105 protein-coding genes, 1 pseudogene and 1 CRISPR repeat array (2 of these 107 cut by a window edge) are annotated in these 115,343 nt (G+C 39.2%); of the genes and pseudogenes, 16 read left to right on the plus strand and 90 right to left on the minus strand.

Annotated features, from left to right (window positions below; translation table 11 throughout):
• Window positions 1–37, plus strand: partial view of a large conductance mechanosensitive channel protein MscL gene (gene mscL, locus FBF73_RS01775; RefSeq protein ID WP_000910205.1) — the final stretch only. It extends 344 nt beyond the left edge of the window; the window shows 37 of its 381 coding nt (coding positions 345–381); its start codon lies off the left edge, out of view; its stop codon occupies window positions 35–37.
• A gap of 41 nt (window positions 38–78) precedes the next feature.
• Here mscL and hemH read toward each other — a convergent pair whose 3' ends face one another.
• A complete protein-coding gene (hemH, locus tag FBF73_RS01780; RefSeq protein ID WP_136936801.1) occupies window positions 79–1,173 on the minus strand; it encodes a ferrochelatase in 1,095 nt (364 codons plus the stop codon).
• A gap of 153 nt (window positions 1,174–1,326) precedes the next feature.
• On the opposite strand from hemH, the gene pepT reads away from it, so the two are divergent.
• Complete coding sequence (pepT, locus tag FBF73_RS01785; RefSeq protein WP_136936802.1) at window positions 1,327–2,550, plus strand: peptidase T; 1,224 nt, start codon at window positions 1,327–1,329, stop codon at window positions 2,548–2,550.
• A gap of 34 nt (window positions 2,551–2,584) precedes the next feature.
• Here the strand turns inward: pepT and FBF73_RS10200 are convergent, their stop codons facing one another.
• From FBF73_RS10200 to FBF73_RS01820, 7 genes are all read right to left on the minus strand, one after another.
• Window positions 2,585–5,959 (minus strand): pneumococcal-type histidine triad protein, encoded by a 3,375-nt coding sequence (locus FBF73_RS10200; protein WP_136936803.1) that lies wholly within the window; start codon window positions 5,957–5,959, stop codon window positions 2,585–2,587.
• A gap of 7 nt (window positions 5,960–5,966) precedes the next feature.
• Complete coding sequence (gene adcAII, locus FBF73_RS01795) at window positions 5,967–6,857, minus strand: zinc-binding lipoprotein AdcAII (protein WP_419991804.1); 891 nt, start codon at window positions 6,855–6,857, stop codon at window positions 5,967–5,969.
• 180 nt (window positions 6,858–7,037) lie between these two features.
• Window positions 7,038–9,608, minus strand: coding sequence for a pneumococcal-type histidine triad protein (locus tag FBF73_RS01800; protein ID WP_136936805.1), 2,571 nt, complete (start codon window positions 9,606–9,608; stop codon window positions 7,038–7,040).
• A gap of 157 nt (window positions 9,609–9,765) precedes the next feature.
• Window positions 9,766–12,297: a pneumococcal-type histidine triad protein gene (locus tag FBF73_RS01805; protein ID WP_136936806.1), complete on the minus strand. Its 2,532-nt coding sequence runs from the start codon at window positions 12,295–12,297 to the stop codon at window positions 9,766–9,768.
• Between the two features lie 7 nt (window positions 12,298–12,304).
• Entirely contained in the window at window positions 12,305–13,222 is a 918-nt protein-coding gene (gene adcAII / locus FBF73_RS01810) for a zinc-binding lipoprotein AdcAII (protein ID WP_136936807.1), read from the minus strand.
• A 142-nt stretch (window positions 13,223–13,364) separates the two neighbouring features.
• Entirely contained in the window at window positions 13,365–15,098 is a 1,734-nt protein-coding gene (gene ptsP / locus FBF73_RS01815) for a phosphoenolpyruvate--protein phosphotransferase (protein WP_004241506.1), read from the minus strand.
• A gap of 5 nt (window positions 15,099–15,103) precedes the next feature.
• Window positions 15,104–15,367 (minus strand): phosphocarrier protein HPr, encoded by a 264-nt coding sequence (locus FBF73_RS01820; protein ID WP_000146947.1) that lies wholly within the window; start codon window positions 15,365–15,367, stop codon window positions 15,104–15,106.
• Between the two features lie 349 nt (window positions 15,368–15,716).
• Between FBF73_RS01820 and nrdH the strand changes: the two genes are divergently transcribed.
• The 4 genes from nrdH to FBF73_RS01840 all read left to right on the plus strand — a co-directional run bounded on the left by nrdH (window position 15,717) and on the right by FBF73_RS01840 (window position 20,241).
• Window positions 15,717–15,935, plus strand: coding sequence for a glutaredoxin-like protein NrdH (gene nrdH, locus FBF73_RS01825; RefSeq protein ID WP_000259240.1), 219 nt, complete (start codon window positions 15,717–15,719; stop codon window positions 15,933–15,935).
• Window positions 15,936–16,015: 80 nt separating this feature from the next.
• A complete protein-coding gene (gene nrdE / locus FBF73_RS01830; protein WP_136936808.1) occupies window positions 16,016–18,175 on the plus strand; it encodes a class 1b ribonucleoside-diphosphate reductase subunit alpha in 2,160 nt (719 codons plus the stop codon).
• 193 nt (window positions 18,176–18,368) lie between these two features.
• Window positions 18,369–19,331, plus strand: a complete 963-nt coding sequence (nrdF, locus tag FBF73_RS01835) for a class 1b ribonucleoside-diphosphate reductase subunit beta (RefSeq protein ID WP_023948166.1) — start codon at window positions 18,369–18,371, stop codon at window positions 19,329–19,331.
• 142 nt (window positions 19,332–19,473) lie between these two features.
• Window positions 19,474–20,241 carry a DeoR/GlpR family DNA-binding transcription regulator gene (locus tag FBF73_RS01840; protein ID WP_000917575.1) on the plus strand — a complete coding sequence of 256 codons (768 nt, stop codon included), beginning with the start codon at window positions 19,474–19,476 and terminating at the stop codon, window positions 20,239–20,241.
• A gap of 65 nt (window positions 20,242–20,306) precedes the next feature.
• On the opposite strand, the gene lacD is transcribed toward FBF73_RS01840, so the two are convergent.
• The 26 genes and pseudogenes from lacD to cas6 form a co-directional block, all read right to left on the minus strand.
• A complete protein-coding gene (lacD, locus tag FBF73_RS01845) occupies window positions 20,307–21,287 on the minus strand; it encodes a tagatose-bisphosphate aldolase (RefSeq protein WP_001229114.1) in 981 nt (326 codons plus the stop codon).
• A 1-nt stretch (window position 21,288) separates the two neighbouring features.
• The gene (locus tag FBF73_RS01850; protein WP_136936809.1) at window positions 21,289–22,218 is read right to left on the minus strand and encodes a tagatose-6-phosphate kinase; all 930 of its coding nucleotides are present in this window, start codon (window positions 22,216–22,218) and stop codon (window positions 21,289–21,291) included.
• Between the two features lie 10 nt (window positions 22,219–22,228).
• Window positions 22,229–22,744, minus strand: coding sequence for a galactose-6-phosphate isomerase subunit LacB (gene lacB / locus FBF73_RS01855; RefSeq protein ID WP_033681832.1), 516 nt, complete (start codon window positions 22,742–22,744; stop codon window positions 22,229–22,231).
• Between the two features lie 30 nt (window positions 22,745–22,774).
• A complete protein-coding gene (gene lacA / locus FBF73_RS01860) occupies window positions 22,775–23,200 on the minus strand; it encodes a galactose-6-phosphate isomerase subunit LacA (RefSeq protein ID WP_136936810.1) in 426 nt (141 codons plus the stop codon).
• Window positions 23,201–23,489: 289 nt separating this feature from the next.
• A complete protein-coding gene (locus tag FBF73_RS01865; RefSeq protein ID WP_136936811.1) occupies window positions 23,490–24,386 on the minus strand; it encodes an aldose 1-epimerase family protein in 897 nt (298 codons plus the stop codon).
• Window positions 24,387–24,485: 99 nt separating this feature from the next.
• The gene (locus FBF73_RS01870; protein WP_136936812.1) at window positions 24,486–25,961 is read right to left on the minus strand and encodes a PTS galactitol transporter subunit IIC; all 1,476 of its coding nucleotides are present in this window, start codon (window positions 25,959–25,961) and stop codon (window positions 24,486–24,488) included.
• A gap of 48 nt (window positions 25,962–26,009) precedes the next feature.
• Window positions 26,010–26,315, minus strand: a complete 306-nt coding sequence (locus FBF73_RS01875) for a PTS sugar transporter subunit IIB (RefSeq protein ID WP_124787400.1) — start codon at window positions 26,313–26,315, stop codon at window positions 26,010–26,012.
• Between the two features lie 38 nt (window positions 26,316–26,353).
• Entirely contained in the window at window positions 26,354–26,830 is a 477-nt protein-coding gene (locus FBF73_RS01880; protein ID WP_169435153.1) for a PTS sugar transporter subunit IIA, read from the minus strand.
• Window positions 26,831–27,027: 197 nt separating this feature from the next.
• Entirely contained in the window at window positions 27,028–27,717 is a 690-nt protein-coding gene (locus FBF73_RS01885; protein WP_000643974.1) for a sugar phosphate nucleotidyltransferase, read from the minus strand.
• 11 nt (window positions 27,718–27,728) lie between these two features.
• The gene (locus FBF73_RS01890; RefSeq protein ID WP_136936813.1) at window positions 27,729–28,607 is read right to left on the minus strand and encodes a DMT family transporter; all 879 of its coding nucleotides are present in this window, start codon (window positions 28,605–28,607) and stop codon (window positions 27,729–27,731) included.
• The gene (locus FBF73_RS01895; protein ID WP_136936814.1) at window positions 28,597–29,466 is read right to left on the minus strand and encodes a phosphotransferase family protein; all 870 of its coding nucleotides are present in this window, start codon (window positions 29,464–29,466) and stop codon (window positions 28,597–28,599) included. The genes FBF73_RS01890 and FBF73_RS01895 overlap by 11 nt, the downstream gene beginning before the upstream one ends.
• A gap of 16 nt (window positions 29,467–29,482) precedes the next feature.
• Entirely contained in the window at window positions 29,483–30,505 is a 1,023-nt protein-coding gene (locus tag FBF73_RS01900) for a ribitol-5-phosphate dehydrogenase (RefSeq protein WP_136936815.1), read from the minus strand.
• A 4-nt stretch (window positions 30,506–30,509) separates the two neighbouring features.
• On the minus strand, window positions 30,510–31,217 hold the full coding sequence (locus FBF73_RS01905) for a 2-C-methyl-D-erythritol 4-phosphate cytidylyltransferase (RefSeq protein ID WP_000638495.1): 708 nt from the start codon (window positions 31,215–31,217) through the stop codon (window positions 30,510–30,512).
• 333 nt (window positions 31,218–31,550) lie between these two features.
• Window positions 31,551–31,721, minus strand: a complete 171-nt coding sequence (tatA, locus tag FBF73_RS01910) for a twin-arginine translocase TatA/TatE family subunit (RefSeq protein WP_000512113.1) — start codon at window positions 31,719–31,721, stop codon at window positions 31,551–31,553.
• Complete coding sequence (tatC, locus tag FBF73_RS01915) at window positions 31,705–32,436, minus strand: twin-arginine translocase subunit TatC (protein WP_136936816.1); 732 nt, start codon at window positions 32,434–32,436, stop codon at window positions 31,705–31,707. Before tatC ends, tatA begins: the two co-directional genes overlap by 17 nt.
• The gene (locus FBF73_RS01920; protein ID WP_136936817.1) at window positions 32,437–34,125 is read right to left on the minus strand and encodes an FTR1 family protein; all 1,689 of its coding nucleotides are present in this window, start codon (window positions 34,123–34,125) and stop codon (window positions 32,437–32,439) included. It lies immediately after the preceding gene.
• Window positions 34,100–35,314, minus strand: a complete 1,215-nt coding sequence (efeB, locus tag FBF73_RS01925) for an iron uptake transporter deferrochelatase/peroxidase subunit (protein WP_136936818.1) — start codon at window positions 35,312–35,314, stop codon at window positions 34,100–34,102. Before efeB ends, FBF73_RS01920 begins: the two co-directional genes overlap by 26 nt.
• Window positions 35,315–35,319: 5 nt before the next feature.
• Window positions 35,320–36,192: pseudogene (gene efeO / locus FBF73_RS01930) on the minus strand (iron uptake system protein EfeO).
• Between the two features lie 752 nt (window positions 36,193–36,944).
• The gene (locus FBF73_RS01935; protein ID WP_136936819.1) at window positions 36,945–38,420 is read right to left on the minus strand and encodes a hypothetical protein; all 1,476 of its coding nucleotides are present in this window, start codon (window positions 38,418–38,420) and stop codon (window positions 36,945–36,947) included.
• An 88-nt stretch (window positions 38,421–38,508) separates the two neighbouring features.
• A CRISPR array of direct repeats spans window positions 38,509–39,597; the repeat unit is 25 nt; unit sequence GTCTCAATTCCTTATAGGTAAGGTA.
• 292 nt (window positions 39,598–39,889) lie between these two features.
• Window positions 39,890–40,696, minus strand: coding sequence for a type III-B CRISPR module RAMP protein Cmr6 (gene cmr6 / locus FBF73_RS01940; RefSeq protein WP_136936820.1), 807 nt, complete (start codon window positions 40,694–40,696; stop codon window positions 39,890–39,892).
• 2 nt (window positions 40,697–40,698) lie between these two features.
• A complete protein-coding gene (locus tag FBF73_RS01945) occupies window positions 40,699–41,112 on the minus strand; it encodes a type III-B CRISPR module-associated protein Cmr5 (RefSeq protein ID WP_240798237.1) in 414 nt (137 codons plus the stop codon).
• Window positions 41,105–41,806 (minus strand): RAMP superfamily CRISPR-associated protein, encoded by a 702-nt coding sequence (locus tag FBF73_RS01950; protein ID WP_136936822.1) that lies wholly within the window; start codon window positions 41,804–41,806, stop codon window positions 41,105–41,107. Before FBF73_RS01950 ends, FBF73_RS01945 begins: the two co-directional genes overlap by 8 nt.
• 3 nt (window positions 41,807–41,809) lie before the next feature.
• Window positions 41,810–43,087, minus strand: coding sequence for a type III-B CRISPR module-associated Cmr3 family protein (locus FBF73_RS01955; protein WP_136936823.1), 1,278 nt, complete (start codon window positions 43,085–43,087; stop codon window positions 41,810–41,812).
• The gene (cas10, locus tag FBF73_RS01960) at window positions 43,087–44,724 is read right to left on the minus strand and encodes a type III-B CRISPR-associated protein Cas10/Cmr2 (protein ID WP_136936824.1); all 1,638 of its coding nucleotides are present in this window, start codon (window positions 44,722–44,724) and stop codon (window positions 43,087–43,089) included. Before cas10 ends, FBF73_RS01955 begins: the two co-directional genes overlap by 1 nt.
• Window positions 44,725–45,936, minus strand: coding sequence for a hypothetical protein (locus tag FBF73_RS01965; RefSeq protein WP_136936825.1), 1,212 nt, complete (start codon window positions 45,934–45,936; stop codon window positions 44,725–44,727).
• 9 nt (window positions 45,937–45,945) lie between these two features.
• The gene (gene cas6, locus FBF73_RS01970) at window positions 45,946–46,674 is read right to left on the minus strand and encodes a CRISPR-associated endoribonuclease Cas6 (RefSeq protein ID WP_136936826.1); all 729 of its coding nucleotides are present in this window, start codon (window positions 46,672–46,674) and stop codon (window positions 45,946–45,948) included.
• A 1,237-nt stretch (window positions 46,675–47,911) separates the two neighbouring features.
• On the opposite strand from cas6, the gene FBF73_RS01975 reads away from it, so the two are divergent.
• Entirely contained in the window at window positions 47,912–48,211 is a 300-nt protein-coding gene (locus tag FBF73_RS01975; protein WP_136936827.1) for a YbaB/EbfC family nucleoid-associated protein, read from the plus strand.
• Window positions 48,212–48,283: 72 nt separating this feature from the next.
• On the opposite strand, the gene FBF73_RS01980 is transcribed toward FBF73_RS01975, so the two are convergent.
• The 7 genes from FBF73_RS01980 to glmU all read right to left on the minus strand — a co-directional run bounded on the left by FBF73_RS01980 (window position 48,284) and on the right by glmU (window position 54,279).
• Complete coding sequence (locus tag FBF73_RS01980; RefSeq protein ID WP_124787390.1) at window positions 48,284–50,047, minus strand: glycerophosphoryl diester phosphodiesterase membrane domain-containing protein; 1,764 nt, start codon at window positions 50,045–50,047, stop codon at window positions 48,284–48,286.
• An 8-nt stretch (window positions 50,048–50,055) separates the two neighbouring features.
• The gene (locus tag FBF73_RS01985; RefSeq protein ID WP_124787389.1) at window positions 50,056–50,646 is read right to left on the minus strand and encodes a 3'-5' exonuclease; all 591 of its coding nucleotides are present in this window, start codon (window positions 50,644–50,646) and stop codon (window positions 50,056–50,058) included.
• A gap of 98 nt (window positions 50,647–50,744) precedes the next feature.
• Window positions 50,745–51,236 carry a chromosome segregation protein RocS gene (rocS, locus tag FBF73_RS01990; protein ID WP_000021242.1) on the minus strand — a complete coding sequence of 164 codons (492 nt, stop codon included), beginning with the start codon at window positions 51,234–51,236 and terminating at the stop codon, window positions 50,745–50,747.
• A 76-nt stretch (window positions 51,237–51,312) separates the two neighbouring features.
• Entirely contained in the window at window positions 51,313–52,005 is a 693-nt protein-coding gene (locus tag FBF73_RS01995) for a 5'-methylthioadenosine/adenosylhomocysteine nucleosidase (RefSeq protein WP_124787388.1), read from the minus strand.
• 16 nt (window positions 52,006–52,021) lie between these two features.
• Entirely contained in the window at window positions 52,022–52,333 is a 312-nt protein-coding gene (macP, locus tag FBF73_RS02000) for a cell wall synthase accessory phosphoprotein MacP (RefSeq protein ID WP_084927356.1), read from the minus strand.
• A gap of 11 nt (window positions 52,334–52,344) precedes the next feature.
• Window positions 52,345–52,890: an NUDIX hydrolase gene (locus FBF73_RS02005; RefSeq protein WP_124787387.1), complete on the minus strand. Its 546-nt coding sequence runs from the start codon at window positions 52,888–52,890 to the stop codon at window positions 52,345–52,347.
• Between the two features lie 9 nt (window positions 52,891–52,899).
• Complete coding sequence (glmU, locus tag FBF73_RS02010; protein ID WP_125411190.1) at window positions 52,900–54,279, minus strand: bifunctional UDP-N-acetylglucosamine diphosphorylase/glucosamine-1-phosphate N-acetyltransferase GlmU; 1,380 nt, start codon at window positions 54,277–54,279, stop codon at window positions 52,900–52,902.
• Window positions 54,280–54,433: 154 nt separating this feature from the next.
• Here glmU and FBF73_RS02015 point away from each other — a divergent pair, with 154 nt between their 5' ends.
• From FBF73_RS02015 to lysS, 5 genes are all read left to right on the plus strand, one after another.
• Entirely contained in the window at window positions 54,434–55,234 is an 801-nt protein-coding gene (locus tag FBF73_RS02015; protein ID WP_124787385.1) for a GH25 family lysozyme, read from the plus strand.
• Between the two features lie 94 nt (window positions 55,235–55,328).
• On the plus strand, window positions 55,329–56,171 hold the full coding sequence (locus FBF73_RS02020) for a DUF368 domain-containing protein (protein ID WP_125411189.1): 843 nt from the start codon (window positions 55,329–55,331) through the stop codon (window positions 56,169–56,171).
• Complete coding sequence (locus tag FBF73_RS02025) at window positions 56,171–56,656, plus strand: aminoacyl-tRNA deacylase (RefSeq protein ID WP_125411188.1); 486 nt, start codon at window positions 56,171–56,173, stop codon at window positions 56,654–56,656. Before FBF73_RS02020 ends, FBF73_RS02025 begins: the two co-directional genes overlap by 1 nt.
• The gene (locus FBF73_RS02030; protein ID WP_125411187.1) at window positions 56,653–57,270 is read left to right on the plus strand and encodes a histidine phosphatase family protein; all 618 of its coding nucleotides are present in this window, start codon (window positions 56,653–56,655) and stop codon (window positions 57,268–57,270) included. The genes FBF73_RS02025 and FBF73_RS02030 overlap by 4 nt, the downstream gene beginning before the upstream one ends.
• Before the next feature lie 137 nt (window positions 57,271–57,407).
• Complete coding sequence (lysS, locus tag FBF73_RS02035) at window positions 57,408–58,898, plus strand: lysine--tRNA ligase (protein ID WP_136936828.1); 1,491 nt, start codon at window positions 57,408–57,410, stop codon at window positions 58,896–58,898.
• A 61-nt stretch (window positions 58,899–58,959) separates the two neighbouring features.
• On the opposite strand, the gene FBF73_RS02040 is transcribed toward lysS, so the two are convergent.
• The 5 genes from FBF73_RS02040 to FBF73_RS02060 all read right to left on the minus strand — a co-directional run bounded on the left by FBF73_RS02040 (window position 58,960) and on the right by FBF73_RS02060 (window position 63,619).
• A complete protein-coding gene (locus FBF73_RS02040) occupies window positions 58,960–59,799 on the minus strand; it encodes an amino acid ABC transporter substrate-binding protein (RefSeq protein WP_136936829.1) in 840 nt (279 codons plus the stop codon).
• A 9-nt stretch (window positions 59,800–59,808) separates the two neighbouring features.
• Window positions 59,809–60,438 (minus strand): amino acid ABC transporter ATP-binding protein, encoded by a 630-nt coding sequence (locus FBF73_RS02045; RefSeq protein ID WP_136936830.1) that lies wholly within the window; start codon window positions 60,436–60,438, stop codon window positions 59,809–59,811.
• 9 nt (window positions 60,439–60,447) lie between these two features.
• A complete protein-coding gene (locus tag FBF73_RS02050; RefSeq protein ID WP_136936831.1) occupies window positions 60,448–61,089 on the minus strand; it encodes an amino acid ABC transporter permease in 642 nt (213 codons plus the stop codon).
• A gap of 138 nt (window positions 61,090–61,227) precedes the next feature.
• On the minus strand, window positions 61,228–62,463 hold the full coding sequence (locus FBF73_RS02055; protein WP_169435154.1) for a tetratricopeptide repeat protein: 1,236 nt from the start codon (window positions 62,461–62,463) through the stop codon (window positions 61,228–61,230).
• On the minus strand, window positions 62,453–63,619 hold the full coding sequence (locus FBF73_RS02060) for an AI-2E family transporter (RefSeq protein WP_136936832.1): 1,167 nt from the start codon (window positions 63,617–63,619) through the stop codon (window positions 62,453–62,455). The genes FBF73_RS02055 and FBF73_RS02060 overlap by 11 nt, the downstream gene beginning before the upstream one ends.
• Before the next feature lie 153 nt (window positions 63,620–63,772).
• Between FBF73_RS02060 and FBF73_RS02065 the strand changes: the two genes are divergently transcribed.
• Window positions 63,773–64,786, plus strand: a complete 1,014-nt coding sequence (locus FBF73_RS02065; protein WP_136936833.1) for a lactonase family protein — start codon at window positions 63,773–63,775, stop codon at window positions 64,784–64,786.
• 43 nt (window positions 64,787–64,829) lie between these two features.
• On the opposite strand, the gene FBF73_RS02070 is transcribed toward FBF73_RS02065, so the two are convergent.
• The 10 genes from FBF73_RS02070 to FBF73_RS02115 all read right to left on the minus strand — a co-directional run bounded on the left by FBF73_RS02070 (window position 64,830) and on the right by FBF73_RS02115 (window position 73,589).
• The gene (locus FBF73_RS02070) at window positions 64,830–65,249 is read right to left on the minus strand and encodes a F0F1 ATP synthase subunit epsilon (RefSeq protein ID WP_136936834.1); all 420 of its coding nucleotides are present in this window, start codon (window positions 65,247–65,249) and stop codon (window positions 64,830–64,832) included.
• A gap of 10 nt (window positions 65,250–65,259) precedes the next feature.
• Window positions 65,260–66,666: a F0F1 ATP synthase subunit beta gene (gene atpD / locus FBF73_RS02075; RefSeq protein WP_000094358.1), complete on the minus strand. Its 1,407-nt coding sequence runs from the start codon at window positions 66,664–66,666 to the stop codon at window positions 65,260–65,262.
• A gap of 85 nt (window positions 66,667–66,751) precedes the next feature.
• On the minus strand, window positions 66,752–67,630 hold the full coding sequence (locus tag FBF73_RS02080; protein ID WP_136936835.1) for a F0F1 ATP synthase subunit gamma: 879 nt from the start codon (window positions 67,628–67,630) through the stop codon (window positions 66,752–66,754).
• Window positions 67,631–67,645: 15 nt separating this feature from the next.
• Window positions 67,646–69,151 carry a F0F1 ATP synthase subunit alpha gene (atpA, locus tag FBF73_RS02085; protein ID WP_000996629.1) on the minus strand — a complete coding sequence of 502 codons (1,506 nt, stop codon included), beginning with the start codon at window positions 69,149–69,151 and terminating at the stop codon, window positions 67,646–67,648.
• Window positions 69,152–69,165: 14 nt separating this feature from the next.
• A complete protein-coding gene (locus FBF73_RS02090) occupies window positions 69,166–69,702 on the minus strand; it encodes a F0F1 ATP synthase subunit delta (RefSeq protein WP_136936836.1) in 537 nt (178 codons plus the stop codon).
• The gene (atpF, locus tag FBF73_RS02095) at window positions 69,702–70,196 is read right to left on the minus strand and encodes a F0F1 ATP synthase subunit B (protein ID WP_001103468.1); all 495 of its coding nucleotides are present in this window, start codon (window positions 70,194–70,196) and stop codon (window positions 69,702–69,704) included. Before atpF ends, FBF73_RS02090 begins: the two co-directional genes overlap by 1 nt.
• A 13-nt stretch (window positions 70,197–70,209) precedes the next feature.
• On the minus strand, window positions 70,210–70,920 hold the full coding sequence (gene atpB, locus FBF73_RS02100; protein ID WP_000392870.1) for a F0F1 ATP synthase subunit A: 711 nt from the start codon (window positions 70,918–70,920) through the stop codon (window positions 70,210–70,212).
• 33 nt (window positions 70,921–70,953) lie between these two features.
• Complete coding sequence (locus FBF73_RS02105; RefSeq protein ID WP_001054560.1) at window positions 70,954–71,154, minus strand: F0F1 ATP synthase subunit C; 201 nt, start codon at window positions 71,152–71,154, stop codon at window positions 70,954–70,956.
• A gap of 312 nt (window positions 71,155–71,466) precedes the next feature.
• Window positions 71,467–72,753, minus strand: a complete 1,287-nt coding sequence (locus FBF73_RS02110; protein ID WP_024057185.1) for a peptidase U32 family protein — start codon at window positions 72,751–72,753, stop codon at window positions 71,467–71,469.
• Between the two features lie 137 nt (window positions 72,754–72,890).
• On the minus strand, window positions 72,891–73,589 hold the full coding sequence (locus FBF73_RS02115; protein WP_136936837.1) for a GntR family transcriptional regulator: 699 nt from the start codon (window positions 73,587–73,589) through the stop codon (window positions 72,891–72,893).
• 141 nt (window positions 73,590–73,730) lie between these two features.
• Between FBF73_RS02115 and guaA the strand changes: the two genes are divergently transcribed.
• On the plus strand, window positions 73,731–75,293 hold the full coding sequence (guaA, locus tag FBF73_RS02120) for a glutamine-hydrolyzing GMP synthase (RefSeq protein WP_041171154.1): 1,563 nt from the start codon (window positions 73,731–73,733) through the stop codon (window positions 75,291–75,293).
• 703 nt (window positions 75,294–75,996) lie between these two features.
• On the opposite strand, the gene FBF73_RS02125 is transcribed toward guaA, so the two are convergent.
• The 29 genes from FBF73_RS02125 to gyrA all read right to left on the minus strand — a co-directional run bounded on the left by FBF73_RS02125 (window position 75,997) and on the right by gyrA (window position 108,334).
• Window positions 75,997–77,304, minus strand: a complete 1,308-nt coding sequence (locus tag FBF73_RS02125; RefSeq protein WP_169435157.1) for an McrC family protein — start codon at window positions 77,302–77,304, stop codon at window positions 75,997–75,999.
• Window positions 77,291–79,231, minus strand: a complete 1,941-nt coding sequence (locus FBF73_RS02130) for an McrB family protein (protein WP_169435155.1) — start codon at window positions 79,229–79,231, stop codon at window positions 77,291–77,293. Before FBF73_RS02130 ends, FBF73_RS02125 begins: the two co-directional genes overlap by 14 nt.
• 151 nt (window positions 79,232–79,382) lie before the next feature.
• Window positions 79,383–80,162 carry an L-threonylcarbamoyladenylate synthase gene (locus FBF73_RS02135; RefSeq protein WP_000160505.1) on the minus strand — a complete coding sequence of 260 codons (780 nt, stop codon included), beginning with the start codon at window positions 80,160–80,162 and terminating at the stop codon, window positions 79,383–79,385.
• A 27-nt stretch (window positions 80,163–80,189) separates the two neighbouring features.
• Window positions 80,190–80,783: a 3-isopropylmalate dehydratase small subunit gene (leuD, locus tag FBF73_RS02140; protein ID WP_136936840.1), complete on the minus strand. Its 594-nt coding sequence runs from the start codon at window positions 80,781–80,783 to the stop codon at window positions 80,190–80,192.
• Window positions 80,784–80,792: 9 nt separating this feature from the next.
• Window positions 80,793–82,175, minus strand: a complete 1,383-nt coding sequence (leuC, locus tag FBF73_RS02145; RefSeq protein WP_136936841.1) for a 3-isopropylmalate dehydratase large subunit — start codon at window positions 82,173–82,175, stop codon at window positions 80,793–80,795.
• 3 nt (window positions 82,176–82,178) lie between these two features.
• Window positions 82,179–82,448, minus strand: coding sequence for a DUF1294 domain-containing protein (locus FBF73_RS02150; protein ID WP_136936842.1), 270 nt, complete (start codon window positions 82,446–82,448; stop codon window positions 82,179–82,181).
• The gene (gene leuB, locus FBF73_RS02155; RefSeq protein ID WP_136936843.1) at window positions 82,445–83,482 is read right to left on the minus strand and encodes a 3-isopropylmalate dehydrogenase; all 1,038 of its coding nucleotides are present in this window, start codon (window positions 83,480–83,482) and stop codon (window positions 82,445–82,447) included. The genes FBF73_RS02150 and leuB overlap by 4 nt, the downstream gene beginning before the upstream one ends.
• An 11-nt stretch (window positions 83,483–83,493) precedes the next feature.
• Window positions 83,494–85,056, minus strand: coding sequence for a 2-isopropylmalate synthase (locus FBF73_RS02160; RefSeq protein WP_136936844.1), 1,563 nt, complete (start codon window positions 85,054–85,056; stop codon window positions 83,494–83,496).
• Between the two features lie 311 nt (window positions 85,057–85,367).
• Window positions 85,368–86,024 (minus strand): MmcQ/YjbR family DNA-binding protein, encoded by a 657-nt coding sequence (locus FBF73_RS02170; protein WP_136936845.1) that lies wholly within the window; start codon window positions 86,022–86,024, stop codon window positions 85,368–85,370.
• 43 nt (window positions 86,025–86,067) lie between these two features.
• Window positions 86,068–86,700, minus strand: coding sequence for a copper homeostasis protein CutC (locus FBF73_RS02175; protein ID WP_136936846.1), 633 nt, complete (start codon window positions 86,698–86,700; stop codon window positions 86,068–86,070).
• 90 nt (window positions 86,701–86,790) lie between these two features.
• Entirely contained in the window at window positions 86,791–87,150 is a 360-nt protein-coding gene (locus FBF73_RS02180; RefSeq protein WP_033683781.1) for a YbaN family protein, read from the minus strand.
• A 105-nt stretch (window positions 87,151–87,255) separates the two neighbouring features.
• A complete protein-coding gene (gene topA, locus FBF73_RS02185; protein WP_136936847.1) occupies window positions 87,256–89,343 on the minus strand; it encodes a type I DNA topoisomerase in 2,088 nt (695 codons plus the stop codon).
• Window positions 89,344–89,576: 233 nt separating this feature from the next.
• Window positions 89,577–90,425: a DNA-processing protein DprA gene (gene dprA, locus FBF73_RS02190; protein WP_136936848.1), complete on the minus strand. Its 849-nt coding sequence runs from the start codon at window positions 90,423–90,425 to the stop codon at window positions 89,577–89,579.
• A 138-nt stretch (window positions 90,426–90,563) separates the two neighbouring features.
• The gene (gene lepA, locus FBF73_RS02195; protein ID WP_136936849.1) at window positions 90,564–92,387 is read right to left on the minus strand and encodes a translation elongation factor 4; all 1,824 of its coding nucleotides are present in this window, start codon (window positions 92,385–92,387) and stop codon (window positions 90,564–90,566) included.
• 78 nt (window positions 92,388–92,465) lie between these two features.
• Window positions 92,466–93,194: a metallophosphoesterase family protein gene (locus FBF73_RS02200; RefSeq protein ID WP_136936850.1), complete on the minus strand. Its 729-nt coding sequence runs from the start codon at window positions 93,192–93,194 to the stop codon at window positions 92,466–92,468.
• A 1-nt stretch (window position 93,195) separates the two neighbouring features.
• Window positions 93,196–94,863, minus strand: coding sequence for a DNA repair protein RecN (gene recN / locus FBF73_RS02205; RefSeq protein WP_136936851.1), 1,668 nt, complete (start codon window positions 94,861–94,863; stop codon window positions 93,196–93,198).
• A gap of 6 nt (window positions 94,864–94,869) precedes the next feature.
• Window positions 94,870–95,301, minus strand: coding sequence for an arginine repressor (locus FBF73_RS02210; RefSeq protein ID WP_136936852.1), 432 nt, complete (start codon window positions 95,299–95,301; stop codon window positions 94,870–94,872).
• Window positions 95,294–96,109, minus strand: a complete 816-nt coding sequence (locus tag FBF73_RS02215; RefSeq protein ID WP_136936853.1) for a TlyA family RNA methyltransferase — start codon at window positions 96,107–96,109, stop codon at window positions 95,294–95,296. The genes FBF73_RS02210 and FBF73_RS02215 overlap by 8 nt, the downstream gene beginning before the upstream one ends.
• Entirely contained in the window at window positions 96,102–96,977 is an 876-nt protein-coding gene (locus FBF73_RS02220; protein WP_136936854.1) for a polyprenyl synthetase family protein, read from the minus strand. The genes FBF73_RS02215 and FBF73_RS02220 overlap by 8 nt, the downstream gene beginning before the upstream one ends.
• Window positions 96,974–97,186: an exodeoxyribonuclease VII small subunit gene (locus FBF73_RS02225; RefSeq protein WP_000043223.1), complete on the minus strand. Its 213-nt coding sequence runs from the start codon at window positions 97,184–97,186 to the stop codon at window positions 96,974–96,976. Before FBF73_RS02225 ends, FBF73_RS02220 begins: the two co-directional genes overlap by 4 nt.
• Window positions 97,164–98,504 carry an exodeoxyribonuclease VII large subunit gene (gene xseA / locus FBF73_RS02230; RefSeq protein WP_136936855.1) on the minus strand — a complete coding sequence of 447 codons (1,341 nt, stop codon included), beginning with the start codon at window positions 98,502–98,504 and terminating at the stop codon, window positions 97,164–97,166. Before xseA ends, FBF73_RS02225 begins: the two co-directional genes overlap by 23 nt.
• A gap of 127 nt (window positions 98,505–98,631) precedes the next feature.
• The gene (gene udk, locus FBF73_RS02235; RefSeq protein ID WP_136936856.1) at window positions 98,632–99,270 is read right to left on the minus strand and encodes a uridine kinase; all 639 of its coding nucleotides are present in this window, start codon (window positions 99,268–99,270) and stop codon (window positions 98,632–98,634) included.
• Between the two features lie 112 nt (window positions 99,271–99,382).
• A complete protein-coding gene (gene truB, locus FBF73_RS02240) occupies window positions 99,383–100,261 on the minus strand; it encodes a tRNA pseudouridine(55) synthase TruB (RefSeq protein ID WP_136936857.1) in 879 nt (292 codons plus the stop codon).
• Window positions 100,262–100,271: 10 nt separating this feature from the next.
• A complete protein-coding gene (locus FBF73_RS02245; RefSeq protein ID WP_136936858.1) occupies window positions 100,272–101,546 on the minus strand; it encodes a DUF2130 domain-containing protein in 1,275 nt (424 codons plus the stop codon).
• A gap of 95 nt (window positions 101,547–101,641) precedes the next feature.
• Window positions 101,642–102,922 carry an O-acetylhomoserine aminocarboxypropyltransferase/cysteine synthase family protein gene (locus FBF73_RS02250; RefSeq protein WP_136936859.1) on the minus strand — a complete coding sequence of 427 codons (1,281 nt, stop codon included), beginning with the start codon at window positions 102,920–102,922 and terminating at the stop codon, window positions 101,642–101,644.
• A 148-nt stretch (window positions 102,923–103,070) separates the two neighbouring features.
• Complete coding sequence (locus FBF73_RS02255; RefSeq protein WP_000254777.1) at window positions 103,071–103,868, minus strand: formate/nitrite transporter family protein; 798 nt, start codon at window positions 103,866–103,868, stop codon at window positions 103,071–103,073.
• A gap of 291 nt (window positions 103,869–104,159) precedes the next feature.
• Complete coding sequence (locus tag FBF73_RS02260; RefSeq protein WP_136936860.1) at window positions 104,160–104,957, minus strand: formate/nitrite transporter family protein; 798 nt, start codon at window positions 104,955–104,957, stop codon at window positions 104,160–104,162.
• A gap of 165 nt (window positions 104,958–105,122) precedes the next feature.
• Window positions 105,123–105,866, minus strand: a complete 744-nt coding sequence (locus FBF73_RS02265; protein WP_124787350.1) for a class A sortase — start codon at window positions 105,864–105,866, stop codon at window positions 105,123–105,125.
• Entirely contained in the window at window positions 105,866–108,334 is a 2,469-nt protein-coding gene (gene gyrA / locus FBF73_RS02270) for a DNA gyrase subunit A (protein ID WP_136936861.1), read from the minus strand. The genes FBF73_RS02265 and gyrA overlap by 1 nt, the downstream gene beginning before the upstream one ends.
• Before the next feature lie 190 nt (window positions 108,335–108,524).
• Here gyrA and FBF73_RS02275 point away from each other — a divergent pair, with 190 nt between their 5' ends.
• Window positions 108,525–109,511 carry an L-lactate dehydrogenase gene (locus FBF73_RS02275; RefSeq protein ID WP_124787348.1) on the plus strand — a complete coding sequence of 329 codons (987 nt, stop codon included), beginning with the start codon at window positions 108,525–108,527 and terminating at the stop codon, window positions 109,509–109,511.
• Between the two features lie 284 nt (window positions 109,512–109,795).
• Here FBF73_RS02275 and FBF73_RS02285 read toward each other — a convergent pair whose 3' ends face one another.
• Complete coding sequence (locus tag FBF73_RS02285; protein ID WP_124787347.1) at window positions 109,796–110,071, minus strand: HU family DNA-binding protein; 276 nt, start codon at window positions 110,069–110,071, stop codon at window positions 109,796–109,798.
• 107 nt (window positions 110,072–110,178) lie between these two features.
• Window positions 110,179–111,015 carry a DegV family protein gene (locus FBF73_RS02290; protein ID WP_136936862.1) on the minus strand — a complete coding sequence of 279 codons (837 nt, stop codon included), beginning with the start codon at window positions 111,013–111,015 and terminating at the stop codon, window positions 110,179–110,181.
• A gap of 143 nt (window positions 111,016–111,158) precedes the next feature.
• Between FBF73_RS02290 and FBF73_RS02295 the strand changes: the two genes are divergently transcribed.
• Complete coding sequence (locus FBF73_RS02295) at window positions 111,159–112,007, plus strand: YitT family protein (RefSeq protein WP_124787345.1); 849 nt, start codon at window positions 111,159–111,161, stop codon at window positions 112,005–112,007.
• Between the two features lie 30 nt (window positions 112,008–112,037).
• Here the strand turns inward: FBF73_RS02295 and FBF73_RS02300 are convergent, their stop codons facing one another.
• From FBF73_RS02300 to sufU, 3 genes are all read right to left on the minus strand, one after another.
• Window positions 112,038–113,429, minus strand: a complete 1,392-nt coding sequence (locus tag FBF73_RS02300) for an APC family permease (RefSeq protein ID WP_136936863.1) — start codon at window positions 113,427–113,429, stop codon at window positions 112,038–112,040.
• Window positions 113,430–113,553: 124 nt separating this feature from the next.
• The gene (sufB, locus tag FBF73_RS02305; RefSeq protein ID WP_000797053.1) at window positions 113,554–114,966 is read right to left on the minus strand and encodes a Fe-S cluster assembly protein SufB; all 1,413 of its coding nucleotides are present in this window, start codon (window positions 114,964–114,966) and stop codon (window positions 113,554–113,556) included.
• A gap of 57 nt (window positions 114,967–115,023) precedes the next feature.
• Window positions 115,024–115,343, minus strand: partial view of a Fe-S cluster assembly sulfur transfer protein SufU gene (sufU, locus tag FBF73_RS02310; RefSeq protein ID WP_125411163.1) — the 3' portion only. It continues 121 nt past the right edge of the window; only the last 320 of its 441 coding nucleotides appear in the window; the start codon falls outside the window, past its right edge; it ends in the stop codon at window positions 115,024–115,026.

Consider the following 115,343-nt stretch of genomic DNA (forward strand, 5'->3'; position numbering starts at 1 on the left):
ACTTCAAGAGATCAAAGCTCTTCTTGAGAAAAAATAATCAATTAAAAGGATCTAGCACAAAGCTAAATCCTTTTTTCTTTACTCTTTCGGTAACTTACCTGCTTTCTCAAGCATTTTCTTAATAAGATAAGGCATCTTAACATTTTCCCGACCTTTTTTCTCAATCAGTTTTTTCACAAACTCCGGCATTTGTAAATCTTGAGATTCGGCCAAGATATTTTTAGTCTCGTCTGAAGGAACTAACTCATCAAAGGTTTCTTCTTCTGGGAGAAATTCCTTAAACTCTTTGTTCTCATTAGCTCTGACTGTATTGACCAAGGCATCAATCAAGCGAGAATCCGTATTTGGCATTGGTGGACGATGGTAGTTGACACCCAATTCCTGACATAAATCATAACATTCCACATCATTGTCAAACAAGACTTCAATGTGCTCACTGATAAAACTAATAGGTACAAAAATATAATGGTCTGGATGTTCTTTCTGTTCTCTGAGATACTCTAAAACATCTGGTTTAATCCATGGAATACCAATATCACTCTCACTCTGCCAAGTGTTGGTATATTGTTCTGAACTCAAACCTAGTTTTTCAGCGACTAGCTTGCTATTTTCAAAAATTTGATCGATATATGGGTCACCAAAATCCAAGGCAAAAATAGGCACACTGTGAGCTGAAAAGATGACTTTAAAGCTATCCTGCTTTACTTCTTCTTTTAAAATTTTACCAATTTCATCTGCCCAATAGTTTAACAGCGCTTCTTCTTGATACCAGTCCTTAATAACAAAAAATTGGATCTGCTTGCTTTCTAAAAATTTTTCATAGCCCATGACAGAGTAGAAAGAATAATGAGGCTCCAAAATCAAGCAGATACACTGTTCAATGCCGTCTGCTTCCATCTGACCGATCACATCTGGAATAAAGGGACTGGAAAATTTATTGGCAAAATAGACACTATATTCATTACCCAGTCTAGCTTCTACCAAGGCAACCTCTTCACGGGTAATTCTTTGCAGAGGCGTACCTCCAATAAGTACATAATTATCATAGAGTGTTTGAATCTCGTGGTCTTGAGGTCTCACTCCACGACGAATATTTGTGAAAAAATCAGCCACACCTTCAAAGGTAATCTCTTCTGGTGAACCGAAAGTCATCATTAAAATTGCTTTTTTCATAATCGCTTCCTTGTGATATTTTTATCAAGTTTATTTTATCATTTATCCATTAATAAGTAAACGCCAACATAGCGAATTTCTCTAACTTCTGTCTTTTGTTTTTCTTTTCTTTCTATGATACAATGGAAAAAATGAATTCAAAAGGAGTTTTTTATGACTTACCCCAATCTCTTGGACCGCTTCTTGACCTACGTTAAGGTCAACACGCGCTCTGATGAACACTCTACTACTACTCCAAGTACACAGAGTCAGGTTGACTTCGCTACAAATGTCCTAATTCCTGAAATGAAACGTGTTGGATTACAAAATATTTATTATCTACCAAATGGTTTTGCTATTGGAACTTTGCCAGCCAATGATCCATCTTTAACACGTAAAATTGGTTTTATATCGCACATGGATACTGCTGATTTTAATGCCGAAGGAGTCAATCCACAGGTAATTGAAAACTACGATGGTGGTGTGATTGAACTAGGAAATTCTGGTTTCAAACTCGATCCAGCTGACTTTAAGAGTCTTGAGAAATATCCAGGACAAACGCTCATCACAACAGATGGAACAACCTTGCTAGGTGCCGATGACAAGTCAGGAATTGCTGAAATTATGACAGCCATTGAATATCTAAATGCTCATCCTGAAATCAAACATTGTGAGATTCGTGTTGGTTTTGGTCCAGATGAAGAAATCGGTGTTGGGGCTAATAAATTTGATGCAGAAGATTTTGATGTGGACTTTGCCTATACTGTTGATGGAGGACCACTAGGGGAACTTCAGTACGAGACTTTCTCAGCAGCGGGTGCTGAATTGCATTTCCAAGGACGCAATGTCCACCCTGGTACAGCAAAAGGGCAAATGGTCAACGCCCTTCAGCTAGCAATTGATTTTCATAATCAACTTCCAGAGAATGACCGACCTGAGTTAACAGAAGGTTACCAAGGCTTCTACCATCTAATGGATGTGACAGGTAGTGTCGAAGAGGCGCGTGCTAGCTACATCATTCGTGATTTTGAAAAAGATGCTTTTGAAGCTCGTAAAGCAGCCATGCAGTCTATCGCTGATAAGATGAATCAAGAACTTGGTAGCGACCGTGTCACTCTCAACTTGACAGACCAGTACTACAATATGAAAGAAGTCATTGAAAAAGATATGACTCCAATTACCATTGCTAAAGCCGTTATGGAAGATTTGGGGATCACTCCTATAATCGAACCAATCCGTGGAGGGACAGACGGCTCTAAGATTTCCTTTATGGGAATCCCAACTCCAAATATCTTTGCTGGTGGCGAAAATATGCATGGACGTTTTGAATATGTTAGCCTTCAGACTATGGAACGTGCAGTTGATACCATCATTGGTATCGTAGCTTATAAAGACTAAAAGACGAGGTAGCTCAGCTACTTCGCCTTTCTTTTTATACCACTGGTGTTTCTTGATTTCCAGTACTTGTTGTAGATTCTGTTGTTTCCTTTTCTGAAGATGATTCAGCTGGTTTAGAATCTGTTGTGTTGCTAGGTTTGTTTTCGTTCCTTGCAGTTTCACTGTTAGATTTCGCAGCTGCTGATGTTTCAGTTTCGGTACTGGTCTTCTCAGACTTTGCTGCTGGAGTTACTTCTTCAGTTACGCTTGATTTTGACTTGATTTCTTGATTCAAGATCAGAATAGCTTTTGTCAATTCAAGTAAAGCGGTTTTGTCCTTACTCTTGGCAGAAAGTTGATCTAGTAAAGCATCTACCTTATCAAAGTCCTCATCAGAACCCTTATTGTTTTCTAAGTAAGCGTGAAGCGACATGAGGATATCGTAGAGTTTTTGATAGAGTACAAGTGTCTGAGGATCTTGCTCAGTATTTTCCTTCTCTTGTTGAAGGGCGCTAGCGATACGAGTCAAGACATCTTTTACCTGACTGTTTACTTCATCCAAGTCTGCATTAGCCTTGTTTGTGGCAGCTTTAAGATTTTCTACTTCTTCTGCCAAAGATTGTCTGATTCCTTCTTCTTGGATTTGTTCCAAGAGTTGAGTTGCCTTGTTCAAAAGACTTTCTACTTCTTCCTTGCTGACATGATTGACATGCTCCTCAGGCATAAAGTCTCCGTACAATTCTTTCAAGAAGCCATAAATAGCTGTCTTAGCACTTTGGTTATCTACTTTTTCAGTATCTAGAACTGTCTGACTTGATTTCGCAGTAGTTGGCTGAGCTTTCAGAGCTTCTTCCACTTCTTGTTTTGCCTGATAGATACTTGGGAATAATTTGTTCAATTCTGCTGCCTTAAGGAAGGATTGAGATTGATACAAGGTCCAAGTCAACTGAGCTACTTTGTTTCGAAGTTCATCACTCAAACGACCGTCATTGACGTGTTCGTAGAAGTACTTGATGTATTCTACAGTTGTAACACCTGTTCGATCATTAAAGTCTTGAAGAGCTTGAAGTTGTGATTCAACCGCTGCTAAAGCAGCCTCATCTTTAGCCAATTTAGCTTCTTGGAGTCGAACGAGAAGGTCTTTCTTAGGAAGTCCATAAGAGTCTGTGTCCAGTGTATTGATTTTATCAATCAAGGCTTGATATTTCTTATCTAGAGCGCTTGTTTTAACAGGCTTGACACTTTCATCAATATGGATATATTGCTTATCAAAGAGATCCAGTGTTGCAAGATAACCTGCTGTAGAGTTAGTTGCCAGTTTCTTCATGTTTTCAGTAAACTGACCTAAAGCTAACTCAATCTGTCTTTGTTCGATAGGCTTGTCTTTGTAGATGTTTCTGCTTTCAGCTAGAAGTTGATCTACTTTTGCCAAAACTACCTTCTCATCAAAAGCTCCAGGTTGATAGTTGGATTGTAGAGCTGGAATTTTATTTTTCAAAGCCACTTCATAGCCCTTAGTTTGAACCTTGATGTAGTGATTGTGGTCACCATGAGGGATCACAAAACTACCATTTTCTACCTGCAAACTATAAGGAGACACACCATCACGTAAGGCAGTCGTATAAAGTTCATTTAGGAAATCAAGTTCTGGATTTCCAGTTTGAAGAGGAATCCGAACGTGTTCTTTACGAACAGCATAGGGATGGATATGAGTTGGATCGTAGGCTTGGTCTGGATTTCCAAAGACAAAGAATCCGTTTGAAATTCTAATAGCTTCAAGTGGGACGCCGTAGGTCTTAGAAATATAAGCAATTTTTTCTTCATCGCTAGCATCTCTTGAGAAAGACTCTACTGTTTTAGCAAGAGGTTTTACAGGCTCTGCATCATGATGTGTTTTCAAATGATCCTGAGCTGCCTTAATTTGCTCTGCTGTCAAATCTTTCTTGAAGAAGTAATGATTGTGGTCACCATGACTCATGACAAAGCCTTGTTCATCCTCACTGATAACACGATTAGCATCAAAACCGTGATCATGGTCTTCATCATGATGGTGTCCATGATGATCTTCATCGTGTTCATCATCATTTGCTGTGCTTGGCGTTACTGGCGTTTTACTTTTCAGATAATCTTGGGCGGCCTTAATTTGCTCCGCTGTCAAATCTTTCTTATAGAAGTAATGATTATGATCACCGTGACTCATGACAAAACCTCTCTCATCCTCACTGATGACACGATTGGCATCAAAACCATGATCATGGTCTTCATCATGATGGTGGTCATGTCCATCTCCATCATGTCCATGCTCTTCATGCTTAGGGTCCTGACTTCCATGGTTACCATCTTGCTCATGATGATGGTTTTGCTGAGTAGGTTTTTCTGCTGGTTTGCTTGGATTCTCCAATGGTGTTGGTTTCACACTATCACTAGCTAGAGGAATCATTCTCGCAATCTTTTCTTCTAATGCAGAAAGCTTTGTATAGGGAATGAAATGATAGTGATTTCCATGAGGAATCGCTACACCACTTGGTGTTCTGCTTGAAATCTTAGCAGGGTCAAAAGTCAAACCATCCGATTCAGCATATCGTTGAGTACTTGGAAGAGCATAAAGCTGCTGTAATAGACTTTGAAGACTCTCGGCTTTATTACTTGGTATTTCAGCCTGTTGAATAGGCTTGGTAGTTTGACCAGTCCCATTTGTACTTGGACGATAATCAGTCACACTCGCTTGTTTTTTAGTTCCAGAGAGATAAGCTTGAGCTGCAGCCAATTCACTAGCAGACAAGGAACTCTTTGGAATATAGTGGTAATGTCCACCGTGAGGGACGATATAAGCATCCCCAGTATCCTCTATAATATCAGATGGATTAAAGATGTAGCCATCATCAGTAGTATAGCGACCTTGAGATTGAGCAAGCGCCACTGCACTATTAGATGTTGGTGCATCGTGAGTATGACCTTGTTTTTGACGTTCAATTTCGTCCTTCGAACGAACGTTATCCGCATGTGCCACATCCTTAAGGTAAACATAATACTTACTATCCACCTTGATAATGTAACCACCTTTGACTTCGTTGACAATATCAGCGTCTTTAAGTTGATAATTGGCATCTTTCATCAAAAGTTCTTCACTGAAAATCGCATCAAAAGGAACTTTCCCATTATAATAATGGAAATGATCACCGTGTGAAGTCACATAACCTTGATCAGTGATTTTCACAACAATCTGTTCAGCCTGAATATCTTCTTTTTTGCTAACTTGATCTGGTGTTTGTGTCTCTGTTTTTGGAGTGTCTTGTTTCCCATCGACATAAGATACACGATTCGTATCTTTGTTCTCTCCTGTCTGATGTTGATTCAATGCATAAATACAAAGACTTAAAGAAAGGACGACAGCTGCACCAGCAGCAAGTTTCTTCTTATTTATTTTCATAATCTCCTCATTTCAATTCTTCTGCTAAAATACTCATATTTTCTTCAAGATTTTCTAAATAAGTCTTGTCATTTTGTGGGTCTGCCTCTAAAGGATTCAGAGTTTTTAGACCAACACCTGTTGATTTGACAAGAGTTTCAGCTACTTTCGAAGAAGCGTTACTTTCTGTAAAAATCGTTTTAACCTTATAGGTTTTAACAAATTCCTGAATTTCTGTTAGTTGTCTTGGACTTGGTTCTTGTTCAGGAGAGATACCAGCGATTCCAAGTTGATTGAGTCCAAATCTCTTAGCAAGATAAGAAAAGGCTGTATGCTGTGTTACAAAGGTTTTCTGACTCGCTTTTTCAAATTTAGGCTGGAATTTCTTAGTCAATTCTTGAGCTTTTTTGATAAAGTCTTGCGCATTTTTTTGATAAGTTTCTTTATGCTCACTATCCACCTCTGAAAGTTTATCAGCGATAATCTGAGCTTCTTCGCCAGCTTTTTCAGGATCTAGCCAAGTGTGAGGGTCATAGAGCGTTTTTTCATCAACTCCATCCCCTGCTTCCACATCTTCTAGCCCTGGGACTCGGTCTAAAGTCATTCCCTCAGAAGCCTCTAAAACCTTAACTTTGGATTTTTTTAGATTGGGATCCAGACTTCCTGCCCAAGATTCGAGCGTATGCGAATGGTAAACAAAGACATCTGCATCATAGATGGCTGCAATATCATTTGCTGAAGGTTCAAAGGAGTGAATTCCGCTACTTGACTGAATCATTCGGACATCATTCAAGTCACCAGATACTTCCTTGACCATGGCATAGATAGGATAAAAACTGGTCACAATTTTCATCCCTTTACCTGACTGGTTTTCCTTCTGCCCACAAGCAGCTAATACCAGAGCCAATACACTGGTCATTAATACTAAAATCGTCCTCTTTTTCACTATAACTCCTTAACTAGTGTTTAACCATTTAATTAACTAGTAAATAGTTTATCTTTATTTAGAAAATATGTCAAGAATTTTTACACAATTTCATAAAAAAGAGAACAGAATCCATATTCTGCTCCCTTTTTATCTTCTATAATAGTTGTATAGTTACTTACTCTCCTTTAACAAGACTAATAGCTTTTCAGCTTCTGCCATAATAGTATTGTTATCCTGAGAACCAAATAACAGGTTATTTTTTAATCCTGTGAGAGTTTCGTTGGCATTGGACTTAAGAATTGGATCCTTAATCTTTTTAAGTAACTCTTCCGCCTCTCTCAGTTTTTCTTCAACCTTTTCAGTTTCAACCTGATGTTCCTCTGGTTCCGATGGTGATTCTTCTTCTGATTCCTCTGGTTCTTTTGGTTTTGGAGATTCTGCTTTCTCATTTTTCGGTTTTTCTTCGCGAGGTTTTTCCTCCTCAATTTTTTCTGTCTGAGGTTTCTCCTCTGTTGGTTTCTCTGTTTGATTGTTAGCAGCTTGACTATTGTGGTTTCTTTGAACATGGTCGCTCGCATTGCCCCAACCACTATCTGAATGCGGACGTTCGTTTGGATGTTCGACATAATACTTCACAGTTTCAAATAGCTCTTCTAAAGTATACCCCTTAGGTGCCTCATAAAGTCCTTCGTCAAACCACTCAAATTTGATGTTATGGTAATGGTCATAATGAGGTATAATCAAACTTCCATTTTTAACTTCCACAGTATGTTGAAGATTGTAAGGCATACGATCAAGTGGTACCTTCTTAGCTGCTTTTACTCGATTGTAAATCGCTTCTGCTCCCTTAGCCTCAGTATTTCCTGAACTTTGATGATTTGTTGAAGGAGGCGTCAAACCTTTCTCTTTAGCATAAGCTTGACCTGCTGCTCTTTCAGCTTCAGACAAACTATCTTTCTTAATCCAATGACTGTGGCTCATATGCGGAGTTACATAGGCATCCCCCTCATCACTGGTTATATCACGGGGATCAAAGATATAGCCATCTTCTGTTGTATACTTGCCTGCCAACTTGGCTACTTGAATCTCATCATCTGTGTAAGCTATTTGTGCATTTGGTTTTCCTAAACGTTCTGGATGACGAATCGGCGCTAGAAAAGCAAGGATATCATCAACTAACTTGACCTTATCACTTGACTCATCGTTGAGACGTTCCAATAGTCTATCCAAAGCGTCAAAATCAGCTTGGCGCCCTTTATTGGAAATCAAATCTTGATGAACTCTTGCTAGTAAATCATAAACTTTGTTGTAAAATTTTTGATCAGCAAATGCAAGATTGGTTTTCTTAGCTCCTAACTCATGAGACAAACTTTCTTGTTTAGCAAGTTTATCATCAATGGCTGCAACAGTTTCTGCTGAAAGTTCCTTGGCAGAAATATAACGCGAAATTCCATTCTCTTCGAAGACATAACCATCAACCACCTTTCGAATCACCTGTTTTACCAATTTTCCATCAATTGGATTGCTTGGAGTTGGTTGAGGATTTGGTACAGGTTGTGGACTTGGTATTGGGGTAGGATCTGGAGCAGGGATTGGAGTCGGAGTTGGTTTTAATTCTTTACCACCTGCAGTTGTATGATTTCCTTGATAATTTTCAGAAATCATTCTTGCAATCTTCTGCTCTAAGTCAGACATTTGAGAATAAGGAATAAAGTGATAATGATCTCCATGTGGCACTGCAACACCATTCGCAGTTTTTCTTGTAATCTGCGCTGGATCAAAAACAAGTCCATCTGATTCCACATGTCGTTGGCTAAGCGGCAAGGCATAAAGCTGTTTCAAGAGACTGGATACGTCTTCACTCGGACTAGCTTGATAGCTATTATCCACTTGTGGGCTAACACTTGGAGTCCATCGTCTGGTATTTGCCTCAACATTTCTTTGATTCGTTTGTCCATATGAACTACTATTCGATGTCTCTGATGCGCTACTGTTAGAGGAATTTGTTGACGGACGATACCCAACTGAGCTTGGCTGATTAGTTTTTCCAGCTAGGAAGACTCGAGCTGCAGCTAATTCACTGGCAGACAAGTCACTCTTAGGAATATAGTGGAAATGATTGCCATGAGGAACGATATAGGCATCACCCGTATCCTCAATGATGTCAGATGCATTAAAGATATAACCATCATCCGTTGTATAACGGCCCTGAGCTCTAGCAGCAACTACCGCATTATCGCTAGAACCACCTCCGTGATTACTACTGTGTTCCTGCTTCTGACGAGTGATTTCTTCTTTTGAGCGAACATTATCAGCATGGGCCGCATCTTTAAGGTAAACATAGTATTTCCCGTCTACCTTAATCACATAACCACCCTTGATTTCATTGACAATGTCTGAATCCTTCAACTGATAGTTTGGATCTTTCATCAGAAGTTCTTCACTGATGATAGCATCATAAGGAACCTTGCCATTATAGTAATGATAATGGTCTCCATGAGAAGTCACATAACCTTGATCCGTAATCTTGATAACAATTTGCTCGGCATTAATACCTTCTTTTTTACTGACTTCATCAGGTGTCAAAGTTTCTGCCTTTTGGCTTGGTTGTTTACCATCTATATATGAAACACGGTTATTTTCTTTCACAGTTTGAGCTTGATGCAAACCTAGTTCATAAGCACAGACACTTAAAACAAGTGCAGCTGCTGATCCAGCTAGATATTTTTTATTGATTTTCATAATCTCCTCTTTTCTTAACTTTATTTGATTCACTATAAAATAATAAACCAGTTAATTAACTAGTTAATAGTTTACTCTTTTTAGCACTGCTTGTCAAGAATTTTTCGTATATACATAATAAAAATGAAAGCCTCTTTATCGAGACTCCCATTTTTCATTAGTTTGTTTTTTCCTTATTTATAGGTGAAGGATTACTACCTTTTAACAACGCAAGTAATTTTTCTGCTTCTGCCATGATACCATTATTATCCATGGTTTGGAGACTCAAATTATTTCGTAAACCAGCTAGGGTTTCTGTCGCATTAGCTTTCAGACTAGCATCTGTTACTTTAGCAAGTAAAACTTCTGCTTCTTTAAGCTTGGCTTCTACTTTTTCAGTCTCTACTTGAGGGACTTCTGGCTCAGCAGGTGTTTCCTCTACTGGTTCTTCATCCGCTTTGAAGTTCTTATTTGGATCTTCACTGTGGTCTTTCTTACCTAAGACATGCTCGCTGGCATTTCCCCATCCGTCATTAGAATGTGGACGTTCATCAGGATGTTCAACATAGTACTTAATCGTCGCAAATAAGTCTTCCAGAGTATAACCATTTGGAGCCTTATATGAATGATCATCAAACCAAGCAAATTTAATGTTATGGTAATGATCCTTATGAGGAATAATCAAATTACCATTTTTAACTTCAACTGTATGCTCGACCATGTATGGAAGTCGAACGAGTGGAATTCGTTTCTCACCTTTCACACGATTGTAAATAGCCGCTGCACTATCTCCAGTTGGATTTGCTTGAGCATCTGCGTCTGCTGACGGAGGTAAAATCCCTTTTTCTTTAGTATAAGATTGAGCCGCAGCTTTTTCCTTATCAGAAAGGCTATCCTTTCCAATCCAGTGACTATGGCCCATATGAGGTGTTACATAGGCATCCCCTTCATCACTGATAATATCATGTTCGTCAAAAATGTAACCATCTGACGTTGTATACTTATCAGTTAATTGAGCAATACGAACTTCGTTTTCGGTATATTCAATTTGAGAATTTGGTTTTCCAAGTCGCTCAGGATGGGTAATTGGTGCTAGGAATGCCAATAAATCATCTACCAATTTTCCTTTATTAGAAGATTCATCATTCAAGCGTTCCGCTAATTTGTCTAAGGCTTGGAAATCAGAAACGCGACCTTTATTTTCAGATAAGGCTTTATGAGCCTCGGCCAATAAATTATATGCTTTATCGTAAAATTCTTGGTCACGAGGAGCAACTTTTTCTTTTTTAGCAGTTAAAGTATGTGACACACTCTCTTGTTTTGATAACTTGCTTTCCAGATTTTTAACAGTTTCAGATGGTAAATCTTTCGCAAAGACATAGCGTGAGATTCCTTTTTCTTCGAATACATACCCTTCCCCAACTTTTCGTACCAGCTGACTAACCAAAGCAGAATTTGAGTCTATTTTAGGATTTGGAGTAGGAGCCGGTTTTACCATAGGTTTCAAAGGTTTTAAGGTAAGAGCTGGCAAAACAGGAGATGGAATTAAATTTGGAAGACTTGGAGTCGGAATTGGTTTTAATTCTTTACCACCTGCAGTAGTATGATTTCCTTGATAATTTTCAGAAATCATTCTCGCAATCTTCTGCTCTAAATCAGACATTTGAGAATAAGGGATAAAGTGATAATGATCTCCATGTGGCACTGCGACACCATTCGCAGTTTTTCTTGTAATCTGTGCTGGATCAAAGACAAGTCCATCTGATTCCACGTGTCGTTGACTGAGTGGCAAGGCATAAAGCTGTTTCAAGAGACTGGATACGTCTTCACTCGGACTAGCTTGATAGCTATTATCCACTTGTGGGCTAACACTTGGAGTCCATCGTCTGGTATTTGCCTCAACATTTCTTTGATTCGTTTGTCCATATGAACTACTATTCGATGTCTCTGATGCGCTACTGTTAGAGGAATTTGTTGACGGACGATACCCAACTGAGCTTGGCTGATTAGTTTTTCCAGCTAGGAAGACTCGAGCTGCAGCTAATTCACTGGCAGACAAGTCACTCTTAGGAATATAGTGGAAATGATTGCCATGAGGAACGATATAGGCATCACCCGTATCCTCAATGATGTCAGATGCATTAAAGATATAACCATCATCCGTTGTATAACGGCCCTGAGCTCTAGCAGCAACTACCGCATTATCGCTAGAACCACCTCCGTGATTACTACTGTGTTCCTGCTTCTGACGAGTGATTTCTTCTTTTGAGCGAACATTATCAGCATGGGCCGCATCTTTAAGGTAAACATAGTATTTCCCGTCTACCTTAATCACATAACCACCCTTGATTTCATTGACAATGTCTGAATCCTTCAACTGATAGTTTGGATCTTTCATCAGAAGTTCTTCACTGATGATAGCATCATAAGGAACCTTGCCATTATAGTAATGATAATGGTCTCCATGAGAAGTCACATAACCTTGATCCGTAATCTTGATAACAATTTGCTCGGCATTAATACCTTCTTTTTTACTGACTTCATCAGGTGTCAAAGTTTCTGCCTTTTGGCTTGGTTGTTTACCATCTATATATGAAACACGGTTATTTTCTTTTACAGTTTGAGCTTGATGCAAACCTAGTTCATAAGCACAGACACTTAAAACAAGTGCAGTTACTGACCCAGCTAGATATTTTTTATTAATTTTCATTCTTTCCTCACTTTAATTCTTCTGCTAAAATACTCATATTTTCTTCAAGGTTTTCTAGATAAGTCTTGTCATTTTGCGGGTCTGCCTCTAAAGGATTCAGAGTCTTTAGATCCACACCTGTTGATTTGACAAGAGTTTCAGCTACTTTCGAAGAAGCGTTACTTTCTGTAAAAATCGTTTTAACCTTATAGGTTTTAACAAATTCCTGAATTTCTGTTAGTTGTCTTGGACTTGGTTCTTGTTCAGGAGAGATACCTGCGATTCCAAGTTGATTGAGTCCAAATCGCTTAGCTAGATAAGAAAAGGCTGTATGTTGTGTTACAAATGTTTTCTGACTCGCTTTTTCAAATTTAGGTTGGAATTTCTTAGTCAATTCTTGAGCTTTTTTGATAAAGGCTTGCGCATTTTTCTGATAAGTTTCTTTGTGCTCACTATCAACCTCTGAAAGTTTATCAGCGATAATTTGCGCTTCTTCGCCAGCTTTTTCAGGATCTAGCCAAGTATGAGGGTCATAAAGCGTTTTTTCATCAACTCCATCACCTGCTTCCACATCTTCTAGACCAGGGACACGATCCAATGTCATTCCTTCAGAAGCCTCTAAAACCTTAACTTTGGATTTTTTTAGATTTGGATCCAGACTTCCTGCCCAAGATTCGAGCGTATGCGAATGGTAAACAAAGACATCTGCATCATAGATGGCTGCAATATCATTTGCCGAAGGTTCAAAGGAGTGAATTCCGCTACTTGACTGAATCATTCGAACATCATTCAAGTCACCAGATACTTCCTTGACCATGGCATAGATAGGATAAAAACTGGTCACAATTTTCATCCCTTTCCCTGTCTGACTTTCCTTCTGCCCACAAGAAGCTAAACACAAAAGAAAGACACTTAACAACACTAAAAATAAATTTTGTTTCTTCATAAAAACTCCTTAACTAGTTATTTAACTAGTTAATATTCTACTCCTATTTTTTTTATTGTCAAGCATTTTATGAACTAGTTAATAAAATTTCTGCTATTAAACTATAAAAAGTCCTTGCAACTAAGTTGCAAGGACTTTTCGATTAATCAAAGTTAACGTATTCTTTTTGAAGTTCAAGAACTTCTTCCATTGTTGAACACTCTGTAAGGGCACGGTTAGCGTACTCTTCCATCTTAGCAGTGTCCAATTTCTTCATCAAGCTACGTGTACGAAGGACTGATGTTGCTGACATAGAGAACTCATCCAAGCCCATTCCGACAAGAAGTGGAACAGCTTTTTGGTCACCAGCCATCTCACCACACATACCAGCCCATTTACCTTCAGCGTGAGCTGCCTTGATAACGTTGTTGATCAAGCGAAGGATTGATGGGTTATATGGTTGGTAAAGATATGAAACTTGCTCGTTCATACGGTCTGCTGCCATTGAGTATTGGATCAAGTCGTTTGTACCAATTGACATGAAGTCTACTTCTTTTGCAAATTGGTCTGCAAGCATTGCTGCTGCAGGGATTTCAATCATGATACCAACTTGGATGTCATCCGCAACTGCAACACCTTCAGCAAGAAGATTTGCTTTTTCTTCTTCATAAACTGCTTTAGCTGCACGGAATTCTTTCAAGAGCGCAACCATTGGGAACATGATACGCAATTGACCATGAACAGAAGCACGAAGAAGGGCACGGATTTGTGTACGGAACATTGCATCTCCAGTTTCAGAAATAGAGATACGAAGGGCACGGAATCCAAGGAATGGGTTCATTTCGTGTGGCATATCGAAGTAAGGAAGTTCCTTATCTCCACCAATATCCATTGTACGAACAACCACTGGTTTACCATTCATTCCCTCAAGAACAGCCTTGTATGCTTCATACTGCTCATCTTCAGTTGGGAAGTCTTGAGAATCCATGTACAAGAATTCTGTACGGTAAAGTCCAACAGCTTCTGCACCGTTGTTGTTCACACCTTCAACGTCTTTTGGAGTACCGATGTTAGCAGCCAACTCGAAGTGTTTACCGTCAGCAGTCACTGTTTGAGCATCTTTCAAAAGTGCCCATTCAGCTTTTTGTTTAGCATAAGCTTCACCAGCTGCTTTAAATTCTGCCGCTTGTTCATCTGTTGGGTTTATAATGACTTCACCAGTAATTCCGTTAACGGCAAGGATATCACCGTCTTTCACCACTTCAGTGATGTTATTTGTTCCCAATACAGCTGCAATTTCAAGTGTACGTGCCATGATAGCTGAGTGGCTTGTACGTCCACCGATGTTTGTTACAAAAGCTTTTACAAAGTTTTTGTCCAATTGAGCTGTATCAGATGGTGTCAAGTCATGCGCAATCACGATTACTTCTTCGTTAATAGAAGCTGGGTTTGGCAATTTCTTACCAAGAAGGTTTGCCAATACACGTTTTGTCACGTCGCGGATATCCGCTGCACGTTCTTGCATGTATGGGTTATCTTCCATGCCTTCAAAGATAGTGATGAACATGTCAGTCACTTCTTTAAGACCTGCTTCAGCATTGACTTTCTTAGCACGGATTGTTTCTTTAATCTGACCAATCAATTCTGGGTCAGCAAGAACCATCAAATGAGCGTCAAAAACTTGTGCCGCTTCTTCACCTAGCGTACCTACAGCTTTCTCACGGATAAGTGAAAGCTCGTTTTGAGAAGCTTCAAGAGCAACATCTAAACGAGCCTCTTCTGCGTTTGTATCTTCGACTGAAACAGTCTCGAATGACAAATCCGGTTGAACGAGTAGATATGCTTTTGCAACTGCAACACCATCAGATGCTGCGATTCCTTTAAGCATTTCTGTCATTTTCCTTATGCCAATCCTTCTTTTTCCATTGTTTCTGAGATTGCAGCGATAGCATCATCTGCATCTGCACCTTCAGCTGAGATAGTTACGTCAGCACCTTGGCCAACACCAAGACTCATAACACCCATGATTGATTTAAGGTTAACTGATTTACCTTTGTACTCAAGAGTGATATCTGAAGCAAATTTGCTAGCAGTTTGTACCAACAATGTTGCTGGACGTGCGTGAATACCTGTTTCTGCCACTACGTGGAAATCTTTAGAAGCCATAGTTTGACTCTCCTTTTGTTCTTTCTTTTTTGAGTTATATGTGATAACCCTTACAATTTGGTATTATATCATCTTCTAGGATTTTTTTCAAGCATTTTATGGGATTTATTAGATTTCCTTTCAGATAACTTGCTGAAAATCTTCTATCTTATGTAACAAAACACAGGATATAGTTTTTCAAAAAACAAATTATAGGATAATTATCACTATTTCACAAAACAAACACTACATATTGTGTTTTGTTAGGTTATGTAGAAAAATAGACCACTATATTTAGTTTTAAATCATTGACAAAAATTTATTTTCTGATATACTAGGATAGAATTAAATTTTAAAGAGGAGTTACACAATGGTAACCGTTTATTCTAAAAACAACTGTGTCCAATGTAAGATGACCAAACGTTTCTTGGACAGTAATAATGTCGCTTATCGTGAAATCAATCTTGATGAGCAACCTGAGTACATCGATCAAGTTAAAGAGCTCGGTTTCAGCGCAGCTCCTGTTATCCAAACACCAACTGAAGTCTTTTCAGGTTTCCAACCAGGAAAGTTGAAACAATTAGCATAATCTTAGTACATCATCCAGAAGAAACTGCTTCTAGGGCTAACTTAGAAGCCTTTCTTTTGTAATTAGATAAGGGAAATTTTATGGGATTAAAACATCTTGAGGACGTGACTTACTTCCGTCTCAATAACGAAATCAACCGTCCTGTCAATGGACAAATCATGCTTCATAAAGATAAGGAAGCCTTGGATGCTTTCTTTAAAGAAAATGTAGTTCCAAATACTATGGTTTTTGATTCAATCAAAGATAAAATCAACTACCTCATTGAACACAACTACATCGAAACAGCCTTTATCAAGAAATACCGTTCAGAATTTTTGGAAGAATTGTCTCAATTTATCAAAGACCAAAACTTCCAATTCAAGTCTTTCATGGCTGCCTATAAGTTTTACAATCAATATGCTTTGAAAACTAACGACGGTGAATATTATCTTGAAAGTATGGAAGACCGCGTCTTCTTTAACGCCCTTTATTTCGCTGATGGCAATGAGGCTATTGCCATCGATATTGCCAATGAAATCATCCACCAACGCTACCAACCTGCTACTCCTTCCTTCTTGAATGCTGGACGTGCTCGCCGTGGGGAGTTAGTATCTTGCTTCCTAATCCAAGTAACTGATGATATGAACTCTATCGGACGTTCTATAAACTCAGCTCTTCAACTTTCACGTATCGGTGGTGGTGTGGGAATTACCCTCAGCAACCTTCGTGAAGCTGGTGCACCTATCAAAGGCTATGAAGGAGCAGCTTCTGGGGTCGTTCCAGTTATGAAACTTTTCGAAGACAGCTTCTCTTACTCTAACCAATTGGGGCAACGTCAAGGTGCTGGGGTTGTTTACCTCAATGTCTTTCACCCAGATATCATCGCCTTCCTTTCGACTAAGAAAGAAAACGCCGATGAAAAAGTTCGTGTTAAGACCCTTTCGCTCGGTGTTGTAGTACCCGATAAATTCTACGAATTGGCGCGTAAAAATGAAGAAATGTACCTCTTCAGCCCTTATTCTGTCGAAAAAGAATACGGTGTACCTTTCAACTACATCGACATCACTGAAAAATACGATGAATTGGTCGCAAATCCAAATATCCGCAAGACAAAAATCAAGGCGCGTGATTTGGAAACTGAAATCTCTAAATTGCAACAAGAGTCTGGCTATCCTTATGTAGTCAACATTGATACGGCTAACCGTGCAAATCCTGTTGATGGAAAAATCATCATGAGTAACTTGTGTTCTGAGATTCTTCAAGTTCAAGAACCAAGCTTGATCAACGATGCTCAAGAATTCCTTCAAATGGGGACGGACGTTTCATGTAACCTTGGTTCAACCAACGTGGTCAACATGATGACTTCACCTGACTTTGGTCGTTCTATCCGTACTATGGTTCGTGCCTTAACTTTCGTTACAGATAGTTCACACATCGTAGCTGTTCCTACCATCGACCACGGAAATAGCCAAGCCCACACCTTTGGTCTTGGTGCAATGGGACTTCACAGCTACCTTGCACAACAACTGATTGAATATGGGTCACCTGAGTCTGTTGAATTTACAAGCATCTACTTTATGCTTATGAACTACTGGACTTTAGTTGAGTCAAACAATATAGCGCGTGAACGTGGTATCACCTTCCACAACTTTGAAAAATCAGACTATGCTAACGGAAGCTACTTCGACAAGTATGTGACTGGCGAGTTTGTTCCAAAATCAGAGCGTGTTAAAGAACTCTTCAAAGAAGTCTTTATTCCGAGTGCTGCTGACTGGGCTGAACTTCGCGACAAGGTTCAAGCAGATGGTCTTTACCACCAAAACCGCCTTGCTGTAGCGCCAAATGGTTCTATCAGCTATATCAACGACGTTTCTGCTTCTATCCACCCGATTACGCAACGTATCGAAGAACGCCAAGAAAAGAAAATCGGTAAAATCTACTATCCTGCTGCGGGCTTGTCAACAGAAACCATTCCTTACTACACTTCTGCTTATGACATGGATATGCGCAAAGTCATCGATGTTTACGCTGCTGCAACAGAGCACGTGGATCAAGGACTTTCACTCACTCTCTTCATGCGTAGTGATATTCCAAAAGGTCTTTACGAATGGAAGAAAGAAAACAAACAAACGACACGTGACTTATCTATCCTTCGTAACTATGCCTTTAACAAAGGTATCAAGTCTATCTACTACGTCCGTACCTTTACAGATGACGGTGGAGAAGTCGGTGCCAACCAATGTGAAAGCTGTGTGATTTAATCTTTGCTTGAGAAAACTACATTTTCTCAAATTAGTGATTCATTCACCCTGCTAAACTAAACAGGAATAAGCATATATACTATGAAATAACAAAAAGTCGGGCTTCCGACTTTTTGTGCGATACTCCTCTAGGATTATGATAAAATAGAAATAATTGTGAGTTCGCAATACTAAACACAGAAAGAGATTTCAAATGGAAACTTACTACAAAGCCATTAACTGGAATGCCATCGAAGATGTCATCGACAAATCAACTTGGGAAAAGCTGACAGAGCAATTCTGGCTCGACACTCGTATTCCCTTGTCAAATGACTTGGATGACTGGAGAAAGCTATCAAATGTAGAAAAAGACTTGGTTGGAAAAGTCTTTGGTGGTCTAACCCTTCTCGACACTATGCAATCTGAAACTGGAGTTCAAGCCCTTCGCTCGGACATCCGTACACCACATGAGGAAGCTGTTTTCAATAACATCCAATTTATGGAATCTGTCCACGCTAAATCTTACTCATCAATCTTTTCTACCTTGAATACTAAGGCTGAGATTGAAGAAATTTTCGAATGGACCAATACCAATCCTTACCTACAAAAGAAGGCTGAGATTGTCAACGAAATCTACCTAAACGGTAGCCCACTTGAAAAGAAAGTTGCCAGCGTCTTCCTTGAAACCTTCCTCTTCTACTCTGGTTTCTTCACTCCCCTCTACTATCTCGGTAACAACAAACTAGCCAACGTTGCGGAAATCATTAAATTGATTATTCGTGATGAATCTGTTCACGGAACCTACATCGGATATAAATTCCAACTCGGTTTCAATGAATTGCCTGAAGAAGAGCAAGAAAAACTCAAAGAATGGATGTACGATCTGCTCTATACTCTCTACGAGAATGAAGAAGGTTATACAGAGAGCCTCTATGACGGTGTTGGCTGGACTGAAGAAGTCAAGACCTTCCTTCGCTACAATGCTAACAAGGCACTCATGAACCTGGGACAAGATCCACTCTTCCCAGATTCAGCTGATGATGTCAACCCAATTGTTATGAACGGTATTTCAACAGGAACATCTAACCACGACTTCTTCTCTCAAGTCGGAAACGGTTACCTACTTGGTGAAGTTGAAGCCATGCAAGACGATGACTACAATTACGGTTTGGACTAATTCACTTATCCCAGAACTGATAACAAATATCATGGTTTGTTTAAAACAACCATGATATTTTTGTTTTTGTTTTCTTTTGTTTTTTAAATTGATTGATTGAATACTTTATGATAAAATAGTAATAGAAATAGAGGTGATAACGATGCTAAAGCAGGAAAAACTAGATAATATTCTAGAAACGGTAAATACAAAAGGAACTATTACTGTAAAAGAAATCATGACTCGCTTGGATGTATCAGATATGACTGCTAGACGCTACTTGCAAGAGTTGGCAGATAAGGATCTACTTGTTCGGGTTCACGGGGGAGCTGAGAAAATTCGCACAGGTTCTATTTTAAATAATGAACGTTCCAATATTGAAAAACAAAGCTTACAGATTGCAGAAAAACAAGAAATCAGCCGTTTTGCAGGCCATTTAATTGATGAGGGTGAAACTATTTTTATCGGCCCAGGTACGACCTTAGAATCTTTTGCCCGTGAACTTCCAATTGATAATATTCGTGTTGTAACAAACAGTTTACCAGTCTTTCTCATCTTAAACGAACGAAAACTAACAGATTTGATTTTGATCGGTGGAAACTACCGCTCTATCACTGGAGCGTTTGTGGGAACACTAACCTTACAAAACTTAGCTAACCTACAATTTTCTAAAGCTTTCGTTAGCTGTAATGGTATTCAGGACAATGCGATTGCGACCTTTAGTGAAGAGGAAGGTGAATCCCAACGCATCGCCCTCAATAATTCTAATAAAAAATACTTACTAGCTGACAATAGTAAGTTCAATAAATTTGATTTCTATACCTTCTACAATATCTCTGATATTGATACCATCGTTTCAGATTCTAAACTGAGTAAAGAAACGTTTGAACAACTTTCAAAACAAACAAAAATTATTCTTTCTAAACCATAAAACTATCCCCACCGATTGGTGGGGATTTTTGTAAGTATTAAAAATTTCAGTTTTAAAAGACTTGCTTACACGCGTTCTTTCCATGAAGTCGCTGTTGTTTGAAGAACTTTATTGAGTTCATCAATATTTTCAAAACCAGTTGTACGAAGCCATTCGCGAGCTGCTGCTTCACCATCTTTGATGTATGCTTCAACTGATCCAGCCCATGTAGCACGGCCACAAAGAACTCCGTTAAAGTTTGCACCTGATTCATGAGCAAATACAAGAGTATCTTGGAAGAGTTTAGCTGATACACCAGCACTCAAGTAGATGTATGGCAAGTTAGTTGCTTCATCTTGTGCTTTGAAGAATGCTGCTGCTTCTTCACGTGTATAAACCACTTCACCTTCAGCGAAGCCTTCAACATATTTAATGTTAACAGGAACTTCAACTTTCAAGACATCAATGTTAAAGCGTGGGTCTGAGAAGACTTTCATAGCACCGATAACTTTGTGTGGTTTTACTTTAGCGTATTCTACAGAACCTGCATCAGCAATTTTTTCATCGTAAGCAAGGATTTCAAGGAAGAATGGGATATCTTCAGCCACACATTCAGAACCGATACGTTCGATGTAAGCTTGTTTTTCTTGGTTAAGTTCGTCTGAGCTATCTACATCATAATAAAGCAAGAATTTAACTGCATCTGCACCTTCTTCTTTAATACGTTTTGCAGACCAAACATCCAAGCAGTCTGGCAAGCGTTTTGTGCTTGTTGTGTCATAACCTGTTTTTTCATAAGCAAGGAGAAGACCAGCTTTTTCATCAAGAGCTTTAGTTGCTGGAAGTCCATACTCAGGGTCAAGAAGCATTGATGAAGCGTATTTAGTCAATTCATCTGCTACCAAAACTTTAAGTTCTTCCATTTGAGCTACAGTTGGTTCTTCTGTTTGGTGTTGAGCCATGAGGCGTTTCAACGCACCACGTTGGTCAAATGCAAGAGCTGAGATGATACCATTTTCATCAGAAAGTTTTTCTAAGCGTGCACGTTTTTGTTCTGTTAAAGCCATTTTATACCTCTTTTACTATTAATTGATCATATAGAGCTTGATAGTTGGCCATGTTGACATGACCAGTCATTTTTTCTTGAGCATTGAGCATACCAAGGACATTTGCCTTGATGAGTAATTCTGCATCCGATTCTTTGTGAAGAAGTCCTGAAGAAATTCCTGCCACAGTAGAGTCTCCAGATCCAACAGGATTTACTACCTGAATTCTAGGAATATCTACCTTGTAGAAAGTGTTACCATGTTTGGCAAAAGCACCGTTAGCACCAAGTGAAACGATAATCCATTCAATACCTGCAAACAAAGGTTCTTGAAGGACTTCTTTTAATTCATCCAAATCCTCAGAAACTTCTCTTCCAAGAAGCTGAGACAATTCCTCATTATTTGGTTTGATGACTGTTGGTTTATGTGGTGATTCAAGAACCGCCTGAAGTGCTGCACCAGAGCAGTCCAAGACAACAGACTTGCCAGCTTGATTAGCAAGTTCTACCAAGCTCGCATAGTAATCAACTGGAAGGCCAGCTGGCAGACTACCTGAGATAGCTACTACTTCAACTGAGTCCAAGAGTTTTTTGAAATGATCCAAAAAACCTTGACCTTCTTGTTCAAGAACTTCAGGTCCTTTTTCAAGAACTTCTGTTTGGTTGTCACCGTGGAGAATAGCAATACAGTTCCGAGTTTCTCCCTGAATTGAGAAGAAATCTTTCTTTACTTGATCATCGATATTCTCAACCAAAAACTCACCAAGTTTGCCACCCACTAAACCAGTAGCAAGAACAGAATCCCCAAATTCTGAAAGTACTCGGGTAACATTGAGTCCCTTACCACCAGCCGTTTTGGTTACATCAACCACACGATTGACAGTATCAATCTTTAACTCATCCAAGGGATAGGAAATATCAATGGATGGGTTCATTGTGACTGTTAAAATCATAGGTTACCTCTTAGTCGTGGTACTCTCCACGATCCCATTTTTCTAGAAATTCTGTAAAGAAGTTTGCGTCAGCTTGATGTGCATTGTGACTTTCAACGTGTTCAATTTTCGCAATCAATTTCTTGTTTTCTTCAGATGGTTTGTATTCAGCATGGATGAAAGCTTCAATAATATCACACATGAGCAATTCACCAGTAATCTTACCACCAAAACCGATAACGTTGGCGTTCAATTGTTCTTTAGCATAAAGGGCTGTTGTCATATCACGAACCAAGGCAGAACGAACACCAGGAACTTTATTTACAGCGTTGTTGATACCAACACCAGTACCACAGATACATACCCCAAGATCAGCTTGACCGCTAGTTACAGCTTCCCCTACTTTTTTACCAAAGATTGGGTAGTGAGTACGTGTATGGTCATATGTACCAAAGTCAATGACTTCATATCCTTTTGATTTCAAAAATTCTGAAACCGCCATTTTTTCATCTGTTACGATGTGGTCACATCCAATTGCAATTCTCATTTTTAACTTACCTTTCTTACTGTAATCTAATTAGCACATTTTGTTCAACATGTCGACACGAATTTGGTGACGTCCACCATCGTATTTACCTTTAACAAATCCTTTAGCGATGTTTTTAGCCAATTCATCACCAACAAGTTGTGCACCCATAGTGATCATACGTGAGTTGTTGTGACCACGAGTCATATAAGCTGAACGTTCGTCAGATACTTCTGCAGCAACCATTCCTTTGATTTTAGTTGCGACCATAAATGGACCAGCACCATAAGCATCAATCACGATACCAAGGTTTTGTTCTTCTTTGTTTACTTCTGCAGCAACAGCAAGAGTCACATCAACAAAGTCTTGACCTTCAGCTGTAACATCCACAACGTGGAAATTTTCTTTTTCCAAGAAGTCTTTCACAACTTCTTTCAATCTCAAACCTGCAGCATCTGCACCGATAACAATAGACATATTGTATACTCCTTTTTATTTTTCTAGGCTAGTAAAACCTTTTATAGTTAGCAGTTTACCTACAAAAGCTTTCTAGCAGTTTATTGACAAATTGGATTGAATGAGATGAATGACATCTTATTCAAGTTTAGGAAACCAGTTCCCTAGAAATAATCTTTCTCCACGCAAGAGAATATAACAATCGATTATTTGTTTGTTACAAACATCATTTGTTGCTTACAAACATAATATACTCCTATTTCCTGAAAAAGTCAACAGTTAATGTTTGTTTTGTGTTTTATTTTTTAATCTAAAAAATTTCGATGTCAAAACCAATTTGATCCACTTGACCAGGTTCTAGGAGACGAACATTCTTCTTATCTTCTAGATGATCTCCTTCTTCAAGGGATGTTGACAAGCCAGACCATGGTTCAAAAGCAATGAAAGGACCTTTATTCAAAGTTGACCAGATAATGAGATTTGGAAACTCTGCGAAGTGCACTTTCAATCCCTTGTCATGTTTACGAGAACGAAGAGCAATTGTTCTAGATTGCAATTCATCTAAGGTGACTGCATCTGTGCTGAAAAGATCATAGCTGAGATCTAATTCTTTTCGACCTTCTAGCCATGGACTTCTATCTTGAAAATCCAGCATACCCGTTTCTGGGAAAGGATGTGGAACAGAGCAAGTCTCTTCTTTCTCAAACTCTAAATAGTAATCTTCATAGACTTCATCATCCAGTAGAGGACAATTAAATCCTGGATGTCCACCAATAAAGTACGGCAGGACCTTGCTAGTTTCTTTATTAAATATTTTGTATTGAGTTCGTACTGTCTTGCCAGTAAGGATATAAGTGATTTCTAGGCGGAAATGATAAGGATAGTTTTGATAGCTATTCTCATCATCTTCAATTGCAAAAGTTACACTCTTGTCTGTCTGTTCAACTAATTCAAATTCTTTCTTACGAACCAAACCATGACGAGGAATGTTTCCTTTTCTTTCTTGTCCCTTCTCATCTATATAGAGGGCTGTATCCTCTCTCAAAGAACCACAAATGGGGAAGAGAACAGGAGCTTGTCCACTCCAATAAGTGGCATCCCCTTGCCACAAATACTCCAGTCCCTCAGCATCTTTTATAGAAGAAAGAGCCCCACCAAAACTGTTAAATTGAACACTTAATTGTTCTGATTTTAATTCAATTACCATTATTTTCTCCGATTTCTTGATAGTTTATAAAAAACTAGGCTGTCACTCCTAAAAGGTATGACAACCTAGTTTCAACAATTTACATTTTATAGGAGCGCATTATTTTGCTTTTGCTGCGTACTCTTCGTTACGTTTGATCATTTGTTTTCTGTACCAAGCAAAGATACCGATATAGAATACAAGGAAGACTACAGCACCAAGGATTGCTTTGATATCACCAGTTGTAGTGTTACCAATTGTCCAACCAAGAAGTTTTTCGATTGGTCCTTCAAGAGTTGAGTGAGTAATCAATTGAGTTTGGCTCACACCTGCTGGGAAGGCACCTACACCTTTAGCAAGTTCTGTTGCAAATGGTGCAATAAGTGTACCTGAAAGAAGGAAGAGTGGCAACAAGAGTGTTCCGAAGATAATCATACGGAGCAATTTACCACGTGTTACAACCAAGAGAGCTGGAGTAACACCCATTGCGATGATACCTGCAAGTGGCAAGATACCATTTCCGACTTTTGAAAGAAGCACCGCTTCAATCAACATGATTGGTGCAAGTACGTTAGCACAAGCCCAGATTTCAGCACGACCAGCGATGAAAGGCCAGTCAAGACCGATGTTAAATTTACGTCCTTGAAGACGTTTAGTAGCAACGTTTGTAATACCTTGTGAAAGTGGCTCTACGGCAGCGATGAACCATGAACCGATAAGTGAGAAGAGTTCCAAAGATACACCAGCTGTCAAACCAAGAGACAACCAACCTTTAATAACTAATTGCCAGTTTGATGCTTCTTCTACTCCAGCAACTGGATGTGGAGTACCCATCAAACCGATAACGATACCAAGGATGAAACCGATGAAGAATTTAGATCCCCAGAAACCGATTTTCTTGTTCAATTTAGCAGCATCAAAGTCATATTTATCTAGACCTGGGAAGAATTTTTCAAAAATCTTATCCAAAACCATGATAACTGGGTTCATCATGTAGTTCATGTGAGTTGAAGTCATTGGTGATGAACTTGGTGCGTTAAGAAGGTCATCAAATGTAGGTTTCATCAAATCAGAGTTGATGATTTTAAGAACACCTACAAGGACAACTGCTGCAGTTGCGATGAAGAGAGAAACCCCTTGGCTAACTCCATTGTTATCAGCATACCATTTAATCAAAAGACCTGTGATAGACAAGTGCCAGATATCGAAGATATCGACGTCGAGTGTATCAGTTTTCTTCATAGCAAGCATCACTACATTGACAATCAACATGATGAGCAAGAAGTAAAGTGTCCAAGCAGATCCCCAAGTGATTGTAGCAAGTGGTGCCCAACCAACGTCAGTGATGTTCAATTGAATACCAGTATTTTCAACGAATTTTGCAAGTGATGCTGAGAAAGCACCATTTAACATACCGATGATAGCACCGATACCAGTAAGAGCGATGGCAAGTTTGATACCACCTTCAAGCGCTTTGGAGAATTTCACTCCAAAAAGCAAAGCCAATACTGTCAAAATGATCAGCATGATGATCGGTCCACCCATTTCCAAGATAGGTTTGAACAGCTTATTGGCTAGTTCGATAATGACATCCATAATAGTTCCTCCCGTTTTTTGTGTTATATGAATGTTGACAAATTAAAATTAGCTTAATCCGTTTTCTTTGATAGCTGCTTCAATATTATCAAATACTGGAGCACTCATAGCTGGGATACGGAATAAGATTGGTCCAGCTTCGATAACTGGAATACCTGGGTCAAAACCAAGATCTGTTGCAGCAATTGGTGTAAAAATGTCATAACCTTTCATAAGGTCTTCGTTAACATCTTTTACCATAACTGCATCACAGTGAACATCAAAACCACGGTTTGAAAGTTCTTCTTCAAGAGCACTTTTAATTTGGTGGCTTGAGTTAACACCTGCACCGCAGGCAGCAAGAATTTTAATCATATGGATTTCCTCCGATTTAATATTTTTAATAGACAAGATTATGCAGTTGCTTCAGCTATATAAGCGTAGATAGCTTCTGGTTCAGAAATTTTAGCCAAATCTTCCAAATGACCATTTCCTGTAAAGAAGTCCATCAACTGAGCAAGAATGTTCGTTTGACTTGAACTTGAGTTATTAATGATAAAGAAGAGCAAGGATACTTCTACTTCCTTATCTGGCGCAATCATATTGTGGAAAGTCACTGGTTTTTCTAATCGAACGACCACAACTTTTTCGGCAAGATTATGAATTGTATCTGTATGAGGAATAGCCACATTCGGCAAATCCTTACCCAAAAATTCCATATCCAAGCCAGTTGGAAATGACTTTTCACGCGTGATCAAGGCTTCACGATAAGTTGGAGTTACGATTTCCCGTTCTTCCAATAAAGTTGCAACCTGATCAAAGAGTTGTTCTTGATTATCCGCTTCTAAGCAAAACACAAGGTTTTTGTCAAAGAAATGATCTAATCCCATAAGGTTTTCCCTTCTTTCCATTAACTTTATGCTATAAGTATAACACTATATGAAATCGTTGTCAATATTTTTCTGTTGTTTTTTGTTCATTTTTTGTTTTTTTTATATTTAACAACCATATTTCAAACAATTATTAAAAATATCAAACTAAAGTGAAGTAAAAAACATCCGACTATTTCAGTCAGATGTTGGAATCTTTAATTTTCGTTTTTAAGAATTTCTTCTAATTTATGGTAGTCTTGGACACTATCGATTTCATAGATGCTATTGCCTTCTAATTCTTCAACATAGACATCCAGTTCTTTGATATTATCCTTAACCATATTGTCCCAATAGAGATCAACAAATTCACCACTTGCATAAGCCTTATCGATAAAGCTGACAATTTTTTCTGCAGTTGGAGCGTCCCAGAAGGATACACCACTAAGGATGCGACCTGCCTTACTATCAACAGTAATGTCTTGAACCTTATAGTCATCTCCATAGACCAAGAACCATTCATTGGTACAATCTTCGCGATAGACACTAAAATAAGTCGAACGAGTCAAATCATTGCGGAACATATTTTTAAAGAGATAATTATCGGCATCAATAACATAGCTGTTAGCTAATTCCTCTTTTACAAGATAGAGAGAGTAAAAGTTATTGTAGTCAGCGTATTTATCATTGAAAACGAGGCGAACCCCATATTTTTCTTTCAAGTAATCGAATTGTTCTTTAAGGTAACCAACAATGATGATGATGTCATTGATTCCTTTTTCTTTTAAAAACTCAATTTGGTATTCAATCAAGGGTTTTTGATTAACCTGAACCAAGGCTTTAGGGGTATTTTCAGTCATAGGACGCAAGCGAGTTCCCAATCCCGCTGCTAAGATGATGGCTTTCACACGAATCTCCTTTATTCTTTAATAATAATATAAACTCCAGCAATGACTACAAGTGACGTAATAATTGTCAGCATATCTAGCGGTGCACCCAAGAAAACAACTGCAAACAAGACTGTCCAAACTACATAGCTCACGTTCAAACCTGTAGCCTTGGCTGGTTGCAAGCGATTGATAGCGATATAATAAGCCAAGTAAGAAATCATATCAAAGGCTGCAAAGACAATCATAAGACCTAGTAATTGTCCATTGGTTACTTCTGCAAATGACTGATGAGAGAAGAGTACAATCACAAGATAAGACAAGAATGAAGTCACTTGACGGATTAAGAGGGCTTCGATTTCACTTAATTCACTTTCCATAGCAAAAGAGCTGAGAACACTCTCACTTCCCCATGCAATAGCACAAACCAAAGCACAGAGAATACCAATGTAGAAGGAATTGACCTGTTCAACCTTATAGGTCTGAGCAATAATCCCTGCAATAATCAAGACAATCCCAAATACAGTATTTTTTGAAATCTTGTGCTTCAAAAAGAAGAAAGCCAATAAAACTGAAACTGCAGGGTAGATAGCCGATACAGATGAAGCTAAGGAACTTCCAATATACTTAACTGCATAAAGATTGGCCTGCATTCCGATAGGACCAGCTAGCAAGGCCCCAATGATCACACTAACATTGCGAATATTTAAGAAAATTGAGAGACGAACTTTTCCTTCTTTTACTAAAAGAAAAGCTAGTAGGATAAAGATACTCAAGAAATCGTGAGCAGCAGCCACCACAAAGGGTGACAAATCTGTAAAAATCGAAAAGATATAAGCACTGATCGTTAGACCTAAGCCCCAGAAAACACCTGAGAGTAGACCGAAGGAAACTCCATTTTTATTTTTCATCTGAACCTCCATAATATGACAAACCTTTAACAGCTCTTTGGTAACGATTCACACCATAGTCACCAAAATCTGCACCTTGCTCTTCTTTGTAGACTGTCCATAAACTCCAAATAGCATCTTGTAAAATTTTATAGATTGCAATCTTTTCACGAGAGACAGGTGTTTGCTCACTCTCATAGCGAGACAAGAAGGCTTCTTCCTCTTGGTGAGTGAATTCAGACTCTAAAAAGAGGGCTGCCAAATCCCACATTGGATCGTTCATTGATGAATATTCCCAGTCAATCAGATAAAGTCGTCCTTGAGGTGATTCGATAAAGTTTTCAGGCACCAAATCGATATGACAAGATTTTCTGTCAACACCTAAGTCAGCCAGTCTTTTCTCTAAGGAGAAGACTTCTTCTCTAACTGCTTCATAGTTAGCATAAGGGATTTTTTCTTCAATCAAGGATTCGTATTTTTTGATTTCTTCAAAAGGAGCAAATTCTCCTCTTAATTCCTTGCCAGAAGCATGAATGGTTTGTAAAATTGGAGCAATTTTATCAAACTTGGTCTTGATTGACGTTGAATCAAGCGTAATCGCAGATTCGATATACTCATTTACTTTGATCCCAGCTTCAATATCAAAAAGATAATTTTTGACATCTAGGTCTAAATCTTTAAGTAGTTCAAGATTGTACTTTTCATCTTGACGATTGATCAGTTTTTCAGTCCCTTTACCAAAGAACTTAACAATGTATTGCTTATTTGTTGTTTTGACCAAATAGTTTTGATTGGTCATTCCCCCCAGTTGTTCAACACTGAGGACTTCCTCTTCTTCACTAAGTAAGGAAGAAATTTTTTCTTTAATGATTTTCTCCACAATTAACCTCCAGCACTTATACTTCCCACTTAAACACTGTTTTAAAGGCTGTGTTTAAATCGGTCGCAAAGACACGGTGAATATCTTTAATTTCTCTTACAGGTTCTTCTAGATAAAGGATATTTTTAAGACGATTTGCAAATTTCTTGACTTCCATCATTTGGATTGCATTTTCAAAATCGATGCGACCAGAACGAGAGGAGCCTACCAAGAGCAAGCCCTTTTCTAAGGCATCGCGTGTATTGAGATTGACTTTATACTCGCTAACACCCATCATGAGAATCGTTCCCTGAGGACGAATGTAGCGAATCAAGTCATTTATAGCTGGTCCAGTACCATCACCACCACAACACTCAAAAGCATGATCAAAGGTCAAATCTTCAGGAATATTATCAGTAATATAGCATTCTTTGGCAAATGAAAAGAGTTCCAACTTTTCCCAATGACGACCAATAACCACAATCTCTGCTTCTGGCAAAGTATAGTTGATAATATTGGCAACCACAAAAGCTAAACTTCCATCTCCGATAACGGCGATTCGGTCCCGCTTACTATGAGCAAGGGTCAATAGGCGATTCATAGCGTGCATACCAACACTGACAAACTCTGTAATTGCTGCAACCGTATCCTCGATAGCGTCATAAGCCACCACACGGTCTTTAGGAAGAGAAACAAACTCTCTCATAAAGCCATCAAATCCACTAGACAAGAAATGTGTCCCTGTCATGTAATTCTCATAGAATTCTTCATCACTCTGCATAGGAGGCTGATTGGGAATCATGACAACTTTTTGACCAACCTCGTAGGTTCCTGTTGGATCAGAAATAACGGTTCCACATGACTCGTGAATCATTGCCATTGGAAGTTTTTTATTCAAAATCTTTGGATCCCGTTTTCCTTGATAGTAACGCTGATCCGCATGACAGACCGCCATATAATTAGGGCGGATGAGGATATGATTCTCTTGGTCAATATCCTCTTCCTGGTATTTGACATTGATAAACTTTGGCTTAGTCAGTTGATAAATTTGATTAATCATATCACTAGTCTTTCTCAATCATACTTTTTGCAATCTTCAAATCTGTCACTGTTGTGATTTTAAGATTTGAATATTCACCCTTGGCCAAGGCCACATCTTTTCCTTTGATGACAAAGATTTTACATGCATCTGTCAAGATTTCCTTCTCTTCAGCAGAGAGAGAACCGTAAAGGTCCATGAAGTCCTTGCAACGGAATGTTTGAGGTGTTTGTCCTTGATAGAGGTGAGCACGATTTGGAATATCTGTAATAAATTGACCATTAGTACTTTCAACGATAGTATCAACCGCTTCTACCACTGTGTCCACTGCGTCATGATTTTGAGCAAGTTGGATATTGTCCTGAATCATGCGAAGCGTAATGAACGGACGAACAGAGTCGTGGGTAACAACGATGTCCTCTGGAGTAAGCGGACGATAAGCATCGATGGCTTCAATGATTTTCTCAATACTCGTATTACGGTCAGCACCACCTTTTGTAATGATGATACGTTCCTTATGAAGGGGCAGATATTTATCTACAAGATCCTCTGCGTGGGAAACCCAGTCTCCATGAACACCAACTACAATTTTTTCAATACTTGGTTCCAATACAAATTTTTCAATTGTATGAATCAAAATAGGTCGATCACCTAGTTCTAAAAATTGTTTTGGTAAATTACTAATTCCCATGCGAGTACCAGTTCCACCGGCAAGAATTCCTGCATAAATCATCTTTTTTCTCCTTTGTCTTACTAAAAAACTTATTCTCCCTATTATACCACAATCTAGTCCTATCTTGAAAGAAATACCAGACCTCCCGTTCCAGAACAGAAAGGTTCAGTAATACTGTTATTAAAAACTAGACCATTTCCAGTAGTGACTAGGAATTCTATAGTCATTACTAATAAATAGCTGTGAAATTTTAGAGTTCTTCAGAATAATATAATTTTCTTAAAGAAAGCTTAAATTTAGATTTTCTTAATACAAGAAAAAGCTAGGAAATGGTAAATTGTCTGACAGAGACACACTTCCTAACTTCTTATTTTTTAGTAAAACTCACCAGTCTTACTCTTCCTTATCTTGATTTTCAGTTCCTTTAACTGCTTTTTTAAATTCAGACAGCATTTTACCGATTGACTCGCCTAGTTCAGGCAATCGTTTTGGTCCAAAAATCAATAGAGCTCCTAAAACGATGATAATCAATCCTGGTGCTCCGATATCACGTAAGATTCCCATTTCTCTCTCCTTTCTGCTTGCGTTTCATAATGTGTTTGCTGATAGCAATACTCAATTCATAGAGTAAAATCAAGGGGGCAGTCATTGCCAAATCGCTGACAAAGTCAGCTGGTGTTAAGATGACTGCAAGTACCAATAAGATAAAATAAGCATATCGGCGATAAGTAATCAATAATTCTGGGCCAATGAGTCCAATAGACGTCAAAAAGGCAATGATAACTGGCAATTCAAAAATCAAAGCCAAGGGCAAGGTAGTTTGAAAAACAAAGGACAGATAATTTTGGGCGGTTAACTGCGTTTCAAATAATCCCTCTCCTAGCCCTAATAAAACCTGAAGTATGGCTGGCGTTACAAAGTAAAAACCAAAAGCCAGTCCAACTAGAAAACAAAGAAAACTAGCTGGAATATAGGCAAAAATTGCTCTAGCTTCTTCCTTCTTTAAACCTGGTTTGATGAAAGACCAAATATGATACACCGTATAAGGCAAGGTGATAGTAAAGGCCATCAGACTAGCCAAGCGTATGTATATCCATAAAATATCATTAGGGCCTAAAACAATCAACTTTTGCTGAAAAGATTGGGTCACATACTGGTAAATCTGGTCTGCAAAAAGCAGAGAAACACAGAATACCAAAAAGAAGCAAATGACTACTGCCAATAATCTCTTTCTAAATTCTACCAGATGTTCAACGATTGTCAATTCTTTTCTATCCATTTATTTTTCACCCTGTCTGAAAGTGACAATCAAAACGATAACAACAAAGACTATCTGGCTAACCAAACCTTCCCAACTTGGATAAATTCCAAGTAAGTCGATAGTTGGAAATCCTGTCAGCAAGTGGTTAGGAGCCATATTGGTCAACTGAAGAGCATGGACACTAACTCCCAGCATCTTAAAGGCTAGGGCATAAATCATCCAAGTCAGGATAAAAAAGACCTTATGTGGCAGGAAGAATTGACTGGCCTTGTTCATCACAAGGGCAATAGCTACCAGAATAAGCAAGGCAAGTGAAATTCCCAAGACAAATTCAAAGCTAGAAATTCTTGGTAAAATCCCAACATAAAAGAGAATGGTTTCTGCTCCCTCACGGAAAACCGCTAGAAAACTGAGGGCAAACATGGAAATAAAGGAACCTGTCTTGGTCACTGTTTCCATTTGTGATTCCATAAAGGCATTCCATTTTTTGACTGAGGATTTGCTGTGGAGCCAGATTCCAATCAAAATCATCATAGCTACCGCAAAAATCCCCACTGCTCCTTCGATGATTTCACGGTTGGAGCCTGATGTTACTGCTGGAAAGGCAATTTGCAGGATAAAGGCAATAAAGAGACTGGCCATGATTCCAGTGGTAGCCCCACCATAAACCCACTTGAGCCCTTTACGCATCTTAGCTGCTTTCAAGGTCGTTACCAAGGCCATAACGATTAAGAGTGCCTCTACACCTTCTCTTAGAAGAATCAGCATGGCATCAAAGGCATTGTATCGTGCGCTGGTATCAATTTGTGATAAATCTGCAATCAGTTTTTCTAATTTTTCTTGGTAATCCTTCTCACTTCCCTTGACCATAATCACAGGACTTTCGCTTTCCACTCTAGTATAGAGGGATGGATTGGTCGTGCTAACAGAACCCTCAATCGTTGGCCAGATAGTAATAAATTCCTTCATACTAGCTGCTCCTGATACTTGGTCACCAGTTTGAAATTGTTCCAAAGCCTTCTTTAAAAGGGCAATGCCGTCTTTAAGACTCAGATCAGAAGATGCTTCTGCTACTTCTTTTCCAGTTACAAAATCATCAATAGCCTTTTTTAAGTCTTCAAAGGAAGTCTGGATAGAATTAAAATCAGTAGAATCAGTTTCCATGCTACTACGCAGGAAGGAAATAGCTGTTTCAACACGTCCATAATGGGCTGTACTATTATCACGAACCACACTTTCATTGATAGTCCAAGTGGAATTCATTTTCTTAAATGCCTCTCGAACCTTTTCCAAATCTTTGGAAGCAATGGCTTGTTCTAGCGCTTCAAAACGAGGACTTAGACGGTTGATCAATTTTTCTTTTTCCGCATCTAAGTCAACAGGATTTTGTTCTTTTTCAAAGGCTAATAGGGCTGAGGAAATTGCGGTGAGTCTGTCTTCAGTAATATCTCCTGATTGAGCTAACTTTTCCTTAACGACTTTACCAGCCTCAGAATCCTTATTTTCTACTCTTTCAAAGTCTGTTGCCATCTCTGTAACAAGTTTCTGGGCTTCAGACTGATTGCCATTTTTGACTGCTTTGGACGCATCTGTGATTTTCACAAAGTAAGAACTCAAGCTTTCTTGGGCACCTACTGGGGAAAGAATAAAAAATGACAAAGCTAAAACCAGTAACCAGCTTCTAGCCTTCCAGTAATTTTTGTCCAATGTAGCCTCCTTTCTCCACACCACCAAAGCAAGCAAAGAGTCCACTACCGATATGAGTGATGTATTCATTCATCTTATCAGTAGCACCTAGATTGGTTTGAACCTTGACAAAGTTATCAGGATCCTTCTGGAAAGAAATGAAGAGCAAGCCCGTATCAAACTGGCCAGTTTTTTCATCAATCCCATCTGAGTAAGAGTAAGAACGACGCAAAAGTGGTTTCTCCACTTCCTTGGCCAAACGGACATGCGAATCATCAGGCAAAAGACTCAAATCCACTTCATCAAACTCGTTCTTCTTGCCAAAGGGGGCACCACTTTCCTTGTAACGGCCGAAGGTATTTTCTTGTTCTTCAAGACTAGTACGATCCCAGGTCTCTAAAAACATCTGAATCCGACGAACTGCCATATAAGAACCATTTTCCATCCAGTCCTTACTATCAGCCCAGATAACACGATCAAAGTCTTTCTCCTTGGTTGGATTTGCCGTTCCATCTTTAAAACCAAAGAGGTTACGCGGAGTCTCCATTCGATCTCCGATAGCTGCAAATCCAGACTGACTCCAACGAAGGGTCACTGCATTTCTCCCCTTACGGATGAGGTTGCGAATAGCATGAAAGGCAACTTGCTCATCATCTGCACAAGCCTGAATCACAATATCTCCACCAGTATATTTTTCACGTAATTGCTCTTTAGGAAACGGCGGTAAATCCCTAAAAACTTGAGGACGCTTGTTTTCCAAGTTCATCTTTTTCAAGAAACTTGCAGACACACCAAAAGTCAGCGTCAAACGATGAGGATTGAGCCCGACTGTTTCACCAGTATCGCTAGGAGGTAAGAGAGCATTCTGTCCATCTTTTTTGACCAATTCCCCCTCGACCAACTTGGCACTATAATCCGTCCAATCCTTGAACAACTGGATAATCTTATCCTTATCCGTCGTGTGCAAGTCCAAAACAACAAAATAGATATTCTTCTGCATGGGCGTACTAATCCCTGCTTGATGCTTACCATAAAAAGCAATTTTTTCATTTCCGTACGAGATTTTTTCCTGATTTCCTAGCTTAGGTGCGAAAAAAGCAGAAGCACCAGAGAGTCCTAGCGCTAAGCCAGCCCCTCCAATCCCTGCTTTTTTTAGAAATTCTCGACGGTCCATTTTCTTCTCGAAAAACTTTTCGTCTTTTTCAGTCATGACTCTTATTCTCCACTAAGAAATTTACCCATTTGTGATAGAGGCTCACCAAGTTTTGTCACAGCTTCTGACAATTCCTTAGTATCTTCTTTTGTCAAATCTGTATAAAGCTTGTAGTGTTCTTTGTCTGTCATGTGTTTGTCCAACAAACTATTGACAGACTGGAAGTCTGTTTCCAATTCTTTAACTAGGTTAGCGTCTGATTTTTCAAGTAAAGGTTTAAAAAGTTGGAAAATCTTCTCAGCACCTTCAATATTGGCACGGAAGTCATACAAGTCTGTGTGAGAATAAATTTCTTCTTCACCTGTAATCTTGCTTGTCGCTACTTCATTAAGCAAGTCAACTGCTCCAGTCAACATAACCTTGTAGTCCACATCCACAGTTGCAATCTTAGCCTTCAATTATTTGATATCATTGACTAGTTGATCGCCATAACTTTCAGTTCCTTTAGTTGTATTTTCTTCCCAAAGGATACGCTCGATACGGTGGAAACCTGACCAACCTTCCTCAGTCTTGTTTTCATCAACATAGTCTGCTAAACGGAAGTCAATCTTGACATCTGACTCACCAAAACTTTCGGCAATCGGTTCTGAACGCTCATAAGACATACGAATCAGTGGATAAACCTTCTTAGCCTCTTCTAAATTGCCTTCTTTCAACAGTTTGACAAAGCCTTCCGTATCTGTCAAAAGTTTATCAATTTGCTCTTGTACAAAAGTCTTATAGTCAGCAGTAGCCTTATCAAGCATTTTTTGCTTGTCTTCAGACAAGGCTGTTACCTTAGAGGAATCACTTGTGTTACTTGGCTTAGATTGATTATTGGCACAAGCTGTCAATAGCAAGGCTGAAGATAAAAGGATAAAACCTAGTTTTTTCATTGTATACTCCTATTGGTTCAGAAGACCTGAATTTATTTTACGTTTCATTATATCATGTCTTCTCTCATTTTTTAATGAATTGTCAGAAAATTTAATGTTTAAAATTCGAAATAGAAAATAATGTTTTTAATTTAACCCAATAGACCAATAAATATTCGCAACACTATCAGGAAGTAACAAAAAACCGATCAGCTATCTAACTTAAGCTCTATACTATCTGTTGTTGAAACACGAAAAAACTCTCTACTAAGAGAGTTTTTCTTGATAATTCTTACAAAAGGAAGGAGCTCTCCTACAACTTTTATTCACATTTATATGTTGTGTCTTCTAAAATTTTCAACTATTCCTACCAAACAAAAGGCGAACAAATTCTCAGGCTTCCCAGTAGACATGAATTTGCTCGCTTTTTTGGTGCCTTGGAGACAGACAAAGACAAATGGACAATATTTTATAGGTAATCTAGAACTTAAAAACCATCCAAATCCACATAATTTAAAATGGAAGACCGTGTCTCAATTCCTTATAGGTAAGGTATAACATGCGGACTTCTACATCGAGGTAGAACGTATCAATCGACATGAAACGAGTTACTTACGGTGAGTTCTACAAGTCTCAATTCCTTATAGGTAAGGTATAACAACAGCATTTTCGCTGTTTCTAGATTGATTATATCAAAAAATAGGGCTTTGTTCAAGATTGCAAACTTTAGCCACGCGCTTGCGATGAACATCGTATGTCCAGATAATATACATTTATTTTCGCTTTTTGAAATAGATGAAAGCAACTGTGAAAAGAGGAATAAGCAAAGTAAGCCAAGATGAATACGTCAGGCACAGATTGCAAATCGTCAGACAGTGTTCTTGCAGTTCTTTGATATTCGGAATGATTGCTAATGCAATACTTAAAACTGTTAGTACTAATACTCTGTCATTTAACTTATTGCTTGCTTCCGTCTGGCTGATATCATGTAGTTCACTGATTTGACTATCTAGGAGATTGATATGCTTCTCGATATAGAGAGAGGTTTGCAGCAATTCGTAGATTTCAATCGCCTGCTCCTGCGGGCAAAGTTCCGGAAGCAGAAATTGATTTTTAAAGGTCGTGTAAGCCTTCTGCAGCTTCAGTTTATCAGAAACTCTCGCATTGACCCTATCCCCTGCATCCTTAGAATACTTCAGAATACCAATCCTCTGGCTGAGCGTAATCAAAGCCAAGTCCAGATATTCCGTCAAAAAGTAGCCTTTGAGGAAAGATTCTGGAAAAACAGAACCACTCATAAAAATCATGGAATGCTGACTGGCCATATAAAGACTTCCATCAGCTGACCACCTCGTATAGAGAAGCTTTTCCAGCTCTGCCTTTAGCATATCTCGACTCAGACATGTTGAATCTCCCTTATCAACGTATAAAATACTAAAAAGAAGCTTCATCTCTTTTAAACTTTGCTCAGAATCATCAAAATTCGCCCAATTCGTCGTTTTATAAATCAAGTCCTCTACTTCAGGAACCATCATGTAGCTCACCACATACATCCGGTCATCAATGATGATTTCCAGATGAGGCTTAGACTCAAACTGCGAAATATCCTCTGGAAATATCGCTTCCTCAGGCAAGCCAAAGAAATCCTGCAAAATTTCTTTCGGAGCCGACATGATCCCATAGGAGGAAATTAAGTCGGACGGCTGTGGAGGCTCGTTAATTTTGTCACTCTTAATCAGCTCAATATTATTTGGTGAGACTAAATCACGCAGCAATGTAGTCAAAAAAGGAGCATAGAGATGACGACCATACTGGTTGATGTTTTTAATATCTTCCAATTTATCTTTGCAACGATTTTCCATTGAAAAAATCAGGAAACCTGCTTCTAAATTTGGAAAATAACGAAGCATGATATAGTCAAGCGTCAGGTCATAAAACTCCAGTTTGTCGATGTGATTATAATAAGAAATCCGATAGACATCACCTTTTTCTAAGCCAGTATAAGCATAGTTTGTGACCAGCTCAGGATTGCGGAAAATCAGCTCCTCTGCTTTTTTATTAAAATATCGACGATAAGCGTACTTTAAACGCTCGCTTTTTTCACCAGCTTCTACATTCAGATAGGGAAGGTCATTGGTATCTTGGCTGAGTTTCTTCCATTTGGAAGACTTCGGAAAAGACTCCAGCCCCTTGGCCGCAAAGGGTAAAACAAAGATATGGTGACTAAATACAGATTGACTCTCAGACATAAACAACCTCCGAGTAAGATATCTCCTCATGAAAACACTTCCAATACACCACAAAAAACTTGCTTCCGCGAGTTTTTTTCAGTTGGATAAAACAATTCCTTATAGGTAAGGTAGAACCAAAAGTGTGCGGTGTGTTCGAGTGTGGTGAACTCGAAAAAGTCTCAATTCCTTATAGGTAAGGTAGAACTTTATCAAGAGAATTTCCCACAACGTGCTGAGAAGGAGAAATTTAAGTCTCAATTCCTTATAGGTAAGGTAGAACAGATCAATGGGATAAAGAAGCACAAGCTCATTACAACGCTCTGTCTCAATTCCTTATAGGTAAGGTAGAACATACTGCAAAACAAGAGCAGGAGAAATCCAAGGTTGAGGCTGAAACTAAGTCTCAATTCCTTTTAGGTAAGGTAGAACGATTGCAAAGAACTTTACAAGAGTTCGCCGAAGAGAAAAGAGTCTCAATTCCTTATAGGTAAGGTAGAACACGTCATTAGTGTATTTGTATATGATGCCTCAAAGCATAGTTTATGCTATGTCTCAATTCCTTATAGGTAAGGTATAACATATTGAAGGATATCAAGTGGTATCGAACTATTCATGGATGCCAGACTATAAGTCTCAATTCCTTATAGGTAAGGTAGAACTCACATCAACTACCAAGAAGAGTGTTTAGATGCCATGGCTCGTATGATTGTCTCAATTCCTTATAGGTAAGGTATTACAAGTTGAACGTATTGCAAGTGGGAATGTTGAAAATACATTTGTGTCTCAATTCCTTATAGGTAAGGTAGAACACAGTGGTCAACAACATTCCTAAGTTTGAGACTAAGAAAGATATCGTTATGTCTCAATTCCTTATAGGTAAGGTATAACTTCCTCCAAAATTAGCATTCCCAAAGAAATAGCAATTAAAATGGGCTACGCGTCTCAATTCCTTATAGGTAAGGTATAACACTTTTTGGCGTTTTGGCTGAATGTGTAAAGGCAGTAGTCTGCAAAACTAGTCTCAATTCCTTGTAGGTAAGGTAAAACTTTTGGGGTTTAAACCCTGGCGAAACGGTTAATATCTATAAAGATATGTCTCAATTCCTTATAGGTAAGGTAGAACAAAGAAGAAAACCGTATCTTTGCGTCTTGGGGTCAGTCAGGTAACAAGTCTCAATTCCTTATAGGTAAGGTACAACAACAGCATTTTCGCTGTTTCTAGATTGATTGTATCAAAAAGCAGGCTTTTTTTCAAGATTTCGATAAAAAAGTCGGTCGATCTTTTTTGTCCTAGCGCTCTTGCCAACTAAGATTGAACTCCTATCCCTGTACGATAGCTGACTTCACTTGTTTCTAAACTCTTTGTAAATGCTGCCTTATATTCAGACTCCTTAATCTGAACAAGCTCCTCTATACCTTTTCGAGCTATTTGAGTTGCGCAAGTCCCTCAGATACGATTTGTAAATCCCCTTGTCGATTGAGCTCTGCTACTCTAACTGTCCGAAACCAACATTCGTTTTGGCGCCAATGCCTACATCAGTCAAGATGCTTTTAAATAACTCTATTTTTTGTTTAACCGTAATTTGAACTCCATCTGAAAGCTGACACTCATTCAGATAAAAGCCAAATTCAAAAGAGATTCCAGGCTTAACTTTCAGACAGTTGATTGGAATAGGATTCTTGATAATGTCACTATGAGGCGTAATGAATTCCAAAGCTAAACACTGTTGCTTTGTTTTATTTTTAGAAGTTGGATAAGCATCTAAAAAGACATCATTATCTTCAAAAATATCATCTTTCAAATCATAGATTTCTTCATCCGAGAGTTCTGGTTCGAGAAGTGACTGAATATACTTCATCTTTTGCTGATTAATATCATCTTTGGTATCTTCTTTCCTAGGAAAGACGCTTTTCAATATTCCTTTGACAGAGGAGCCAGGTATATAGGGCAGTCCCGTTACATAATCAAAAGAAAAGCCAGAATAAATAGAACCCTTTGATTTCAAATCATGGGGATTGCCAGTTCCTATCATGAGGCCAGGATAAATGGTTTCCAAAGAAAAGGTTTGGAAACTTGCTACACCTTTTGAAGCATTTTTCAAATGCTCCAAAGGTGATAAAGACAGGTCAAATTTAAAATCCTGCAAAGCCTTATTTCTCTCACGAAATTGCTCCTCACTAGATGGTGATCCACCCAGTTCATAAACTAAACCTGATTTTTCTTTTCGCTCCTCTAATCCTTTAAAATATTCATGATAGTAGATATAAGACATGTTTTTTGAACTAAACATCATCCTTACCCTCCATTTTTCTCGTCTTCCTTGACTTTTTCATCTTTTGACTCAATTTCAAACAAGTTTAACCCTAGTTTTATCGCAATGGCTGCATGCAATACATCTTCTTTGATAGCGAAACTCTCATTATCATTTTTGAACGATGTCACATACTCAAACAAGGTGGTTTCTGTAATGGCTGTGTTTTCTTTCTTCAAAACTTCCAAAATCATAACAGGTAGCTTCGTACGATCTTCTTTGGCATTTTTTGATTTAGCCGAATAGTAGGCAACTGCTGCTGGGAGGCTTCCCATTGTAATAGCAGCTCCAAAAGAAGCAATATAGCCTCTAAACTCATTTGGAATTGGCTCCGTAAGCTCCTTTTCAATCACCTCAACAGCAATAGGAAGCAACTGATTTATTCTGTTCTTATCCATTGTTTGCTCCTTCTTCATTTCCTGAAATCACTTTAATAACCTTGCAAAGTCCATAACCTACAGAAGCATTTGCACCAAACTGGATGATTTTCTCTCTCACCGAATCCGTAAAAATCTCTAAAAGGTTTTCTGACTCACTGGTTGAAACCACCACTGCAAAATAGAAAATCGACTTGTGGGGCACAACTTCCTCATACCACAAATTAGTTTGTTCTCCGACCTTATTCCGAGCAATTACTGGTAAACCATATTTTTCAAAGCAAGAATTATCTTGGTCCAGAGTTATCTTCTCATCTCCACCCTTTATATCTGCTATTGAAACATCTTCTAATTGAAAATTTTTAATCATTTGCTTGAAATCTTTACAGGCTGTTTCTGGAACGTGTATTGAATATGGCTTGTCCCCACCACTTATCGAACGAATTGGCAGGGCTAGTAGATTCGCGCTAAGAAATTTTAATGCGCCTGAAGTAGTAACCTTACTATTTTCCGAACCGAATATTTCATCAATGTTCGATAAGTCATTTTCTTCAAAGAAGGCTCTCAGAGCACCTTTGACACCTGAAGAGTTGATCGTCGGAAATCCCGTCACAACATCTCGCTCCACTTCGTTATCAATGATGTTAAAATTAACATCTCCATTTCCTACATGCAAATTTGTTAAACATTCAATGACAAAAATTTTTGATTTCATTTTTTACTCCTTACTTCCTGTAATCTTATAAATAGTATTATAACCTGCTGGCTCTAAACCAGTTTTTACCGAAATAGCATCATCACCATAAAAGACGCTCCCTGCCTTATAAAGAAGACTAGATCCTTGTAAATCAAGTCCTCTCAGACGATTTTTACTAAGGTCTGTATGAAGCTGGCGAACTAGTTTTTCCTCTAAAATCGCAAAGCCCTTAACATCATCTAACAGGCACACATCTGATAGGCAGTATTGCCAAGTCTGACCTTGTGGAGTATGCTTCTGGAAATGCTCTGTAATTTCACTTTCTAATTTATCTTCCGATTCTTGAACGGAAACCTTGAAGAGTGTACCTTTCTGTCCCATTGAGACAAGTCCGTCCGTCAACTGAACACCCTTTTCCACCGTCACATAAACCGCAAATTCGTAATCTTTCTGCAGCTGATGTACCTCTCGCTTAAATAGACGATCAGCATCAAAATTTTGGGATAGTTTTTCCAATTCTTCTTGAAAGTGATTTTTTCCCTCTTTGTTATACTTTTCTAACAAATCCATAAAATCATTTATAAACTCGGTTAAACTAAGATTGCTATTCTTGTCTAAATTAAAAACTTCCTGTTTCATTTCTTCATTCACAAACGACTTACACAATTCTCGAAGATTTTGCTTCAGCTTCCCCAGATCATTCTGCGTAACACGCCTTACACCAGTCGCTACCTTAGTACTAAATATATCTTCGGCTGCTTCTAAATGACCTGTGTTAATATTGTAATAGCCATCCCCATGCCCTTCTTTAGGATTATATTCCTTAGATTTGGGCAGAGCGATTTCACCAAAACTAGTTGGCAGTGTAATTTCTTCCTCTAGTATTATTGGTTCAAACTGATCAATCCCCTCTCTCCCCTGCTTGTTGTTAAAAGGATTTGGTATGACGACTTCCTTACTATTTTTACGCAAAAAGATTGGAGAGATTTTTTCTAATTTTCCGAAACTTTGTACACCTCCATTTAGAGAAAAGCTCTTCTCTCCGATTAGAGCTTTGATTTTATCTCGCGTATTCTCATCATACTGAAAATCCTGCTTCAGATCAATCCCATCGCTGACTAAGATAAGATAGCGTATCATCCCAAAGACTGTGGACTGTTCAGGAACGCGATTAGTGCGGATAAAATAAGGAGCGTATTCATCCTCCGAATAGTTATTTTTACCGACAAAGCTAAAGCGTCTATCTGAACCAAAAGAATAGTCTCCTAGCGGTCTAAACGTCACAAGATAGTCTGTCATCACTTACCTCCCTGCCAAAACTTTACCAAAAATAAAATAGCCTGCAACTCCTTGGTATAGTATTCTCCTATACTCATATTTCGCTTTGTACAAATTCCATCAACCTTTTCTTTCATATCTACCATATCTTGATATTCTTTCAAATAGTTGTCATAGAAAAATTCAGCTATTTCTTCCAAATAGTCATGATAGGTCAACTGGTTAGGATTGTTAAAGTTATTTAAAAACCTAGTTTTATATTTTTGAAAGTCAAATTCATTCTGTGCGGTTTTTTCAAACAACAACTTAAAAATAATTTCGGTATCTTGTAGATTATAGAGGACCGATTCCAGTTCTTGATCGTTCGTAGTTGCTCGATAGTTTATCAGATTATCAATCATCTCTAACTTCTCGTTTTCTACCATCAATTGAACGGTTTTTCCGCTGTGTTTTACCAACTCTATCCCTAGACGATTACCTCCACTGATTTCACTACCATTCGGACGTTTACTGCAACTTTCTTTAGCCTTATAAAGTTGAACTCTAGCTCTTTCCAGCGCTTCATATAGAGGATATTTGACATACTGAATAGCAACACCAAAAGACAAGCTGACATTGATGTCATCATCTGGTAGATTTACTTCTTCCAGGCCTTTTTTCAAGGTTTTTTTGAACATTTCGTCCAATTCACTACATAAGGAGAAAAGAGACTGAACAGGAGCAATAAATAGTAAATCATCCCCACCAGCATAAATAGTCATTCCCCCATATTTTCCGACAAGTTTAGCCGCTTCACCAGCATAGTCTAAGCAAGCCCTCGAAAAAATATTTATCCTCTCAGACTGTTTAGAGATTTCTACATCTTTACATAAAGCTCTCAAAAGAGTTCCGACCTTATCCCCATCTGAATTAACGACTGCATAGTATTCGCTTCTGGTCGGTGCTACCTCACCATCAGGGACTTCTTCAGAGGAGCTTTCCTCTCTCTTTAGAGATAGAGCTATATCTTCTATTGATTTCAATTCAGAAGCGTGGTCTGAGCAGCTTATAACCAACTGACTATTTGGTTTGATATCTGTAAATAGCTTACTTTTTTTAATATGAATATTCCGATTGTCTTTCTTACCTGCAAAGAATGGAGCAAATAGATTCTTATCTGTTCTTCCCTTACCTGCTGCTATTAGCTCCAGCGCATCCAAAGCATCATTCAGTATTATAGCTATGTTATTTCCAGCTTTTCCACTTTTTCCTATAATTTCGTTTATAGTTTTTTCATTAAGAATAACAAAATCAATTCTCAGATAATTGTTAATAAAATTCTCAATCTGCCCTGAATTAAACTCTCCGAATTTCTCAGCCATTTCTTTCTTCACTGCTGAAATTATACTCTGTAATTCTCCCTCAATTACTGTATTATTATCAACTAAAAACAGAATCCGATCATGGTAACGACCAATACCATCTTCTTGTGGTTTTTGTTTACTATTAGAGTCATAAAACGGTGAAAAAATCTTGACATTTGGAATCTCAACAAGTTTTTCACAGAGTTTCTTTGTCACCGTTGAGAAAAAATAACTGCCAAACCACAAACCTGCCGGAGAGATCGCCTCTCCAATGGTTTTAAAAATCGGACCTATTGTAATACCTACGTATTTCATTTATTCATCTCCTTTGGTGTGGTATTTATCTATTTGTGGACCTTTGATTTTACCTCGATTTTCGTTATAATATTCAACAGCCTCATCTAGAAAATCTTCTAAACAAAAGTCATTTAATGCTGGGGTATCTAATTTTAGTTTCTCTGGCTTTTCTTTTGGCTGAATACCATGAATGTGCCCCCTTTTTTTATCAAGTTCATAGGTAAAAACAAATTCTTTTTCCCATATCCTCTCATCAATTTTTTTAGGAATAATATAAATGATCTTATTAATCACCTTAAATGTTAAAGGAGAAGGGAAACGTTCGATAGTTTCATCAGCATGTGAAATTTTAATATTCACATCAACTGCACCACCTTTTTGCCTTCTTTGATCCTTAAAAGCAAAGGAAGAAGATAGACCAAGCAATGCTCTAACGTAACACTCTTTATGGCTATTAATTTTGGGTTCCTGTTTTACTTTGTTTTGATTTGAAGCGTATGGATGATCTATAATTTCTGTTTTTAAAGCAGTTTTTTCATTTTTTATTTCCTTGTCACTCATATATTTAAACAAAAAGCCTTTTATATATTCTTTATGATTAATCCCTCCTTTAATAATCTTATAGAAGTTTTCAATAATCCTAAAAATCTTTTTTATTGCTTCAAACTTAGCTAACTTTTCAACTAGCTTATTACAATCTATCTTATATAATGTTTTTAAGCCAAACTCTTCCATTAAGATTTTTTCAACATTTTCTTGGTCAACCTGATTATTTTGCTCGGGATTCATTTCGTGATCAATTATAGTAAAACTACCATATCCTTTTCCTTGCGCAGCTCCAAAATTTGTCACTATGAAAAAGTTTTTGATATGCTTAACTATCAATTTTTGAAGAATAGGATCAAAACAAGTAATGACTATTCTTGGATTAGTTATGACCATTCTTTTTTGGTCCTTAGCATAATAGAGAGGGATATCAACATCTTCATCTTCTTTGTTTACGTCTATAACCTCTTTCTTTTTTGCTATAAACTTCATCTTATAAGGTAACAGTTCATAGGTTGCAAGTTCCTCAGGTTCCTTCGTCCAAAGATATTTATCAAATTTTGGCTTCACTTCACTAGCTCTAAGAGTAGCTCCTTTAGCATTAACACTAGGCTGGAAATGAATAATTGGTGCATGACATTTTAAGTCAAGCTCTAACTTACAATTCCTAAATTCCATATCCATTTTATCCTCCTATTCTTCAATCACAAACATCCCGAATCCCATTGAATTCTTCTCACCAAGCCCAACTTGATAGAGGAAATCTAACACCTCCGCATCTCCTCTTATCTCAAATTCTCCTCTCCAACCTGTTATGAGAAAGTCTTTGTATTTGGTAACAAACTTATTTTTTAAAGAATAATTTATCGGTTCTATATCAAATCTACCTGTCGGTACTTTATGATAATAAGCTTGATATTTCCTCTCAAAATTCTCCATGATTCTGCTCTTAAATTCTGTATCAAACGGATTGTAATACAATGTTTTTTTGGTGTCAGCATCTGTAGAACGAACCACCAAGGGAGAAATCATCCGAATCTTATAAGAGGTCCCCGTCAATTTCTTCTCTCCAATTTTTACATTTAAAATTTTTACAAGGTTCTGCCCAATCCTCAATGTCTCTAGATTCAACAAAGACTCCACAATAGTCAATAAAATGTTTTTGTCAACTGTACGAATTTCAAATCGCACCTTATCAAGAAATTCTATTCGTTTTCCGTGGATTTTATATTGACCTCGCAATAACGAAAATGTGAACAGTTTAAAATGTTTATCCTCTATCTGATAGCCCGTCTCATGAATTTTTCTAGATAGTTTTTCTTTATTATCTAATAGATTATAAATCATCGATTGAAGGAGATAATTATAATTCACTGGCAAGCTAAACTGATCAATTTTTTTCAGTTCAATCAATAATTGCATCCTTCTTTCCTCCTTAAATGAATATACAACTTCTTATATTATAAATATTACATGATTTTGTAACCGCTGTCAAATCATATTATAACTGTTTCTCAGACTTAACTAACTGTTAGAATCTCTAATCTTCAAATCCATAAATTCAAACAATTTATGTTGAATTTTGATATAAGAATTTATCGACTATTTTGAGATATTTTACAAAAATCTATCGTTTCAGCATCGCTTTTACAATGATAAAATAGTTAGAGAAGTCTATGATTTCGAAATTGAATTTCTTTATCTAAAAGTGAGCAGATAATTTAATCTGAATCATTGCAATTTATAAATTCAGTAATATCAATTTTAAAATTTACTCTAGTAACATTAGAAATTTTAAGAGAGGGTGTATCTCTTCCCCACTCTTTACCATGGATAAAATTTTTTCAAAATCATCTTTTCGTACAAAACTAGCTGCAGACAAATTCATATCAAAATTCATACTAGGAATTATTGTGTGCTTTTAAAATAATATAAGTAATCAGTATTACTCTTTGTTCAAACAAAAATAATGAACTTCTCATTTGTGATTATTAGTGTTCATAGGTCACTCTTAATAAATAATCTAATTATAGACAGTAACAAAAAAATTTCACTTTTTTCCTACTATATCACTGAATACACTAATGATAGTAATCTACATTTTCTAAAAGATTAATTAAAATAAATAGCTATCATTTCTTCTAATATATAAAAAAATATTACATATAGTAACTAAAATTGAAATAATTAACCTAACCTGTTATTCAAGAAGTTAAGAACATTTAATTTATAAAGTAATAATTTTACTATTTTCAGAAGTGTTCAATTGGTACAAAAATGAATTAAAACGTGGTTCAATAAACTTTTATTGAAGAGATTTTAAACTTTTCATTGGAAAACAAAAATGATATAATAGATAGTATACTTCCTGATTCTGTCTAGACTAACAAAAGTAGACAGTAGTGCTAGTTATCGAGTTCCCTATCGGAACCTAGATAGTTTATGTTAGCTATTGTTTTAGTAAACTGATGGGTGATAGAAAACGACGTAGAAAGCGAGCTGTCCTCACCAGAAAAGAGGCCGAGGAATCTGAAGCTAAGTGTAGGCTTCATGACTTACATCAAGCTACCTTTTTAAAAGAAAAGTGAACAGATTTGGCTTTTTTAAAATAATAATTCAGTTTCTTATACCTTAATACGAAAGGAATCTTAAAAATAATATGATGAATATGCAAAACATGATGCGTCAAGCACAAAAACTTCAAAAACAAATGGAACAAAGTCAAGCAGAACTTGCTGCTATGGAGTTTATTGGAAAATCTGCTCAAGACCTTGTCCAAGCAACCTTAACTGGAGATAAGAAAGTTGTCAGCATTGACTTCAATCCAGCTGTCGTTGACCCAGAAGATCTTGAAACTCTTTCTGATATGACCGTTCAGGCCATCAACTCTGCTCTTGAACAAATCGATGAAACTACCAAGAAAAAACTGGGTGCTTTCGCTGGGAAATTGCCATTTTAAGCATAAGAAAAACAAGCATTCAAGAGAATACTTGCCTATCATGGGAGGAACAACTGTTCCTCTTTTTGCTTACTAAAAATTAAAGAATTCCATGGCCTGTTTGAAAAGCAAATCAGTATACTCTGGGTTTTCTTGAGCAATAGTAACCTGATCTTGAATCATTTCCAAGTCATCTGTTATCATGCCATCAGCTCCCAAATGAACTGATTTATCAAAGGACTCTGAACTATTGATGGTCCACACGTACAATTTCTGATCCGTATTCCAAAGCTTATTGACAAAATTTTCATCTAAAGTTGAATACTCCATGGTATAGCCTGTAGCCTTGGTTCTTGGAAAAATGCTATTATAAGGTAGGATGAAAAAGACTGGAATTTGAGTATCGTAGGCTAAAACCTGGTCAATCACATGGTAGTCCAAGGATTGCATTTGGTGACCATTCTGCTTAAGAACAGTTCCATATTTTTCCATAAAGCGTTTCATCATATCTGGGCTATCTTTTCGACTGGTTTTAATTTCAATGAGGAGTTTTTGATGCAATTCATTGGCTTTATTGAGATAGTCATCAAAACTGGACACCTTGCTATGATAACCATTTTCTGAAATATTGAGTTTGGTTAATTCTTCCAAAGTGAGATCCTGAGGATTGGCATTGACTCCTGTCAATTTCTTGATATTGGCATCATGCATCATGACAAACTGGCCATCTTTTGTTTCCTGAACATCCGTCTCAACAAAGTCTGGACCTAGTTGGGCTGTCCTTTCTAGAGATTGGACAGTATTTTGGACACCATTCTTATTAGATACTCCCCTGTGAGAAATGATTAAAGGTTTATGTGAAACTGGAGCTTCTAAATAAACATAACCCTCAAGAGCGAAAAAGATACAAGCACAGCCCATCACTCCCCATCTCATCCAGTGGTCTTTCTTTCTCCTTGGTGTGATTTCTAGTTCTTCTCCTGTTAAGAAGGAAACAAACTTAATGAGAAAGTAAGTCAAGGCCATATAGTGGAAATTCTTAATCAAGACAAAGTTGATAATTCCCATAACAAGAGATTCCTTATGGGTCAAACTATCCATCAGTGCCTGACTTGCCAAGATTGGAATCAATAAAAGAATGAAAAATAAGTAGGTTTTGACGACAATCCAAAGCAAATTCCAAGTATAAAACCAGGAGTGCTTTCTTGTCTTCTCTAGACTGTATCTGACTGCCTCTTTGACTGTTTTCTTCTCAAATAAAAGCTGAGGTAGGGCAAACATGAAACGCACTGAAATATAAAATAGAAGTAAAGCTAGAATAGTAACCACTATACCTACTAGCCAATACTTGTCTTCCACATAATCAACGATAAAGTCTGGAATGACAATTTTATTTAGGTAGTAAATCTTTAAAATCTTTCGAATCAATGGAAAGAGCATCATGACATAAAAGAAGATAAAGGCTATCTTTGCAAGCGTGACTTGCTTCATAAACAAGAAACTTTGGCGAAAGACCTTACGACTGTACTCCAGCAAGGTCCTTTTTTCATGGCATAATAAATGCCGAGCACCAATAAAGAGAAGTCCTATCTGGTAATAGGCGACCAATAAATTAACAATTACTAGAACAAATAAAGCAAGACTAATAAAGGGTGAACCCGTTATAATGGCAAAAATATTGTTGTAGGAAAGAAAGAGATAGCCTGTCTGACGGAGCAAAAGTCCAGCAATCCAAGAATTTGATGGTAACCAGACAAACTCAATCATCATGAAAGTCAAGAAGAAAAGAAAGAGTATTTTATCTAGATTAAAGTATATCTGCTTAAAACCTAGATTTTTAGGTTTTTCAGGTTTCATAGGCACTCCTAGTCAAATAATTGAGACAAGTCCAAGCCTCCAAAAGGATTATTCGAGAGGTTACTTTCTGCCCCTAACAACTCTCTAGCTTGATCCGACTCTAGAAAGGACTCGTAAACACGCGCCGTCATACGAGCATCCTCTAAGCTATTATGAGACTGACCTTGAAATCCAAGAAATGAGGCAACAGTTTGCAATTTGAGATTGGCAATACCATGTAAATCCGAACTCCGACGTTCAAAAGCTTCATCATATAAATCTACCTTGTACTGCTGACTGTAGTCTAAACCATGCTCTGCGAGAATAGGCAAATCACTTTTAGCAGCATTGTAGCCTACCATGGGTAAAGAACCCACAAAATTTTGGAAATCTTTTATAACTTTCTCCACTGGAGGAGCATCTTTTAAGGTCTCAGCTGTAATCCCAGTCAAACCATTGATAAAACTTTTTAAAGGTACATTGGTATGAACATAGGAATCATAGGTATCGATTTCCTGACCATCTCTAAAACGCACTGCCGATACTTGAATCAGGTGTGTTTGCCCTTCATGCTGATTAAATTCTAAATCGAAAGCAATGTAATCTTCTAATCGTTCCATTCTATACTTCTCCCATACGGTTATTTTACTTGAGCAACTATACTATTTAGAAATAAAAGAAGCCATCAGGTTAGCATGTAACCTAAACAGCTCCTTGATTATCCTCCAAATAAACGAGCAAAAAAGCCTTTCTTAGTGGATTGGACTTCTTCTTTTGCTTGGTCTAGCTCTAGCTTAAGATTTTCTTGATCCTTCATGGCTTGAAGGGTCAATTGTTGCTGCTGATCGAGTTGTTTGTCTTTCTCAGCAATCTGACGGTCTTTGATACGCATCTGCTCGTCTTTTTCTGATAACTGACGATCCTTGGCTTTTAATTGTTCATAAAGACGGAGAATTTCTGCATTCTTCTCATCAACTAGAATCTCCATCAGTTCACGTTGCTTGACATCTTCACTGACAGGCTCATCTTCAAAAATCGTTTTTTTATAGATTTCTTCTAGCTTAATCAAGCCACTTCTGGTAACGACTGTTACCCCTTTGTCATTTTTATCTGTGTCTTCTTCTGGTAATTCTTTGACACGATTATTGATTGCTTGACGAGATAATCCTAAAACCTCTGCAATCTCACTGACGGTCATTTCAATACTCATAATATCCTCTGAAACGTTTTCTAGCTTTTCTTTACTTAAATCTTATCATAAGCTAGATAAACTGTCAAATTTCCGCTTAATCTAAAGCCTTCAAAAAGGCTAACAAGACTTGGGCAGAGCGTCGTCCAGCTTCGATAATAAACTCATCAAAAGAGATGTTTGCTTCATGGTTGGCATTGTCACTCATAGCTCGAATAACTAAAACTGGAAGATTAAGGGCATGCGTCGCCTGAGCAATAGCTGCACCCTCCATCTCAACAGCTAAAACTTCTGGGAAATGGGACTTAATCGCTTCTATCTTATCATTTCCTGCAACAAAACTATCTCCTGTAGCAATCAAACCAAGATGCCAATTTTGATCCAATTGAGATAAACTCTCTTGGATTTTGGCGACAAAGGTTTTATCTGATTCAAAATAAAGCGGTTGTTGCGCCATTTGTCCATAAGCATAGCCAAAAGCTGTGACATCCACATCATGATAGGTTAATTTATCAGCAATCACAACATCCCCAACAGCAATACCTTCTGCTACTGCCCCGGCTGAACCCGTATTAATCAAAGCATCCACTTGGAAATGATCAGCCAAAATCGCCACACTCATAGCAGACATGACCTTACCAATTCCACTTTCTACAAGAACGACCTCATGCGAGGCAAGGTTTCCTGTATAATAGGTATTGCCTAAAACAACTTGCTCCTGGGCATTGTCTAAATGCTGGACCAGATACGCCAGTTCTTCTGGCATAGCCGCAATAATTCCTATTTTCATTTCAATTCCTTTTCTATTACAAAAGTTTCATTGCTAAGACAAGCAAAATCAAGAGAAAGATGACTGCAAATAAAATCTTATTTAACTTAGAATTGAAGATATTTCTCTTGGTATTTTCAATGCGACGGCTTTTATGAATAGACGGTTCGACCTGAATCTTCAAAGTTTCCTGGCTAAAACCATGATCCTTAGGATTGGCATAACCAAAACGGGAAGAAGAGGTTGGTAAAATCTTAGTCTCCTCATCATCTAGCAAAGGAGGACCTGAAATTTTTTCGCCTCTATTAGCTCTTTCGATTATTTCATCCGTTAATAAAGGTTTACCCATACTGACCTCCTCTATTTTTTGTGCAATTCCCAGTATTGAACAGCCATAATTGTCTTGGCATCACAGATATGACCTAATTTGATTAATTCCTTAGCTTCTTCTAAACTAACTTCAAGGACTTCCAAGGTTTCATCCTCATCCTGCGAACGCGGATTTTCCACCTTTGTCAAATCGCTTGCTAGGTATAGTTTTAACTTTTCATTACAAAAGCCAATGGCTGAGTAAAAATCGTACAAGAGTTCTAATTTCCCTGTATAGGCTGTTTCTTCCTCTAATTCACGCAGGGCTGCTGCGACAGGGTCTGTATTTTCTCCTACTTCCAGTTTTCCAGCTGGAATTTCGTAAGAGACAGCCTCGATGGCTTTGCGGTACTGCTTGACCAAGATGAGTTTTTGTTCATCCGTTACGGCTAAAACACAAACAGCCCCATTGTGGAAAATCAAATCCCGTTGGGCAGTTCCTTTACCTTCTGGTAATTCAACCTGATCTTGGACCAGTTTAAATATTGGTCCTTGATAGATTTCTTTTCTGCTAAGTGTTTTTTCTTCAAATTCCATGATAGGCTCCTACTGATTCTTAGGATGATGAGGAAGGCGTGTTGCATATTCGTCTTTATTAACCTGACGACCGCGGCCGATGGCAATCGCATCTGCTGGAACGTCTTTAGTTATAGTTGAACCAGCTCCAACGAGGGAATTGTCACCTAACTCAACTGGCGCAATAATGGTTGAATTTGAACCAACAAAGACATTGTTACCGATGACTGTCTTGTATTTGTTTTTGCCGTCATAGTTAACTGTAATCGTTCCAGCACCGAAATTAACGTTACTACCCACTTCACAGTTTCCGATATAAGTCAAATGACCAGCCTTGGTATTCTCGCCGATAGAAGAACCTTTCACCTCAACAAAGTTACCAATATGAACTTGGGCACCCAGACTTGAACCTGGACGAATGTGGGCGTATGGTCCAACAGTTACACCGTCTGCAACACTACTTTCTTCAATCATAGAGTTGGTAATAACAGCTCCTGCTCCGATAGTGCTATCCACTACATAAGTACCATTTGTCAAAACAGTCTCAGCACCAATTTTCGTTTGCCCCTTCAAGGTAACATTGGCTTCGATTTGAACTTCAGGAGCAATCTCAACATCAATATCGATATAAGTTGCTTCTGGATTGACAAAGCTAACACCATTGACCATGTGCTGATGATTGATGCGGCGACGCATAACCGACTCAGCAGTCGCAAGTGCCACACGGTCATTTACCCCAAGACTTTCATCAAAATCTTTCAAAGTATAAGCGCCAACTTTTTCACCAGCTTCACGGAAAATGCCAATGACATCTGTAATATAGTATTCGCCTTGAGCGTTATTAGTATTGATATTTTTCAAAGCCTCAAACAAACGCTCGTTATCAAAAACATATGTTCCAGTGTTGATTTCCTTGATTTGCTTTTCAAAATCTGTGGCATCTTTTTGTTCAACAATGCGAAGAACCTCAGCATTATCATTACGTACAATTCGTCCATAGCCAAAAGGATTATCTGTTTCAGCAGTCAAGATAGTGGCCACATTTTTATGATTGATGTGGAAATCAATCAAGTTTTTCAAACTTTCACCAGTGATTAAAGGAGTATCTCCTGCAATAACCAAGGTGTGACCTGACAAACCTTCTAAGATAGGCTCTGTCATCATAACTGCATGTCCAGTACCCAACTGTTCAGATTGAGTCACAAATTCTGTCTGTCCAGCCAAGACCTGCTCAACCAATTCTGCCTTGTGTCCCACAACTGTTACTGTCTTTTCAGGTTGGATAGCTCCCACACTACGGAAAACATGTTCCAACATAGAAATACCCGCAACCTTGTGCAACACTTTTGGCAAATCAGATTTCATGCGAGTCCCTTTACCCGCTGCTAAAATAATGGCATAATTTGACATAATCTTCTCTTTTCTATAGAAATTCCCTTTTATTATACCATATTTCAAATCATTCCGCGCTCTTGAATGAAAAAATACTCTAAAGTCCTTCCTTAACCCATTTTTTGAGTGTTTTTTTTGATTTTTTCCCATTTTTAAGGTAAAATTATGAGATATGAGAAAGAAAATTAATCCGCTTATTTTATTTAGTTTTTTTGGGATTATAATTTTCATTTTAATCCTGAATCGCCCTCGTTTTGAAGACCATCCCGTAAAAACAAAATCCAATATCGCCCAAGTAGAGACACAAGCACTACATAATATAGATAAACCGGTGATTGATGTTTCTGGTTGGCAGCGTCCTGAGGAAATTAATTACGATACTCTGTCTCAAAACATTTCTGGAGCTATCGTTCGCGTCCATAGTGGCGCTCAATCTTCAAAAGAAAACGATGCTTCCTTTGTTAATGGGGTAGATAAGGCCTTTAAAACCCATATTACCGAATTTCAAAAACGAAATGTCCCAGTTGGTGTCTATGCCTTTGTAGCTGGAAAAAGTGTCCAAGAAATGGAAAAGGCCGCTGAAGTTTTTTATAACGCTTCATCTCCATACAGCCCTAGCTACTATTGGCTAGATGTGGAAGACAAAACCATGTCCAATATGAACGAAGGGGTTGAAGCCTTTCGGGCAAAGCTAGAATCACTAGGTGCTAAGAATATCGGAATCTATGTTGGGGTTTACTTCATGGAAGAACACAGTATTGATACTGACAAGTTTACGTCTGTTTGGATTCCTTCTTATGGTTCTGACTCAGGATTTTACGAGGCAACTCCTAAGACTGATTTAGATTACGATATCCACCAGTACACTTCTAAAGGAAAAATTGCGGGCTTTGACCACGATTTGGATATCAACGTCATCTCTTCCTTAAAAAACAAAGAAGAAACCTTTAGAAAACTCTTTTTAAAACCTTAAAAGCATTTGTTTATCATTTGCTTTTTCTTTTTGTGTTTGATTGTGATACAATATAGTAAGGATTTTTTGAAATAGAAATAGTTGGAGGAAAAATATGCTTTCATGGTTAGCACGTGTTATTAAAGGGATTGTCATTGCTCTTGGATTTATCTTACCGGGAATTTCCGGAGGGGTTCTAGCAGCAATCTTAGGAATCTATGAACGAATGATTGGATTTCTGGCCCATCCCTTTAAAGACTTTAAAGAAAATGTTTTGTATTTTATACCAGTTGCCATTGGTATGCTTCTGGGAATCGGCTTATTTTCTTACCCGATTGAATACCTGCTTGAAAATTATCAGGTCTTTGTCTTATGGAGCTTTGCGGGCGCAATCATTGGTACAGTTCCTAGCCTCCTCAAGGAATCAACTCGAGAATCTGAACGAGACAAGATTGATTTGGCTTGGTTCTGGACAACCTTTATCATTTCTGGATTAGGACTCTATGCCTTAAATTTTGTCGTTGGAACCTTAAATGCCAGCTTTCTTAATTTCGTCCTAGCTGGTGCACTGCTGGCTCTTGGCGTATTGGTGCCTGGCCTCAGTCCATCAAACCTACTTTTGATTTTGGGCCTCTATGCTCCTATGTTGACTGGTTTTAAAACCTTTGACCTCTTGGGAACATTTTTCCCAATTGGAATCGGTGCAGGTGCAACTCTCATCATTTTTTCAAAATTGATGGATTATGCCCTAAACAACTACCACTCACGCGTCTATCATTTCATCATCGGTATCGTCCTATCAAGTACCCTTTTGATTTTGATTCCAAATGCAGGAAACGCTGAGAGTATCCAATACACAGGCCTTTCTCCTGTCGGATATGTCATCATCGCCTTCTTCTTTGCACTGGGAATCTGGCTTGGTATTTGGATGAGCCAATTGGAGGATAAGTATAAATAATGGCAAAAAAAGTTAAAATCAAAAAAACATTGGTGGAACAAATCCTGTCTAAAGCAGGTATCCCACATCAGGGGATTCAAATCAATGCCCTGGAAGGAGAGCTTCCTCAAGGTTATGAACGAGATCAGATTTTCAAAACCTTGGCTCTTTTGGGAGATAAAACAGGACCGATTATCGGAATTGTCCCTATCACTCAACACTTGTCGGAAAAGAAACTAGCCAAAATTTCTGGCAATAAAAAAGTGAGCATGATTCCACAAAAGGACTTGGAAAAAACAACAGGTTATATTCATGGAGCCAATAATCCTGTTGGAATTCGTCAGAAACACAATTACCCCATTTTTATCGATAAGCTTGCTCTAGAATTGGATCAAATGATTGTCTCTGCAGGCGAAGTTGGTCACAGCATTATCGTCGCACCACAAGACTTGGCTAGCTTTGTAAAAGCTGACTTTGCAGATATCTTGGAGGGTAGCCAAGAATGAAACTCTACTTTGTCCGCCACGGTCGTACCCTCTGGAACCAAGAAGGTCGCTTTCAAGGTGCTAGTGGAGATTCTCCCCTTCTTCCTGAATCCATTGAAACCCTAAAACAACTAGGCCAGTATCTCAAGGATGTTTCTTTCGATCAGATTTATTCAAGTGATTTACCTCGAGCGGTCAAATCTGCTGAAATTATCCAAAGTCAACTCCAGACCCTCTGTCCTTTAGAAAGTGTTCCTAATCTCCGTGAATGGCAGCTGGGGAAGTTGGAAGGTTTGAAAATCGCAACCTTGGAAGCTATTTACCCGCAACAAATCAAAGCTTTCCGATCTAATCTTGCCAAGTTTGACACTCAAATGTTTGGAGCCGAATCCCTCTATAGCACCACACAACGGACCATCCAATTTATCAAATCACTCAAAGATAGTCCTGCTGAGCGTATTCTAATTGTCGGTCACGGTGCTAATCTTACTGCCAGTCTTCGTACTCTTCTAGGATATAAAGAACCACTTCTTCGTAAAGATGGCGGTCTAGCAAATGCCAGCCTGACCATTCTAGAAACCCATGACTTTGAAACATTTACTCTCAATACTTGGAATGATACTTCCTATCAATAACAGAACTTGATTTTAGCGTCAAGTTCTTTTTAGTTTTGAAAGATTATCCGTGAATTTCTTGCTTATTTATGATAAAATGGGAGTATCGCAAAAAATGACTCATCGTATTCAATTTTGAGTAAAACTAGGAGGATCCCATGTCAACAGAACATATGGAAGAACTAAATGACCAGCAGATCGTTCGCCGTGAAAAAATGGCTGCACTCCGTGAACAAGGAATTGATCCTTTCGGAAAACGCTTTGAACGCACTGCAAATTCACAAGAATTAAAAGATAAATTTGCTGACCTCGATAAAGAACAATTACATGATAAAAACGAAACAGCTACTATCGCAGGACGCTTGGTAACCAAACGTGGTAAAGGTAAAGTTGGATTTGCCCACCTTCAAGACCGCGAAGGTCAAATCCAGATCTACGTTCGTAAGGATGCTGTCGGCGAAGAAAACTACGAAATCTTCAAAAAAGCAGACCTTGGTGACTTCCTTGGTGTCGAAGGTGAAGTGATGCGTACAGATATGGGAGAACTCTCTATCAAGGCAACCCACATTACACACTTGTCTAAGGCTCTTCGCCCACTTCCAGAGAAATTCCACGGTTTGACAGACGTTGAAACAATTTACCGTAAACGTTACCTTGACTTGATTTCTAACCGTGAAAGCTTTGAGCGTTTTGTCACTCGTTCAAAAATCATTTCTGAAATCCGTCGTTACCTTGATCAAAAAGGTTTCCTTGAAGTGGAAACACCTGTTCTTCACAACGAAGCTGGTGGTGCTGCTGCTCGTCCATTTATCACTCACCATAATGCCCAAAACATTGACATGGTGCTCCGTATCGCGACTGAGCTTCACTTAAAACGTCTTATCGTTGGTGGTATGGAACGTGTCTATGAAATTGGCCGTATCTTCCGTAATGAAGGAATGGATGCCACTCATAACCCTGAATTTACTTCTATCGAAGTCTACCAAGCTTATGCTGACTTCCAAGACATCATGGACTTAACTGAAGGTATTATCCAACACGCTTCTAAGGCAGTTAAGGGTGATGGTCCTGTTAACTACCAAGGAACTGAAATTAAGATCAATGAACCATTTAAACGTGTTCACATGGTGGATGCTATCAAAGAAATTACTGGTGTAGATTTCTGGCAAGACATGACCTTCGAAGAAGCAAAAGCTATTGCTGCTGAGAAGAAAGTTCCAGTTGAGAAACACTATACTGAAGTTGGTCACATTATCAATGCCTTCTTTGAAGAGTTTGTTGAAGAAACCTTGATTCAACCAACCTTTGTCTATGGACATCCAGTAGCTGTATCTCCACTGGCTAAAAAGAACCCTGAAGACGAACGCTTTACTGACCGTTTTGAACTCTTCATCATGACTAAGGAGTACGGTAATGCCTTTACTGAGCTCAACGACCCAATCGACCAACTTAGCCGTTTTGAAGCCCAAGCTAAAGCTAAAGAACTTGGTGATGATGAAGCGACAGGTATCGACTACGACTACATTGAAGCCCTTGAATATGGTATGCCACCAACAGGTGGTTTGGGAATCGGTATCGACCGTCTCTGCATGCTCCTCACTGATACAACTACTATCCGTGATGTATTGCTCTTCCCAACAATGAAATAAGCTCTTATCCTCTGCTACTTGCCAGAGGATTTTTTGATGCAAAAAGAGACTGAGGAAACACTCAATCTCTACTTTTCACTTCTTTTGTTGCCACATCTTCTCCAAACCATTTTTGGCTGATTTCCTGGAACTTTCCTTCTTGGTATAGTTCGATTAAGGCCTGGTTTAATGCTGTTAATATTCTTTTATCAGCTGGCCTAACTCCGACTGCAAAGGATTCACTTTCAAATCCTGCTGAAAAGACATTGTAGTCATTTAATATTCCTTCAGACTGAAGATAGTAATTAGCATACACTCGGTCAATCAACAAGGCATCAATACGGTCATTCTTCAAATCAATCAAGGCTTCATTGAAACTCTGGTATTGATTTGCCTTCTGGTCTTTGACACGATTTTTCAGTAAATCTGACTGGGCTTCAAAGTCTAAATAACCAGAGGAACCGGCTTGGGCTCCCAAGGTCTTATCCTTCATATCCTCTACTGAATGAATATGCTGGCTTTTCTTCGCAACCAGAACCTGCTGATTTTCCATATATGGAATGCTAAAGGCAACCTTCTCTCGGCGTTCATCAGTGGCAGAATAGCCATTCCAGATGGCATCTATGGTTCCGTTTTGCAGTTCTGTCTCCTTCATATCCCAGTCGATTGGTTGAAATTGAACCTTAAAACCTAATTTTTCAGAGACAGCTTGTGCTAAGTCAATATCAAAGCCTGTATATTGGCCATTCTTTTCTTCAAAACCCATGGGTACAAAGGTATTATCAAAACCAATGGTTATACTCCCCTGCTCTTGATATTTATCCCAGTTATCCTGCTTTGGATCACTAGCCTTTTGAGTACAAGCTGTTAAAAAAAGAGTCAGGAGAGAAACCAATACTAAAGCAATTTTCTTATTAGTCATCGGCACCTCCTACTTGGGCTCAACCTTGAGAATCTGATCTGCGATGTTTTCAGCGAATTGTAAATCATGGGTAACGACAATCTGCGTCATTCCAAGTTCTCTATTTTGCAAGATCAGTTTTTCCACTTCCAAGCGCAATTCTGGATCCAGAGCAGAAGTCGGCTCATCATAACCTATGATTTCTGGGTCAATCATCATAGCACGCGCCAAGGCCACCCGTTGCTTTTGCCCACCAGATAATGAGAATGGATAGGCGTCTGCGTGCCCTGCCAGTCCCAACTGTTCTAGGAGCCCACACGCCTTCTTCTCAGCCTCTTCCTGCTTCATTCCCATGGTTTTTACGGGCGATAAGGTCAAATTTTCTAGAACTGATAAATGAGGAAAAAGTTGAAAATCTTGGAATACAAATCCCAGTAGATTTCGTTTCTCCAATTCATCCAGTTCTAAAGATTCTCCATTATAAAAGATTTGCCCTGAATCAATGGTTTCCAGACCTGCAAGCATACGTAAGAGAGTTGTCTTACCTCCACCAGAAGGTCCTACGATAGCCAAGATTTGCTTTTCAGGAATTTTTAGACTGAAATTAGATAAAATTTGCTTTTCACCAAAGCCCTTATTGATATTTCGTAATTCTAACATAGCAGCCTCCTATCTATAGTAACTGTACTTCTTCTCAACTTTTTTGGCAAGGATGGTCACAATACCAATCAAAATCAAGTAAATGGCTCCTGCCAAGAACATAGGAACTAGGCTAGCATCACGGTTTGCAGCTGTTCGACTAGCCAAGATAAGATCTGAAATTCCTAGAGCATAGACCAAAGAAGTATCCTTGACCAAACTCATGACTTCGTTAAATACGCTAGGAAGAACAATCTTGGTCACCTGAGGCAAGATAATATAGCGTACTGTGGCAAAAGTACTGAACTTCAAGACCTTAGCAGCCTCATATTGACCTTTAGGAATGGTATCAATTCCCCCACGAAAGATTTCAGCAAAGTAAGCTGCATAATTGAGAACAAAGGCAATGATGGCAGCAGGAAGACGATCCAAACGAATCCCAATACTTGGGAGCACATAATAGATAAAGATTAACTGCAAGAGCAAGGGTGTGCCCCGCATGATCCAAATATAAATGTTAATCAGATGATGGAGGAGCTTCCAATGGACTTGCAAGGCAAAGGCAATCAAAACGCCCAAGGGAATAGAAAAAATCAAGACCAGTGCAAAAACCTGCAAAGTCATGCTTGCACCGCTCAATAAACTCGGTAATATCTCAAACAAATAAGACATACTGCACCTCCTAAAAATAATTGTTCCTATTATAGCATACATAAACTAAATTACAACTATTTTTATAAGAAAATTACAACGTTAACAAAAATAAAAACTATATCTATCAAAAATGATAAGACATAGTTTTAAAACATTTTATTCCTGCAATCTCTCATACAATTCTTGCATTTGTACATCATCTGGAACTAGTTTTAAGTAAGCTTGAGCATTGACTTTTGCTTCTTCAAAGTAGCCCAATTCACGCAAGAGATAGATATAGTGTTCCAGAAACTCGGGATTGTCCTTCAAACCTCCTGCTAACTCTTGGTAAAGCTCATAGGCAACATCCAAATCGTCCATTTCTTGATAAGAACGAGCAATCATCCACTTGGTCAAGAGATTTTCTGGCTCATCGCTCTGCAAGTCTATAATATCCTCATAACGCTCCTGCTCCAGATAAATAGTGGCTAAACGGAGTAAGATTTCTTCCGTATCCTCAGCATCTGCTTTAGCAGTAAGGAGGTAATTTTCTGCACCACTAGCATCATGCAGTTCATAAGAGAATTGTGAAGCAGCTAGTAAGAGGCGAGTTTCAAAGGGATTTTTCTCTAGGCCTTGCTTAGCGATACGCAGGGCTCCTTGAACTTGATGTTCCTTATGTAAGGCCTGACTATAACCATACTCATAGCCTTCAAAGTCAGGAGAAATGGTATCAAGCTGCTTAAAGTAGAGGACAGCTTTTTGGTATTCTTCTTGATCAAAGTAAAGACTGGCTAACTCAAAAGCTGTTAGGTCATCGTATTCTAACTCCAGGGCTTTTTCTAAAAACTCTGTGGCCGTTTCAAATTTCCCTAACTGGGCATAGGCAAAGCCAATTCGTTGATAGGTAGAAATGCCTGTTTGCTCATAAATCGACCGATTATCTAACTGGGCATAGCCTTGAATAGATTCTTGGTAATTTTCCAACTCACTATCCAACTCTGCCAAGCCCAATATCAAGAGAGGATCCTCTGAGTAGGTCAAAGCCTCCAGCAGTTTCTCACGCGCCACATCTGTCAAACCTTCCATCTGGTAAAGGTCCGCTTTCAGAGCCAAAGCCGACACATACCAGTCACTGTCAGATTTGATTTCCTCAAGATAGGCAAAGGCTTCTTCAATTTGACCATCCTCGCTAGCAATTGCTGCTAGATTAAGATGAACCTCTGGAAAATCCTCTACGATTTTCAGGTAAATTTCCTTGGCCTGAGGATAGAAACCAATCCCTTCTAGATAGGTAGCTAACTCATACAGAAGCTCACTTGAATCATTTTCTAAAGCTTTGATGAAATAGTGCTCTGCCTTTGTTAAATCTTGTTCCTCCAAAGCCTGTAACATCTGTTGACTATTGTTCACTCTTGACTTCCTTTCCCTCTAGTTCATATAGGCCACTGACTACCTTATACCATTCAAAAATCGCTGAAATGACAACTTTAGCAGAGGCATAAACTGGAATACCGAGTAAGACTCCCCAAATACCAAACATGGATCCTGAAGTTAACAAAACAAAAAGAACATTAATGGGATGAATGTTTAATTGGCTTCCCAAAATCAATGGAGAGACAAAACGGCCTTCAATAGTTTGTTCTACGATAAAGACAATCACTACTTTCAAAAGCATGACTGGCCCAGCAATCAAGCCCAATACTAGGGCAGGAAGCATGGCTAAGAAGCTGCCCAAATAAGGAACCAGATTTAAAATACCAGCAGTAACACCCAGCGTAACTGCATAGCGTAGACCAATAATCTTGAAGAAGATAATAAACATTACTGCTACAATAATAGCCACTGTTACTTGCCCTCTAACATAATTGGACAACTGTTGATTCACATCTGATAAAACTTGTCCAACAGGCTCCTTCAATTTCGTCGGCATGAATTGGGTTAAATAGTTACGCAAGCCTTTCCCATCACGCAAGAGATAAAAGAGCATGAAAGGAACGATAATCAAGGCCACAATCACTTGAGATGCCCCACTAATAAAGGCACTCACCCAGTTGACTGCTTGTGAAGAAACTTTACTTGCCCAAACTGTAGCCTGACTAGAGAAGTTTGTTAAAACTTGCTCTAACTGAGGTCTGAAATCATCTGGTAAACGCTTGGTGACCAAATCATTAATAACTCGATCAGCATCTTCGAGATAGATTGGTACATTTCTTGCAAAGGTTAAAACTTGACGTTGCAGATTTGGAATGGCCACTGCCAAGCCCCAAATGATAAAGAGAGCGATGATCACAAAGACAATACTGATTGCGATGACACGATTAATCTTATGCTTCTCCAACCAATCAACAATGGGATTCAGTAAATAGTATAGTAAACCAGATAGAATGACTGGCAACATCACGACTGCCAAAAAGTCTAAAACAGGTGAAAATAGAAAACTAATCTTACTTAAAATAAAAAGATTCAGTCCCAATAACAAAGTTACTAAGAATACCGTAATTGCCTTGTTATCCAAAAACCACTTGAAAAACCAAGATAGGCTAAAATGTTTCTCTTTTTGATCCATAAATACTTCCTTTCTATTGTTCTCTCATTATACCATTTTTAAATCAAAATAACTGTTTTTTAAAGTGCTTACATACTACTCAATTGCACCGCATAGCATATTATAAATTCATTTTGTGATATAATAGACTTATCTTTATAAAGAGGTAAAGTTATGAAAGAAACTGTTTATTTTGGAACTTATACACGTCGGACTTCCCAAGGGATTTACAAGGCAGACTTCGATACAGAAACTGGTCAGCTTTCAAATCTAGAACTTTTTGCTCCTGAGCCAAGTCCGACCTACCTTGCCTTTGACCAACACCAACATTTATACACTGTTGGTAGTCAAGACGATAAGGGGGGGATTGCAGCCTATCAAACTGATGGAACCTTATTAAATCATGTCGTGGAAGAAGGAGCTCCCCACTGTTATGTTGCCGTTGATGAAAAGCGTGATTTGGTGTACGCAGCAAACTACCACAAGGGACAGGTCCTTGTTTATAAACGTCAGGAAGATGGTCGTCTTCTACTTAGTGATGTGGATCAACACAGTGGCCAAGGTCCACATGAAAATCAAGCTTCTCCACATGTTCACTATACAGATTTAACACCTGACCACTATCTAGTGACTTGCGACTTGGGAACTGACCAAGTCATCACTTATGATCTTGATCAAGAAGGAAAATTATCTAAACTCTATACCTATCACAGCCAGCCAGGAGCAGGCTCACGCCACATCATTTTCCATAACCACTATAAAATCGCTTATCTGATTTGTGAACTCAATAGCACTATCGAGGTTCTAATCTACGATGGTGTTGGCGAATTTGAGCTCATGCAAGTTATTTCAACTCTACCAGAAGGTTACGAAGGTTTTAATGGAACTGCTGCTATTCGTCTCTCTAAAGATGGTAAATACCTCTACGCTTCTAACCGTGGTCATGATTCTATCGCAGTATATACAATCCTTGCGGACGGTAGCTTAGAGTTGTTAGAAATCGTTCCTACTCATGGCCAGACTCCACGTGATTTTGATTTGACACCAGACCAAGAATTTGTCATTGCTGTCCATCAAGACTCTGATAACGCAACCGTCTTTAAACGCAATCCTGAAACTGGTCGTCTAGCAGAACTTTCCAACGACTTCCATGTACCAGAAGCAGTCTGCATCAGTTTTGCTCCTTAAAAAAACATAAAAAATGAACTTGGTAACTCAAGTTCATTTTTTCTTATAGTCTTTTTCCGACATTGATACGATTAATAGCACGTTGCAAAGCAATCTTAGCACGACGCTCTTGATCAATCAAGTGTTTTTCGTGAGCTTCTTCAATTTCGCACTCCGCACGAAGCTTAGCACGTTCTGCACGGCTAACATCGATATCACGAGCACGTTCTGCAGAATCCGCAACGATTGTGATAGTATTATTGGCAATTTCAATAACACCTCCGTTTACTGCAATCCAGTTTACGTGATCTTCATCATCAATACGTTTTACCTTTACTTCATCAACTGCTAAAACCGCAATCATATTTTCATGTCGTGGCAAGATCCCCATCTCACCATCCAGAGTTCGAACTGATACATAGCTGGCATGGTGATCATAGACGAGACCATCTGGTGTCACGATCTGGACAGTTAACTGAGCCATAGATCACCTCTTAAAATCCCATTTTTTCAGCTTTTGCAATCACATCTTCGATAGAACCTACACCACGGAAGGCATCTTCTGGTAACTGGTCATGTTTACCATCAAGGATTTCCTTAAAGCCACGTACAGTTTCAGCAACTGGGACATAAGAACCTGGCTGACCAGTAAATTGTTCCGCAACATTGAAGTTTTGTGACAAGAAGAACTGGATACGACGGGCACGAGCAACCAAAGTCTTTTCTTCATCAGAAAGTTCATCCATACCAAGAATAGCAATGATATCTTGCAATTCATGGTAACGTTGAAGAACTCGTTTTACTTCAGCAGCAACTGCATAGTGCTCTTCTCCAACTATTTCAGGTGCCAAGGCACGTGAGCTTGAAGCAAGTGGGTCAACGGCTGGGTAGATACCCAATTGTACCAACTTACGTTCCAAGTTTGTTGTTGAATCCAAGTGAGCGAAGGCTGTTGCTGGCGCTGGGTCAGTATAGTCATCCGCTGGCACATAGATAGCCTGGATAGAGGTTACAGACCCCTTCTTAGTTGATGTAATACGTTCTTGCAATTGCCCCATTTCTGTAGCAAGTGTTGGTTGATAACCAACGGCTGATGGCATACGACCCAAAAGGGCAGATACTTCAGAACCAGCCTGAGTGAAACGGAAGATATTATCGATAAAGAGAAGCACGTCTTGGCCTTCCACATCACGAAAGTATTCAGCGATTGTCAAACCAGTAAGGGCAACACGCATACGTGCTCCTGGTGGCTCATTCATCTGACCAAATACCATGGCTGTTTTCTCGATAACGCCTGATTCTTTCATTTCCCAGTAAAGGTCATTCCCCTCACGAGTACGTTCCCCAACACCGGTAAACACTGAAATACCACCGTGTTCTTGGGCAATGTTGTGAATCAATTCTTGGATTAAGACGGTTTTACCAACCCCGGCACCACCGAAAAGTCCAACCTTACCACCTTTTAGGTAAGGGGCAAGAAGGTCGATAACCTTAATCCCTGTTTCAAGGATTTCAGAAGAGGTAGACAATTCATCAAAAGTTGGAGCTTTTTTATGAATTGGCTGACGCTCTGCATCTTCTGTAAAAGGAGCTTCCAAGTCAATGGTATCTCCCAAAACATTGAAGACACGTCCCAAAGTTTCTTTACCTACTGGTACAGAGATTGGACGACCTGTGTCCAATACTTCCATTCCACGAGTCAAACCATCTGTTGATTCCATGGCGATAGTACGAACCATACCATCTCCCAACTCCAAGGCTACTTCAAGGACGATTTTTGTTTTTCTTTCGTCATTTTTGTAGACGACAAGTGCATTGTTAATCTCAGGAAGTTTTTCCCCTGCTGCAAACAAGACGTCTACAACGGGACCGATAACCTGAGCAATTTTACCTGAACTCATCTCCTTCTCCTATTCTATATAAGATACTGTCGGTTCCTAGTTCAACTAGGTCCTAAGTTCATTTTCATACGAGCTGGACTAGAGCCTATTCTAAGGCACTAGCTCCTGCTATGATTTCTGTAATTTCTTGTGTAATCGCCGCCTGTCTGGCACGGTTATACTGAATTGTCAAATCATTGATGACTTTCTTAGCATTATCAGTCGCTGTTTGCATAGCTGTCATACCTGCAGCATTTTCAGCTGTCTTAGCATCGATAATAGCACCGTAAATCATACTTTCTGCAAACTGAGGCAACAACTGCTCCAGAATTTCTTCTCGGCTGGTTTCCAATTCAAAAGTCAAGCTGTACTCTTCATCCGCTTCATTTGGATCCAAGTCAACAATCGGAAGCATTTGTTCCACACGCATTTGACTGGTTAGCGTGTTGACATGGTGGTTATAGCAGACATAGAGTTCATCAAAAAGTTCATTTTGGTACATTTCAACAGTTTTTGAAATGATCTTACGAACTTCATCAAAGCTAGGTTGGTCTGCCAAGCCACGTAGTTCATAAAGTGGTTGAATACCACGAGCCTTAAAGAAATCAGCTCCCATTCCACCAATACAGATCATTTCAAAGCCTTTATCGTCTGGATGGTATTCTTCTTTCAACTCCATAACGGCTTTTAGAATAGAAGAATTATAACCTCCAACCAAACCGCGATCTGAAGTAATGACGATATAGCCTGTCTTCTTCACAGGACGACTAATCAACATCGGATTGGTTGAGCCACCAGAACCATTACCATGAAGGATATCTGTCAAGAGCTTGCGAACTTTCTGAGCGTAAACTTGGAAGTTGCGAGCAGCTTCTTCAGAGCGACCAAGCTTAGCAGCCGATACCATTTGCATGGCATTAGTGATTTGACTCGTATTTTTTGTTGAGGCGATTTTTGTTTTAATATCATTTAGAGATACTGCCATCTGACACCTCTATTCTTACTGGAAGCTGGTTTGATTGAGAAACTCTGTAATCGCAGCATCCAAGACTGCTTCTTCTGGCAAGTCTTTTGTATCACGAATGGTTTCCAAAATCTCTGGATGTTGAGCATCAAAGAAGGCATGGAACTCTTCCTCGAAACGAACAATATCATCTACTGGAACAGTATCCAAGAAACCATGTGTCAAAGCATAGAGAATGGTTACTTGTTTCTCAACAGGCAATGGTTTGTGAACAGGTTGTTTCAAGACCTCAACGGTACGACGTCCACGATTCAACTTAGCCTGCGTTGCTGCATCCAAGTCAGAACCAAACTTAGTAAAGGCTTCCAACTCACGGTATGAAGCAAGGTCGATACGAAGTGTACCGGCAACCTTCTTCATGGCTTTGATTTGTGCAGAACCACCTACACGAGATACAGATGAACCCGCATCGATGGCTGGACGAATACCTGCGTTGAAGAGACCATCACCAAGAAAGATTTGCCCATCAGTGATTGAAATCACGTTGGTTGCGATATAGGCAGAGATATCTCCTGCTTGTGTCTCGATAAATGGTAGGGCTGTAATTGATCCACCACCAAGTTCATCAGAAACTTTAGCTGAGCGCTCAAGCAAACGGCTGTGAAGGTAGAAAACATCCCCTGGAAAGGCTTCACGACCTGGAGGACGACGAAGCAAGAGAGACAGTTCACGATAAGCTACCGCTTGTTTTGAAAGATCATCATAAACGATCAAAACATGCTTGCCTTGATACATAAATTCTTCCGCCATAGCAACCCCAGCATAAGGAGCTAGGAAAAGCAATGGAGATGGTTGTGAAGCAGAGGCTGTCACAACGATTGTGTAGTCCAAGGCACCGTACTGACGTAGTGTTTCTACTTGTGTACGAACTGTTGATTCTTTTTGTCCAATCGCAACATAAATACAGATCATATCTTGACCTTTTTGGTTCAAGATTGTATCAATCGCAATAGTTGTTTTCCCTGTCTGACGGTCACCGATAATCAACTCACGTTGACCACGACCAATCGGAACAAGGGCATCAATAGCTTTCAAACCAGTTTGCAATGGTTCTGATACAGACTTACGTTGCATAACACCAGGAGCTGGCGCTTCAACTGGACGAGTTTTATCAGTGTGGATTTCTCCAAGACCGTCAACTGGACGACCAAGCGGATCCACAACACGACCAATCAGACTTTCACCTACTGGGACTTCCATGATTTTACCTGTACGGCGAATTGTATCGCCTTCACGGATATCTGTAAAGTCACCTAGGATGATAATACCAACATCTGTTGACTCCAAGTTTTGAGCCATACCATAAGAGCCGTTTTCAAAAATCAACAGCTCTCCACTCATGGCATTTTCAAGGCCGTGAGCACGAGCGATACCATCCCCGATATAGGTTACAACACCTGTTTCAGTCACATCAAAATTGGGTTTGAAATTTTCAATTTGTTGCTTAATTAAAGCGCTGATTTCTTGTGCGTTAATTGCCAAAAGAACACCACTTTCTATTTCAAATTTTCTTTAACAACTTTAAGTTGTTGTTTAATACTCACATCAATTGTCTTGTGATTGGCAAAAATGACAAAACCACCAATGAGACTTTCATCGATTTCTTCTTTTACACTCCTTACTTTAAGAGACATTTTTTTCTCAATCAAAGGGAGCAAGCGACTCTTCTGTTCATCAGTTAAAGGATGAGCTGACCTAATCGTCACTTCAAATCGATTTGTTTCTTTTTCAAGTCGGTTCAAGCAATCTACAAGAATATCATAAAAAAGATTTGCTCTGTGATTGCAGATAAAAACCTGAATAAAGTTTTGCAATAAAGTCGACACTGAATCTTGGAAGAACGCAATCGTTTTTTCCTTGTCAGACTCGTCTACTGCCACTTTTTTTAAAAAAGAAGGTAAGCCTGTTTCTTCAGCAACTTGCTTGATTTGAGCTAAGTCTGAAAAGATACGGTCTTCTTCTCCTTTTTCTAAAACCAATTGGACAAAAGGCATGCTGTATTTTTCAATTACCTTTACTGTTTTCTTGTCCATTAAGCTTCTCCTAGCTGATCGATATACTGATCAATGAGTTCTTTATGGGCATGACCGTCAAGGTTTTGTGAGATGATTTTACCAGCCAAGCTGATTGTCAAATCTGCTACCTCACCCTTAACACTTTGTAAAGCTTCAGCTTTATTTTGAGCAATTTCTTGGTTCGCTTTTTCTTTCAAGCGTCCTGCTTCTAGCTTAGCATCTGCTAAAATACTAGCTTTGCTTTTCTCAGCTGTTTCTTTCGCATTCTCAATGATTGTCTTAGCTTCTTTGCGGCTACCAGCCAATTCATCTTCGCGTTTCTGAGCCAATACTTCTGCTTTTTGACGTGCTTGTTCAGCTCCGTCAATATCTGCTGCAATTTTTTCTGCTCTTTGTTCGAAAATGCTAGTCAAATTTGACCAAGCGTATTTCTTAACCAAGACTAGCAAGAGAATAAAGGAACCAGCGATTAGTATAAAATCACCAAGTAATTCACCTACTGTTACATTCATAAACTACTCCTTTCTATTCTTCATCATTAATTTTATTTCCTAGATACATTGAAGATAACAATGTAAATACATATGCTTGTACACAAGAAATAAAAACAGAAAATGCAGTCCAGATTAGATTTGTTCCAAAAGCAATAGGATACCAATAGAAGGCCTGATGAGAAAGTAGGACTAACATACTTGCCATCACTTCCCCTGCAAAGATATTACCAAAGACCCGCAATGCAAGTGAAAGGAGATTGGTAACTTCCTCCAAGAGATTCATTGGTGTCATAAAACCTGGTGTTACAAATGCTTTTAAATACTTTTTGATTCCACGACGACGAATTCCTTCTACGTGTGTCATTAAGATAATTGTAAAAGACAAGACCAAGTCAAATGACAAATTTGCTGTTGGTGAGGTCCAAAGATTTACACCATCTGTAGTCTGAATTCTAGCCATTAAGCCAATATTATTTGCAATGGCCATAAATAGGAATAAACAGAAATAAAAGAGAGAATAATCCTTTATCATTGGACCAAGGTTTGATTTTGTAAATCCAACGACAAAATCAAATAAATACTCTAATACATTTTGTTTTCCTGTGGGTCTCAAAGTCATATTTCGAGTTGCCCAATAAATAAAGCCAAAAATAAGTGCTACAGTCAACAAAGTCAAAACTACTATGGTTAAATTAAAGGTAACAGGACCAATATTGATGGTTGGATTAATACTTTCTTCCATCTAAAATCCTCCCTTTTTCAATTTATACTTCTTTTATTTGATGATAAATGAAAAGACAAGAGTAACGAAGAAAGTACCTTCAATAAAGGCAACCCCTAGGATCATCAAACTACGTAGTTCTGAGATGATATCTGGTTGGCGAGCAACTGATTTCAACAAACCGTTCATCAACATACCTTCACCAAGAGATACACCCATACAGGCAAGACATAGACCGAAAAATGTTAAATTCATGACGAATTCTCCTTTTAATTAAAATTTACTTACTTAGTTTAGTCTTAAAAATTGGATTTGTCAACTTTTTACTTACGTTGAAAGCGTTTAATGAAAATTATTTACAATTTTACTATTTTTAAGTCTATTATATAGAAAACTTTGGAAAAAACTTGTAACAAATCCCTCCATTATCTAGGTCTTTCTGAAAAACAATGAAAATCCGAGATGAAATCTCGGATGGAAATTAATATATTTTCTTTAACCTAATGCTCTTTAGTAAGTAGAATTAAAGGGAAAGCAACTAGACAGCTTTCGTCTCCTGCACGCTTATTAAGCACGAACTGTGACGCTGGTGCCATCTTCCTTATAAAGATTGATAAGTCCTTCTTTGAGAGCTCGAACCATATCTCCAGCTTGAACAGGTTGTGGAACCTTGATAGTCAAGAGTTCCATTGGATTTGGAGCGCGGTCAATTTTATTGCCTTTGGCATCATGTAAATCTTCGATATACGTTTCAAAATGACGGAAACCTGGGCCATAAAACTCAACTTGGTCGCCTTCGTTAATAACGTTCCGTTGACGAATAGTTGCTGTTTGTGTCGCATCATCATAAGAAACCACTTCAGCGACAAACTTATACTCAGGAATTTTACGACGAGCACCAAACAACTGCTCATTTTCAGATGGTGTACCATAGTAGAAACCTGTTGCTAATTCACGTTGGGCAACCTTCCACATCTCATCCACCAAGTCTTGTTTGATAGCTTCAAACTTTTCAGGACTTTCAAGATATGCATCCACAGCCGCCTTGTAGCAGTTGGTTACTGTTGATACGTAGTGAATAGACTTCATGCGTCCTTCGATTTTTAGACTGTCCACACCATTTTCAATCATATCTGGAATATGGTCAATCATGGACATGTCAACGGCTGACATTGAAAATTCTTCTGGAATCTCACCTTTAAGACTCTTACGTTCCTTCCCAAATGGCATATCGTAAAGGTCGTATTTCCAACGGCATGACTGAGAGCATCCACCACGGTTGGCATCACGCATACTCATGTGGTTAGAAAGGGTACAACGACCAGAGTAAGAAATACACATGGCTCCGTGGACAAAGGCTTCAATCTCAACATCTGTACGTTTGCGAATTTCAGCTAATTCTTCCATTGAAACCTCACGCGCCAAAACAACACGAGTTAAGCCCAGTTCCTTCCAGAACTCAAGTGTTTCATAGTTAGTGGCACTTGCTTGGGTAGAGAGGTGGATTTCAAGACCAGGTGCTTCAGTCGCTGCAATCATAATCAAGGCTGGGTCAGACACTATAACTGCCGCGATTCCGATATCACGTAGTTTACGGAACCACTCACCAGCACCAGCCTCATTTCCTTCGTGCATAACCATGTTGGCAGCCACATAAACCTTAGCACCATACTTGGCCGCAAACTGGACGCCTTCTTCCATCTGTTCGAAAGTAAAGTTTCCGGCACGGCTACGAAGACCATAGGCCTGTCCACCGATGAAGACTGCGTCCGCACCATATTGAACAGCTACTTTCAACTTCTCTAAAGTCCCTGCAGGTGATAAAACCTCAGGACGTTTTAATGTTTTTGTCATGTTTTCTCCTATTTGCAATATAAAAGTTTGACGTTTTTCCTTCTCATTTTATAGTAAATAAGCGATAAAATCAAGCCTAGACAGATTGTTTTGACAATTCTAATCTTTTAGGAAATCAAAAAACTAGCCTTTCTAGACTAGTTATTCTCAAGATAAAATTCAAAACGTTCGCCTACATACTGACTTTTTACGTATTCAAAAGCTGTCCCATCTTCTAGGTAGGAAACCTGAGTCAAACCAAGAATAGCATGTCCTCTTTCAACTTCCAAATAGTGAGCAATCTTTTCTTTAGCAAGACGAGCATAAATAGTCTGCTGTGATTTACCGATACGGTAACCGTGTTTTTGCAAAGTTTGGAAGAAATGACTGGTGATTTCTTCTTTTTTAAAATTCTTAATAAATTTTTCAGGAATAGAAGCAACTTCATAAACAAGAGGAATACTGTCGGCATAGCGAACCCGCTCCATTCGGATAATATTTTCGGTAGGAGAAATTCCTAGCTTGGCAACTTCCTGCTCATTGGGAATGGTTTTTCTGTAGGAAATGAGCTGGCTAGAGGGAACTTTACCTTGAGACTTAACAATTTCAGTAAAACTGGTTGTCCCTCGCATCTTTTCTTGTACCCGAGTACTAGAAACAAAGGTGCCACTTCCTACGCGGCGCTCTAAGACACCTTCTTCGACTAATAGAGATACGGCTTGGCGGAGGGTCATGCGACTGACCTCAAACTGCTCTGCTAAATCTCGTTCACTAGGAAGCCTCTCCCCAATAGCCCAACGGTACTCGTCAATATCCTTTTTAATCTGATCATGGATTTTCATATAAGCAGGTAGCATATTTTTCACTTCATTTCTATCTTTTCTCTATTGTACCCCAATAAACTAGAAAAAGTCAAACTTCGCCTTGTTTAGTTGGTAATTCGCCCTTATTTGTGATAGAATATTGAAAAAAGATATTTCTTTTGAGAAAGGAAAAAGATGAGCAACATTTCAACTGATTTGCAAGATGTAGAAAAAATCATCGTATTGGACTATGGTAGCCAATACAACCAGCTGATTTCACGCCGTATCCGTGAGATTGGTGTTTTTTCAGAACTAAAAAGCCATAAAATTTCAGCTGCTGAAGTTCGTGAAATCAATCCTGTAGGAATCATCCTGTCAGGTGGTCCAAACTCTGTATACGAAGATGGTTCATTTGATATTGACCCAGAAATCTTCGAACTTGGAATTCCTATTTTGGGAATTTGTTATGGTATGCAGTTATTGACCCATAAACTTGGAGGAAAAGTTGTTCCTGCAGGTGATGCTGGAAATCGTGAATACGGTCAATCAACTCTTACTCACACACCATCAGCTCTTTTTGAATCAACACCAGACGAGCAGACTGTTTTGATGAGCCATGGTGATGCGGTTACTGAGATTCCTTCTGACTTTGTTCGTACAGGTACATCAGCTGACTGCCCATACGCAGCCATCGAAAACCCAGATAAACACATTTATGGTATCCAATTCCACCCAGAAGTTCGCCATTCTGTATACGGAAATGATATCCTTCGTAACTTTGCCCTTAACATCTGTAAGGCTAAAGGTGATTGGTCAATGGATAACTTCATCGATATGCAGATCCAAAAAATCCGTGAGACTGTCGGTGATAAACGTGTCCTTCTTGGTCTATCCGGTGGGGTTGATTCATCTGTAGTTGGGGTTCTTCTCCAAAAGGCTATTGGCGATCAATTGATCTGTATCTTCGTGGACCACGGTCTTCTTCGTAAAGGAGAAGCGGACCAAGTTATGGACATGCTTGGCGGTAAGTTTGGTTTGAATATCGTCAAAGCAGACGCTGCTAAACGTTTCCTTGACAAACTTGCTGGCGTTTCTGACCCAGAACAAAAACGTAAAATCATCGGTAATGAATTTGTCTATGTATTTGATGACGAGGCAAGTAAGCTCAAAGATGTGAAATTCCTTGCTCAAGGAACTCTTTATACTGATGTGATTGAGTCTGGAACTGATACAGCTCAAACCATCAAGTCACACCACAACGTGGGTGGTCTTCCAGAAGACATGCAGTTTGAATTGATTGAACCACTCAATACTCTTTATAAAGATGAGGTTCGTGCCCTTGGTACAGAACTTGGCATGCCAGACCATATCGTATGGCGCCAACCATTCCCAGGACCAGGTCTTGCTATCCGTGTTATGGGTGAAATCACTGAAGAGAAACTTGAAACCGTTCGTGAGTCAGACGCTATTCTTCGTGAGGAAATTGCTAAAGCAGGTCTTGACCGCGATATCTGGCAATACTTCACAGTTAACACAGGCGTTCGTTCAGTTGGTGTTATGGGTGACGGTCGTACATATGACTACACGATTGCAATCCGTGCTATCACTTCTATCGATGGGATGACTGCTGATTTTGCCAAAATTCCATGGGAAGTCCTTCAAAAAATCTCAGTACGTATCGTAAATGAAGTAGATCATGTTAACCGTATTGTCTACGATATTACAAGTAAACCGCCTGCAACCGTTGAGTGGGAATAAAATAATAGTATAGAAAATCCTTAGACTAGAAGTTTCTAAGGGCTTTTCTTTTGCACTGGTCATATACTAGATATAAGATTTCCCCTATGTTTCACAGAGGAAATCCAGACTACAACAGCAATTAATTTATTTTTTACACGCTTGATGATCTTATTAGTCAAATCATTTTATTAGTCAGGTTGAACGAGACATTGATTTTCCTTCATCTGTAGCTTTGTTTCAGATGCTTATTTCAATGATAAAGGATGCTCTAGTTTTAAACCTACTATATACTAGTCAAAAACTCTCATCCAATTCTTATACAATATTCCATCCATGTGCCAAATTATAAAGAACATTAAGGACAATACCTCCTATCACTAGTTTTTGTTTTTTTAATTTGAACAATGATATTAATATTCCACATTTTATGACTTATAGAAAGAATTACAGTCGTTATTTTCAAGATTAAGAATCCACCTTGACCAAGATATTACACTTGTATTCACTTATACTTGCCCTCGTGGAAAGAAAGGGAAGCTTCGTACTAGAAACTGTAGCAGAGACTAAAAGAAAAGGTGGATTGACTTCTTGGTACAGACAAAGAATACCACAATCTACGTTACACAAGAAAAGTTGGTAAGTCCAAGCTGAAGATATTAAAAAGACAAACACTAAAATGATGTTTGTCTTCGGTTTTTATAGAGGAAATTCTTTACACTCTCTATTTATTTCCCGCCACTTCCTCATCAATATTCCTTTTAAAAATTTCCTCGCAACTTTCCATCTTTTCACAAAACTCACTGTAGGATGAAACCTTCTGAGGGATTTGGATAGACCACTTTTTAAGCAAGACTCCGTGCCCCTCTACTTTTCCTATTTCACTATTTACTGACTGCTCTATACTAGGAAAAATTAGTCCAGCTTTCTCAGCTTCTAAAATATAAGAATAGGAAATCAACTGGAACAAGTCCTCACGGTTGATCCCTTTTTCAGTGAACTCCAATTTTTTATATTTAGCATCTAGAACAATCTTTCGTTCTCTGTCATAAAAATCTGGATATACTTTTCGTTTCCCAACAGAAAATACTGAAATTCCGTCCGTCTTTTCTTTATTCCGAGGATGCAAAAATCCTTTTGGTAACAAGGTATGAACATACTCTTCCCAAAGCCAGGAAACATCAAAAAGAATACCGTGGATTTTTTGCTCTTGGTATCCTAAACCATTCTTTTCTCTATTTAGGATCATCAGGCAAAGCTCTTGCAACTTTCTGTACTCTCGAAAATAGGCATGACGAAGAGGTTTGGTTTTATTTATTCTGATAAATTTAGCACGATCGGCTAATTTATAAGAAGGGGTTACACGCGTAACTTCAGCTATAGTTTCACGATTATTATCGAGCATAACTCCGAAACTTTTTTGAGTCCTTATATACTCAATCGTATGCCGAATCAGCTGTATGAGTGGATTATCATGGGTAAACTCTCTAGTGGTATAGGCAATATTTCCCATAAAAGGAACATTATTCTTAAGATGATTTCCTACATCAATCACCCCCTTTACATGACTGTCGTTATGAGAAAATCTCTGGTATTCCTTATAAAGACCTTTTCGAAGAGCAGCTTGCAGATACTTTGGAAAGAGATAAACCAAGAGTTGATAGAGTTTATCTTCAGGAGATAGACCGACATCCAAACTAGTCAGATTGATATTGAGAATCTTTTGTAAAAGATAATGTAAAAAATGGTCGTTACTTTTATCAGAAAAACGAGAAGAAATCGTCAATCTTTCCTGATCACAACCCAGAAAACCAATCACATTACCTGTTTTAATTTCCTGATTAACTGTTTCAAAAATCTTTTGGTCCTTATCCAAATCAGGAGTATGAGTCAAATCATTTGGAAAAATAAAGATATTGTCCTCTTTAGAAAGGTTATCCAGTGTTCTATCAAGAAGTGCTTGACTTAGTTTGGGATATTCTGCGACAAAATCTTCCTTAGCAATTCTATGCTGATTATCAGTTATACGCATTATCATTCGCAACGCCTTCATTGTTATCAGCTATAGACTCACTTGCTTCCTCTATACTTATCTGATCAAATGCATTTTTCAATGTTTCCAGAGTTTCAGTCTCTTCATAAGAACCCCGTAAGTAATCTTCCAAAAGCGGTTTGAGGTAATCAGACCAGAGTAATTCATAGTCAAAATCTACATCCTTCAACTTAAGGAAATAACTTGGTCCGATATGATAATGACTGTTTAGCTCCTGAACGTTCTCGATAGCAGCATTTAAGTTTCTTAAACGTTTTTTCGCTTCTTTTGCTTCATCACCGAGAACATCGTCTAGCATACCAACTTGACTCTCGGAAGTAACTTCAACAAAACGGAAGCGACGACGCATAGCAAAATCAAAGGTATCTACCGAACGGTCAATATCATTCATTGTTCCAATTATGTAAACATTTTCGGGGATATAAAACTTTTCATCAGTTTCGTGTAGATTTGCATATTGGGTAGAAACACTTCCCTTTTCACCACGATAGCCAGGGTCAATAGAGAAAAAGAGTTCACCAAAAATCTTAGAAATCTCCCCACGGTTGATTTCATCGATGATGAAGACGAATTTCTTGTCTGTGTCAATTTCTGTTGGGGAAACATAGTCTTTCAAACCAAATCTCTTTCTCAATGTTTCTAGGACAGTTTTTCCACCACTTTTGTAGTATTCTTGCTTATTATAATTTTTATCTTTATACAACTCGTAAACATATTTGCGAGGTAGTGACCATCCTGGAACACCACTATCATAATTTACTGACAAATTTTGTCTACTATTAACAGATAAGTAAGATGTTTTTGTTATATATTCTTTTTCTTCGGCAACATTTATATATTCTAAGTAAGAATCCCAAGCCTCATCAAAATTATCTTGTCCTCCAATCAATTGGGCTTCTTTTGCTTTCTGACAAAAATCTTTAAAAATACCATCTTGTAATTTAAATTCAATAGCTCCATCCCCATTTGATACCGGTCTCAACCCCTCTACAAAATCCGTATAATCATAGGAAGGGTGAAATTGTACAAAGTCGATTTGATCTTCATTACCACCAGTTAGCTCTGCCGCAATTTCTTTAGCAAGATAAGTTTTTCCTGTGCCAGGAGCACCACGGAGGATGAGGTTTCTGGATTGTAGTAGAGTTTGACTCAATGGATGATAAATCTTATATTCTGCAAACATTTTTTCTTCTTTCTTTTCTTTATCGTCTAGAAATTGTGTTGAATATTCAAATAAAATGCTTCCCAAAATTGAAGATGCTAGTTCAGGATAGGTTTTAGAAAATAGTTTACAAATCTCATGATTCTGACGATAGGGTCCTCCTTGATTACTTTGAGGAATCAACCTATTCCAACATTCATTCTGACTATTCATATTTACTCCTAAAAAAGAATTGTTCTCAGAATAAATACAAAGTAATTTTGTCACCACAGCAGAACGACCAATAAATTCATTTGTGGACTTTTTCATATCAAATATAGGATTGTCAAAATCAAGTTTACTACCGATTTGAATAATCTGATACAGATCTCTTTTTAGTTTATTAAAACGTTGCGCCAATTCAGATATAGGAATGATTTTATTAGCTTGATTTTTATAGCTTTGGGTATCCTCATTCCAATAAATACCAAATTTTGAAGAGCCTCCTCCTCCAATACCTAAAAATAAAGATTTGTATTTCCCCCTCTCAAGACTATAGCAAAAAGAATTACTTTTAGCACCTTTCCCAATAACATAATCATCGATAGACATGGTTAAAATTCTATCAAGTGGCCACTCTCTAAGAAATTCTTCACGTAATTGTTCATTGTAAATACTATATTTGGATGCATCTTCTCTTAATCTTATCTTATTTTCTTGGTACCAAGCATAAAAATCATCCAAACTAATTTTTCTTTTCAGCATCAATCTTACTCCTTTTATAATAATGTTCGAATAAAAAACTATATATTTCATATATAGAATATCATACCCTATAAAAAAAGAAAAGAATTTCTAAAGAAAAGCCTAGTGTAGGGTGGGGTATTCCCTCATAACACTAGACTTCTTTTTTATCTTAATAATACTCTCCCTGACGGTAGTCCCATGAGTTAAAGGTGTCTGACAGGTGCATCATAATCTTATCAATGTCAAGCCCTTTGCGGATTACAACTGGAGCTGGTGAAGTTGAACGTGCTCCTCCTTGTTCTGGGATGAGTTTACCGTCTTTATCAACCATAGAGACCATCACACCTTGCTCGTAGCGAGTTTCAATCGTTTTATCAGGTTGGATTGATGCCACGTAGTCGTCTGCCTCGATAACAAGGTCCACTGCTCCTTCGATACGTTCTCCGATTCCTTCAACCTTACCACGATTTCCTTTTCCAGAAGGATTTGCAGATGAAGCGTATACCATTTTTCCTTCTTCCCAAAGTTTGGCAGCCAATTGTTCACCAGCTTTCCCAAATTTGATAACAAAACAGCTAGTACCACGTACGTCCGTCATCAGTTCTTCACGGCCATCACCGTATGCTTTTAGTTTTTCAAAGGCTTCTGGTTTCCAAGGAAGGATACAACCAAGAAGAATATCTTCGTCCCAATGTTTTTGGTAGAAGGCTTCAATTTCTGGGTTGAGTTGTGCTAAGGCGCGAAGCTCATCCATGCTACCACAGAGAACAACACCTGGTTTGTTACGGTTACGCTCTTTGGCTTCAAACTTGCGTTCAAGTCCTGCCTTATCGCTAGTCATGATGATATAACCGACTTTTGTAGGACAAACAATGCACCCTCCCTCACCTTTTAAAATGTCATAGCCTTCTTGTGAAAGTGTTCCGTTCCATTGAATGTGTTTTGTCATAATTCTATTTCCTTTTCTAATTTTCTTCTAATCCTGCCAGTAGACTGGTCGTTGTTTTTCATAGGCAGCAATCAAATCTTCATACTGCAAAGTAATACCGATATCATCCAAACCATTTAAGAGTTTGTGTTTCCATTCGCTATCGATTTCGAAAGTGAATTCTCCAACTGGTGAGATGATTTTTTGTTGCTCCAAGTCCACAGTTACCTGATCAGTCGGTTGTAGCTGGGCCAGTTTCTCTCTAACCTCTCTGGGCTGAACAATAGGCAACATGCCATTATTGAGTTCATTATTGTAATGAATATCCCCAAAAGACCCTGCTATCACGACTTTAAAACCATAGTCCGCTAGAGCCCAAGCTGCATGCTCCCTCGAAGACCCTGCCCCAAAGTTATCTCCTGAGATGAGAATACTGGCTTTCCGATATTCAGGTCGGTTAAAGACAAAGTCTGGGTCCTCAGTATAGAGATCGTCCAAATAACGCCAAGCATACATGAGGTACTTACCAAAGCCTTTTTTATCAATTAACTTTAGAAACTGCTTGGGTAGGATTTGGTCGGTGTCGATGTTATCATTCATGAGAGGAACGGTCGTTCCTGTATAAACTGTGAATTTCTCCATATCCTCTCCTTACTGGGCCTCTGGCATTAGCCGAACATCTACGAAGCGCCCTGCGATAGCTGCCGCAGCTGCCATGGCTGGACTACAGAGATGAGTCTTAGCGCCAAAGCCTTGTCTGTCCTCAAAGTTTCGATTGCTTGTTGAGGCACAATGGACACCATCAGGAACCTTGTCTGGATTCATCCCTAGGCACATAGAGCAACCCGGGTCTCTCCATTCAAAGCCAGCATCTAAGAAAACTTTATCCAAGCCCAACTTCTCAGCAGCTCGTTTGACAGGACGAGAACCTGGGACTACGATAGCCGTTAAGTTGGGAGCAATTTTCTTCCCTTTGACAAATCGCGCAGCCAGTTGCAAGTCGCTGAGACGAGCATTTGTACAAGAGCCGATAAAGATATAACCTAGTTCAATATCTGCTGGCTTTTGACCAGGCTCCAAATCCATATAATTGTAGGCTCGTTCATCATTCATATCCTTAATTTCTGGGAAGCTACTGTCAAAGTCAACCCCCATAGCAGGGTTGGTTCCCCAGGTCACCATAGGAGCAAGGTCTGAGACATCCATATGAATAACCTTATCGTAAACAGCATCATCATCACTGACAATTGTTTTCCAATCAGCCACAGCCTCTTCAAAGTCCTCTGGAATACACTCGCGACCCTTGAGATAATCATAGGTGGTTTGATCCGGATTCATAATCCCCATCTTAGATCCAAACTCGATGGACATATTGCAGATGGTCATGCGTTCTTCCATGCTCAGTGCATCAATTGCTTGTCCCCGATATTCCACCACGTAGCCTACACCGCAAGCAACGCCGTACTTGGCAATCAAGGCTAAAATGAAATCCTTGGAATAAACTCCTTTTTGAGGAACTCCAGTGAATTCAACCAACATTTTCTTAGGTTTAACCTGCCAGAGGGTCTGGGTAGCGAAGACATGCTCAACCTCACTAGTCCCAATCCCAAAGGCGATGGCTCCGAAAGCTCCGTGGGTTGCTGTGTGACTGTCTCCACAGACAATGAATTTTCCTGGTTGGGTCCGTCCTGTCTCTGGACCAACCATGTGAACAATCCCCTGCTTTTCTGAACCGTGGGCCGCATGTTCAATCCCAAACTCCTCAACATTTTCAGCTAGTTTATCAATTTGCGCTTTAGAAATTACATCTCGAATATCATAGATATTGACCGTCGGGACATTGTGGTCAAAGGTTCCAAATGTCAAGTCTGGTCGTCTCAATCTGCGACCTGCGTCTCGTAATCCTTGAAAAGCCTGAGGACTGGTCACCTCGTGAATATAGTGCTGATCCACATACATGAGTTGGGGTTGCCCCTCTTCACCTGTGATGACATGGCGGTCCCATAATTTATCAAAAATCGATTTTCCTGCCATCCATTACCTCCAAATAACATATAAGGCTACTAGTGTGGTCACCATCCCGAGAAACCAAACCGTTTTAAAGTACCATTTTCTAGTCTTGTGGTGAAAAATGATTCCTGCTAACCAGGCACCAAAGCCACCACAAGTAAAGGCTAAAATGAGTAAGATTTTCTCAGGGATGCGCCAAGCTCTTCTCCTTGCCTTGGATTTGTCAATGCCATAAATCAAGAAAACCATGACATTCCAAATCAAAAGGACTAGAGTAATTCCTTCGTTTAGTTTCATAATCTTTCAATGATGGCTTCTGTCATTTCCTTGGTCGAAGCCTGTCCTCCTAAATCTCTAGTTAAAATGCTAGATGCTAAACTTACCTCAACAGCATGCTCGACACGCTCTGCATCCTCATAACGTCCAAAGCTGTCTCTCAGCATCATGGCCACTGATAAAATCATGGAGATAGGATTAGCAATTCCTTGACCAGCAATATCAGGTGCTGAACCGTGAATAGGTTCATAGAGACTTGGTCCATTTTCAGAATGACTGGCTGATGGCATAACTCCAAGTGTGCCAGATAGAACGCTTGATTCATCTGAGAGAATATCTCCGAAAAGATTCTCCGTCACGATGACATCAAACTTGGCAGGATTGGTAATCATAAGCATAGCAGCTGAGTCTACTAGCTGGTGTTCCAAGGTTACATCTGGAAAATCCTGCGCAACCTCCTCAGCCACTTTTCTCCAGAGTTTTGAAGTTGCCAACACGTTTTGCTTATCAATGCTAGTAACGATTTTTCTCCGATTTCTTGCGATTTCAAAGGCTTTACGAAGAATCCGTTCCACCTCCTCATAGCTATAGTCGTTAATATCACGCGCTTTGCTCTCTTCAAGGATATGATCTCCAAAGTAAATCCCGCCTGTCAACTCACGCACCACGACAAAATCTACACCAGCAATTCGTTCCGATTTGAGTGGTGACAAATGCTTGAGACTGTCAAAGATTTTTACAGGGCGAATATTAGCGTAAAGATTGAGTTCCTTACGGAGAGCCAGCAAGCCTTGTTCAGGCCGAACCGCTGCTCTATCATACTGAGGACTACCGATGGCCGCTAGGAGAATGGCATCTGCTTCACGACATACCTTGAGGGTTTCATCAGGTAAGGGATGCCCTGCAGCATCGATACCTGCACCTCCAAAAGGTCGTCTATCAATCTCATAGTCAAAACCTGTTTTTTCAGCTAGGGCTTCCAGAACCTCTAAACCAGCCTCCATGATTTCTGGGCCAATTCCGTCCCCTGCTAGAGCTACTATTTTCTTTGTCATAGCCTTCTCCTTTACACACTAGGCATATCGCGGTAAGAAACACTGCGTCCTATCTCACCAGCATTCTCTTTTTGAACAAAGGTATTAGCATTGATGTAGGCAATAGCAGATGCTTTCAGTACATCGAAATCAAGCCCTGCTGCATTAAAGATGGTTTCTGTATCTCTATTTTCAACAGTGACCAAAACCCGAGCTTGGGCATCGATTCCATCTGTCACAGCGTCAATAGTGTAAGACACCAAGCGAACGGATTGATTAAAGAACTTGTCGATAGCGTTAAAGATAGCCTCAACAGAACCTTGCCCTGTTGCATTAAATTCGACCTTCTCACCATCCATATTGGCTAGGCTAACGAGTGCTTCAATGTCATTATCTGCATGAGTTTGAAGTTGTAAATCATCAAAGTGGAATCCTTCAGGGTTTTCAACCATGGTTCCAGCTACCAGAGCACGAATATCTGCATCTGTGATTTCTTGTTTCTTATCAGCCAGCGCCTTGAATTTAGCAAAGAGTGGCTGGATGTCCTCTTCTGTAAAGTCTAGTGCTAATTCTCTTAGTTTTTCAACAAAGGCATGGCGACCAGACAATTTTCCAAGCGGTAGACTATTACTCTTAACACCAACCAATTCAGGGGTGATAATCTCATAAGTAAGAGGATTTTTAAGGACTCCGTCTTGGTGAATACCAGATTCGTGAGAGAAGGCATTGCCACCAACGACGGCCTTATTTTTAGGAACTGGAATACCTGAGAAGCGAGAAACCATTTCTGACGTATTGATGGTTTCATTTAAAACAATACTAGTTTCTGCTTGATAGTAATCTTGGCGAATATTGAGGGCCACTGCTATTTCTTCCAAAGCAGCATTTCCAGCTCGCTCACCAATACCATTGATGGTTCCTTCGACTCGCCCTGCCCCATTCTTGACGGCAGCCAGGCTATTAGCGACTGCCATCCCAAGATCATCATGACAGTGAGACGAATAGATAATCTGGCGATCCGTCTTAACATTCTCAATCAAGTATTTAAAAAGAGCCCCGTATTCTTCTGGTGTGGTGAATCCAACTGTATCAGGAATATTGATATAAGTCGCACCTGCATCTACCGCTGTTTGAACAACTTGCAAGAGGAAATCCAATTCTGTTCTAGTCGCATCCTCTGGAGAGAATTCAACCACTTCAAACTTAGAACAGGCATATGAAACATGCTCCTTAATAGCTTCTAAAATCTCTTCCTTGCTCTTATTGAGCTTATACTTACGATGAATCGGACTGGTAGCGATAAAGACGTGAATCTGTGGATACTTGGCATCCTTAAGTGCTTCATAACAAGCGTCAATATCTGATTTAACAGAGCGTGCTAATCCAGTTACAGCTGTTTTCTTCAAAACCTTGGCAATCTCCTGAACTGCTGTGAATGAATCAGGACTCGCCGCCGGAAAACCAGCTTCAATGGCTGAAATGCCCCATTTCTCCAGCTGCCTTGCAATGGCAATTTTTTCCTTGATTGAAAAGTTAACACCTGGTGTCTGTTCCCCATCCCGAAGACTGGTATCTAGAAATTCAACTGTTCTCATAAGATTTCCCCTTTTCCAAATATGGTTAAAAAAACATCTCGCTCAGAAACCCAAGCGAGATGTTGATTTACTCCCGCTTGGTAAGCCAAACAGGACTAATGCATTTTGCACTAGCCCGAGTATCTCAACAACAAAGCAAATTGATTAAACTTAGCTGTTTTCATGTTTGACTTTCTCCTTCGTTTGATATCTTGTCTAGTATTTTAGCATAGGCAAAAGTAGTTGTCAATAAAAAATCCAATATTTTCTGAAAATTTCTTCAGTAAAGAATATTTCGCTAATTGAAAGTTATTGAAAATCCTTGAAAGGTTTTATTTTTTAATAGTTAAATTCCAGCTTCTTTCTATCAATTCCAGTACTTCTTCATCTGATAAAGTATCATCAAGCGCCACACTAATCCAGTAGCGTTTATTCATATGAAAGGCTGGATAAATTCCCTTTTTTGAAAGTAAGTCAACTACTTGGTCATGCTTGAGGTTGACTGCTTCCACCTGTCCTTCTCTGCCCTTTTCCAGCTTATCCCAAGAGATTTTCATCAAAACGGCATACCACTTTTGATTGCCTTCATGTCTTAACACTGCCGTATCAGGCGATTTCTCCCACAGATATTCCAACTGGTTTCCATACTTTTCCTGAACCTGAGCCATGATACGCTTAGTCTGAGAACAGATAAAATCCTGCACATCAAAACAGGCCTTCCGAATCTGGTAAAGAATCTCCAAACAAGCCTCACGGACACTTCCTACAAAACTTCCCCTCATACTTTCCATATGGACTTGAGGATATAGGTCGCCCGTTTCCTGGTCAAAGACTTGAAAGTTCACATTATCAGCAGTAATGGACACAGTCATGACAAAGTCACCCTGCAAAATCTGGCAACTATAGGTCCAGACTCCACTATTTTCTACAAAACCAAAAGCATGAGCCTTTTCTTGATTAAACTGATAGGATTTAAAAATTTCAAACATAAGTGAAAACTGCTACCCAAAGCTAGCAGTTCCTTTCTATTTTTTAAAAGACAACCTTGGTTCCGTGCAATTGTGTCACGTCCAACAGGTCAATAAAGGTTTGACGGTTGTCAAGGTCAATCCCCCCACCTGGTAGAATTTCAATTTTACCTTTAGCATGCTCCAAAATTCTGTGATAGTGAGCAAAGCGTTTCTCTAGCGAATCTCCAGACACACCCGCACGAGTCAGGATTCGAGTGACTCCAGCTTGACTGAGCCAGTCAATAGCTTCCAGTTGATCATCATCACTCAATTCATCAAAGGCCATGTGGAAGACAATTTCCATTCCTTTTGATGCAGCTATCAACTTCTCAAGATTAGGCTTATCCAACTTCTTATCAGCAGTTAAAGCCCCAAAAACAATCCCTTGACTTCCAGCCTGGGCAGTCAAACGAATGTCTTCTAGCATAATAGCAATTTCTAGGTCATTATAGACAAAGTCGCCACCACGTGGACGAATCATGGTCATGATGGTCGTATCGTAGTTAGCTGCCAATTCAACCGCTGCCTTGGTCACTCCATAGCTGGGCGTTGTCCCACCAACTGCTAGATTATCACAGAGTTCGATTCGGCGAGCTCCAGCCTCCATAGCTTTTTCAAGCAAGGTCACATTTTCAGCACAAAATTCGTAAATCATTTGATTCTCCTTGATTATTACTTTGAATTTATTATATCATATTATTGTGAATATGCTTTCATTTATATCAAGGAAAATTGCTACTATTTTTTATTCTTTGTCCGGAATGACCTTGAAGAGATAATAAGTGATAAAGATGGTCAAGGCTCCTAGACCAATTTTGACAGGTAAGAGAGGTGCAAAATAAATGGAAATTCCCATCAAAATGTAGATGGATACGATGATTTTTTTCTTACGTTCACGCGCAATAGACTTTGTTTCTCGAAAATCAGCTACATAGCTCTGATAGAGCTTGGTATGATAAAGCCAATCTTCGAAACGCTTGGAACTTCTTGAGAAACAAGCAATAGACAGTAAAAGAAAAGGTGTTGTAGGCAACAAGGGTAAAACAACCCCAACAATAGCCAAGGCCAGTGATAAAAAACCAATTATCAGATAAATAATACGCATAACTTCTCCTAATTAAAATAATCCTCTTCTAGTTTCGCATACAATGATGAATTTTGTCAAGTTCTAACCAAAAAGAGCCTGAAATTCACTTTCAGGACTCTCCTCTTATCTAATCTTTTCTTCTTCGTAGTCACCCTTGCTGCAAACAACCTGCTTGCCACCACCACGGACTTTTTTCTCCATGAGGAAGTTGCCACATTTTGGACAGTCACGACCAACAGGCTTGTCCCAAGAGGTAAATTCACATTCTGGATAGCGATTGCAACCATAGAAAAGGCGATTGCGTTTGGTTTTACGCTCAATGATTTGTCCCTGATGACAACTTGGACACTCAACGCCGATTTCTTTCACGATTGCTTGGGTATGACGGCAATCTGGGAAATTGCTACAAGCGTAGAACTTACCAAATCGACCAAGTTTAATAACCATTGGACTGCCACACACTTCACAGTCAAATCCAGCTGGTTCATCCTTGATTTGGATTTTCTCCATTTCTTCTTCAGCCTTGGAGACCTCTTTAGAGAATGGTTTGTAAAAGTCATCAATAACACGTTGCCACTGCTCTTTTCCGACTTCGACATCATCCAGCTTTCCTTCCATTTCAGCTGTAAAGGTCACATTTACGATATCTGGGAAATATTCAACGATGAGCTTGTTAACAATTTCTCCCAATTCTGTTGGTTCAAAACGTTTGGCTGCAAGGCGAACATAGTAACGTTTCTGAATAGTTTCAATGGTTGGCGCGTAGGTTGACGGACGTCCAACCCCATTTTCCTCCAAGGTCTTGATAAGGGTCGCTTCAGAATAACGGGCAGGCGGTTGAGTGAAATGTTGCTCTGGTTTGCTATTGACCTGCTTAACCACATCTCCAACAGCCATATCTGGTAACATCTTATTCTTATCAGAATCATTATAAATGGCAAGATAACCATCGAACTTAACCTGACTACCATTAGCAGCAAATTGAACCCCATTTTGCGATAATTTTACAGCCATAGTATCAAAGACAGCAGCTGTCATCTGACTCGCTACAAAACGATTCCAAATAAGAGTATAAAGCTTGAGTTGATCCTTGTCCAGATATTTAGCAATACTTTCCGGTGTATTGAAAACACTAGATGGACGAATAGCCTCGTGGGCATCCTGAGCACCTGAAGCGTTTTTGACCTTGCTACCATGCTTAGAATACTTGCTACCAAAACGATCCGTAATGAAACTTGCTGCTTCATTTTGCGCTACAGGACTAATACGAGTCGAATCGGTACGCATATAGGTAATCAAACCTTGAACACCAGAACCGATATTAATCCCTTCATAGAGCTGTTGGGCAACCATCATGGTTTTTCGAGTACGGAAGTTAATTTTATTGGCAGCATCCATCTGCATAGATGAAGTGGTATAGGGTAAAGGAGCGTTGCGTTTGCGCTCTTTCTTATCCACCTGATCCACTGAAAAGTCTTTACTTGTCAGACGAGACAGAACTTCCTTAACATCATCATTGTTAGTCAGTTTCAGCTTTTTACCATCCACTCCATAGAAGGAAGCCTGAAATTGCTTGGTTCCCTTTTTAAAAACAGCATCAATTGTCCAGTATTCCTCTGGCTGAAAGGCATTGATTTCATTCTCACGATCAATGATTAACTTAAGCGCAATAGACTGTACGCGACCTGCTGACAAGCCCTTCTTGACCTTCTTCCACAAAATAGGCGAAATCGAATACCCTACCAAGCGATCCAAGACACGACGAGCCTGTTGGGCATCGACCAAGTCCATATCAATCTTGCGTGGCTCTTTAAAAGCATTTTTGACTGCATCCTTGGTGATTTCATTGAAGACCACACGATTGGCATCATTTTCATCCAAGTTGAGAATATGAGCTAAATGCCAAGAAATCGCTTCTCCTTCACGGTCCGGGTCACTCGCCAGAAAGACTTTATTAGCTTTTTTGGCTTCTTTTTTCAAGTCATTGATGAGAGGACCTTTTCCTCGGATATTGATATATTGCGGTTCATAATTATTTTCAATATCGACGGACATACTGGATTTTTTCAAATCACGGATATGTCCGACACTGGCTAAAACCTTGTAGTTTCTGCCGAGATATTTTTCAATCGTCTTGGCCTTAGCAGGCGACTCCACGATTACTAGATTTTTTTTAACTGTTGATTTTTTCTTTTTTGTTGCCGTAGCCACAGTATCACACCTTTTCAAAGTAATAAACTTTATAAAGTGTAAACCATTTTGGCATAACTGTCAAGACTTAGCTCCTATATAATAGAAGAAAAGTTTGTCTAGTAAGGGGACTTTCTTCTTATACTCAATGAAAATCAAAGAGCAAACTAGGAAGCTAGCCGCAGGTTGCTCAAAACACTGTTTTGAGGTTGCAGATGGAAGCTGACGTAGTTTGAAGAGATTTTCGAAAAGTATTAAAATTCAAATTCCGCAAGAACATCTTGCCCACTTGTGACCAATTTTGCTCCTTCTTGAATCAAATGATGGCAACCATCTGATAATCCATCTAAAATGCTACCAGGAATAGCAAAGACATCGCGCCCTTCTTCCATTGCTCGCTCACAGGTAATGAGACTACCTGAGCGCATCTTAGCCTCTGCTACAATCACACCGCGGCAAAGTCCAGCAATGATGCGATTACGGGCAGGAAAATGAAATTTCAGAGGTTGTTCGCCTGGTCCATACTCACTGAGAACCAGATGGTCATTGCCGATGTAGTCTTGCAAGCGTTTATTGGCTTTAGGATAAAACACATCCAGTCCTGTTCCAATCACTGCAATAGTTTTTCCACCATTCTGCAGGGCTGCCATATGAGCTGCTGTGTCAATGCCCTTGGCTAATCCACTGACGATAACCAGTTCATTTTCCAAGCCTTGAATAATTTTTTCAACTGACTTAGCTCCTTGTTTGCTACAAGCACGACTACCCACGACCGCTACCTTAGGAAATTTCAAGAGGTCAAGATTTCCTTTGTAAAATAAAAGTACAGGTGCATCGTATATTTCACTCAAATCCCAAGGATAACAGTCATCTAGAATAGAGAAAGATGGAAACTTTTGAAACTCCTTCTCCAAATGTGCATCGTCTATCTGAAAATATCGTTCCATAAAAACAGCTGGATTTCGGCAACCTGATATATCTGCAATATCACCCAACAAAAGCTCCTGATCAACATTTTCACCGTATTCTAGAACTGCCAAAATCTGTTGATTAGTCAAACCTGATTTTTTCAACTTATAGATTTCATAGTTTGTGATTTTCATAAATAACTCCATTTCTTTTTCTACTCATCTATTTATTCGTAAAACAAATTAAAAAGAAGACCATTTGATCTTCTTTTATTTATCTTTGTTATTTGACATTTAAAGTCTATCAACAATAAAATGTTTTTCTTTATACTTCTACTCTTCATCCATGCTCAAGACGCTAAGGAAAGCTTCTTGTGGAACTTCTACTGATCCGATAGCTTTCATACGTTTCTTACCGGCTTTTTGTTTTTCAAGGAGTTTACGCTTACGAGAAACGTCACCACCATAACATTTAGCAAGTACGTTCTTACGAAGGGCCTTGATATCAGTACGAGCGACAATCTTGTGTCCAATTGCTGCTTGGATAGGAACCTCAAATTGTTGGCGAGGGATGATTTTCTTGAGTTTATCAACGATGAGTTTCCCACGTTCGTAAGCAAAATCCTTGTGAACGATGAAGCTGAGGGCATCCACTTTGTCTCCATTGAGAAGGATGTCCATTTTGACCAGCTTAGACGGACGGTACTCTGACAATTCGTAGTCAAAGCTTGCATAACCACGAGTCGAAGACTTAAGCTTATCAAAGAAGTCAAAGACGATTTCAGCCAGTGGAATTTGATAGATAACATTGACACGATTATCATCAATATAGTCCATAGTCACAAAGTCCCCACGCTTGCGCTGAGCCAGCTCCATTACTGATCCGACGAACTCCTGTGGTACCATGATTTGCGCCTTAACATAAGGTTCCTCAATGGTCGCAATCTTAGTTGGGTCTGGGAATTCAGACGGGTTGGACACATCCATAGACTCACCGTCAGTCAAATTAACCTTATAAATAACAGACGGAGCTGTCATGATTAGGTCAATGTTAAACTCACGCTCTAAACGTTCCTGGATAACATCCATATGGAGAAGTCCAAGGAAACCACAACGGAAACCAAATCCAAGTGCCTGAGATGTTTCTGGTTCAAATTGGAGACTAGCATCATTCAGTTGCAATTTTTCAAGGGCTTCACGTAGGTCATTGTACTTGTTTGACTCGATAGGATATAGACCCGCAAAGACCATAGGATTCATCTGCTTGTAACCATGTAATGGCTCTGCCGCAGGATTAGTTGCCAAGGTAACGGTATCACCCACACGGGTATCCTGAACTGTCTTAATAGAAGCCGCAATATAACCAACGTCACCAGTCGCAAGGAAATCACGACCAACTGCTTTGGGAGTAAAAATACCAACTTCTGTCACATCAAAGGTCTTACCATTGCTCATAAGCTGAATCTTATCACCAGGTTTGACCACTCCATCCATGACACGCACTTGGAGGATAACCCCACGGTAAGCATCGTAAACAGAATCGAAAATCAAGGCCTTAAGTGGCGCCGTCACATCACCTGTTGGAGCTGGCACTTTTTCTACAATTTGCTCGAGAATTTCTTCGATACCAATACCAGCTTTAGCTGATGCTAAGACTGCTTCACTGGCATCCAAACCAATGACATCTTCAATCTCTGTACGCACGCGCTCAGGGTCTGCTGCTGGCAGGTCAATTTTATTAATGACTGGCATGATTTCCAAATCATTGTCCAAGGCCAGATAAACGTTGGCAAGGGTTTGAGCCTCAATCCCTTGAGCAGCATCAACTACCAAAATCGCTCCCTCACAGGCAGCGAGCGAACGTGAAACTTCATAGGTGAAGTCTACGTGCCCTGGTGTGTCAATTAAGTGGAAAATATAAGTTTCCCCATCTTTTGCAGTATAATTCAACTCGATGGCATTCAACTTAATGGTAATCCCACGTTCCCGTTCTAGATCCATGCTATCCAAAAGCTGAGCCTGCATTTCACGACTGGAGACTGTCTCTGTTTTTTCCAAAATGCGGTCTGCTAGAGTCGACTTTCCATGGTCAATATGGGCGATAATAGAGAAGTTACGGATCTTCTCCTGTCGTTTTTTCAATTCTTCTAAGTTCATGATTCTCTTCCTTTCAGGGTATCTATTTATTATAAATTGTTTTTGACATTTTGACAAGACCATACCCTGCTAGGAGTACTAATCTTCAGCGACAAAGCCGTCATTTTCGATAAAGTGATGTTCTGTCATCCCTTGGTCTGTAAAGACAATCCCGTGAAGGACACCACCATAAACAGCTCCTCCGTCCATCCCAATCTTGCCATCTTCTGTAGTCCAAAGCTCATCTGTACCTCGCTCTTGCTTCAACAAACCATAGACCGGTGTATGGCCAAAGACAATGGTTTTTCCAGTATGATTTTCTGCTTCGTGGAATGGTTTTCTAAGCCAGACTTTTTTATAATCTGTAGTTTCATGCCAGTCATCCAAGGTCAAATCAATACCTGCGTGAACAAAGATATACTTGTCTGTCTCTACCACAAAAGGCATTTGACGAATAAATTCGACCAAATCTGCTGCTTCAGTGGCAACACGCTTGGCATCCTCAACTCCATCAACTGGGGCATCCAAAGGTCGACCTAGGATAGAGTTAATGGTTGTATCTCCACCATTACGACGATAGTGGTCATAACTTTCTTCAGGGTCATCTAGCCAAGTCAAAAACATATACTCGTGATTTCCTGACAAACAGATAGCCCCTTGATTGTCCACTAAGTCCTTGACCATTTCAAGGACACGGCGACTATCTTCACCACGGTCAATCAAGTCCCCTAGAAAGAGCAACTGGGTCTGACCATCCCATGTTTTAAGAAGGTCTTTCAGCATCCCAGCTTTTCCGTGAACATCTCCAATTACATAATAGTCTGTCATCTTATTTCTCCCTGTTTCTCAACAATTCTCTGGCTTGCGTCAGGGCTGCTTCCGTCACATCATCACCTGCCAACATTTTAGCAACTTCTTCCACTCGCTCTTCAACAGTCAAGAGACGAACAGTCGAAACTGTTGAATGGTCATTACTAATCTTCTCAATAAAGAATTGATAATCCGCAATCGCAATCACTTGTGGCAAATGGGAAATAGCCAGAACCTGACCATGTTGGCCAATCTTGTGAATCTTCTGTGCAATGGCCTGAGCTACACGACCTGAAACTCCCGTATCCACCTCATCAAAGACAATACTTGTCTTGCCTTCTTTACGAGAAAAGGCAGACTTAATAGCTAGCATGAGACGAGATAATTCCCCACCAGATGCAACCTTAACCAAGGGTTTAAAGTCTTCACCAGGGTTGGTTGAAATATAAAACTCAACCATTTCATTTCCCTCACGGCTGAATTTGCCCTTGCTAAAACGAACTTGAAACTGGGCTTTTTCCATATAAAGGTCTTGAAGCTCTTGTTTAATCTCTGCTTCGAGCTGCTGAGCCAAGTCATGACGAGCAGATGCAAGCTGACCTGCCAAGTCAACAAGGTTGACTTCCAATTCCTTAAGCTCTACTTCCATGTCTTCAGAAGAAAGATTATTGCCTGTCAAGAGATTGTACTCTTCCGTAATCTTGGCAAAATAAAGCAAGACATCATCTACAGTTCCACCATACTTACGGGTAATGGTATGAAGGAGGTCCAAACGATTCTCAACCTGCATGAGACGATTGCCGTCAAAATCAAGGTCCTCAATGATAGCTTCCAAACGTTTGCTAATGTCTTCTAAGACATAGTAGGTCTCAGACAGTGAGCTTGAAATTTCACGGTATTCAAGATCATACTCTTCGACACTTTCCATGTCATTCATGGCTGAACGAACATTGGCCAGACTTGAAAAATCTTCATTGTCCAACATGCTATAAGCATTGGTCAGCGTATCCGCAATGTTTTTATGGTTGAGGAGCTTCTCTCGCTCTTGATTTAGAGCCAGGTCTTCACCTGCTTGCAAGTTTGCTGCCTCAATCTCTGCCATTTGAAATTCCAACATTTCGATACGTGCCTTATGTTCTTGTTGGTTTTTCTTGACTTCCAAAACCTGCTTACGCATTTTACGGTAGGCATCAAAACTCGTCTGATAGGTTTCTTTTAGGTCCCAAAAAGAAACATCACCGAATTCATCCAACATTTGAATATGAAGTTGAGGACGCATTAACTCCTCTTGGTCATGCTGACCATGAATATCTACCAGATGTTGCCCAATAGCACGCAAAACAGACAGATTAACCATCTGGCCATTCACACGACTAATACTACGGCCATTTTGCAAGATTTCTCGACGGATGATAATTTCATCACCCATTTCCAAACCTTGCTCATTAAAAATTTCCTGCAAAAGGCGACTATTTTCAACGGAGAATAGCCCCTCAATCTCTGCCTTTGGCGCACCATGACGAATAACATCTGTTGTAGCACGAGCTCCCAACATCATATTCATGGCATCAATGATAATCGACTTCCCTGCACCCGTTTCACCAGTCAGGACAGTCATTCCCTTTTCAAAATTGAGGGAAATAGCCTCAATAATGGCAAAGTTTTTTATCGAAATTTCAAGTAACATATAGACCTACCAATTTTTTACTTGTTCAAAGATTTCCTCAGCTAGACTTTCACTTCTGGCAATGACTAATATCGAACTATCATCAGCTAAACAGCTAAAAATTTTGTCCGCAAAGGTCTCGATTAACTGAGCTTTTACAAAGGCTGTATTTCCTGGAATAACTTGGAGATTAATCATCTTATCCATCAATTCAGCTGACTCAATATTGTCTTCAGCCAGTTGTAAACTTTTTACGATTGATTTTGGCAATTCATAGACATAGGTGTTGTCTCTCAAAGGAATCTTGACAATACCCAGTTCTTTGATATCCCGTGATACCGTTGCCTGAGTGGCACTGATACCTGCCTCTTTCAAGTGTTCTACAATTTCTTCTTGTGTACCGATTTGATAATCTGTCACAAATCGTCTAATTTTTTCAAGTCTCTCTTTTTTATTCATTTTTAAATTGACTATGCGCCCTCTCTACTACTTCTTCAATCTCAGCAAGAACCTGATTACTTGCTGACTCTTCTTTTTTCAAATACGCTAAAAATTCAATATTTCCATGTCCACCTTGGATGGGAGAAAAGTCCAATCCAAGGACTGAAAAGCCTTCCTCTACTGCCATGGTTGTGACAGATTCGAGGACATTCTGATGGACCTTGGCGTCGCGAATGATTCCATTTTTTCCAATCTGCTCACGACCTGCCTCAAACTGGGGCTTAACTAGAGCCACAACTTGGCCTTGTTCAGCCAAGACACGGTGCAAGGCTGGAAGAATCAGACTGAGGGAAATGAAACTCACATCAATACTGGCAAAGCTTGGTTCCTGCTCGAAATCAGTCTTTTCAGCATAGCGAAAATTGAATTGCTCCATGCTGACAACTCGTGGGTCTTGGCGTAATTTCCAAGCCAACTGATTGGTACCAACATCAACTGCAAAGACTAACTCAGCACCATTTTGCAACATGACATCGGTAAAACCTCCAGTAGAGGCACCGATATCAATCGTGGTCGCACCATCCACTGACAAATCAAAGACCTGCAAGGCCTTTTCCAGTTTCAAACCACCACGGCTAACATACTTGAGTTTCTCCCCCTTGAGTTTTAGCTCGGTGTCATCTGGAATTTTCTCTCCTGGTTTGTCAAACCGTTCTCCATTCAGGACTGCTACGACTAGGCCAGCCATGACACCTCGCTTGGCCTGCTCTCTCGTTTCAAACAAGCCCTGTTTATAAGCTAGTACATCCACTCTTTCCTTAGCCATTGATTCTCAAACTTTCTACTACTTTCACAATCGATTCTATTTCAAAGGGAACCTGCTGGGCAATTTCTTCTAATTTTGCATTAGACTGATCCAAAGTCTGGTTACAAAAGGCAATTGCCTCTTCCAAGCCCAACAAGGCTGGATAGGTTGATTTTTCTGCCTGTAGGTCCTTTTGAGGTGTCTTGCCGATTTCCTCAAAACTAGCTGTCACATCTAACACATCATCTCGAACTTGAAAAGCAAGTCCAATCAATTCACCTACAGTTTTCAGTTTTGCCTGCATCTCAGGTGCCAATTCGGCTATAATAGCAGCTGCTTGGAAGGGATAAGCTAGTAGTTTTCCAGTCTTATTAGCATGAATGGTCTGAAGTTCTTCCAAAGACAAATGCTGGTGTTCACCCTCCATGTCCAAAACCTGGCCTGCTACCATGCCCAGACTTCCTGACGCAAGCGATAAGTTAGCAATCAAGTCCACCTTGATCTGACTTGGCAAATCTGCCTGCGCTATCAAGGCGTAAGGATCTAGGAATAAAGCATCTCCAGCCAAAATCGCCATAGCTTCACCAAATTTCTTGTGATTGGTCAATCGTCCCCGACGGTAATCATCATCATCCATAGCTGGAAGATCATCGTGAATCAAGCTCCCTGTATGAATCATTTCCAAGGCCGCAGCCACCTGCGCATGTGCTGGTTTAATAGCGACCTGCAAGGCTTCCAGAACTTCTAACAAGAGAAAAGGTCGAATACGCTTGCCACCAGCATGAATGGAATAGAGAACAGACTCTCGCAAACTAGAGGCAAACTGCTGGTCTCCATAAAAGTCTTCCAAAGCCGACTCGACAAGAGCTAATTTTTCTTGCTTCTTCATTCAAAATCACTTTCTGTTCCGTCTTCTTGCATGACCTTGACCAGGGTCTTTTCAGCCTTATCCAGCGTCGCTTGGAGCTCTTTTGACAGGATCATGCCCTTTTGAAAGGCAGCAATCGCATCTTCCAGAGCAATTTCACCATTTTCCAAACTTTGGACAATGCTTTCCAGTTCTGCTAGATTTTCCTCAAATTTCTTTTGTTTTGACATCTTTAACCTCTAATTCTACTCGACCATCCCGCATCAAAAGCGTCACTTGGTCTTTTTTCTTCAAACTCTCAACCGAATCTACAACGGACTCTTCTTTTTTGACAATAGCATAACCTCGCGCCACAATTCGACTGGTATCCAACATCAGCAAAGCTTCTGAAAGACGCTTCACTTCAGCAACCTTGGCATCATAAACCAGCGCCATTTGGCTACGGAGAAGCTTATCCAACTGGTCTAGACGGTCTTGATAACGCTGGATTTTGGTAACAGGTGATAATTGTACCAGTCGATGGGTCCTTGCTTGGACTAGTTGGTTGCTGTCAGAAATCCGTGTTCGCAAACTTTGTTTTAAGCGCAGTTGCAGTTGATCCAAGCGTTGCAAATAACCGTCATACAAGCGCTCTGGCTGTCTAAAGATAACAGACTGACTGCATTTTTTCAAAGCTTCTTGTTTCTTAGATAGCACATTTCGAACTGCCGTTGCCATCCGTTTTTCCTGATTTTGCAAATGAGCTAATACATCCAACTTGGTCACAGGTGTTGCCAGTTCAGCCGCTGCTGTCGGTGTTGCAGCTCGTCGATCTGCCACAAAATCTGCCAAGGTCACATCCGTCTCATGCCCTACACTAGAAATGATTGGCAAACGAGATTCAAAAATAGCTCGTACCACAATTTCTTCGTTAAAGGCCCAGAGATCCTCGATGGAACCTCCACCACGACCAATAATCAGCAAGTCCAAATCGTCTCGTTGATTAGCACGCGCAATATTACAAGCAATTTCCTCCGCAGAGCCTTCACCTTGCACCTTAGTTGGATAAAGTAAGATATCGACACCTGGAAATCTCCTGCTGACGGTCGTGATAATATCTCGAATAACGGCTCCACTGCGACTGGTTACTACACCAATTCTCTTAGAAAATTGGGGCAGAGGTTGCTTGAAGCGTTCTTGAAACAGACCTTCTTCCGTCAATTTTTTCTTGAGTTGGTCAAACTGAATCGCAAGCGCCCCAACCCCATCAGGCTCTGCCTTTTCAATGATGATGGAGTAGCTCCCACTGGGTTCATAGACCTGCACACGCCCAATCACATTGATTTTCATCCCTTCTTCCAAATCGAAGCCTAATTTCTGATAAATCCCAGACCAGATGGTCGCTTGAATAACTGCATGGTCATCCTTTAGGGAGAAGTATTGGTGAGTAGGTCGTTTACGAAAGTTGGAAACTTGACCAGTTAAATAGACCCGTTCCAAATAAGGGTCTTTATCGAATTTCATTTTCAGATACTTGGTCAAAGTTGTTACCGATAAATACTTTTCCATCTCCACCTACTATTCATTTTCTTGCTCTTTCATGGGTATTATTATACCAAAAATATGCCTAAAAATCTCCATTTATGTACCATTATGAGGGAAAAATAGAAAAAGGAGGCAAGGCCTCCAAATCTGTTTATTTAGTATTTCGAGCTTCTTCCAAAATCTTTGCAATCTTGGTCGTCAACAGATCGATAGCCACTGTGTTGCTGACTCCCTCAGGAATGACGATATCAGCATAACGTTTGGTCGGCTCGATAAACTGATGGTACATGGGCTTGACCACACCTAAATACTGGTCAATAACGCTATCAAGACTACGGCCTCGCTCCTCCATATCACGCTTGATCCGACGAATAATGCGAACATCATCATCCGTATCCACAAAAATCTTGATATCCATCAAATCGCGCAGGCGCTTGTCCTCCAAGACCAAAATCCCCTCAACGATAAAGACATCTTGAGGCTCTTGACGATAGGTCTTGTTGCTTCGTGTATGCTCTGTATAGTCATAAGTCGGGATGTCCACCGGACGCCCTGCCAACAATTCCTTAATCTGCTCGATCATCAAGTCTGTATCAAAGGCAAAAGGATGGTCGTAGTTGGTTTTGACACGCTCTTCAAAGGTCAAATGAGACTGATCCTTGTAGTATGAATCGTGCTCAATCATGGAAATCTTTTCATCAGGGAAATGCGATAAAATGGCTCTTGAAACACTGGTCTTACCTCCACCAGAACCACCTGTCACTCCGATAATGATTGGTCTATTTTGCATGCTATCCTCCGTTTTTTTATCCGTCGTCTATTCTATCATATTTTTTACAAAATTTATAGTCTGGTTTGGATAATCTAGGGGAAACAATTCCAATTTCTACACTTCAATTATACTAACGAAAAACCTTCCTTGGCTTGTAGAGGTTATCCCTTTTTTCTAGAATGGCTAGCAATTTATCATCTTCAAACGCAGCCAATTCTTGTTCTGTTTGGTCGAGCTCTATAAAACGACCAAAGCACACTTCTGTAGCCTCTTCTGGACTTAGGAAAACTTTGACAAGGTCACCTGTTCCAATCTCTAGAGGATAGAGAAAGTCCAGTTGCCCAGCCTCCACTTTTTCAGCAATTTCTTCCAAGGTAAGAGCATCTTCTAGTTGCAAACCAGCTGCACTAGTCCGTGTCAAATGTGACATATGGGCAGCATATCCAAGTTTTTCTCCCAAGTCAACCGATAAGGTACGAATATAGGTTCCCTTGCTACATTTCACACGAAAAGTAAAACGTGCTAGATTCCCCTCATAAGAAATCGGACTTGTTCGCTCAAATTGATAAATGGTCACCTGACGTTCTGGACGCTCCACTTCCTGACCTGCACGCGCATACTCATAGAGCTTACGACCATTAACCTTAACAGCCGAATACATAGGCGGAATCTGAGTAATAGGCCCAGTCAAGCTAGTAATGGCTTCATCAACAAGCTTTTCATCCAAGGGCGACAAAACAGGGGTCTCTGCGACCACTTCTCCACTGGCATCCTCGGTCGTTGTTGAATAGCCAAGAGTGATTTCACCCTCATAGACCTTGCCCTCATCCTGCATAAACTCGACCATGCGTGTCGCCTTGCCAACCGCAATGGGCAAAACACCCACCACATCCGGATCCAAGGTCCCACCATGACCAATCTTCTTAGTTCCCAAAATCTTACGCAGTTTAAAAACCGCATCATGCGAGGTCATCCCCGCTTCTTTTTTTAAGTTGATAATACCGTTCATTTTTGCTTTCTCACTCCCCCTTCAGCGCTTCAAACTTCGCTTTCATGGTTGGATTTTTTCGAGTCAATTTTTTAACAGAAACATCTTCTAATTTGTTGTTAGCTAGACGGAGTTGGTTTTCAGATGTTGTCAGGAATTTCTTAACCTCTTCCATGCGTTTGATGGCCTTGTCGATTTCATCAATAGCTTTACCAAAGTTGGTCGAAGCTGAATTATAGTTTTTAGCAAAAGCTAACTTAAAGGCATCCAAGTCTTCCTCAAAATGTGTAATATCGATATTTTGCTCACGAACTAAGGCCAACTCCTGCTTGTATTTTAGAGAATTTAGCGCCGCATTGCGTAAGAGACCAATCAACTGGATAAAGAATTGAGGACGAACCACATACATCTTTTCATACTCGTGGCTGACGTCAACAATCCCTGTGTTAAAGTAATCATTATCGGCCTCAAGCATGGTCACCAAAACAGCATATTCGCAGTTCTTTTCACAACGATCCTTGTCCAATTCCTTGTAAAAATCCGCGTTCTTGTGCTTCTTCTCTGTTCCATCCGCTTCGTTTTTCATTTCAAACATGATGGAAATAATTTCGACCCCATTTTCATCACACTCACGGAAGATAAAGTCCCCTTTGGAACCACGCGCAGAGACCTTGTTATCCTTCTCAAAGTAAGCATTTGGAAAGGCAAAACTGCGAACCTTGTTAAACTCACTCTCTGCATAGTGTTCCAAACTTTCCCCGATGGCTTTTGTAGATTGTTGGGCTTTGAAATTCTTATAGAACTCGACCTGTTCACTAGCTGCTTTAAGCTGGGCTTCGTAATTTTGCTTGACAGAAGCCAATGATAACTCATTTTCCTTTTCTTGTAAGAGGAGCTGATTTTTGACCTCGTCTCTTTCTTTTTCTAGGTCAGAAAGGGTCTTTTGTAGTTGATTTTCATGTTCCAAACGCAAGGTGGCCAATTGGTTTTCCAAGGCCTGCACTTCCTTGTCCTTTGCTAATAAGGCCTGATGGCTTGTCTGTTCAACTTCTTTCTTGGCCAGTTCTTTCTCTGTATCAAAGTTTTGGATTTGACTCTGCAATTGCGCAATTTCTTGGTCTTTTTGAGCTAGTTTAGACTGTTGTTCATTCATGGCCTTTTGCTCAGCCAAGGCCAGTTCCTGCTTCATCCGATCATGTAGTTCCTTATCAAACTCTGCTGTTCTCACTTGAGACAGAAGTTCAGCATACTGACTTTCATTTACTGTAAAGACTTCCCCACAGTTGGGACATTTGATTTCGTTCATATCGTTCCTCTTTCTAGACTTCTGTAACCATTATATCATGCCTAAGGGAAAATCAAAAACAGCGAGTCGAAACCCACTGTTTATCTTCTTTTTCTTTAAATTTTTTCCAAGGCCAAGCGCAAGTCTTCAATCAAATCATCTACATTTTCAAGTCCGATAGACAAACGGATTTGGTTTGGTGTGACACCTGCTGCTTCAAGGTCTTTTTCTGACAATTGACCATGAGTGGTTGTTGCTGGATGGACAACAAGCGATTTGGCATCTGCCACATTTGCAAGGTCAGAAAAGATTTCTAAATGATCAATGACCTTGCGTGCTTCTGCCTCGCCACCTTTGACATGGAAGGTAAAGATTGAACCCACACCTTTAGGCAAGTATTTCTCAGCCAAGGCATGATATGGACTATCTGCAAGTTTTGGATAGTTAACTTTTTCTACCTTAGGATGGTTTACAAGAAAATCAACAATTTTCTCAGCATTTTGCACATGGCGTTCCACACGAAGAGAAAGGGTTTCCAGTCCTTGAAGCAAGAGGAAGGCATTAAATGGCGACAAGGCTGCACCTGTATCACGAAGCAATTGAACACGGACAGCGATAATAAAGGCTGCTGCCCCCACATCGCGAGTATAGCTCAAATTGTGGTAGCTTGGGTCTTCCTCAACAAATTGAGGGAATTTTCCTGAAGCTGCCCAGTCAAAACGACCACTATCGACAATCACTCCACCAATAGTCGTACCATGCCCACCGATAAACTTAGTCGCAGAGTGAATGGCAATATCTACACCGTGAGAAAAGACATTAATCAAATAAGGTGTAGCAAAGGTATTATCCGAAACTAGTGGAATCTGGTGTTTATGAGCAATCTCAGCCAATTTTTCCAAGTCAGGAATGTTTATCAAAGGATTCCCCAAGGTTTCAATCAAGACAAGCTTGGTATTGTCATTGATAGCTGCTTCCACTTCCTCCAAATTTTCAATATCGACAAAGGTTGTTGTGATCCCATAACGAGGAAGGGTTTCTTTCAAGAGATTGAAAGTTCCACCGTAAATAGTTGATGCTGCCACTACATGGTCACCTGCATGAGCAAGAGCCAAAATCGTATAAGTCACTGCGGCCATACCTGATGCTGTTGCAAGAGCTCCAACACCACCTTCAAGGGCAGCGATTCTTTCTTCAAAAGCAGCCGTTGTAGGATTGGTGATACGAGTATAAATGTTCCCTGGTTTTCTCAAGGCAAACAAATCGGCACCTTCCTGCGTGTCATCAAAAACAAAGGATGTTGTTTGATAAATTGGCACTGCACGAGACTTGGTAGCTGGATCCACAACTTGACCAGCATGTAGTTGCAAGGTTTCAAATTTTAAATCACGAGTCATAAAACGACCTCCAAATAGTTTGATTAAGGATATTGTAGCACCTTAAGGTATAGTTTACAAATATCAGTTTTCTATATTTTGATATAAGAAATAGCTATTACCTTATTTTAAAAATGAAAAAAGGCACGACTCAATCGTGCTCATTTTCTTAATCTACATAAGTATCTTCATTTTTATTGAGGAAGGCATATGGAAGACCCATCAAAAGACCTCCACCAATCAAGTTTCCAACGAAGGTTACGCCCCAGTGGCGAAGCATATTCCCAACACCGAAGTTAGCAATTGAATCAGCAGCAACACTGAATTTTACAATCGCGAAAGAAGCAAAGTTCGCAGCAATGTGCTCGTTTGTTAAGAATACAAACATGTAAATCGCTGACAACACAAGCCAAAGTTTGGCACCACTATCTTTGACCAAAACAAATGAAAGAATCGCAATATTTACGAAAATATTTGCCAAAATCGCCTCAAGCAAGACTAATTCATTTGAACGGCCTAACTTCATCTCAACAACCCCTGAGATGAAACTATCGTGAGTCAGATGTGCATAGGCTGCCGAATGAGCAAAGCCCCAACCTGCTATCAAAGCCCCGATAAGGTTAAACAAGGTACAGTAAAGTAAAATCTCAGCTGTTTTTCTCCAAGAGATTTTTTTCAAGAAACTACCAGCAGTCAAGAACATCATGTTTGATGTTACCAACTCGGCATTCAAGAAAACAATGTAGGCCAATCCCCAAGCAAAGACAAATGGGAAGAGGAAGCGTCCACTACCTGGTGCAATTTTATTAATCAAGTCAGCCCCAACTGCACCAGCAGCAGTACTGAAGGTCAAAAATGCACCTGCAAACATCGAACGAATAGCATACTTAAATTTGCTTTGACTATAAAGACTTTCTTTCTTCTTGCAAGCAAATTCAATCTTTGAGATAAATTCTGAAGAAACCATAATAAACTCCTAAAACTTTTATTTGTGATAATTATAACATAAAACAGATATAATGAAAAGCCTTTCCTAATTGCATTTTTAATAAATTTATAAAATCAGTAATCGTTTACATTATTTTAATAATAAGCTTTTAGAAGTTTTAGTTATCAGAATATTGAGGTTGCATGGAATAACTTTTATTCTATTTAATATATTTTATTTTTACAATTTAAAAACGATTTTCTCTGCAAGCCTATTTTGTAAAAGAAAAAGAGAGAATCGTTCTGATTCTCCCTGATACACTAACTCTTCTTAATCAACATATGTATCTTCATTCTTATTTAGAAAGGCATACGGTAAACCAATCAAAAGACCTCCACCTATAAAGTTAGCAATAAAAGTTACACCCCAATGTCGAAGGATATTTGGAAGATCAAAGTGAGGTACTTGATCAGCAACCATGCTGAATTTCATAATACTAAAGGAAGCAAAATTAGCAGCGATGTGCTCATTGGACAAGAAGACAAACATGGAAATAGCTGATAAAATAATCCATAGTTTGGCAGAACCATCTTTGACTAGTATAGATGAAAGAATGGCAATATTTACAAATACATTGGCAAGAATTCCCTCAAGCAGGACTAAATCACTTGGACGCGCCAATTTCTTGGCTACAAGCTTAGGAAGGAAGCTATCATTGGTCAAATGGGAAAAGGCTGACGAGTTGGCAAAGGCCCATCCAGCCACCAAGGCACCAATGAGATTAAACAAAGTACAATAGAGTAAAATAATCATTGCCTTTTTCCAATCAATCTTTTTCAAAAATGCACCTGCTGTTAAATACATCATATTGGAAGTTACCAATTCCGCATTTAGGAAGACAATATAAACCAGCCCCCAAGCAAAAACAAATGGGAAAAGGAAATACCCACTACTTGGAACAATACTATTAAGTAAATCTGCACCAATAGCACCAGCAGCTGTACTGAAGGTTAAAAAAGCACCTGCAAACATAGAACGAATCGCATACTTGAATTTACTTTTCTTGAAAAGACTTTCTTTCTTGTGGCAATAATAATCAATCTTCGAAATAAACTCTGAAGAACTCATAAACATCTCCTATTTTTTATACTTAGTATTATAGTATAAAATATTAAAATAGGTAATTGTTTTTGAAAAATGATAATATTTGTATTGATTTAGCATTACTTAGCACGATTACAAAGCAATGTAAAAAGAACCAGTAAAACTAAATGTTTACTGATTCTTTAACTATTAATAGCGTTGTTTATATGGTTGATTGAAAGCTGTTAGAATTTCTTCAGGGGTTTGTGAATAATCTTTTTCTTCTTTTAAGTCACCTTTAACGATAATCCGCTCTGTCGCATCATAGTCCACACAAGTCACAAGTGTGATTTCATCAACTCCACTACGGTCATCAATCTCATCGACGCGATCTGGTGTCACATGCTTGACCTCATGAATGACATAAGTATAAACCTTATCCTTATCGGTTAGATAAATTTTCATTCCATTTTTAGCACGTGATAATGGAGAAAATAGCATCTGACTGGCATTTTCCGCCGTGAAGATGTGATGGCTCGCAAGTGAATAGTTTCCTTTCCCCATCACTTGGTCACGCTTCATCGTACCAGCTCCATAGAAGAGATTGACATTATCAAGACCTTTAAAAATAGGCAAGTTAATTTCTACTTCAGGAATAGCAATTCCACCAATAACTGGTAATTTTTGTGAATCCCATTGTGAGGATAAGACAGCTTCTGACGAAATGGCTTTTACTGAGTCAAAGTCAAAATTACCTTCTGTATCTTGATTTTCTTCCAATTTTTCTTTTGATACCTGGCTAACTTGATACTTGTTAGTATTCCAAACCATGAAGATATCACGAATTTTTGAATTAAAGATTAATGCCAGTGACAAGAGGATTAAGAATCCTGCCAAGACATTGATTAGTAAATTTTTACGATTTGTTTTCTTATTATTCTTTTTATGAGACATTATGCTTCACCTTCTATTTCGTTTTCTGTCCCAACTTCTTCTTTTTCTGACGCTGCTACCGTTGTAAAGGTCACAATTTTAGCATCCTGATCCAAGCGCATCACTTTAACTCCCATAGTTGAGCGCCCTGTTTGTGAAATATTGGCAACGTTGGTTCGAATCATGACACCTGTATCAGTGATAATCATCAAATCTTCATCACCTTTAACAGTCAAAAGACCTGATAGAGGACCATTTTTCTCAGCTACATTAGCCGTCTTCATCCCTTTACCACCACGACCTTTTGTTGGATATTCAGTCGCAACTGTGCGCTTACCATATCCTTTTTCTGTGATGATAAGAACCTCGTCCTGGTCTGTAATAACACTAGCACCAACTACTGTATCTCCTTCACGAAGATTGACACCTTTCACACCCGTAGCGATACGACTCATGCCTCGAACAGCTGATTGATTAAAGCGAACTGCATAACCAAGCTTGGTACCAATGATAATATCCGTATCTTCTTCCGTCAACAAGACATTAATCAACTCATCTTCATCTTTGAGGTTCAGTGCTTTAAGTCCATTTTGACGAATATTAGCAAATTCCTTGACGCTGGTTCTCTTCACAATACCATGACGGGTTGTGAAGAAAAGATAAGCATCATCACTGCGTTCAGATTCAACATTGATGATGGTCTGAATACTTTCACCTTCATCCAATTTCAAAAGATTGACAATTGGCAATCCCTTGGCCGTACGGCCATACTCAGGAATTTCATATCCTTTCAGGCGATAGACACGACCTTTATTTGTGAAGAAGAGCAGGTGATCATGGGTGCTAGTTGACACTAACTCACGAACAAAATCATCATCCTTAACACCTGTTCCTTGAACACCACGCCCCCCACGTTTTTGAGCAGTGAATTCTCCTTGGTCCAAACGTTTAATGTAACCCTTGTTAGAAAGCGTAATTAAGACATCCGATTCTTCAATCAAATCCTCATCTTCGAGGCTTAAGACTTCACCGACCATCAATTCAGTACGACGTTGGTCGCCAAACTTACGCTTAACTTCGTCTAATTCATCTTTAATAATTTGAGAAACACGTTCCGGCTTAGCTAGAATATCTGCTAAATCCGCAATCAGAGCCAAGAGGTCATCATACTCAGACTGAATCTTATCGCGTTCCAAACCTGTCAAACGACGAAGGCGCATATCAAGGATGGCTTGACTTTGACGTTCAGAAAGCTTAAACTTGCTCATCAACTCAGCTTGTGCTTCCGCATCCGTTTCACTAGCACGGATGATACGAATCACTTCGTCGATATGGTCTAGTGCGATTAAGAGACCTTCTAAGATATGAGCACGCGCTTCTGCTTTTTCCTTATCAAAACGAGTACGACGAACAACCACTTCTTTTTGGTGTTCGATATAAGCATCCAAAATCTGACGAAGGGACAAAATCTTCGGTACCCCATTTTGAATAGCCAACATATTAAAACCAAAGTTGGTTTGCATCTGGGTCATCTTGAAGAGGTTGTTGAGGATAACATTGGCTGAGGCATCACGCTTGACTTCAATAACAAATCGAACACCTTCACGGTTTGACTCATCACGGACTGCTGTAATCCCCTCAATGCGTTTTTCCTGAACCAAACGAACAATATGCTCATGCACCTTTGTTTTGTTGACCATATATGGGAATTCTGTTACAACGATGCGCTCACGGCCAGTCTTAGTTTCTTCGATTTCAGTACGAGAACGAAGAACAATCGAACCTTTACCTGTTTCGTAAGCCTTATGGATACCTGATTTCCCCATGACGAGGGCACCAGTTGGAAAATCTGGCCCAGGCAAGACTTCCATCAAATCCTTAGTGGTCACTTCAGGATTGTCCATGACCAACTTCACTGCATCAATGGTTTCACCCAAGTTATGAGGTGGAATATTGGTTGCCATACCGACAGCGATACCAGTAGCTCCATTAACTAAAAGATTTGGAAAACGAGCTGGAAGGACTAAAGGTTCACGTTCATTGGCATCATAGTTATCAACGAAATCAACCGTATTTTTATTGATATCACGAAGCATCTCCAGAGCAATCTTGCTCATACGTGCCTCAGTGTAACGCTGGGCGGCAGCACCATCGCCATCCATGGAACCAAAGTTCCCATGGCCATCTACAAGCATGTAACGGTAGCTCCACCATTGAGCCATACGAACCATGGCTTCATAGATAGAGGAATCCCCGTGTGGGTGATATTTACCCATGACATCCCCAGTAATACGAGCAGATTTTTTATGTGGTTTGTCTGGAGTAACACCCAATTCATTCATTCCATAGAGAATCCGACGGTGAACGGGTTTCAAGCCATCTCGAACATCAGGAAGAGCCCGCGCAACGATAACACTCATGGCGTAGTCGATAAAGCTTGTCTTCATCTCCTTTGTCAGATTGACATTCACTAAATTTCTATCCTGCATTAATAAATGCCTCATTTCACTATAATTAGGTATATTATACCATAATGTTCGCTATATTTCAGATATCTAAATCGATAAAACGTTTACATAAAGAACTGCAAGGTATATCCGTGACAAAGCTATTTAAAAGTGATAGAATGAAATCAAATGGGGAATTTCCCTTAATAAAACAAAGGAGATGTTTAGACAAATGACAGCAACTAAACAACACAAAAAAGTTATCCTCGTCGGTGACGGTGCCGTAGGTTCTTCTTACGCTTTCGCCCTCGTTACACAAGGAATTGCACAAGAACTTGGTATCATTGAAATTCCACAATTGTTTGAAAAAGCAGTTGGTGATGCCGAAGACCTTAGCCACGCCCTTGCATTCACTTCACCTAAAAAAATCTACGCTGCTAAATACGAAGACTGTGCTGATGCTGACCTTGTTGTTATCACAGCTGGTGCTCCTCAAAAACCAGGTGAAACTCGTCTTGACCTTGTAGGTAAAAACCTTGCTATCAACAAATCAATCGTTGAGCAAGTTGTTGCTTCAGGTTTTGATGGTATCTTCCTTGTTGCAGCTAACCCAGTAGATGTCTTGACTTATTCAACTTGGAAATTCTCTGGATTCCCTAAAGAACGCGTTATCGGTTCAGGTACTTCACTTGACTCAGCTCGTTTCCGTCAAGCACTTGCTGAAAAAATCGGTGTTGACGCTCGTTCAGTCCATGCCTACATCATGGGTGAACACGGTGACTCTGAATTTGCTGTTTGGTCTCACGCTAACGTTGCCGGTGTTAAATTGGAACAATGGCTACAAGCTAACCGTGACTTAGATGAAGCTGACCTTGTAGAGCTCTTCATCTCAGTTCGTGACGCAGCTTACTCAATCATCAACAAAAAAGGTGCTACTTACTACGGTATCGCCGTTGCCCTAGCTCGTATTACAAAAGCAATCCTTGACGACGAAAATGCAGTACTTCCACTTTCTGTATTCCAAGAAGGTCAATACGGAGTTGAAAATGTCTTTATCGGTCAACCAGCTATCGTTGGTGCACACGGTATCGTTCGTCCAGTAAATATCCCATTGAACGACGCAGAAACTCAAAAAATGCAAGCATCTGCTAAAGAATTACAAGCTATTATTGACGAAGCATGGAAAAACCCAGAATTCCAAACTGCTTCTAAAAACTAATTGTAACTAGGTTCTCATTTAATGAGAACCTTTTTTCTTTTCCCCTAAAGACTGAAACACTATTTTCCAAAAGATTCCTTACCTCACACCGTTTGGGTTGTGTTGGATACTCATATGCTAAAACAACGCCACAAATTTATACTCATATTACTAAACAAATGAAAACAACCGTTGCAGATGTCATGGAAAAGTATTAGTCTTTACCTCAAAAATGCCCCAAAGCAAACAAAAAAGCCTATCGACCAAGCTAGAAAGCTTGATACAATAGGCTTTTTAAAGTGTCATTATTTAACAGCGTCTTTAAGAGCTTTACCAGCTTTGAATGCTGGAACTTTAGAAGCTGCAATTTTGATTTCTTTACCAGTTTGTGGGTTGCGACCTTTACGTGCAGCACGCTCACGAACTTCAAAGTTACCAAAACCGATCAATTGAACTTTTTCACCAGCTGCAAGGTACTCAGTTACTGCTGCGAATACAGCTTCAACTGCTGCTGCTGAATCTTTCTTAGTTAAATCTGTAGCTTCTGCTACTTTAGCGATCAAATCTTGTTTGTTTGCCATGTTAAAAAATCCTCCAAATAATTTCTAATTAACAAATATAATCATATCCTAAAAACGCCCGTAGGTCAAGTCAAAAACACTATTTTGAATGAATTTTCACTATTTTTTTAGGAAACATATCGTATTAAAATAGCCCATGCATTTTCTCCTGTATGAGTTTGAATAATAGAACCTGTTTCTAAAACTGATATCGGTTTTTCAACATATTTTTGCAATAAACTCTTCATTTCATTAGCCCACTCATTATTTCCTGCATAGGAAATCCCAATTTCAGCAACCGCTTTATGAGAAAGAGTTTCTACCAACTCGTCTAACCATTTTTTAAACGTTTTAGCACCGCGACCTTTAACAATAGGTTGCAATTCATGATCTTTCATCTGCATCACAACACGAATGTTCAAAAGGGAACTTAACAAACCTGTCACACGTCCGATACGTCCACCTTTCACTAAGTTTTCTAAAGTTGAAACCCCAATGTAAAGTTCTGTATCTTGTTTGATTTCTTCAACAGCAGCTACAATTGTTTCTAAATCTTTTCCTTCTTTAGCAAGTTTTGCGGCTTCAACAACCTGAAACTTCATAGCCTGATCGGTAAATGAGCTATCAATAACTGTCACATCCGCAGCAGATAAACTTGCACCTTGACGAGCAGCCTCAACGGTTCCAGACAAGGCATGAGACATATGTATTGCAAGAATTTGACTACCATCTTTTCCTAACTCTTCAAAAACCTCAGCAAATACTCCTACTGGAGGTTGACTCGTTTTAGGAAGATTCTTACTTTGTTGCATAAGATGAAGGAACTCACCCTCTTTCAAATCTGAGTCCGAATAAAGTACGCTATCAATCATAACCGATAGGGGAACAACTGTAATATTAAGTTCTTTAACAACTTCTGGTTCGATAGTAACAGAAGAATCTGTTACAATTTTTACTTTTGTCATATAATCAATCTTTCTATTATACTAGATAGGAATTAGATTTTTCACTCTTATTATATCAAAAAATTATTAAAAAATCATAAGGGATCCAATGAAAAAGTTTGAAATTTTGGTATAATCAATCTATAGAAAAGTGAGGGAAAATCATGATTCGAAAAATACAGCCTATTATCACCATCATACTGGGTGCAGCTATTTATGCTTTTGGTCTTACCTATTTTGTTGTTCCCCATCATCTCTTCGAGGGAGGAGCAACTGGTGTCACCCTAATTACATACTATCTCTTCAAGATTCCTGTCTCCTTGATGAATCTTTTAATTAATATTCCCTTATTCATTTTGGCTTGGAAAATATTTGGTCCTAAAACACTCTATTCTAGCCTTCTAGGTACTTTTTCTCTATCTGTTTGGTTAGCGGTATTTGAACGTATTCCCTTACAGTTTGATTTACAAGGTGATTTGATAATCGTTTCCTTGGTTTCCGGTGTTCTGCTTGGAATCGGATTAGGAGTTATTTTCAATGCTGGTGGAACAACCGGTGGATCTGATATTGTTGCTCGTATTCTAAACAAATATACGAATATATCAATCGGAAAATTGCTTTTTGGGATTGACTTCTTTATCCTAATGTTAATTTTAATACTCTTCCAAGATCTTCGTCTAGTTACCTATACACTTTTGTTCGATTTTATCATCACACGTGTCATTGATTTTATTGGAGAAGGTGGCTACGCTGGAAAAGGCTTTATAATTATTACTCAGTATCCTGATAAATTAGCTAAAAAGATTAATGATGAACTCGGACGTGGGGTAACCTTTCTTTCTGGTCAAGGCTACTATAGTAAAAAAGATTTAAAAATCATCTATTGTATTGTTGGTCGTAATGAAATTGTAAAAATGAAAGATATGATTCATCAAGTTGATCCTCAAGCCTTTATAACTATTACTGAAGCTCACGAAATCCTTGGAGAAGGATTTACCTATATAAAAGAATAAAGAAAAAGCTGGGAAGTTCCAGCTTTTTCTCTATTCAGAAAGTGTAGAATGACGATAGCCATAAGTAAAGTAAATCACAAGTCCAACTACAAGAGCAATGCCAAACGCAATCCATGTTTCTATACTATATTGAAGCATAAAGGAAACACAGATTAGAATAGATAAAATCGGTAACAAGGGAACTAGGGGAGTTTTGAATTCCCCTTCTTTAGGCATTCCCTTATCCTTTCTAAGCTTTATAATTCCATAAGCCAGTAAGATAAGATAAGCAAGCGTACAAATATTTAAAAAGGCTGCAATACTAGCCAGTGGAAACACTCCTGCTGCAATTGCAGAAGCAACTCCAGTTAAGATGGTCGCATTTTTAGGGACACGACTTGTTTTGCTTAATTGCTTAAAACTTCGAGGTAAAAGACCATCACGTGCTAAACTGTAAATCATACGCGATAAGGCATAAGTCATAGAAATACACACTGTTATTAGGGTCAAAATGGCCACTAATGACACATAATTAGCTGCCCAACCAATTCCTATACTTCGCAATGAAAATGCGACAGCATCGTCCACATTGAGTTTGCTGTAGTGAACAATCCCTGTCAATACTAATGTAACCAAAGCATAGAGAATCGTTACGATTGTCAATGACAAAACAATACCTCGTGGAACATTTTTTTGTGGGTTTTGAATTTCATCAACAGCCATAGAAATAGATTCAAATCCTAGGAAACCAAAGAACATCAAAGATGCTCCTGCCATTATTCCAGTACTTCCACCATAAATTTGACCAAAACCAAAGGGAGCAAAGTTGGACCAATTTTCTGGTTTAATATACCAGATACCAACTAGAATAAACAAAGCGAGAGCAGAGAATTTCAAGACGACTAGAAGCGAATTAAAACGCAAGGCTGCCTTGGAATTTAATAAAACTAAACCGGTTACCAGTGTCAATACCAAAATAGGTAAAAGGTCTATATAGGTACCCTGCTCAGGGTTAAAGGTCCCATTCAAGGCTTGAGGCATTGAAATACTATAGTTACTGAGCAAGCCTTTAAAATAAGCTGCCCAGCCAGAGGCCACACCAGAAACTGCTGTCATGAATTCCATGATGGTCAACCAACCAGCAATCCAAGCTGGTAATTCACCCAAAATTGCATACAAATAACTATAAGCACCACCAGTTGCAGGAACACGAGAGGCAAACTCTGCGAAAAAGAGGGCGGATAAAGAAACACAAAGGGCAGAAATCACTATGGATACAACCAGTGACGGACCAGCAAGCGTTGCTGCTGCGGTTCCTGTAATGGTAAAAATCCCAGTTCCTACCATGGCACCGATTCCTAATAAAATTAAATCCCATACTTTTAAATGCCGGTGCATTTCAGTACGTCCCAAACTAACATCTTTAGTTCTAAAAATATTCATACTTCATCTCCATTAAATATGATTGTTTTATTTTATCATATAAAAGGAATTTTGTGAATATTTATAAGATGATTTTTCAAAAAAATCTGAACAGAAATAAATTCTGCTCAGATTTTACATATTCTTACCCAACTGATCCTTCCATTTCATAGCTAATCAAACGGTTCAGCTCAACAGCATATTCCATTGGAAGCTCTTTTGTAAATGGTTCTACAAATCCCATAACAATCATCTCAGTTGCTTCAGATTCTGACAATCCACGGCTCATGAGGTAATAGAGTTGCTCTTCTGAAATCTTAGATACCTTAGCTTCGTGTTCCAAAGCGACTTGTGAGTTGTGGATTTCATTAAACGGAATAGTATCTGATGCTGATAAGTCATCCATGATAATGGTATCACATTCGATGTGAGAGACAGATTTCTTAGAGTTTTTATTAAAGGTTACTTGTCCACGATAGTCAACCTTTCCTCCACCTTTAGCGATGGATTTAGACACAATAGACGAGCTTGTATGTGGAGCGTTGTGGATCATCTTAGCTCCAGTATCCTGGTGTTGCCCTGCATTGGCAAAGGCAATAGAAAGCATGGTACCACGCGCCCCTTCTCCATCAAGGTAAACAGATGGGTATTTCATAGTTGTTTTGGCACCCAAGTTTCCATCAATCCACTCAACCGTCGCATCTTTCAAGGCTTTAGCACGTTTCGTTACCAAGTTATAGACGTTATCAGACCAGTTTTGGATAGTCGTATAACGCATATAAGCTCCATCCAAGGCAAAGATTTCTACAATGGCCGCATGCAAGCTGTTACTTGAATAAGTTGGCGCTGTACATCCTTCTACATAATGGACACTTGCTCCTTCATCAACGATAATCAAGGTACGTTCAAACTGACCAGTATTTTCGTTATTGATACGGAAGTAAGTTTGAAGTGGAATATCCACTTTCACACCTTTTGGTACATAGATAAAGGTTCCACCTGACCAGACTGCCGAGTTGAGGGCAGCCAATTTGTTATCTGTTGGCGGTACCAACTTAGCAAAGTATTGTTTAAACAAGTCTGGGTATTCCTTGAGGGCAGAATCTGTATCTGTAAAGATAATCCCCAATTTCTGGAACTCTTCCTTCATGTTGTGGTAAACCACTTCTGACTCGTACTGGGCAGAGGCACCAGCTAGATAAGCACGCTCAGCTTCAGGAATCCCAATACGTTCAAAGGTTTCTTTAATCTTTTCAGGAACTTCGTCCCATGAACGGGCTGGTTTATCAGATGGTTTTTGATAATAAATCAGGTCATCAAAATCAATCTCTGACAAATCTGCTCCCCAAGTTTGCATGGGCATTTTTTTGAAGGTTTCATAAGACTTCAAACGGAATTCTAGCATCCACTCAGGTTCTCCCTTAGCAGCTGATAGTTCACGAATGACATCTTCATTCAATCCTTTTCCTGTCGATAGGACAGGCTCTACATCATCATGGAAACCAAATTTATATTCACCAAGATCAATTGGTTTTGGTTCTACTCTTTCTTCAGCCATAATATCCTTTCTTTCATTCTTCATTTCTACTGATTCATAAGACAAAAGAAACTTGCCTTACTTGTTTTCTTGATTTTCAATTGTTTTCTTGAGGGCGTTCCAAGCTAGGGTTGCACACTTGATACGTTGAGGAAATTTGGCAACACCTGATAAGAAGGCTGCGTCTCCAAGACTATCTTGTCTGTCATCTTTTTGGCCTTGAACCATTTCAGAAAAAATAGTCGCAAGCTCTAAAATTTCTTGTTTGGTTTTTCCTAAAACTGCATCTGTCATCATGCTAGCAGAGGCAGTTGAGATGGTACAACCTGAGTTTAGAAAAGCGATATCTTCTAATCGATTCTCTGCATCAAACTTGACAGAGAGATTGATAACATCTC

The sequence above is a fragment of the Streptococcus mitis genome, from assembly GCF_005144795.1.
GTDB lineage: Bacteria > Bacillota > Bacilli > Lactobacillales > Streptococcaceae > Streptococcus > Streptococcus mitis_BB.

Coding starts and splice junctions, on each gene's coding strand:
- FBF73_RS02080 (WP_136936835.1), bottom strand. CDS start 67,630: ATGGCAGTATCTCTAAATGATATTAAAACAAAAATCGCCTCAACAAAA.
- FBF73_RS01840 (WP_000917575.1), top strand. CDS start 19,474: ATGCTAAAGCAGGAAAAACTAGATAATATTCTAGAAACGGTAAATACA.
- hemH (WP_136936801.1), bottom strand. CDS start 1,173: ATGAAAAAAGCAATTTTAATGATGACTTTCGGTTCACCAGAAGAGATT.
- cas10 (WP_136936824.1), bottom strand. CDS start 44,724: ATGAAATACGTAGGTATTACAATAGGTCCGATTTTTAAAACCATTGGA.
- tatC (WP_136936816.1), bottom strand. CDS start 32,436: ATGGATAGAAAAGAATTGACAATCGTTGAACATCTGGTAGAATTTAGA.
- lepA (WP_136936849.1), bottom strand. CDS start 92,387: ATGAACTTAGAAGAATTGAAAAAACGACAGGAGAAGATCCGTAACTTC.
- FBF73_RS02125 (WP_169435157.1), bottom strand. CDS start 77,304: ATGCGTATAACTGATAATCAGCATAGAATTGCTAAGGAAGATTTTGTC.
- FBF73_RS02110 (WP_024057185.1), bottom strand. CDS start 72,753: ATGACAAAAACATTAAAACGTCCTGAGGTTTTATCACCTGCAGGGACT.
- glmU (WP_125411190.1), bottom strand. CDS start 54,279: ATGTCAAATTATGCCATTATTTTAGCAGCGGGTAAAGGGACTCGCATG.
- FBF73_RS01820 (WP_000146947.1), bottom strand. CDS start 15,367: ATGGCTTCTAAAGATTTCCACGTAGTGGCAGAAACAGGTATTCACGCA.
- FBF73_RS02135 (WP_000160505.1), bottom strand. CDS start 80,162: ATGACAAAACACATTCAATGGAACGGAACACTTTCACAAGAAGGCTAT.
- FBF73_RS01805 (WP_136936806.1), bottom strand. CDS start 12,297: ATGAAAATTAATAAAAAATATCTAGCTGGGTCAGTAACTGCACTTGTT.
- FBF73_RS02005 (WP_124787387.1), bottom strand. CDS start 52,890: ATGGAATTTGAAGAAAAAACACTTAGCAGAAAAGAAATCTATCAAGGA.
- FBF73_RS02250 (WP_136936859.1), bottom strand. CDS start 102,922: ATGACTCGTGATTTAAAATTTGAAACCTTGCAACTACATGCTGGTCAA.
- FBF73_RS01945 (WP_240798237.1), bottom strand. CDS start 41,112: ATGGATAAGAACAGAATAAATCAGTTGCTTCCTATTGCTGTTGAGGTG.
- nrdF (WP_023948166.1), top strand. CDS start 18,369: ATGGAAACTTACTACAAAGCCATTAACTGGAATGCCATCGAAGATGTC.
- FBF73_RS01870 (WP_136936812.1), bottom strand. CDS start 25,961: ATGGATGTCATTATCGAACTAGCCAATAAGCTGTTCAAACCTATCTTG.
- lacB (WP_033681832.1), bottom strand. CDS start 22,744: ATGAGAATTGCAATTGGATGTGACCACATCGTAACAGATGAAAAAATG.
- pepT (WP_136936802.1), top strand. CDS start 1,327: ATGACTTACCCCAATCTCTTGGACCGCTTCTTGACCTACGTTAAGGTC.
- udk (WP_136936856.1), bottom strand. CDS start 99,270: ATGCAAAATAGACCAATCATTATCGGAGTGACAGGTGGTTCTGGTGGA.
- FBF73_RS02090 (WP_136936836.1), bottom strand. CDS start 69,702: ATGGACAAGAAAACAGTAAAGGTAATTGAAAAATACAGCATGCCTTTT.
- FBF73_RS01905 (WP_000638495.1), bottom strand. CDS start 31,217: ATGATTTATGCAGGAATTCTTGCCGGTGGAACTGGTACTCGCATGGGA.
- FBF73_RS02215 (WP_136936853.1), bottom strand. CDS start 96,109: ATGGCTAAGGAAAGAGTGGATGTACTAGCTTATAAACAGGGCTTGTTT.
- leuC (WP_136936841.1), bottom strand. CDS start 82,175: ATGGCAGGAAAATCGATTTTTGATAAATTATGGGACCGCCATGTCATC.
- FBF73_RS02285 (WP_124787347.1), bottom strand. CDS start 110,071: ATGGCAAACAAACAAGATTTGATCGCTAAAGTAGCAGAAGCTACAGAT.
- gyrA (WP_136936861.1), bottom strand. CDS start 108,334: ATGCAGGATAGAAATTTAGTGAATGTCAATCTGACAAAGGAGATGAAG.
- FBF73_RS02150 (WP_136936842.1), bottom strand. CDS start 82,448: ATGAAACTAAACGAAGGAATTACTCTAGTCCTTTTGATTTGGAATGTC.
- FBF73_RS02030 (WP_125411187.1), top strand. CDS start 56,653: ATGAAACTCTACTTTGTCCGCCACGGTCGTACCCTCTGGAACCAAGAA.
- FBF73_RS02175 (WP_136936846.1), bottom strand. CDS start 86,700: ATGATTTACGAATTTTGTGCTGAAAATGTGACCTTGCTTGAAAAAGCT.
- FBF73_RS01900 (WP_136936815.1), bottom strand. CDS start 30,505: ATGATTAATCAAATTTATCAACTGACTAAGCCAAAGTTTATCAATGTC.
- efeB (WP_136936818.1), bottom strand. CDS start 35,314: ATGACTGAAAAAGACGAAAAGTTTTTCGAGAAGAAAATGGACCGTCGA.
- FBF73_RS01995 (WP_124787388.1), bottom strand. CDS start 52,005: ATGAAAATAGGAATTATTGCGGCTATGCCAGAAGAACTGGCGTATCTG.
- FBF73_RS02060 (WP_136936832.1), bottom strand. CDS start 63,619: ATGGATCAAAAAGAGAAACATTTTAGCCTATCTTGGTTTTTCAAGTGG.
- FBF73_RS01850 (WP_136936809.1), bottom strand. CDS start 22,218: ATGATTTTAACAGTCACAATGAACCCATCCATTGATATTTCCTATCCC.
- FBF73_RS02275 (WP_124787348.1), top strand. CDS start 108,525: ATGACAGCAACTAAACAACACAAAAAAGTTATCCTCGTCGGTGACGGT.
- FBF73_RS02255 (WP_000254777.1), bottom strand. CDS start 103,868: ATGGTTTCTTCAGAATTTATCTCAAAGATTGAATTTGCTTGCAAGAAG.
- lacD (WP_001229114.1), bottom strand. CDS start 21,287: ATGGCTTTAACAGAACAAAAACGTGCACGCTTAGAAAAACTTTCTGAT.
- FBF73_RS02220 (WP_136936854.1), bottom strand. CDS start 96,977: ATGAAGAAGCAAGAAAAATTAGCTCTTGTCGAGTCGGCTTTGGAAGAC.
- cmr6 (WP_136936820.1), bottom strand. CDS start 40,696: ATGATGTTTAGTTCAAAAAACATGTCTTATATCTACTATCATGAATAT.
- atpF (WP_001103468.1), bottom strand. CDS start 70,196: ATGAATGTAACAGTAGGTGAATTACTTGGTGATTTTATACTAATCGCT.
- FBF73_RS02245 (WP_136936858.1), bottom strand. CDS start 101,546: ATGAACGAAATCAAATGTCCCAACTGTGGGGAAGTCTTTACAGTAAAT.
- sufB (WP_000797053.1), bottom strand. CDS start 114,966: ATGGCTGAAGAAAGAGTAGAACCAAAACCAATTGATCTTGGTGAATAT.
- xseA (WP_136936855.1), bottom strand. CDS start 98,504: ATGGAAAAGTATTTATCGGTAACAACTTTGACCAAGTATCTGAAAATG.
- FBF73_RS02295 (WP_124787345.1), top strand. CDS start 111,159: ATGATTCGAAAAATACAGCCTATTATCACCATCATACTGGGTGCAGCT.
- FBF73_RS02115 (WP_136936837.1), bottom strand. CDS start 73,589: ATGCTACCTGCTTATATGAAAATCCATGATCAGATTAAAAAGGATATT.
- leuD (WP_136936840.1), bottom strand. CDS start 80,783: ATGGAGAAATTCACAGTTTATACAGGAACGACCGTTCCTCTCATGAAT.
- FBF73_RS01950 (WP_136936822.1), bottom strand. CDS start 41,806: ATGAAATCAAAAATTTTTGTCATTGAATGTTTAACAAATTTGCATGTA.
- FBF73_RS02260 (WP_136936860.1), bottom strand. CDS start 104,957: ATGAGTTCTTCAGAGTTTATTTCGAAGATTGATTATTATTGCCACAAG.
- FBF73_RS02040 (WP_136936829.1), bottom strand. CDS start 59,799: ATGACTAATAAGAAAATTGCTTTAGTATTGGTTTCTCTCCTGACTCTT.
- FBF73_RS02105 (WP_001054560.1), bottom strand. CDS start 71,154: ATGAATTTAACATTTTTCGGTCTATGTCTTGCCTGTATGGGTGTATCT.
- FBF73_RS01865 (WP_136936811.1), bottom strand. CDS start 24,386: ATGGTAATTGAATTAAAATCAGAACAATTAAGTGTTCAATTTAACAGT.
- FBF73_RS02025 (WP_125411188.1), top strand. CDS start 56,171: ATGGCAAAAAAAGTTAAAATCAAAAAAACATTGGTGGAACAAATCCTG.
- nrdH (WP_000259240.1), top strand. CDS start 15,717: ATGGTAACCGTTTATTCTAAAAACAACTGTGTCCAATGTAAGATGACC.
- FBF73_RS01935 (WP_136936819.1), bottom strand. CDS start 38,420: ATGTCTGAGAGTCAATCTGTATTTAGTCACCATATCTTTGTTTTACCC.
- FBF73_RS01965 (WP_136936825.1), bottom strand. CDS start 45,936: ATGGATATGGAATTTAGGAATTGTAAGTTAGAGCTTGACTTAAAATGT.
- cas6 (WP_136936826.1), bottom strand. CDS start 46,674: ATGCAATTATTGATTGAACTGAAAAAAATTGATCAGTTTAGCTTGCCA.
- FBF73_RS02265 (WP_124787350.1), bottom strand. CDS start 105,866: ATGTCTCATAAAAAGAATAATAAGAAAACAAATCGTAAAAATTTACTA.
- tatA (WP_000512113.1), bottom strand. CDS start 31,721: ATGGGAATCTTACGTGATATCGGAGCACCAGGATTGATTATCATCGTT.
- FBF73_RS02170 (WP_136936845.1), bottom strand. CDS start 86,024: ATGTTTGAAATTTTTAAATCCTATCAGTTTAATCAAGAAAAGGCTCAT.
- FBF73_RS02015 (WP_124787385.1), top strand. CDS start 54,434: ATGAGAAAGAAAATTAATCCGCTTATTTTATTTAGTTTTTTTGGGATT.
- FBF73_RS02180 (WP_033683781.1), bottom strand. CDS start 87,150: ATGCGTATTATTTATCTGATAATTGGTTTTTTATCACTGGCCTTGGCT.
- FBF73_RS02210 (WP_136936852.1), bottom strand. CDS start 95,301: ATGAATAAAAAAGAGAGACTTGAAAAAATTAGACGATTTGTGACAGAT.
- lacA (WP_136936810.1), bottom strand. CDS start 23,200: ATGTCTATTGTTATCGGTGCAGATGCTGCAGGTTTGAGATTGAAAGAA.
- FBF73_RS10200 (WP_136936803.1), bottom strand. CDS start 5,959: ATGAAAATAAATAAGAAGAAACTTGCTGCTGGTGCAGCTGTCGTCCTT.
- FBF73_RS02065 (WP_136936833.1), top strand. CDS start 63,773: ATGAAAGAAACTGTTTATTTTGGAACTTATACACGTCGGACTTCCCAA.
- FBF73_RS02290 (WP_136936862.1), bottom strand. CDS start 111,015: ATGACAAAAGTAAAAATTGTAACAGATTCTTCTGTTACTATCGAACCA.
- FBF73_RS02225 (WP_000043223.1), bottom strand. CDS start 97,186: ATGTCAAAACAAAAGAAATTTGAGGAAAATCTAGCAGAACTGGAAAGC.
- adcAII (WP_136936807.1), bottom strand. CDS start 13,222: ATGAAGAAACAAAATTTATTTTTAGTGTTGTTAAGTGTCTTTCTTTTG.
- FBF73_RS01955 (WP_136936823.1), bottom strand. CDS start 43,087: ATGACAGACTATCTTGTGACGTTTAGACCGCTAGGAGACTATTCTTTT.
- FBF73_RS02050 (WP_136936831.1), bottom strand. CDS start 61,089: ATGTCTTATTTGTTTGAGATATTACCGAGTTTATTGAGCGGTGCAAGC.
- dprA (WP_136936848.1), bottom strand. CDS start 90,425: ATGAAAATCACAAACTATGAAATCTATAAGTTGAAAAAATCAGGTTTG.
- FBF73_RS02160 (WP_136936844.1), bottom strand. CDS start 85,056: ATGAGAACAGTTGAATTTCTAGATACCAGTCTTCGGGATGGGGAACAG.
- FBF73_RS01980 (WP_124787390.1), bottom strand. CDS start 50,047: ATGAAACCTGAAAAACCTAAAAATCTAGGTTTTAAGCAGATATACTTT.
- FBF73_RS02070 (WP_136936834.1), bottom strand. CDS start 65,249: ATGGCTCAGTTAACTGTCCAGATCGTGACACCAGATGGTCTCGTCTAT.
- recN (WP_136936851.1), bottom strand. CDS start 94,863: ATGTTACTTGAAATTTCGATAAAAAACTTTGCCATTATTGAGGCTATT.
- FBF73_RS02045 (WP_136936830.1), bottom strand. CDS start 60,438: ATGTTAGAATTACGAAATATCAATAAGGGCTTTGGTGAAAAGCAAATT.
- ptsP (WP_004241506.1), bottom strand. CDS start 15,098: ATGACAGAAATGCTTAAAGGAATCGCAGCATCTGATGGTGTTGCAGTT.
- atpD (WP_000094358.1), bottom strand. CDS start 66,666: ATGAGTTCAGGTAAAATTGCTCAGGTTATCGGTCCCGTTGTAGACGTC.
- FBF73_RS01880 (WP_169435153.1), bottom strand. CDS start 26,830: ATGGGATTAGATCATTTCTTTGACAAAAACCTTGTGTTTTGCTTAGAA.
- FBF73_RS01975 (WP_136936827.1), top strand. CDS start 47,912: ATGATGAATATGCAAAACATGATGCGTCAAGCACAAAAACTTCAAAAA.
- nrdE (WP_136936808.1), top strand. CDS start 16,016: ATGGGATTAAAACATCTTGAGGACGTGACTTACTTCCGTCTCAATAAC.
- FBF73_RS01875 (WP_124787400.1), bottom strand. CDS start 26,315: ATGATTAAAATTCTTGCTGCCTGCGGTGCAGGTGTTAACTCAAGCCAC.
- leuB (WP_136936843.1), bottom strand. CDS start 83,482: ATGACAAAGAAAATAGTAGCTCTAGCAGGGGACGGAATTGGCCCAGAA.
- FBF73_RS02200 (WP_136936850.1), bottom strand. CDS start 93,194: ATGACAGACTATTATGTAATTGGAGATGTTCACGGAAAAGCTGGGATG.
- FBF73_RS01800 (WP_136936805.1), bottom strand. CDS start 9,608: ATGAAAATCAATAAAAAATATCTAGCTGGATCAGCAGCTGCACTTGTT.
- macP (WP_084927356.1), bottom strand. CDS start 52,333: ATGGGTAAACCTTTATTAACGGATGAAATAATCGAAAGAGCTAATAGA.
- rocS (WP_000021242.1), bottom strand. CDS start 51,236: ATGAGTATTGAAATGACCGTCAGTGAGATTGCAGAGGTTTTAGGATTA.
- truB (WP_136936857.1), bottom strand. CDS start 100,261: ATGAACGGTATTATCAACTTAAAAAAAGAAGCGGGGATGACCTCGCAT.
- guaA (WP_041171154.1), top strand. CDS start 73,731: ATGAGCAACATTTCAACTGATTTGCAAGATGTAGAAAAAATCATCGTA.
- FBF73_RS01890 (WP_136936813.1), bottom strand. CDS start 28,607: ATGAAAAATAAAAATGGAGTTTCCTTCGGTCTACTCTCAGGTGTTTTC.
- atpB (WP_000392870.1), bottom strand. CDS start 70,920: ATGGAAGAAAGTATTAATCCAACCATCAATATTGGTCCTGTTACCTTT.
- lysS (WP_136936828.1), top strand. CDS start 57,408: ATGTCAACAGAACATATGGAAGAACTAAATGACCAGCAGATCGTTCGC.
- FBF73_RS02300 (WP_136936863.1), bottom strand. CDS start 113,429: ATGAATATTTTTAGAACTAAAGATGTTAGTTTGGGACGTACTGAAATG.
- adcAII (WP_419991804.1), bottom strand. CDS start 6,857: ATGACCAGTGTATTGGCTCTGGTATTAGCTGCTTGTGGGCAGAAGGAA.
- FBF73_RS02020 (WP_125411189.1), top strand. CDS start 55,329: ATGCTTTCATGGTTAGCACGTGTTATTAAAGGGATTGTCATTGCTCTT.
- FBF73_RS01985 (WP_124787389.1), bottom strand. CDS start 50,646: ATGGAACGATTAGAAGATTACATTGCTTTCGATTTAGAATTTAATCAG.
- FBF73_RS02130 (WP_169435155.1), bottom strand. CDS start 79,231: ATGCTGAAAAGAAAAATTAGTTTGGATGATTTTTATGCTTGGTACCAA.